Consider the following 115,343-nt stretch of genomic DNA (forward strand, 5'->3'; position numbering starts at 1 on the left):
TCGTCATCGGTGTTTTCTTCAATGCGTACGCCATCATGGCTAAAGCGGTACCAATAGCAAATGATTGCTGGAAGGGTTGCGAGAATGCGGTCTGCAACATCTTGCTGTTCGGCAAAAGATTGTTCTGTTTCTAGGTTGCCCAGCATTGATACGCCCGTGCGCATTACATCCATTGGGTGTGAATCTGCTGGGATACGCTCAAGGACTTCTATCCTAGAGTATTAATCTAAGTAGCCTCCTCCTCGCTTAAAGTGCTTTACAACCAAAAGGCCTTCTTCACACACGCGGCATGGCTGGATCAGGCTTTCGCCCATTGTCCAATATTCCCCACTGCTGCCTCCCGTAGGAGTCTGGGCCGTGTCTCAGTCCCAGTGTGGCGGATCATCCTCTCAGACCCGCTACAGATCGTCGCCTTGGTAGGCCTTTACCCCACCAACTAGCTAATCTGACTTAGGCTCATCTATTAGCGCAAGGTCCGAAGATCCCCTGCTTTCCCCCGTAGGGCGTATGCGGTATTAGCATTCCTTTCGGAATGTTGTCCCCCACTAATAGGCAGATTCCTAAGCATTACTCACCCGTCCGCCGCTAGGTCGTATAGCAAGCTATACTTCCCCGCTCGACTTGCATGTGTTAAGCCTGCCGCCAGCGTTCAATCTGAGCCATGATCAAACTCTTCAGTTAAAAATCATTAGTAGCTTATGGCTACAAATCTTGGCTCATCAATTTTCTGACAAATATTTCTCAAATAAACTTCGAGTAATTTTTACCATTCAATCAATGAAATATTTTCGATCGATCAATCAGTAAAAATCCACACAAGTTGTTCTTCATAATCTCTTAATGATCTTCTTACTGATTCATCATCAACAAGACCTTCGCTTTAAGTTATTCACTACATTGCGTTGGTGTGCTGCGTATTCTATACAGTTTTATTCCCAGCGCAAGTGCATTTAAATAAATAATTCAAAAAACCCATTCGACTGGTTATTTTTAACGCAAAAAATACGTTTTAGGTTAAATTATAGTCAATATTATCAAGTTATCCACCATATAAATGCGCTATCTAAATAAAAAAAAACAGCTAACGCTGTTTTTTTAGAATGTACCAGCTACTGTGCTTGTTCAGCAAGCCAAGCCATAAACGCTTGGCGTTCAGATTTAGATGCACTTTTCCAAGTATTAATTAATTGTTGAGCATTGCCAGAACTTGTTAAATCTTTTTGTTTATCTGTTCCAGCTTTCGCAACAACAGCTTGTGACGTATAGACCGGTGCAGGTTGTACCACTGTCGTTGCTTTTTGAGTTAGATCGGTTGGTGCATCAGTAAATAGATTTTGAAGAATGCCTGCATTTTGAGTTTTACTGCCCTTTTGCTCAACCAGTAACTGATTTTTGGCATTGTATAGACCAAAGATCGGCTGCTTGGCATAAGCCTTGGCATCATCATGGTTTTGCGGAGGATTGATCAGTGCCAAATGGTAAGACTGTTGGTCTTGTAAAATTGGGGTCTTAATATTCACAATCCCTGAGCGAACAATATCATGTGAGCCAATACCCGGATGCTCTTCAAAAAACTGGGTATAGCGAACACTGATAATATTCTCACCTGCATCAATATTATATTTGTTGTCAGAACTGAATAAACGACTTTTAACCTCTTGCCCATTTAAGCCTTCAATTTTTATTTCCTCTGGAGCAGTAATAGTCACTGCTGAAAATACTGAAGTACTCAACATCAATGCTGCTGTTGCAAGGGTTATGCGTAAGGTCATTTTTACACTCTTATCGATGGTTTATTAAAGTTTAGTTGCACTATGCAGTGTATAAATGACAATTTTATGACAATTTATGAGCTTAGAACCAACTCACAACTACAATATATATTGCTAAGCTTTGATATTTTAAAGATAAATCCTTAAACAAAAAAAGAGCAGATCAACTCTGCTCTTTTTCATTTTAATGACTAGCGATTAATTGAATGTTTTAAAACGATCTGCTTCCGCCATAAATGTTTTTTCACCGGCAGGCGCTTCAATCGAACCAAAAACAAGCTGTGCACGAAGTTTCCAATTCGCAGGGATATCGAAGATCTCTGCAATCTCAGCATCTACGATTGGATTGTAATGCTGTAATGACGCACCAATATTTTGTTCAGATAACGCAGTCCATACGGCAAATTGAGCAATTGCAGAAGAATGTTCAGACCACACTGGGAAATTATCTGCATAAAGCGCAAATTGTTCCTGCAATGATTTTACAACGTCTTGGTCTTCGTAAAATAAAACCGTACCATAGCCTGCAGCAAAGCTATTAATTTTGGTATTTGTACCTTCAAAAGCAGCTTCTGGAACAATTTTACGTAAAGTCTCACGCACGATATTCCAAAACAGTAAATGCGACTCACCAAATAAAGTCACAATACGGGAAGTCTGTGAGTTGAACGCAGACGGGCTGTGATTTACCGCTTCTTTAATTACAGATTCAATTTGTTCTGGTGTTAATGCTACATTTTTACCAACAGCATAAATGGTACGACGTTGTTTGATGTGGTCTAAAAATGACATGTTATTTTCCTCAGAGATCTCACGATCTTGTTATATGCAGATTCATATTCATCATAGCTATTATTTTGAATTTGAACATGCTTAATTCAGCGACATAGTGTCTTAAAAATAGAACAATATGCCACAATATTACAGAACTTGGCCTAGAAACTACTAAAGATTACCTCGTGTCATTATGCATAGATTATAAAGCGCTCTTCATCTTTATGATTTTCTTTTTCATCGACTTTTTCCTCTATCGAACCAAAGACCAATTGTGCACGTAACAGCCAATGTTTTGGAATCTCAAAAACCTTGGAAATATCAGCATCAATACTCGGGTTATAATGTTGTAATGAAGCACCTAAACCTGCATCTGCTAAACAAGTCCATACAGCATATTGGGCCATACCTGAAACTTGCTCTGACCAAACTGGAAATTCTGCCGCATCAAAAGGAATTTTCTTTTGTAATTGTTGGATAATCTGCTGATCTTCATAGAATAAAACTGTGCCAAACCCTGCTGAGCATTGATCAACCTTCAGTTCTGCACCAGCAAAAATATGCGCGGGGACTAACTTGCGCTGCACTTCTTTTACTACATTCCAAAAGTGATGATGTGAATCGCCCATTAAAATCACAATACAAGTACTTTGTGAATTATGTGCCGAAGGACAACTTCGCACGGCCTCCTGAATCAATTCAGCTAAATACACCTGACTTAAATGCACACGCTTCCCTAAAACATAAATACTACGGCGCTTTTTTAGTTGATCGATAAATGTAGTTTGTTTTAGGTCTTCTGCGTGATTTTTTTAAATTTTAAGTCTTTGGTTAAGTCCGTTGTTAGAACTTGTCCAATTTTATGTAATAAAGCCATACCGTGTTCCCCAAAATGTACAGTGATGCCTATTGTGTTAGGCGTTAGTGTAATCGCAGGAGAATCACTTATATTCATTACGTGATTCCTAAATGTTTGTTTTTAAAACAAACAAATTGAATAAAAAAATAAACTCCGCATTTAGCGGAGTTTATGTGACTGATCTAACACTTTAAAATTGTGCTGTTCAATCTTATTTCTCTGTTTCGAACAAAGCAGCAACAAAGGATTTTGCAGAGAAAGGACGTAAGTCGTCAATTTTCTCGCCGACACCAATGAAGCGAATTGGAACATGCGTACGACTGGCAATATTAAATAGTACACCACCTTTCGCAGTACCATCGAGCTTGGTAATCGTCAGGCCTGTCAAACCAACTGCCTCATCAAACATTTCTACTTGATTAATCGCATTTTGACCCGTTCCTGCATCGACCACCAACATAACTTCATGTGGCGCAGTCGCATCGATTTTTTGCATGACACGTTTTACTTTAGTCAACTCTTGCATCAGATGACCTTTGTTATGTAAACGACCTGCGGTATCTGCGATCAAGACATCAACACCTTTCGCGCGTGCACTTTCAAACGCATCGAAAATCACGGAAGCACTATCAGCACCATGACCCTGTGCGACTACGGCAATATTATTACGCTCACCCCAAATTTGAAGCTGCTCAGTCGCTGCCGCACGGAAAGTATCCCCCGCAGCAAGCATTACCTTTTTGCCTTCACCTTGTAAACGTTTTGCCAATTTACCAATGGTTGTGGTTTTACCCACACCGTTTACACCCACCACCAAAATCACATAAGGCGTTTTGTTCGGATCGATATGCAACGGCTTAACACGTGGTGCAAGTAAAGCCACTAACTCTTCTTGAAGCGCTTTATACAGTGAGTGTGAGTAAATTAAATCACCACGTGCCGTACGCTCAGTTAAGTTGGCAATGATGGTTTTAGTGGCATCGACACCAATATCAGCTACCAGAAGCTGCTCTTCAACTTCTTCAAGTAATTCATCATCAATTTCCTTACCACCGATCAAAATATTGACCATACCATCAGCAAGATTTTTACGGGTTTTGGTTAGCCCCACTTTCATACGGCTAAAGAAACCGCCTTTTGCAGATGCATCTGCTTCTTCTACACTTGTATCAGCAACCACAACTGGACTAACAACTGTTTGCTCTTTTGTTTCAACGATTGGCACATTGACCACAGGTAAACTTGGTAGTGTGACATCGTCATCCCCGATATCAGCATCAATCAAAAATTTGTTCTGCTCATTAGATTGCTGTTGCATGCCGAATCCTTGAAAAGCACTGCGTTAAAAAAGACGGATTCTACCATAAAAGATAGGCTTTCGCTTAGCAACAATACTTTATGTAAACACTTAACAAATCAATACTTCTAGCGCTTGATCTACTTCGCATTTTTCTTAAGAATGGTTATTTATTGAAATGCTTTAACTTCACTTCAACCTGAGCCCAAATTTTATATGCATCACTTATTAGTCACGCATTCTTATAAAAAAAGTTTAGTTGCACTGGGTTTAACTCTACTTTGTTTACCTATAACTACCCATGCACAAATACGCAGTGAACTGACACGCAGCAGTTTTGAAACCACTTTAAGTAATGGCTTGCAAGTGATTATCCGTGAAGATCACCGCTCACCCATGGTCATGACCCAAATTTGGTACAAAGTCGGCAGTACCGATGAGTCTGGCAATATAACGGGTATTTCGCATGTGCTGGAACATATGATGTTTAAAGGCACATCCAAAGTCCCCAATGACGAATTCAGTCGCTTAAGTCGAATTTATGGCGGTACAGTAAATGCCGCAACATTTACCAATTACACCAATTACTATCAGCTTTATCCTAAAACTTACTTCCCAATGGCTTTAGAGCTTGAAGCAGATCGTATGCGCAATCTCTTACTACGGAAACAAGACTTTGACCCTGAAATTAAAGTCGTGATGGAGGAGCGACGCCTGCGTACCGATGACAACCCCCGCTCACTCGCTTTCGAACGCTTCAAATGGATTTCTTATCCCACGAGTCACTATCGTCAACCCGTCATTGGGCACATGAAACACTTACATAATATAAGTCTAGATGACGTGAAACAGTGGTATCAAAAATGGTATAGCCCAAACAATGCAATCTTGGTGATTGTAGGTGCTGTCAATGCAGAATCTGCCCTCAGACAAGTTCAAAAATATTTTGGCGACATCAGAAGTCATCCAACACCTCTACGAAATGATGTGACTGAGTTTGAGAACATTGGTTACCGTCACATGGAACAAAATACCAATGTTGAGGTGCCAAATTTATATATGGCTTGGAATGTGAAATCGCTTGCAACAACAACCAATCCAGAAGATGTTTACGCACTCACACTTATTCGAAGCTTGTTAGATAGCGGGATCAGCTCTCTATTACAACAGCGCCTTGTACGCTAAAAAAAATTAGCGACCGCACTGAGTGTCAGTTATGACCCTTATAACCGTGGAGACAGTTTGTTTAGTATCTCTGCACTTCCAGTCACTGGTGTGGAACTTCCTGAATTAAAAAAAGCCATTGAACATTAAATTGAGCGACTCCAAACTGAACTCGTTCAACCACAAGAGCTAGAACGGATAAGTACACGCTTCGTTGCAAACTTAATTTATGGTCAAGATGACATTATCGGGCAAGCAAAGATGATTGGAAACTTAGCCGTGAATGGCTTGAATTATCGGCTGATGGATCAGCTTCCACAGCATTTTGAAGCGGTTACACCTGAAGATATTCAGCACGTTGCCCAAACCGCTTTTGTTCGTAATAACTTAAGTACGTTGTACCTTCAACCAGAAAAGAAGGCCACAAAATAATGAAAAATCAAAAGACCATCTTTCACCTATTATTTATTAGCATGTCTACCTTTTGCACTACCAATGTAATTGCAGATGTAAGTACAAGCAGTATTAGCAATGATGACCCACGTACATTACAGTCTATTGCTTCTCTACAAAGCTTAAAACAAGTTCAAGCCAGCGACCTTTATACAGCACCACATGTACACGAACTTAAAAACAAATACAAAGTTCGAAATCTATTTGTTGAGTCACCCGCCTTACCTATGGTGGATATTCAACTTACCTTTAATGCAGGCTCTGCACGAGATATAGAAGTAGAAAAAGGACTATATGGCGTTGCCAATATGGCTGCACAACTCATCGATGAAGGCACCACTCAACATGATGCAGTTGAAATCGCGAATGCCTTTGAACAAGTCGGGGCTCGTTTTAGCGTAGCTGCACACCGTGACATGTTTGTGGTTCGACTGCGTTCGTTGTCTGACCCTAAAAAACTAGATGCTGCAGTGAGTACGATGCTTGAAGTATTAAAAGACTCTACTTTTAAAAATAACAGTATTAGTTTGATGGTGAGTAATACCCAAGTGGGTCAGAAGCAACTGAAAGAAAGTCCGAGTCGATTGATGAGTATTCGCTTTTATCGCGCGCTCTACGGTTCGCACCCTTATGCTGAACCGATTACAGGAACCAATGGCAGTATTAAAAAAATTACGACTCAGCACTTAAAAAAATTCAGAGACGAATTCCTCGTTAGTCAAAATATGAATATTGCACTGACAGGCCAACTCAGTGTGAAACAAGCACAGAAACTGGCTGAACGAATAAGTGCAGCCCTCCCACAAGGTGAGGCGGCAAAGCCACTTGCTGTACCGCAAGATAAACCTAACTTTGATATTCAACACATTCTGTTTAATTCAACTCAAGCCCATGTCACCATGGGACATCTATCAACCACGCGGGATGATCCGGATCGTTTAGCACTCGAACTAGCTAACCGTATGTTGGGTGGGGGTGGATTTAGCTCCATTTTAATGAAAGAACTGCGCGTTAAACGTGGATACACCTATGGAGCAAACAGTGCTTTTACATTTAGTCAAGCGGCTGGAAGTTTTAGTCTAAGTTATTCAACCCAGCAAGATCAGCTCATGGACAGCATACAAGTGGCGCATAAAGCCCTAGTTGACTTTGTCCATCAACCAATTGATGCACAGCAGTTAGAAGAAACTAAAGCCGGTATGTTACGCAGTCTACCTAACAGCTATAGCAGCAATGCAAACATCAATGCACAACTCGGATCTATAGGGTTTTATCAGCAAGATGCGAATTATTTAGCAGACTACCCAAAACGTTTAGCTGCGATCACGCCTTTAGATGTTCAAAATGCGATACGTAAACACATTCACCCTGAAAGTCTTACCCTTGTGATTGTCAGTAATGCTTTAGATAAAGAGCAACTTCGACATATTTTAGAATTGAATCTTGACCCGAATATTAAGCAAAGCATGCCGCATCCTGATCAAATTCCTGCGATTATTGAGCCTCCGGAGCCAATGCCGGAAGCTGCTTCGCCCGATTCTGCTCAAACTGATGAGCCTGCATTAATCTAAAGTAATCAATATAGGGAATCTGGTTTTCCAAAACCAGATCTTGAGCCATCTCTTGTGTTTCTGGGAAAGTCGCTTGATGAGATAAGCGACTTACATTTTCAAATTGGCTTGGAGAAATGGGTCGCGATAAAGCAATACTCGATAAAACGACAATGAGCATAATGATCGACGCCATCAAACCATTATAAATTTGTACAAGTGTAATCTGTGATTTTAATTTAAGAATTTTTTGGATCGCAATGTGCATAACCTACCTCTAGTGAAACTAGTGTAAGTAGCGAATTGCATAATCACAAGTTGAAATGCTGAAAAATGCCCCCATTAATGCTAAAGAGGACATAATTTCAGCAAGTCAGATTGTTTGTAAAGCAAAAGTCTAACCAACAATGCTACGAATAACTGCAAAATAGAGCACCAAGGCAATTACCCCTAATGCAATCATAATGGCGAAAGCCCCAACACCATTTTCTGCATCTGCAGGGTGTGCAGGATCGTCATCTGCAATACGTCTTAGCTCCCCATTGTATGTTTCATAAAAATCAACCCGTTGATTTTCATCAAGCTGACGTGTGAAATCATAAACTCGTTTACGTTGCGCCAAACAAAAATCCCCAAGATGAATTTCTTGATGGAAAACTGCTTCATCTAATAGTGTTCGGTGATATTGCGCCAACGCTACAATTTGAGAAACAGTTGGAGGCATATCAAAATCAAAACCGTCTAATGTATTTGTCATGTTATTCTCCTTATAAAATACAGTTTCCTGTTTTATTATCATATTCAATCTTTTGATTGTTCATTGTTTAATCATGTAAACAAAATAAGATGAAGAATACTCGACAATATATTTGACAATTCCAGCAATTTGTAATAAATATTTAACATTAGCGTGATATTTATATCTAAAGGTAAAATTACCTTTAAGTGATCATAATTAGAATAAGGAGCTTAATATGATTCAACAAATCTCTCATCATGACTTAGAACATGCGTATGCGGATGCAGTAAACACCATTCAATCACAAATGAACTTCGTAGAAGCAGTACAACAGTTAGAAAGCGTTGCACGCGCTGGCCACGGTAAAGCAGCACTGTTTTTGGCAGAACTTTATTATCAAGGTTTCCGCGTAGAGCGCGACTCGCTTAAAGCACAATACTGGCAACAGCTTGCCACCATGAAAGCATAATAAAACGTCACCTAGGTGGCGTTTTTTTTGAGCCTAACATTTTGATATGACATATTTATTTACATAGTTATGCAAAGCTTACACTGAACTTTCATTTTAATTATTTAAAATAGCGTCATGTTCCTTAATGACATAACGCTATGTACAAAATTTTGAAACTACAACCGATTTCAAATCATTTATATTTAAAAATCAATATTCTAAGAGGCATGATGTACTGCGGTATTCTTTGGGGGCTTTACAATGCCGAACAGCAAGGCTGGGCGATGACCTCAGATCACGATGACTATGTTTTCCCCTTTTGGCTCAATGGTTTACACCCACACAAATATGCTAAATTCCACTGCCAAAAATATATACAAAAAAAAACCACGCCACAGGATTTCCAAAGCGCATTACTGCCTACTCTGTCACGCTTAAAAGTTACCCCTGCGCTATGTAATGGCACAAAGCGTATGAAGCTCAGTACGTCTCAAATGCGTCACTTTTTCTTCAATGACCGTATTCTAGCGCCAGCTTAAGGCTCATTAAGAACAATGAAGCTCAATTAACTTATTATTTTATTGAGAGCTATGACTGTAAAGTATTTGCTTTTTTTTTAAATCGCGCTAATTTAAATATAAAACAATAACCACAACCGAGGATATGCCCTATGACCAATGTTGCTCAAGTATTAAAAGATAAAGTACATCAAGCAATCTACACCATCAGCCCTGAAGCCACGGTTCTTGAAGCAATTTCACTTATGGCAGATAAAGGCATTGGTGCACTTGTGGTCACACAAGAAGAACGCGTTGTAGGTATATTGTCCGAACGTGACTATATGCGCAAAGTCATGTTGATGGAACGTACTTCAAAGCAAACCACAGTCAATGAAATTATGACAGCAAAAGTACTAACGGTCACAACAGCAGTTACGGTTGAAGAATGTTTAGACCTGATGACAGACCGCCACCTTCGTCACTTACCTGTTGTTGAGCAAGATAAATTATTGGGACTCATTTCTATTGGTGACTTGGTGAAAGCGGCAATGGATGACCAAAAGAAACTGATTGAACAACTACAACAGTATATTTCAGGTTAAGTTTTAATGTTTAGGTGTTCAATAATGAACTTATACTAAGCATTGGCTACTAATGATAAAAAAATAAAGCCGAAACCATATAAAAATCCCTGCACTAAGCAGGGATTTTTATATGTAAATATGAAAGGCTTAAAACTTAGTTCAGACCTAATTTTGCAGCGACATAGTCTGCATCTTTGTCGCCACGACCAGATACATTCACCACAATTTTAATATCTTTGGCCAACTTTGGAGCTTCACGAAGCGCCCATGCTACGGCATGTGAACTTTCAAGTGCAGGGACAATCCCTTCAACACGTGACAATCGCATAAACGCATCCAAACACTCTTGATCAGTCGCAGTGGTATATTCGACACGACCCAAGTCTTTCAGCAGACTGTGCTGAGGCCCGACGCCAGGATAGTCTAGACCTGAAGCAATCGAATGTACTGGTAACGGTTCACCTTGATCATTTTCAAGTACATAACACGCCATACCATGAATTTGACTTGGTTTGCCTAAGGTTAACGTTGCCGAGTGCATGTCGGTATCCAGACCATGACCAGCAGGCTCTACACCAATCAGTTTCACATCTGCATCGTTTAAAAATGCGGTGAAAGCACCCATAGCATTTGAACCACCACCAACACATGCAACCACATAATCTGGGTTCGCGCCAAAGCGCTCATGGGTTTGTTCTTTAATTTCTTTACCAATAATCGACTGGAAGTCACGCACCATCATTGGAAATGGATGTGGCCCAACAACCGAACCAATAGCATAGATATAATTGGTTGGATCTTTTAAATACTCTTCAAAAGCACTGTCCACAGCATCTTTCAGCGTTGCAGTACCACGTGTCACTGAAATGAGTGTTGCTCCAAGGATTTTCATTTTGACGACATTGGGATGTTCTTTTTCAATATCGACCTGCCCCATATGAATTTCACACGGAATCCCCACCAAAGCACAGGCTGTTGCTAATGCAACGCCGTGTTGGCCTGCACCCGTTTCTGCAATGACTTTGGTTTTACCCATATATTTCGCAAGCAACGCTTCACCCAAACAGTGATTAATTTTATGTGCGCCTGTGTGGTTTAAGTCTTCACGCTTTAGATAGATCTGTGCCCCGCCCAACTGTTCAGATAACCGTTTTGCATAAAACAACGGACTTGGACGACCAACATAGTGTGCAAACAGTTCAGCAAGTTCAGTTTGAAATTCTTCTGTTACACGAATTTGCTCGTAAGCGACTTTAATATCATCCATTGCCGCTTTTAAGTGAGGCGGGATAAACTGACCGCCATAGTTCCCAAAAAAGCCCGCGTCATTCGGCAAAGCAATACCATTAATTTGATGATCCATTTTTTATGATCCTTATTCTTAAAATGTGCTTTCTTTCCAGCTTTATCGTGCTAAATACTTAGTCATATCCTCAACGCCTTTGAGGGTCATTGGGTACATATGGTCTTCAAAAATTTGCTTAATTAAACCAATCGTATGGGTGTAATGCCAATAACGATCTTCTTCTGGGTTCAACCATGCTGTTTTTTCAAAATGGTTGCGTAAACGCTGTAGCCAGACATTGCCTGCTTCATCATTCATATATTCAACCGAACCACCCACAGAATTGAGTTCATAAGGTGCCATAGAGGCATCTCCAACCACAATTACACGATAGTCGCGTCCGTAGGTATTGAATAAATCCCACGTATTCATACGGGTACTTGAACGACGTACATTGTCTTTCCAAACATAGTCATATAAACAGTTATGGAAATAGAAATACTCTAAAGTTTTAAACTCAGTTTTCGCCGCACTAAAAAGTTTTTCGCATTGTGCAATATGGGAATCCATCGATCCACCCACATCAAACAACATCAGCACCTTAATGCGATTACGACGTTCAGGCACGAGCTGCACATCGAGTATGCCTTGCTTCGCTGTTTCACGAATTGTACCGTCGATGTCTAACTCTTCAGCAGCACCTTGTCTGGCAAATTTACGCAAACGACGCAATGCCATTTGCATTTGACGCGTTCCGAGAATTTGATCATCATCCAAATTCTGATATTTACGTTGTTCCCAAACTTTTACAGCAGAACGTTTACGTCCCGGCCCACCAATACGCACACCTTCAGAATGATCACCATAAGCACCAAATGGAGACGTTCCTCCAGTGCCGATCATCTTGTTTCCACCCTGATGTTTCTTATGCTGCTCGCGCAAACGCTCTTTCAGCATTTTCATGAGTTCTTCTAATGAACCTGCTTTCTTTAATTCTTCACGCTGCTCAGGGCTTAGATGCTTTTCTAAGAGTTCTAAATCGAACCAGTCTTTCGGTAACTTTTGAACTTTATTCAGTAAATCATCTAAATCAAAAGTTGAAATCCCATCAAAATAGTCTTTCATCCCTCGGTCAAATTTGTCAAAGAAGCGTTCATCTTTCACCATAATGGTTTTGGCGAGTTGATAGAACTCTTCTTGATCTGCAAAGACCAAACCTGAAGCAACAGCTTCATTCAGGTCGATCAGTTCACGCGTCGAGACGGGAACACCGTATTTGCGTAAGGTATAAAACAAGCGCACAAACATGCGTGTTTCTCCTTTAGCGACGGGACATGAAGGCTAAACGTTCAAGCAACTGTACATCTTGTTCGTTTTTAATGAGTGCGCCATATAAAGGTGGAATGGCTTTAGACTTATCATGATTACGCAGTACATCTTCTGGCATATCATCGGCCATCAGCAAGCTTAACCAGTCAATCAATTCAGAAGTTGATGGTGGTTTTTTTAGACCCGGAACTTGACGTAATTTGAAGAAAACTTGCAATGCTTCATTGACCAATGCCGTTGAAATTTGCGGGAAATGAACGTCAATAATTTCACGCATGGTTGCGTCATCTGGAAATTCAATATAGTGGAAGAAACAACGACGCAAGAATGCATCTGGAAGTTCTTTTTCATTATTTGAAGTAATAATCACAATAGGACGTTGTGATGCAGTAATAGTTTCGCCTGTCTCATAGACATAGAAAGACATCTTGTCCAATTCATGTAACAGGTCATTTGGAAACTCAATGTCCGCCTTATCAATTTCATCAATCAATAAAACACAACGTACTTCACTGGTGAACGCTTCCCACAATTTACCCGGTTTAATATAGTTTTTAATGTCATAAACACGGTCGTCACCCAGTTGGCTGTCACGTAAACGTGAAACCGCATCATATTCATATAAACCTTGCTGGGCTTTTGTGGTTGACTTGATGTGCCAAGTCAACAATTTTAAGCCTAAGCTTTCAGCAACTTGTTCAGCCAGTAAAGTTTTGCCTGTACCCGGCTCACCTTTGACCAACAAAGGCTTTTGTAAGCTACGTGCAGCTTTTACAGCAAGTTTTAAACTATCGGTAGCGATGTACTGATCTGTACCCGTAAATTGTTGTGTTTCAACAGACATGATTAAACCTTATTTTTATTAATTACAGCGGTGAATGATTATTACTGACAACTGCTTTGGTTTTATTAGCCACATATTTTGACCAAAAGAAACCGATCACAAGCCCCACACCCATGACAAAGAGAATCAGTGACAAATTTGACCAAATGAGTGCTGATTCTTTCGTTAACACACCGAAAAGCAAGCCAAAAATAGCCGGTGCAATCGATGAGTTTGGACCTTCGGAAACCGTTGGTGTCAATAAAATGGCAAAGATCATCATCCATGTAATGCCACCCAACAGCTTCGGCAGGCGTGTAGCAATGGAATACCAACACCACAAAATTAGCAAACTGCCCAAAAGATAAACTGTGACAGCAATACTGTCTTCAGGAATTGAATCGAGCATTGAAAGAAAACTATCCACGGTGCAACTCCTGAATTATGCTTTATGCGCCACGAAGGCCTTCTGGTGCCGCAGCGTTCGGATTGATTAATCCTTCTGGCGGCATTTGTAGAAAGAAGCCCTGAGTTTGAATCGAATCCATGACATGCAATACATTTACACGGGCCAATTTACGCGCTTCACTCAGCTCTAATGACATCACAAAAGTCGCTCGACCAAATGCAACACGAACAGCTTCAGGTAAAACATTCAATGGGCTAAAATCTTCAGCGGCTTGATCGGCTTCAGTTGGGCAAGCAATATAAAGATACATTTCATCTTTTTTGCTTGATTTATAAATAGAACATTGCATATCTAAAACAGCACTCAAATAACTCAAGCCACAGGATACATCAAATAAAAGCAGCTGACATTAGTCATGATTAACGCATCAGTCGTGATTTTGTATAAATATTCAAACTTCAGACCAATTGACTAATTATTAATCCATGACTTTAATTTGCGTCGAAAGATAGCTTTCATCACGGCGTAGGAGTTGAATTAAAGGTTGAGTTAACAAATCATAGCGCCAACCTAATAAATAATCAGGCAAGTCTTGCTCATCATTATGAAAAACCACATGTTGATGCAGCGCATTCATCCACTTTTTGCGCATCAACACTTCTTTAGGAATGCTGGTTTCATTGAACACATTTTGAATTAAGTGATCAATCTTCTCCCCTACATCTTTTGAAGAATGACGGATGGGACGTGCCATGCGTAGCGGCCAATCTGCTTGCTCAGGCAAGAACCTCACCAAATCTAAAATAGTTTTGCCATGCTCGCGGACAACGTTTTGACGTATGTCTTTTACACCCGATAACTGAAAAGCATTTTTCGGATTTTTCTCAACCAAATCAATCATGCTTGAGTTTTTCAAAATGAAACTACGTGGTGTATTTAAAGCTTTCACCATTTGTTCACGCCATACAGCCAACTGCTGTAACTGCATTAACTGACGACGTGAATGTCGATAGTTACCAATATCTTGATAGAGTAAATGTAAAGGCGTTTCTGTCGCGATCTCTTGTGTCAGATGCTGACAGTCCTCAAGTGCAAAGTTTAAGAGTGACTTTGAATCTAGTTCTTGTTTAACTTTTTCTGAGAGATTCATCAAGTACAGCACATCGTTTGCCGCATAGCTCAATTGTGCAGGGCTCAATGGACGCGCCAACCAGTTTGAGCGCGTTTCCCCTTTATCGATATCGACATCCAACATTTGTTTCAATGCATTTTGATAGCTGACTTGTAGACCATGTCCTAAAAAAGACATGCCCACTTGGGTATCAAATACATTGTTTAAGGTTTTATGCTGTGCATAGTGATAAATCAGGTCGATATCTTCGCTACAGGCATGAAAGACATTTTGCTGTGCACGAAAAAGTTTATTCCAAAATTCAGTTAAATCGAGTGTCGTACCATCGAGTAAATAGACATTGTTTTCGACATTGATTTGAAATACGCCTAACTTCGGCCATAAGGTATCGACTTTGATGAATTCTGTATCGAGTCCATAGACTTCGTTACGATCCATTTTTTCTAAGACTGGAGTTAAGTCTTGCTGCTGCTGAATAAACTGAAACATATCCTACTGCGTCTAATGCTAGATGCTCTTTGGGCTATCTTACCTGAATAAGATCATTTAGCTATCAAGATTTCTAAGGGTTTTTTAATTATTTACCGTTTTTTGTGATTTTTTTATACAACTAGATTCAAATTAATATTTTTTTTATCTTAATCAAGATTTCAATCTTGTAGCTCAACTAAAAAATGAAACAAGTATCGAAATACTTATTTCATTCGCATTCTGTTATGTACAGCTTGGCTTAAGGTATGACTATCGACATATTCAAGTTCACCACCTTGTGGTACGCCTTGTGCAATACGCGTCATTTGGATCGGTAAATGTTTCGTTGCCTCAACCAAATAATGCGCTGTGGCCTGACCTTCTACCGTTGCATTGGTCGCCAAAATCACTTCCGTTACTTTACCATCGCCCAAACGCTGGATTAGATAAGGAATGCCGATCTCTTCAGGCCCAACACCATCAAGTGGAGATAAATGCCCACCCAATACATGGTACTTACCGCGGAAACTGCCACTTTGCTCAATCGCCATCACATCTGCTGGTGACTCAACCACACAAAGTAGTTGATCGTCACGTTCATGCGAGATGCAAATATCACAAACTTCGTTTTCAGTCAGTGAGTGACACAAACTGCATTCGTGAATATAGCTGGTGGCTTCGTTCAAAGCATGTGCAAGACCCACAGCCCCTTCACGATTTTTCATAATCAGATGAAGCGCCATGCGCTGAGCCGATTTCGGCCCAACACTTGGCAAAATACGTAAGGCTTGTACCAATTGATCAAAACGATCGCTAAACACTATACGTATTCCTTAATTAGAATAAACCAGCAAGACCTGGTGGTAAGCCTGCACCTGAGTTCGCAGCTTTCATACGTTCTTCAGTGATTACTTCTGCTTGACGTGCAGCATCATTCATTGCCGCAGCAATTAAGTCTTCAATCATATCTGCATCATCTTGCAATAATTCAGGATTGATTTCGATACGTTTTACCACATTACGGCAAGTCATCGTTACTTTAACCAAACCACCACCAGCTTCAGCATGCACTTCAGTTTGCGCAAGCTCTTCTTTAGCTTTTTTAATGTTGCTTTCCATGTCTTTTTGCATGCGTTGAGCTTGCTGCATTAACATATTAATGTTCATTAAAATCTCCGAACATAAAATTAAAAAATTAGATTAAGTCTAAACCACGTGTGATATCGCGAATAATATCATCAATATCTTCTAAACCAACAGAAACACGAATTAAACCTTCACGAATTCCTGCGGCTTGTTTCGCTTCTGGTGAAAGTTTGCCATGGGTAGTCGTTGCAGGATGGGTAATGGTCGATTTCGCATCGCCCAAGTTGCCTGTAATTGAAATAAACTGAGTATTGTCAATAACAGTCCATGCCCCTTCGCGCTCACCTTTCACTTCAAAAGAAACGATCCCACCAAAGCCTGTTTGTTGCTTCGCTGCAAGCTCATGCCCAATATGCTCTGGTAAACCTGCGTAATACACTTTTTCGACTTTCGGGTGTGTATTTAAGAATTCTGCTAGCTTTTGCGCACTTGCTGAATGCTCACGCATACGTAAACGTAGAGTCTCTAAGCCTTTTAAGAATACCCATGCATTGAAAGGACTCATTGAAGGCCCTGTGGTACGCACATAACCAAATACTTCTTCGAGTAGTTTATGACTACCCACTACTGCACCACCAAGAGCACGACCTTGACCATCCAAATACTTCGTCGCTGAATAAATCACCAAGTCCGCACCAAACTCAATTGGACGCTGTAATACTGGCGTACAGAAACTATTATCAATTGCTAAAAGTGCGCCATTGGCATGTGCGATTTCAGCAAGTGCTTGAACGTCTGCCACTTCAGCCAAAGGATTAGACGGAGACTCAACAAAGAGTAATTTAGTTTCAGGCTTAACGGCATTTTTCCATGCGTCTAAATCTGTTAAATCGACAAAGTCGACAGCCACACCAAACTTAGCCACATATTTTTCAAACAAAGATACGGTCGAACCAAATACCGCACGTGAACAAATCACATGATCACCCAGTTTTAAAAATGACATTGCCACGGCCATAATTGCGGCCATACCTGAACTGGTTGCCACTGCACGCTCTGCACCTTCTAAAGCTGCAAGGCGTTTTTCAAACATTGCAACAGTTGGGTTGGTAAAACGCGAGTAGATGTTTCCTGGCTCTTGACCTGAAAATTTTGCTGCGGCCTCTGCTGCATTTTCATAGACAAATGATGAAGTTAGAAAGATAGGTTCGCCATGTTCTCCCTCGAAACTACGCGTATGCCCAGTACGAATGGCTAAGGTATCTAATTGGTATTCAAATTCGTCTTGTAGGCTCATGGCTCTGGTTCAGTCGACAGACTGCCTTTGTAAAGAATTGCCAACATTTTGAGCGTCTAGGCTATTTAAGGTCAAGGTAAAATACGCGAATATTGATTAGACTTCGATCAAACTTTCTGCTTATTTGAGATCTAAGACCTATATGCACGCTTTAAAAACTAAAATTTCAATGCATCAAAATAAATTAAAGAATCTTTCTACGCGCATTTTTAATGGAAAGTCACTCATTTTGTCACAAAGCACACCTTATGAAGTGATTGAAACATTTGATCTGACCCAAATTCGCTATTACGCGCCTGAAGTGCGTAAGTATAAAGAACCCTTAGTTTTTGTGGTCCCGCTAGCCATCAATATGTCTATTTACGACCTTTATCCTTATCGCTCACTGGTGAAGTACTTCCAACAGCAAGGCTTTGCCATATATGTGATTGATTGGGGAAAATTAAATATTCATAACCGTCATTTTAACTTTCTGACGTTTATTGATCATTATATTCCACTCTGTATACAAAGCATTTTAAAACATAGTGATAGCGAGCAAATTTCTCTGCATGGGTGGAGTATGGCTGGCATTTTCGTGACCTTGTATACCGCCTTACATCAACCCAATTTTGTGAAAAATTTAATGGTTTTAGGGAGTCCAATTGACAGTTATAAATCTGGGCGAAATGGACAGTTCTTTGCATATCTCAATCGAATCATTTCAAAAAGCAAAGCATTACAACAGCAAATTTATCAGGGCAAAATACCAAAGCGCCTGCTTCATACCTCTGGGAGATTAAATACTTTTGGTTTTAAAATCATTGATCCTATCGGTTGGTTTCAAAGTCATAAGAATCTGCTACTTAATTTAGATGACCATGAAGCCTTGTATGAACATGCCACCATTGGCGGTTTTCTCAATCGTATGATTGATTATCCCGGCGGCATCAATCAAGACATGCTTTTTAATGTTTGGCTACGTAATCCACTCAAAACTGGACTAATCACATTAAATGAGAAAAGCATAGCTTTAAAAAATATACAGTGCTCATTGCTTGTGGCTGCGGGGACAACAGACCAACTTGTTACAGCAGAGGCAGCTCAGCCATTAACCCAATTGACAAGTAGCACCGATGTCACGTTTACTCTTATCCCAGGGGGACATTTAGGACTGATGTCGAGTAAGCGTAGTGCCGATGAATTTTGGCCACAACTGGCTCAGTGGTTAAGTGAACGTTCAAGTAAAATTTAAATACTAAGGTTTGACATGATTCAGTCAGTTGCATTTATCGGTCTAGGCGCCATGGGTTATCGCATGGCATCACACTTACCTAAACACTTTGAACACGTGTGGGTATGGAATCGCAATTTTGATAAAGCAAAACAACATGCAGAAGCCTATGGCACGCAGGCGGTGGAACTTGCGCAAGCAGTTCAGGCCGATGTAGTCTTCTCTTGCCTTCCAACCAGTCAAGATATTGAAGACTTACTTGCACAAGTTGAGCTTAAATCGGGCAGCATTTGGGTCGATTGCACCAGCGGTGTACCCTCTTCTGCAAAAAAAGTAGCTGAACAGCTTAAACAACACGGTGTGGACTTTTTAGATGCACCGGTAAGTGGTCAAACTATTGGTGCTGATAATGCAACCCTTACGGTTATGATCGGTGGTGATGCCGCAGCTTTTGAACGCGCACTACCAGCTATTCAAGCGTTTGGTAAACTGATTAAACACGTGGGCGAATCGGGTGCTGGTTTTGCAGTTAAAGCCGTAAACAATATGCTTTTGGCTGTGAACCTCTGTGCTGTTGCCGAAGGGTTTACCACCCTAAAAGCCCATGGCGTAAACTTAAACGAAGCATTAGATTGCATTAATGCGTCTAGTGGTAAAAGTGGCGTAACTGAAACTGTTTTACCACAGCGCATTCTCAACCGCAGCTTCCCGCTTACTTTTGCACTCCCTCTATTAGCAAAAGATACGGGCATTGCCGTTGATTTAGTCCGCGAAGCAAAACTATCCGCACCTGTGATTGGACTGGCTCAAAGTTTAATTCAAACTGCTAGTGATTTATCTGAAGCAGACAGCGATTTTTCTTCAGCAGTTAAACTATATGAGTCATGGAGCAAAATTACTTTAGAGTAATGCTTATCATAGTCAGTCATACTTTAACTTTAATCATAAGTTAAGCTATTCCGATGGCCGAACAAAAAGCCTCATAAAGAGGCTTTTTGTATATTTCTAATTTTATTGACGTTTTGATTCATTAAGTGTCTGACTACATATTTAAAAGCCATACGTTGTATCGGACTAAGTTCTTGTTGATGCATATTATAAAAATCATCTGGGTTATCAAATAAACCGAAATCTTGATTAATCCCCTTGTCTTGGATAAAAGTATCATTCAAATTCCAATCAATAGGTGGATTTTCAAAATTCTCGGTAAATACCCCAAAACCACAAAAGGTTTTTGCTTGATGCTTATTTATACTTTGTAATTTTTCTAGATAAAGTCGATCAAGAATTACACCCTCCAAAATATACCATTGTCCATTCACATGAACTTCGACCCAACTATGTAAAATATTCTTGGGCGATAACTTATACCAAATGCCTTTGATTGCGCCTTTTTGTAAGGCTTTATCGATGGTAAACCCATGTATCCGAGTGGCTACACCCACCGCTCGCAGTAACGCCGTCAATAACGTTGCTTTGGTATTACACTGACCATAACCGTCGCTTAAGACTTGAGATGCCTGTATCGTATCTCCCGTGTTATAGCCAAATTGAACTTCATCACGAACAAAGTTATAAATATTCCTCACCTTATTAACTTCATCAAGATCTCTCCATTTGCGTTGTTCAATCAAATTTTGAATCGATGGATGGTAATAATCTAAAATCGGTGTCTGTTCTAATAGCGTTAGCATACTCAGCTCTCCAGTCTAGTCATTTGATTTAAAACTATGGAGTTAGTCTAAGGTCAATATTTTTACTGCCACTTTTATAATGAATTAAGACTAAAGATTGTTTTGAGCTTGATTAATTTTATAGTAGAGCTCTGTATACTCAATTAATTCAGCACATATACTTGTGTATAAAAAACCGAATTAAATTTAGGATAAACAATTTATGCTTAAAGTCATTGCTCAGGATTTTATTAAACTAGAACATCTTGATAGAGTCATGCCTTTATATCGTGAACTTGTAGAAAAAACAAAAGCTGAACCGAGATGTATATCCTACGACCTATTTATTGATCAAAAAGACGCTGGGCATTTTATATTTATTGAAGCATGGCCTGATCGTGCAGCACTAGATGCACATTGTGAAACGGAGCATTTTAAAAGACTAGTGCCGTTAATTGACCAATACCAAAGAGCTGTAGGAACGTATATATTGATGGATGAGTTTTCACTCCAAAGTAGCTTCACCTAGATCGAATATGGTATCGAAAAATAAAACTATCCGATAAATACGTCCATGTAAAATTACAGCGAAACATCTCGATTTAAATATTTTCATCTTTCATTGCAGGCATGAGAATTTCTTTAACACAAGATGCATTACTGGTGGAGATGATAAATTTTATGGCTAAAATAACATCGGACAAAGGAATTAAAGTATGATTGGTCTCTGCCAATACAGTTGCTGTTGGAACATCTGCTTCATATTCTGTTGCCAAATACCCTAGATTTAAAACACTCACCCCAATCAGGTCGTTACGCAAAATCTCACGCAATGATTGAGCAATTCCACGCAAAGCATATTTCGTTGCAGAAAAGACTAACTCTTTGCCATTATGATTGTCCACACCCCATGTAGAACCGATCAATATGACTTTAGCGTTATCCGATAACTTTAAATTTTCTATCAAGGACTGAAGAGACTGAATACAAGTATTAATATTTGTATTTAGAATGATATTTAACTCAGCAGATGAAACCTCTTTAAAGTTATAATTCTCTGTAAAAGCATTATTTTCCCAGATTCCAACATTATAAATAAGAACATCTATTTTCTCATCTTTGACTGCTTCTTTTACCTTATCTACTGCATCGTTAGGAGCAGATAAATCCGCACAAATCCAATTCAATTGAGCATTATTTTTAGGAATAGTACGGGAGACACCATAAACTTTGTCCTGAGCTTCAGGCACTAAGTTTACAATCGCTTTGCCTAAGCCTCTACTTGCGCCATAAATTAGAAATGTTCGACCTAAAACATTCATATTTTAATTCATCCTTTCATAACGAACTGCATAATGATTTAAACTTAAGTTAAGTTTAAATCAAGCTTTATTTATTATTCTATATTTTGCTCAATGGTTTATATTTAGCAGTTAAAGACTACGACCCTCTGATTCACAGAAAATAAAAGATATTTCCATAATTTATTTTCCACCCACTTATTTCTAGTAAATCCCCAGCACAAGGCATTCAATAATAAAATAGCAATAAATAAAGCTTTTAGACTGTCTAAAATAAGCATGCAAAAGAGTCCATTTAAGACAGCAAAATATCATTAAACGATAATAATACATAAGCGCTTAATTCAGAAAAAATAAATAATTTAAAAAAATTCATTGCTAATCGTATATAAATGCCTGAAATAGCATTTGAGATGAGGCGAACATTAAAGGTTAAAAATGCTGACGTACCCAAGTACTGCGCCCCCCTAAATGAAATTTAAAAGTGTTTAGAGCCTAAAAAAGTTATAAAAATAGGCTAAATTACATAAAAAACTGAAATATCTATTTCTATCTGCTATTTATAAAGTAATTGATATATATAAATTTTATGTATTACATGCAGCAATTATGAAGTAAAATTACAATTGAGTAAGAACTCACCATTGAATAAACAGAACAAACCCCTATAAAGTAATAGCGTGACTACATACAATGTTACAAACTGAGGAAATTCTCATGAAAAAGTTGACTGTAGCGGTTTTTGCCAGTCTTGCAACATTAATCGGGGCGCAAAGTTTTGCGGCATCACCTGAGCAAGAGTGTCAAAAATTAAAAGATGATCATGATGTCATTTATGCATCTAAAGGTTTCTGTTTCAAGGACCCTGAAGCGAAAGCAAAATTTGGCAATGATAATTGCTACACCACTAAACCGAAATTCTCTGAAAAAGAGCAACAACGTCTTGACGCCATTAAAGAACGTCAAAAAGAATTGAACTGTAAGTAAATCAGTTTAAGCGAAACTTAAGGAATAGACATGGCTTACGATGAGCAAAACATTTTTGCACGGATTTTACGTGGTGAACTTCCAGCCATAAAAGTATATGAAGATGACCAAGTTCTTGCATTCATGGATATTATGCCTCAAGCAGACGGTCATACTTTAGTCATACCAAAAACGCCTGCTGTGACTTTACTCGACCTCCCTGCCGATGCTGCTGCTTACACCATTCAAGTGGTACAAAAAGTAGCAAAAGCCATTGAAGTCGGTTTGGATGCCCAAGGCATTGTCCTCATGCAACTGTCTGGAGCTGCTGCTGGGCAAACCGTTCCCCATGTACATTTCCACCTCATTCCGAGTTCGGTACATGAGCTAGGTAAGCATGCGTTGCAAATGGGTGATCAAGAAAAAATCAAAGCACAAGCAGAAAAAATTCGTGCTGCTTTGTAATTCCATCCATTCAATCAAGGAGCTTCGGCTCCTTTTTTAGGCCTAAAAATAAATAAGATCAATAATATAAGTCTCCAGAATCTACCTTAACAATTTATCGTGGAAATGCATTTGACATTGGATTGTTTAATATTTTTGTAATATTCCCTTAATATTAATGACTTATTTGTAATCAATAATGAGCGCCAAGAGACAGAAGTCTGATTAATAAAAAGACGACTGAATAACCTTTTATAGACGAATCAACAAAAAGTCTTTCTTGGAGCTACACATGAAAAAAACACTTTGCGCATTAGCAGTTGGGGCAACTTTACTTACACCAACCTTAGCGATGGCTGCTGACGTAAAAATTTATGGCCGTGCGCATGTTTCTTTAGACTATCTGGATGATGGCGCTGACTATAACGAAGTTGGAATCTCTTCAAACTCTTCACGCTTAGGTTTCAAAGTAGAGCAAGAACTTGAAAATGGCATGACTGTATTTGGTCAAATTGAGCAAGAAGTTAACTTCGCAAGCGGCTCTGCTGATGATAAAGGCGTAGATTTTGCAACACGTGATACTTTCGTAGGTTTAAAAGGTGACTTCGGTCAAGCACGTGTAGGTCGTTTTGACAGCCCATTCAAGGCTGCACGCGGTCCAATCAACTTCTTTGGTGACATGGTTGGTGATGTACGTAACGTAACACGTGTTGGTGATTTGAAGTTTGATGAGCGTAATGACAACACTATTGAATATAAATCACCTAAATTTGGTGGTGGCTTCAATGTACTTGCAGCACTTTCAATGCACAAGGGTACATCTATCGCTAAAGATGGAACAACAAAAGAAGGCGTTGAGGACAATAAAGCTTACGATCTAGCTTTAACGTACAAAGAAGGTAATGTCGACTTTGCAGCAGCATATGAGAAATATGAAGATAACTCTGCAACGACATCGCAAAATGTTTCATCAACAGGAATTAAAGCCGAACGCGATGCTTTCCGACTAGCTGGTTCATACAAAATCACACCTGATTTTAACTTAGGTGCAATGTATCAAATTGCTCAATACGATCATGATGATCTAAGTGATTTTGATGCTCAAGTATTCGGTATTGCAGGTGAATACAAATTTACGCCAAAAACAGCTCTACGTGGTGAATACTTCTACCGCGATGTCGATGCTGATGATGCAAATTCAAGTTTAGTTGCAATTGGTGTTGAGCACCGCTTGGATAAAGCAGTACGCGTTTATGCCAACCTTGCAACCATGCTAAATGATAAGAATGCTAATCTTACGCCATGGAAAGAGGGTCGCTCATACTCTGTTAGTGGTGAAAAAGACGAAAATGCTACAGCACTTTCTTTAGGTTTCCGTTACGACTTCTAATTTAACGCTCCCCTAAAAATTAAAAAACACGCTTCGGCGTGTTTTTTAATTTAGAATTTTAAGTAATAAAAAGCCATTCTAGAATGGCTTTTTATTTCGGATTTAGCGCTTTAAGAAACCTGAAACCAAGTTTAATACCTGTTGGATATCCTCGTTGGCTTCTTGAGGATTGGTTTGTCCTGCTTGCGGGGTAAGTGAATCAATAATTTGCGGTAACACTTGTGAAATAGCACTATATACATCTTGTTTAGGTGCATTCGCTTGCTCTGCAACTTGCTCCACCGCGGCATCATCAAACAAGTTTTGCACTTGCTCTGGATTTACACTGGCGTTTTCTCCTGGTCCTGTAGAAACCCAGTCCTCAACCTGACTGCTTAAACCTTGCCCTTTGAGTTTATCTAAAGCTGCCTGCAAACCACCTTGCTGTTGAATCCATGCCAAAATCAAAGGCAATACCGCAATCAATAAACTTTTTCCACCGCCTGCAAATCCTGAGTTCTGCGAGTTTGGCGCCTGCTGCGACTGTCCACCAGTCAAACCACCTAACACCGAGCCTAAAATATCGCCCAGACCACCCTGTTGTGTTTGGCCCGTACTACCCGCTCCGAGTTGCCCAAGCACCGAACCCAAAATTCCACCCAAACCACTTTGCTGATTTGACTGTTGCTGACCGCCCATGGCCTGCTTTGCCAAAATTTCTATAATATTATTAAGGTTCGTCATCACTTTATCCTGTCTAGGTTTTTAAACAGCATACGGTGTTTAAAAAAACCCTATAGAGATAAATTGTTAATTTTTGCTATGAATGAAAAAATAGAGTCGCAGTCGAATCACCAACGGAATTTATTCCAGTTTTCAGGATTAGCCCAAAATTTTGAATTGAACCAGTCAGGTACATGCTTATAGGTCAAAATATTAAATTGCCATAAAGCAAAGTCTTTACCATGCGTCGTTTTATCAATCAGTTGAGTAAAACCTAAAGCACGAAGCAGTTGTTCATCCTGCAATTGACTCACCACCACAATACGCTTTGCCATCAAATCTCTTAAACGCACCAATAGTTGTGATTTTTGTTGTGAGCTTATATTTTGCATTTCTACCGTGTCAAAAAGCACAAAACCTAAATCATAGCGCTGGGTAAAAGGCAGACTTAAAAAGTCAGATACGCTAAAATATTGCCATTGAATAGATTGATGATGATTTGGGCTGAGATCCTGCCCAATGCACAATGCAGTTGAAATAGGCTGTTCTTGAGATAAATCGTCTAGCATAGAAGTAATGACGTTCAGTTCAGCCATAACCGCATCCTTAATATTGAGTGAGTAATTCTGTATGGAACTTCAAGGCATTTGCCATAAAATGCATGCAGGTCTTAAGGACCTTAGTGTAACTGATCAACATACACACAAGGCAAATGTTGAATATAAATTTATCCTAGATCGTTCAGAAGTTGACCTTCCTTTTAACTTGGGTCAAGAAATCGAGATTGAATGGACTGGTAAAATCTTCTGTGTTTCATGTGGTACGAAGACTTCTAAATCATTTTCGCAAGGCCATTGCTTTAAGTGCTTTAAAACCAAAGCCTCTTGTGACATGTGTATTATGAAACCTGAAACCTGTCACTACCACTTAGGCACTTGCCGAGAAGACAGCTTCGCGCATGAAGTTTGTTTCCAGCCACATATTGTTTATTTAGCTAACTCAAGTGCTCTAAAAGTTGGGATTACACGGATTAGCCAAATGCCAACCCGTTGGCTTGATCAAGGTGCAACCCAAGCCCTTCCAATTATGAAAGTCGGTTCGCGTCGTCTTTCAGGCCAGCTCGAAATTATGTTTGGCACACAAGTGGCAGACAAAACCGATTGGCGCAAATTACTCAAAGGCGAAGCTGAACCACTCGACTTGATTGAAGTTCGCGAACAACTCATCGAAGAATTTGCACCTAAAATCCAAACCATTCGTGAGGAATTTAGTCAAAATCTTGAATTCAATGAAACGGTTGAGCTTTTGGAAACTGAACTGCCACGCGAGTTTGTTTATCCAGTTGTGCAATATCCTGAGAAAATTAAATCCCACAATCTGGATAAAACCCCAGTTATTCGCGGTAAGTTACAAGGGATTAAAGGTCAGTACCTGATTTTAGATACAGGCGTGATTAATATTCGTAAATATTCAGGTTATGAGCTCAAAATTCGTGCCTAAGCTTGTTTATCCTTAAATAAAATTTGTTTATCTACACACATAAAAAAACCTGCATGAATGCAGGTTTTTTTATGTGATGCGATTATTTAATTTTTGCATGTGCTTTTAAGTATTGCACATAATCTTCAGCTTCTTGCTGACCACGAAGTTGTTGATATAACTTCGAAAGCTCAGCCAATTGCTCATCCGTCAATGCACTAGACGTCGTCTTGTTTACGTTTGATACCGCAACTACCACCATTTCTGTTGGCAATAATGCTGTTGTTACAGACCACTGTCCTTCTTTTGGTGCCGCTTGGCTAAACGCCGCACGCTCAACTGCACGCGGTAAACCTTGTGAACGAATAAATACTTGCGGTGGAGTAAAGGTCAAACCGCTCTTGGCAACAACAGATACTGCTGGTTGAGTTTTAAAGTCTTTTAAACTTTGAGCAATTTTGGCTTTAGCAGCATCATAAGCTTTTTGTTCAACCAATTTTGCTTTCACACGTGGTGTTGCTTCTTGAAGCGTTTGGACACCTGCCGCATGATAATCACGTACTTTTGCCCAAACCACATCCCCATTCGGAAGTTGAATGCTGCTGGTCGCGTTACGATCACCGTTTTTAACGTCATCGTTAAACAGTTTCACTTTTACCGCAGCATTACTTAATACAGGATGCTGTGTAGATAAGGTCATGCCTTTTACAGTTTGAACTTGTACACCTTTAACTTCTTGAGACACCACATCTAAAGCATCTGAGTCTACAACCAGTTCATTTAAGCTGTTTACAGTATCAGAGAATGCATTGGCTGTTTTATTCTTTTGAACTTCCGCCGTCAAACGTGCTTTTTCATTTTCAAAAGATGGCAACTTCACAGCTGGCGCATCAGTTTCAATGACATGGTAACCAAATTCAGTTTTTACAGGCGCTGATACTTGACCTGATTTAAGTGATGCTACAGCTTGGTCAAAAGCATCACCAAAAGTGCCTTTGTTATAAACTGCTAAAGCACCACCATTCGCTTTAGATGCAGTATCTTCAGAGTATTGAGCCGCAGCTGCTGCAAAGCTTGTTCCTGCTTTAATTTTTGCCACAACTTCTTCTGCACGTTTTTTCGCTTCAGCATCTGTACGTGCATCCGTCGTAATCAGAATATGTTTAACCAAAGGCGCAACATTATCTTTTTGTGCTTCAACAAACTGTGTATAGGCTTGCTGCAACTCCGCATCTGTAACAGGTGAAGCAGCAGCAGGAACATTGGCTGGTGTTAATAACACATAGTCAACATCCACACTTGCCACTTGTTTAAACATAGCTGGGTGTTGCTTGTAATAGTTTTCAATCTCTTGTGCTGAAACCTTGACGTTCTTTTTATATTCATCAAGATTTACATTGGCAAACTGCACAGTACGCTGTTCTGTTTGTAAGTTAGCAATTTGTTGAATATCTAGTTTACTCACCAATGCATAATCAACAAAAGTCGAACGCATCATTTTTAATGCATGGTCTTGACGTAAGTTTGCAACAAGCGCATCACTACTCATACCCACAGATTGTAAATAGCTTGAATAACGTGTTTCTGAAAATTTTCCATTTTCTTGAAAACTTGGCTGTTGAGCAATCATCTGTTCAATTTGAGTATCACTGAGTGAAATGCCCAGCTTTTCAGCCTGTTGCAATAACAAAGTATTTGCGATCAGTTGGTCCATCGCTTTATCTTTAATAAAGCTTTGGTTGAGTAAAGTTTCATCCCCATTGGCATAAGCTAAGAATTGTTCTTTAAAGGAAGCGGTTAAGGTCTCTAATTCCTTTTCAGAAATATCTTGGCCATTGACTGATTTTACAGCGTCTTTTGATCCGCTACTAAAATATCCTTCAATACCTACAAGTGCTAAAGGGGTCAAAAACAAAATGAGCAAAGCTTTGCCCAACCAACCCTTAATAACTTTACGAAAAGATTCCATAAGTATTCCAATATTTTATTTGCCCGAGATTTTAACTGAAAAGCAGCAATGAATGAATGTGTTATCGACACATTTTCTAATGTTTAATAAAAAACGCGCCGAAAAGGCGCGTTTAGTATTTATTTAAAAGATTAAGCAACAGAATCTTTTAAACCTTTACCAGCTTTGAAGCTTGGTACTTTGCTTGCTTTAATTTCTAAAGTAGCACCAGTTTGTGGGTTACGGCCAGTACGTGCAGCACGTTCTTTCACGTTGAAAGTACCAAAACCAACAAGTGTAACTGTATCACCAGACTTAAGCGCTTCAGTGATTGAAGCAATTGTAGCGTCTAAGGCCTTACCAGCATCAGTCTTAGACAATCCCCCTTTCTCTGCAATTGCATCAATTAATTCTGATTTATTCATGTGGATCGCGTCCTCTTAATATCGTTTATTTAAGGTCCAAAAATTTAGTATAAATTACCGTAACGCCTTTATAGCAATGCTTTAGGTGAAAACGCAATACTCTGTATATGCTTTTTTGGAAAATAAATCACAAAAAAACGTTGAAAAAGGTACAAAAGCACAACCAGATCACTTTTTATTCACTTTTTCGTTTAACTTCTTATTTTCTTCAATCAAAACATCGATTTTATCATTAAGTTGAAGAATCAGGTTTTCTAAGTACTGAATGTCTTTCACCGTGACCAATCCAATCCGATTTAAGGAGTGATTTACCCCACGATCTACAATCTTCTCAACCTTGTCTTTAGTATCCGTCACCGATTCACGCGCTTTTTCAGATACCTTTTCAACCGTTTGGTCAGCAATCTCAGTGGTTTTAGATTCTAACTCTTCGCCGACTTGGACCAACGAGTCAAATAATTTATTACCCTCTTCCTCTGCACGTGAAAAAGCGCCCAAACCAGCTAACCAGATTTGCTTGGTATACTTTCTAAAATCCAAACTATTTTTACGGTGAAAATGATGCTTAGTTTTTGTTTTTTTTAGTGTTTCATCTTCTTGCGAAATATCATCTAACTCTATATCTGCTTTTTCCATTAGCACCATCTCCTGCATGATTTATGTGCAAAAACATCCAAAAAATCTTATAGATTGCACTATACTAGCAAATATTAGACTTGATCGATTTGTAAAACTGTTCTACAAAGCATCTTTATTACATTTTTATTTTTAAGTCTGAAGTTTTTGCGAGCAGGATGCTCATTTCAGGTCAGGATTTAGGTTACTACTTATGAGTGATTCTCAAAAAGAACACAATCAAACACATATGCTACTCACTATGGTGATGATTGTTCTTGAGACGATCTTTTCTCTTATTTTAAAACACGACCGCGTGGTTGCACTTCACTGTAAAAAGTTTGTTGAGCAAAATATTGCGATTAAAATAAATAGCTATCTGCCTTATTTTGACTTCTATATCACCTTTACCGCTCAAGGTGTTTTATTTGACGCCAAAGCACCTGAAAAACCGGTCGACCTAGATGTACGCACCACATTGATGGATTTAATTAAAATTTTCGTCTTTGGAAACCGTCGTAGTATTAAAACCATGCGTATTGATGGTGACATCACCTTAAAAGATGAGTTCCGAGATTTAATTTTACATTTTAGTGCACCTAAAGTTCTTGCCGATTGGAAAAACTGGTTAACTGAACCAACTGATCCGCAAAATGTAGTTGCATCTAAAAAGCGCATTGCACCTCTTTTAGAGAAAATTGAAGAACAACGTTCTAAAATCAACACTCTACAGGTTGAAGTGAAACAATACAAAAATCGTATTCGCCGTATCGAGCAACGTCAAAAACGTATAAATGTCACATTTTTTGTGTTTTCTATACTTTTGATTAGCTTATTAGTATATAATATTTGGCTTGCATAACTACATAATATTTCAAGCAAATTAAATACGCACAATCCCTATTAAAAAAACTTGACTATTTTAGTCAGGATTCTTAAAATCGGCACATCTAGTCTAATCATGTGTATCGAATCATGCGCTTAACAACTCGCGGACGCTACGCAGTGACTGCTCTACTTGATTTAGCTTTGCAGCCAACTGAACAAACGATCACGCTTGCAGAAATTGCAGCTCGTCAAACTATCTCTGTTGCTTATCTTGAGCAGTTATTTGCGAAATTAAAGCGCCACGGCTTAGTTTCTAGTATTCGTGGTGCCAACGGTGGTTACCATTTAGCTCGTCGCGCTGATGAAATCACGGTATTAGCAGTTATTGAAGCTGTAAACGAAACAGTTGATGCCACTCGCTGTGACCATAAAGGCAACTGCCAAAATGGCGCAATGTGCTTAACTCACGATTTATGGCAAGAACTCTCCCATCACATTGCCGACTATCTCGCTAAAATCACTCTTGCTGACCTTGTAGCACGTGACAACGTTCAAAAAGTTGCCATTCGCCAAAACACAGCACCTTCAGATTCAGCCCTTTTATCGGTAACAGGTATTTGACATGAAACGTCCAATTTATCTTGATTATGCAGCAACAACTCCTGTAGACCCGCAAGTCGCTGAACGCATGATGGAATGTCTGACATTTGACGGCACATTTGGCAACCCAGCATCTCGTTCTCATGCTTACGGTTGGCAGGCAGAAGAAAAAGTAGAATATGCACGTGAACAAGTTGCGAACTTGATCAAAGCAGATCCACGCGAAATCGTTTGGACTTCAGGTGCAACTGAATCAGATAACTTAGCTCTTAAAGGCGTAGCACAATTCTATGCGTCTAAAGGCAAGCACATTATTACAAGTAAAATTGAACACAAAGCTATTTTAGATACTTGCCGTGAGCTTGAATCTGAAGGTTTTGAAATCACTTACCTTGAGCCACTTCCAAACACGGGTCTAATTACCCCTGAAATGGTTGAAGCTGCTATTCGTCCAGACACTATTCTTGTTTCACTTATGATGGTAAACAACGAAATTGGTTCTGTGACTGATGTTGCGGCAATTGGTGAAATTACTCGTGCACACAAGATCTTCTTCCATGTCGATGCGGCGCAAGCTGCAGGTAAAGTTGAAATTGACCTTTCAACTATGAAAGTTGACCTTATGAGCTTCTCTGCTCATAAAATTTATGGCCCTAAAGGTATTGGCGCACTCTATGTACGTCGTACTCCACGTGTTCGTTTAAAAGCGCAAATGCATGGTGGCGGTCATGAACGCGGTATGCGTTCTGGTACACTTGCAACACACCAAATCGTTGGTATGGGTGAAGCATTTGAACTTGCAGGTAAAAACTTAACTTCTGAACAAGCACGCATTCGCGTACTTCGTGACAAGCTTTGGAATGGCTTACAAGACTTAGAACAAATTTTCTTAAACGGCCACCCAACACAAAACGTTGCGAACTACTTAAACGTAAGTTTCAACTTTGTTGAAGGTGAATCGTTAATGATGTCGTTGAAAGACGCTGCTGTATCTTCGGGTTCAGCTTGTACTTCAGCAACATTAGAACCTTCTTATGTATTACGTGCACTAGGTTTGTCTGACGAACTTGCGCACAGTTCAATTCGTTTCAGTTTTGGTAAATACACCACTGAAGCAGACATTGACCATGTACTTACAGTGACGCGTTCTGCAGTCGAGAAACTTCGTGAACTTTCTCCACTTTGGGACATGTACAAAGACGGTATCGACCTTTCTACAGTTGAGTGGGCTGAACACTAATTTTCCCCATTGAAGTCATCCACATATTGGATGACTTCATTGAAAAATCAAGTTTTAACCCCATATTTAATATTAACGCTGACCCCGAGGTTTGGAGACGCATCATGGCTTATAGCGAAAAAGTAATTGACCATTACGAAAACCCTCGTAATGTAGGTGTATTAGACAAAAATGCTGAAAACGTAGGTACAGGTATGGTCGGAGCACCTGCATGTGGCGACGTTATGCGTTTACAGATTCAAGTAGATGATAACGGTGTGATTGAAGAAGCACGTTTCAAAACTTATGGTTGTGGTTCTGCTATTGCATCAAGCTCTTTAGTGACTGAATGGCTAAAAGGCAAAACTTTAGATCAGGCTCAAGCGATCAAAAACATTGATATCGCAACTGAACTTGCTCTTCCTCCAGTAAAAGTACACTGCTCTGTATTGGCTGAAGATGCTATTAAAGCTGCTGTTGAAGACTACCGCAGCAAAAAATCTAAAGCTTAATTGCTTCGCATTTTAAAGAAAGATTAGGGAGTTTTCATGATCAACTTAACTGAAAATGCTGCAACTCATATCAGCAATTATTTAAAAAATCGCGGTAAGGGTGAAGGTATTCGCGTTGGCGTGAAAACTTCAGGCTGTTCTGGTTTGGCTTATGTGCTTGAATTTGTCGATTCAATTGATGCACATGACACCACCTTTGAGCAGTTTGGGGTGAAAGTATTTGTAGACCCAAAAAGCTTGGTTTATCTCGATGGTATGGAGATGGACTACGTAAAAAATGGTTTAAACGAAGGCTTTGAGTTTAACAACCCAAACAAAAAAGGCGAATGTGGCTGTGGTGAATCTTTCACCGTATAACAGTTCATTAACTTGCTTTTCAACATTAAAACAGTGTGTATCACACTGTTTTAATTGCATTTACATAGAGTGTTTTTGCTTTCGCAATGACCCCCAATTTAGCGCGGAATCCCTCTCCTATGAATCATTTTGAGTTGTTTAACCTCCCAGTAGCACTCGATATTGATTTAGCAACCTTAAAATCAGAATTTTTAAAGTTGCAGCAACAATATCACCCAGATAAAGCTCTCGATAAAGATCAAGCCCTCATAAAATCAAGTGAGATCAATCAAGCATTTAAAGTTTTATCTCAGGTTGATAGCCGTGCAGGATATTTATTAGGATTAAAAAAACAAGATTATCATCTTGATCAATCCATCAATGATTTTGAATTTCTCCAGTCTGCCTTAGAAATCCGTGAACAACTTGATGAAGCACGTTCAGCAGATGAATTACAATCACTCAAATTAGACGTTCAACAATGGATTGATGGTTTAGTCCGCGAATTCAAAATTGATTTTGAAGAGGAAGATTGGGCCGAGGCACGTGATGATGTCCGCAAACTTCGCTTCTTTGTAAAAGTCATGCATGACATAGATAAAGCGGAAGATCGTTTTGAAGATGACGATAGCTTTGATTTAGATGATGAATTTTAACTTATTTTTAATTTTTGACGCTCAAAGGATGTAACACATGGCTCTCTTGCAAATTGCAGAACCTGGACAATCAAGTGCGCCACATGAACACCGTATTGCCATTGGTATCGACTTAGGTACAACTCACTCTCTAGTTGCAACTATACTTTCAGGCAAAGCAAAGGTTTTGCATGATGAACAAGGTCGTGTCTTACTCCCATCGATCGCGCATTATGGTGTAAACAAAACCCAATATGGCGACGAAGCAAAACCATTTTTGACTGCCGATCCTAAAAACACCATCGTTTCAGTCAAACGTTTTATGGGACGCTCTAAAGCCGACATTAAGTTTCAACACCCCTACACTTTAGTGGGTGAAGACAATCAAATGCCTGCTTTTGAAACTGCTCAGGGCCGTAAAACCCCTGTTGAAGTGTCCGCTGAAATTTTAAAGCAACTGAAAGATCGCGCTGAAGCGAGCTTAAAAAATGAAGTCAATGGTGCAGTGATTACTGTTCCTGCATACTTCGATGAGGCTCAGCGTCAAGCAACACGTGATGCCGCACAACTTGCGGGTTTAAACGTATTGCGTCTTTTAAATGAGCCTACTGCTGCTGCGGTTGCGTATGGTCTCGACCAAGAAACCAATCTTGCACATGATCACAATTATGTAATTTATGACTTGGGTGGCGGTACATTTGACGTTTCAATTTTACGCTTTTCTCAAGGCGTGTTTGAAGTGTTAGCAACGGGTGGCCATACCGCATTAGGTGGTGATGATCTTGACCGCTTAATCGTAAAATGGGCGAAAAAAGAACTCAACATCGAGCAGTTCGACGACACTGAGTATGCACACGTTTTAGTTGCTGCACGTAAAACCAAAGAAGCTTTAACCGACGCAGAAAGCACTCATTTACAAGTCCTAGAGCATAGCTTAACGCTTGATCGTGCGACATTTGAAAGCATTATCAAAGTTGCTTTAGATAAAACGATTAGTGTGTGTAAACGCGTCCTCCGCGATGCGAAGCTTGAACTCAGCGACATTCAAAACGTGGTTTTGGTCGGTGGTTCAACTCGCTCTTATGCTGTACAAAACGCTGTACGCGATGTATTTGCTCAAGAGCCATTGTGTACCATCAACCCAGACGAAGTTGTTGCTATTGGTGCATCAATTACAGCCAATCAGTTGATTGGAAACACAGCCGATGGCGCATTACTGCTTGATGTAACTCCGCTTTCTCTCGGTCTAGAAACCATGGGCGGCTTGGTTGAGCGTCTTATTTCACGTAATACCCCAATTCCAGTCGCACGTCGTCAAGAGTTCACCACCTACCAAGATGGCCAAACAGCGATGTTGATTCATGTGGTTCAAGGTGAGCGTGATTTGGTTGAGCATTGCCGTAGCTTAGGTCGTTTTGTCCTTCGCGGTATTCCACCAATGACTGCGGGTCAAGCGCGTATTGAAGTGACCTTCCAAGTGGATGCCGATGGCCTACTGACGGTTTCAGCTAAAGAAACAACCTCTGGTGTACATGCACAAATTGACATCAAACCATCATATGGTTTGGCTGATAGTGACATGGAACGCTTACTGCTTGATGGTTACAAGTTTGCTGAAGAAGATAAAAATCTTCGTCACTTACAAGAAACCAAAGTTGAAGCAAAACGCGAACTCGAAGCTTTAGAGCAAGCCCTAAAAGTAGATGCTCACCTGCTCACGAATGAACAACAAGTTGCATTAAATGCGGCCAAAACTTCATTAGAAGCAACACTTGAAACAACAGAAATCAAAGCAATTGAATCTGCTGTTGAACAGCTTAAAATACACAGTGATGCTTTTGCAGCAGCACGTATGAATCAGCATATCGATGCAGCGCTGAAAGGCACAAAACTCGACGACTGGTCAAACTCAAACTAATTTATAGGTAAAGACTATGCCACGTATTAAAGTTCTCCCACATGCGCAAATCTGCCCAGAAGGTGCTGAGTTTGAAGTTGAACAGAATGCGAATCTTTGTGAAAGCTTACTGAAAAATGGAATCAAGATTGAACATGCGTGCGATATGTCCGCTGCATGTACAACCTGTCACGTTGTGGTACGTAAAGGCTTCGACAGCTTAGAAGAAATGAATGATGTTGAAGCCGATCTACTGGATCGTGCTTGGGGCTTAGAGCCCGACTCTCGTTTGTCTTGCCAAGTAAAGTTAGTGGATGAAGACTTAGAAGTTGAAATTCCTAAATACACGATTAACCACGCGTCTGAAAATCACTAATTTCAAAGTGTAAAAAAGCCACTGATTGTAGTGGCTTTTTTACGACTCTTACTTTTTACTTTTGTATCTCACACCATCAAGTTAATGATATTCATTTTTCTGAACAGACTCTATTACTTCATCTTCAAGATTGAGTTTGACGATACCTTGCGAGTTGGTCATCTTCTGTTGGGTTTGAATGCGTTGAATCATTTTTTCTAAGACTTGAATTAACTGCGGATATTCAAAATTCTGTACTTCATCTAAGTTCAGCAGTAAATGAAACCCTTTATATTCATAATCAAACCAGCGTTGATAGTCTGATTTTTGCGAGGTATATTTTTCAACGACTTGCCACGTCTTCACAGCACCTTTAATCCCCTTAAGGAAAATTGGCGCTTTCGGCGCACAAAGATAATCATTTTTTACTAAATTATGCGTATCGTCCGAAATTAAGATTTCATCCACTTGTGCTGCACTTTGTAAACGTGCAGCAAGGTTTGCATCACGACCAACAATGGTATACGCCATACGGTGCGATGCTCCATAATTCCCTACGTGACAATACCCTGTAGAAATTCCCATACGAATATGCAATGGTGGATAACCCATTTTCACCCAACGCTCGCGCAGGATTTTCATTTGCTGACGCATCGCCATAGCCATTTCTAAACAGTTTTGAGCATCACGCTCTACACCTTCAGAATTAGGGTCACCAAAGAACACTAAAATTGCATCCCCCATGAATTTATCAACAGTACCTTCATATTGCTTCGCAATTTCGGTCATGTGTTTTAAATAATCATTGAGTAGGAATGCTAAATCATCAGGAATTAGGCTTTCAGAAAGCTCTGTAAAACCCTGAATATCTGAAAAGAAAACTGTCAGTTTCTTACGTTTGTATTCAATTTTCGCTTCAGACTCACCTTTCATGATCGATTGCCACAACTGAACAGGTGCATAGCGACTCAGCTGATTGGCAAACTCCATATAACGGTTCATCTGATCGAAATAGTGATTTTTGCGGCGATATATGTCTTGCATTTGGTTACGCTGATAATAGCTACCCACACCAAAATAAGTGGTGAGACACAAAAAGCCCAATACGATCAGTTCGGTACTGGTGGCCTCGAAATACTCACCAAAACCAAAGACAAAGATAATCGAGACATAAAAGACAACCACCCCAATCAGGCTGGCCAAAGACACCATCAAAAAAGAAATTTTATTGCTAATAGCCGTGTAAAGCATAGCAAAAATGGTTAAAAATGTGAGTACGATACTGAGATGTACAGCGGCTAAAATGATCGCTGTAATGACAATATCAATAACAAACATCACACCACGTCGCATCGTATTATTGAAGCGATAACCTAACCACCTGGAAAATGGCGGTGTGATCAATAACACAATGAGCAACAGCAGCGGCACGTAAATCTGATATTGCGTATCTGCCATCGTATAATGATAGACGATGGTTATTAAAGACAGCATGCCATATCCCATCACACGATGGAAATACTCGAATTGTTTGGGCTCTTTAGATAACCAATCGTCTAATGGCACTGCTCGTTCCCCACTATGCGCACGATCAAATCATCCCTGATTTGATTTCTCACGTGTATTAGTCCATACGCCAATCGAATGGCATATCACCTTGACCACGTAGTGCAAGCATTAAAGTTTGACGCATATGCGCAAGTACTTCATTGCTATAAGGAACAGCGGGTGTACCCCAAACTGGTTTTGGCCATGCGACGTCGTTTTGATAACGTACAACATGGTGAAAATGGAGCTGCGGAACCATGTTACCTAAAGCAGCAACATTCATTTTGTCAGCACGGAATACACGAGCCAATTGGCTTGATAACCAGCTTGACTCACGTAAAAACTGTTCTTGGTCGGCTTGACTTAGTTCATATAACTCAGTGATGCCTGGCACGCGTGGAATTAAAATTAGCCACGGGAATTGCATATCATTCATTAAGCGACATGTTGAAAGTGGAAAGTCGCCTACAAAAAACGTATCTTGAGCAAGTTGTGGATGCAAACTAAACATATCTTTATAAATGATGCAAATTAGAATAATGGCTAATACTATCACATCCAATCAGAGGTGAATATTGCAAGCAATGTGTTTCAACACAAATAAACTACGTTTTACTTTGAACTACATCACATTTATTACTTTAATAAATTTCATCAAAAAATCAAGTCTTTCTTTTTATAGCGAAAGTCCGCAAGAAAGACCTGATATCTGTATGAAATCACAGCAAATTAAAGCTAAATTTTAATGCAATTCTTTCAACAAACTTTCCAATAAGTCATTGATAAATTGAATCCGCTTTTCATATTCCTCTAGCATCACCATGACCTTTAGGCGCTGCCCCCCCTCCATTCTAAAAAAGGTCGGGTGTTTTTGCATCATTTGGATAATACTGATAGCCTGCACAGGTGTATCTGGAGAGAATTCAATAGCTCCACCATTCGCAGCAATATCTACTTTCGTGATCCCCAGTGTTTCAGCTTTCAGGCGAATTTGATGAACTGCAAAGAGCTGTTTCACAGGCTGTGGAGGTATACCAAAACGATCAATGAGCTCCATGCGAATATTATCGAGTTTTTCCTGACTGTCCGTATTACTAATGCGCTTATAGAACAATAAACGCTGATGGACATCGCCCAAATATTCATCTGGAATCAAAGCTGGCATATGTAAATTAATTTCTGCAGTCAGTGATAGTGGCGCATCGAAATTTGGGGTTTTGCCCTTTTGAATGGCTTTGGTCGCCTTTTCAAGCATCTCCATATATAAACTATAGCCAATGGCTTGCATGGATCCACTTTGTTGCTCGCCGAGTAACTCACCCGCTCCGCGAATTTCCAAGTCTTCCGTAGCCAACATAAAGCCCGCGCCTAATGTCGATGCCCGCTGAATCGCATCTAGACGCTTTTCAGCATCGCCTTTTAATCCTTTGATGGATGGCACCAACAGATAGGCATAAGCTTGGTGATGCGAGCGCCCTACACGCCCACGTAGTTGATGCAACTGCGCTAAACCCAGCTTATCTGCCCGCTCAATTAAAATGGTATTGGCATTCGGAACGTCAATCCCTGTTTCAATAATGGTTGAGCAGACCAGCACGTTATATTCTTTATGGTAGAACTGCTGCATGACTTGTTCTAACTCGCGTTCACGCATTTGACCATGTGCAACAGCCACACGTGCCTCAGGGACCAGTTCTCGAAGACTCTCCGCTGCACGTTCAATCGTTTCTACTTCATTATGTAGGAAATAAACTTGTCCACCACGCAGTAACTCACGCAAGATGGCTTCTTTAACTGAATCACCCGTATGTTCTTGCACAAAAGTTTTTACCGCTAAACGTCGTGCAGGTGGTGTGGCAATAATCGATAGATCGCGCATGCCACTAAAGGCCATATTTAAAGTCCGTGGAATTGGAGTTGCAGTCAGAGTCAACATGTCCACATCTGCACGCATGGCTTTAATCCGCTCTTTATCACGTACACCGAAGCGGTGTTCTTCATCCACAATCATCAAGCCTAAGTCTTTAAACTGGACACTTTCTTGTAAAATTTTATGCGTACCAATCACGATGTCAACTTTGCCCTCAGCTAAATCCTCAATCGTTTTCGTATGTGATTTACTGCTGCCAAAACGTGATAAAACTTCGATACGAATAGGCCAGTCTGCAAAACGGTCTTTAAAAGACTCATAATGCTGTTGGGCCAGCAACGTCGTCGGCACCAAAACAGCCACTTGTTTGTTGTTCTGTACGGCTAAAAATGCTGCGCGCATCGCAACTTCGGTTTTACCAAAGCCCACATCGCCACAGACCAAGCGATCCATCGGTTTAGCCAATTGCATATCATACAAAGTCGCTTCAATGGCATTGGCTTGATCGAGTGTTTCCTCATAGGCAAAGCCACTAGCAAACTGCATATATTGACCTTGATCTAGCTCAAAACCAAAACCTGGTTTGGCTTGGCGACGGGCTTGGATATGCAATAACTCCGCTGCTACATCATGGATTTGCTCCAACGCTTTACGCTTTGCTTTGCTCCAAGCATCAGTACCCAGTTTATGCAAGGGTGCTAGGTCTGGGTCGCCGCCGCTATAACGGCTGATCAAATGTAAATTGGTGACAGGAACATAAACTTTGGCCGCATCGGCATAATCGAGCTGCAAGAACTCATAGTCTTGATCATCAATACTTAAAGTGACTAAGCCCGCATAACGCCCCACACCATAGTCGATATGCACCACCGGCGCTCCCATACTCAGTTCAGTCAAGCTTCTGATGAGAAACTCTTCCGAAACCTCTTGCTGGCGTTTACGACGACGCTGTACAACACGATGCTCATACAACTGATTTTCAGAAATGATGCTAATGCTGTCTTTTAATACCAAGCCACGCTCCAATGGCGCGCTGGTAATTGCAATGGCATGTAAAGATTTTTGAAATTCAGCAAAATTCTCGACATTAGGAATCTCTCCCAATGTGGCGCGCAATGCATCTTTTAAAGTTTCACGACGCCCCGCACTTTCAGCAACCAGTAATACTGGATGGTTAGCAGCATCAATATACTGTTTAACCGCGTGAAAGGGCTTTTCATTTTTAGGATCGACTGCTAAACGTGGTGGAAGTTCAGTGTTTAAATTAATCACACCCGCTTTTAGATCAAAAGCCTCGACTGAAGCGATAATGCGTGGAAAGGTATTGAGCTGTTCTAAAACTTGATTGGTCGAAATAAAAAGATGGTTAGGAGCTAAAATTGGCTGATCAACATTATGGCGACGGTCTTCATAACGTCGATCGATTTCTTTCCAAAAACTATCTAAACCATCATCAACTTGCTTATCTGTAATGACAATAGAATGACTTGGTAGATACGAAAGCAGTGTACTTTGGGTTTCCATCTGCGCCGCACTGAAAAATAGTGGGAAATAGAACTCAATCCCTGGTGATGCAATCCCTTCTAACACATCCTGATAAATTGGATTTTTCTTTGGATTTGCCGTCGGGAACATTTCTGCATAGCGATCACGAAATATGCTGCGACCCTCTTTCAGCGGAAACTCTTTAGCCGGTAATACAGAGAATTGTTTTAAGTTTTGCGTAGTGCGCTGTGTTTCAGGATCAAAAAATTTGAGGGTTTCAATTTCATCATCAAACAAATCTATACGAATTGGTGCGGCTTGACCTGAGGCATAGATATCCATAATGCTACCACGAACCGCAAATTCACCATGGTCATATACTGTGTCGACCAAATGATAGCCTGCCTGAATCAGACGTTTCTTTTGCTGTTCCAATTCAAACTTTTGACCGACGTGAATATCAAAGTGCTCTCCCAACACCCACGAAGTCGGCGCTACACGCTGCGCCAAGGTCGAAGCCGAAATCAGCAAGACACCTGTTTGCGGCATATTGGATAAAATCGCGAGACGCTCAGACACAATATCCTGATGAGGAGATAAACGGTCATAAGGCAGAATTTCCCAGTCTGGAAAAATGGTCGGTCGAATACCGTAAAATTCAAACTCACTTTCGAGTTGTGCTAAGTGTTGATTATTTTTTGCCACAACTACAAAGAGCTTTTTATTTCGTGTACTTAACGTATGAATGAATAATGCAGCTGAAGAGCCGAGCAAATTTCCCAGCCAACGTTTTTCGCCTGCTTTTAGTTGTTGCACATTCAGTTGGGAGATTTCTTCTTGGAACATGGACATGGCTTTAGCGTTTAAAAACATGCGTCATATACTAGCATGATGTCCTCACGCTGCATGTTATTTTTCACGACAAGAACTACTTCAAGTTAGCGCTAAGTCCTTTTTACAACTCAAATTTATGGTTTTTAAAAGACTTATTTTTTGTCGCGTATAAACTGGTAATAATAGTCATTGAGCAGCTTAATCATTCGCTTTAACTCGGTTAAGTTTTCTAGATCATTGCCTAAACGTGCAACAAATCGCTCATTGGCAATTTCCAAGTCGATTTTTTCATTGATTAACATCGCACTATAAAAAAGTGCATTAAGGTCATCAAACTGACTAATTCTACGATTTGAAAAATAGGTTAAGCGTTCAGCATGTATGGCATTTAGCACAATACCTTCAATGATAAAGCCTTTTTCATTATCATATTCAATCTGATGCTGCTGCAAAAAAAGTTGTTCTGGCGCATCTTTCTTTAATTTAAATAATTGGCTTAATTTACTCAGCATAGACATCTAATCATGGTTCTTCACTCAGGCTTATTGTAGTTCTAACTGCTACCTTTTGTTAGCGTGTATCGGCGAAAAAGTATAAAAGCAGCGCATTGACTACTTTTATACCTCTATATAGTTATAAATGTCCTAGCTAAATTATGCTAAAGGTACAACCGTAGGTGTCACCTCAGCAGCCAAGTTTCAAATGAGAAAATGTGACCTAAGGGTTATTAAGTCAACAACCCTTTCTCCAATACCACTTGCTGAATTGTTTTGTTTTTCCGCAATACACTGTTTACCCATTTCACCACATTTCACGACCTAAAATTCGATCAAACAAAGTCACAATGCCAACACTACGCATGACTATATCCAAGCATAACTGTTGATTGGCTTGAATACATTTGGTGTTTAAGGCTGTAATACCCTTAATTAATTGCTAAACATAGCGCCGTTGGATAGACACCATTTCCTTGATATTTATATTCATTGAGGTGCCCGCTCTATCTTGATAGACATCTATAGGGAAAAGCGTATATCTAACTTTCAGGAGCTTGGCTCAATTGATCACATACCACCGCAATGGTCTGCACAATTTCAAGAGAGATTTTTGCCAAATGTGCAGTTAATTTATGCCGACTCTTTTTTCACTTGCGCCAAAGCACGCAGAAAATGCCATTGATTTCCTACTTTCTAATTAGAAATTTAAAAGTTTTCCAATGCTCTCAAAGCAAGAATGCTCTAACCGAATTAGGTTAATGGTGAAATATTCGTCTTTTTCACCTATTTTATTGCTGTAAATACATTTCATAAATGAAACATTTTATATGGAAATGTGCCTATTCTGCAGGCAATGTAATTTTGCGTAAGTAATAAAACATCAAAAATTATAACTAGTCTGCTGATTTTACGAAATAAAAGCTTAGAATCTCATTTACTCTATAAAGAAAGAATAATAATTAACCAATAAACAACATATTTTCAACAACTTATTGTTTAATTTTAAAAAACAATTAATAATTACACAAAATATACAAAAACACCTCACAACTGTTACAGAGTGTAATTTTATTTTTATGCTTGAATCGCCGTCTCAAACAAAGCGATTAAAAAATCTCCCAAGTCGGATTTTGCCAAGGAATGCCTATGAGTCAAATTAACCCCACCCTCGTCACATTTTTATTTTATATAATTGCCATGGTTGGCATCGGTTTGTATGCGTACAAGTCCACAAACAACTTTGATGATTACATCTTAGGTGGTCGTAGTTTAGGAAGTGTGGTTACTGCGCTTTCTGCAGGTGCATCAGACATGAGTGGCTGGTTACTGATGGGCTTACCGGGTGCAATTTATTTGTCTGGTTTGTCTGAAGCGTGGATTGCCGTAGGTCTAATCGTTGGTGCATGGCTCAACTGGTTATTGGTTGCAGGACGTTTACGTGTGCATACTGAAGTCCAAAACAATGCCCTCACCCTGCCTGATTATTTCACAGGTCGTTTCGCAGATCGCAAACGTATCTTGCGTATGATCTCAGCTGTCGTTATTTTAGTATTTTTCGCGATTTACTGTGCTTCAGGTATGGTCGCAGGCGCGCGTCTATTTGAAAGTATCTTTGGTTGGAACTACACCACTGCACTTTGGATTAGCGCAATTGCAACCATCAGTTATGTGTGTATCGGCGGCTTCCTTGCAATTAGCTGGACAGACACCTTCCAAGCAGGTCTAATGATTTTTGCTCTGCTGCTTACCCCAATCATGACTTACCTTGCGATTGATGGTAATGCTGCACAGTTCACAGTCTTACTTGAAACGGCTCGCCCACAAGCGATGCATATTGTTTCTGAACTCAGCACTGTTGCCATCCTGTCATCATTGGCATGGGGCTTAGGCTATTTTGGTCAGCCACACATTTTAGTGCGCTTCATGGCTGCGGATTCTGTGAAAACGATTCCTGCTGCGCGTCGCATTGGTATGACATGGATGGTTTTATGTCTAGGTGGTGCAGTAGGTGCTGGTTTTATTGCCATCGCGTACTTCCAACAACACCCTGAACTAGCGGCTGTGGTTTCTCAAAACCCTGAAACTGTGTTCATGGAACTGACTAAACTCTTATTCAACCCATGGATTGCGGGTATCATTTTAGCTGCAATTTTAGCTGCGGTGATGAGTACATTAAGCTGTCAGTTACTGGTTTGTTCTACAACATTGACAGAAGACATGTACAAAGCATTCATCCGCAAAACCGCTTCTCAAAAAGAATTGGTCTGGGTGGGTCGTTTCATGGTTCTTGCAGTTGCTGTTCTTGCAATTTGCTTAGCAAGCAACCCTGACAGTAAAGTTCTAGGCCTTGTAGCTTATGCATGGGCAGGTTTTGGTGCGGCATTTGGTCCACTGATTATCTTGTCTTTGTTCTGGAAGCGCATGACTTTGAATGGTGCTATTGCAGGTATTATTGTTGGTGCGGTAACTGTGATTGTATGGAAAAATACATTAGGACACTTAGGTCTATATGAAATTATTCCAGGCTTCATCTTCTCTTGGATCAGCATTGTAGTTGTAAGCTTAATGGGTAAAGCCCCTGAAGCAGAAGTGGTACAACGCTTTGAACAAGCAGACAACATGTACAAACAAGCAATGGCTGAAATGAAAGAAGAATCTACACAACGTTAATTGAACGTGTAGACCAACAAAAAAAGGGGCTTTTAAGCCCCTTTTTTGCATCTCATGCACTCAATTATTTCGACAATGGTTTGTACTTAAGTTGAATACGTGAGCTTTCTTTGATGACTTCCATCACGGGATAACTACGCGTTTCTTTAACGCCCGGCAGTTGCCACAAGACTTGACCTGAGATTTTTCGGAACTCATCCATACTGGCACAACGAATCTTCACCACAAAATCAAAGCCCCCACTGGTCATATGACATTCCACAATTTCATCATGCTGTAACACGGCATGGCGAAAATCTTCCAAGACATGTGGCGTGGTTTTATCCAAAAGTATCTCAACAAAAACTACAAAACTGGCATTCAGCATGTTTGGATTTAAGCGTGCTTCATAACTCAGAATAAAACCTTCCTTGGTTAATTTCTGTACTCGAGCCAAAGCAGCCGTCGCTGATAAGTTCACTTCTTCGGCAAGTTTAATATTCGATATTTTTCCATCTCTTTGAAGAATATCCAATATTTTGATATCTGTTCGGTCCAAGCTAAAAATTGGGCTCGTCATCTGAATTAATCTCTAAATAGCATACAAATTATAGTGAGTTATTCGGCATTCTTTCTGTAATCATAAATTAATTACTATAGATCTCTCAACACATTATTGTATGCACAGGATGTAGGCATGAATATGATGGAAAGCAATACGCATTTCAACGACGCTAAAACTCAATTTGAATATATTACCGAATTCAAAGAAAAAAGTGAGCTTGAAGTTGAAATCAATACCGCTTGGCGACGTGCCGAAACTGACTGTGTTCAAAACTTATTAGACCACAGCAAAATCTCTGACGAGATGAATCAACGCATTCATGAACTTGCTTTTGATTTGGCTCATACTTTACGTGAACGTAAAAGCGGCAGCGGTAAAGCAGGTATTGTACAGGGTCTCTTACAAGAATTTGCACTGTCTTCTCAAGAAGGCATCGCGCTGATGTGTTTAGCTGAAGCATTGCTTCGTATTCCAGACATGGCGACACGTGACCTATTGATTAAAGACAAAATCAACCAAGGCAACTGGAAAGAGCACGTTGGTCAAAGTAACCTGATGTTTGTCAATGCGGCAGCATGGGGCCTCATGTTGACTGGCAAGCTGATGGAAACACCAAAGCAAAATAGCTTATCCGGCACTTTAACAGGCTTATTGGCACGTAGTGGGCGTGGCATCATCCGTAAAGCGGTTGATGTGGCTATGCGTATGATGGGCGAACAGTTTGTGACTGGCGAAACCATTGGTGAAGCATTACAACACGCTGAACGTCTTGAAGAAAAAGGCTTCCGTTATTCATACGACATGTTGGGTGAAGCAGCACTGACCGATCATGATGCTGATCGTTATATGAAAGATTATACCGATGCCATTCATGCCATTGGTCAAGCGTCAAAAGACAAAGATGTTTACGACGGTCCAGGTATTTCAATTAAATTATCTGCTCTACACCCTCGCTACCAACGTGCACAAGTTGCACGTATGCATGAAGAGTTGTACGGCAAAGTCTTTACCCTTGCTAAATTAGCACGCGGCTATAACATCGGTTTAAATATCGATGCAGAAGAATCTGAGCGTTTAGAAATTTCTTTAGAAATGCTTGAACGCCTATGCTTTGAACCAGAACTCAAAGACTGGAAAGGCATTGGTTTCGTTATCCAAGCGTATCAAAAACGTTGTTTCTACGTGGTTGACTACATCGTAGACTTGGCTAAACGTAGCGAAAAACGCTTAATGATTCGTTTAGTGAAAGGCGCGTACTGGGACAGCGAAATCAAGAAAGCACAAATCGAAGGGATGACCGACTACCCTGTATTTACCCGTAAAGTACATACAGACTTGTCGTATATCGCTTGTGCGAAGAAATTATTGGCTGCACCAGAACAAATCTACCCACAGTTTGCAACGCACAATGCGCAAACCCTGGCGACCATTTATGAAATGGCCAACCCAGAGAAATACTACGTGGGTCAGTACGAGTTCCAATGCTTACACGGCATGGGCGAGCCACTGTATGAACAAGTGGTAGGTGAAAAGCAAGATAAAAAACTGGGTGTACCGTGCCGTATTTATGCGCCAGTGGGCAACCATGAAACACTATTGGCTTATCTTGTACGTCGTTTACTTGAAAATGGTGCAAACACCTCTTTTGTCAACCGTATTGCAGACAAGTCTCTCGCAATTGATGATTTGATTGAAAACCCAACTCAAACCATTTTAAGCAGTGCAAAACGTGAAAATATCGTGGGTCAAAAGCACCTTTCGATTCCACTTCCTGCTGAGCTTTATGGCCAACTGCGTGCAAACTCTAAAGGTTTAGACCTTGCAAATGACTCTGCATTAGTTCAGCTAAACCAAACAGCTCAACAGTTTGCTAAGCACCAATGGTCTGCTGCACCAATGGGTGAGCACATTCAGACCAATGACGCCGTTGCTCCACAAAGCATTATCAACCCAGCACGTCATACAGATGTTGTCGGTTATGTACAAGAAGCAACAACTGAACAAGTTGAGCAAGCATTAAACAATGCGCAGGCTGTTCAAGACATTTGGGCACGTACGGCTAAAGACACCCGTGCAAGTTACCTACTTCGCGCTGCTGACTTAATGGAAGCTCGCTTAGAAGAACTGATGGTTTTACTTTGCCGTGAAAGTGGTAAAACATATGCCAATGCCATTGCAGAAGTTCGTGAAGCTGTAGATTTCTTACGCTACTACGCAACGCAAATGATTGATCTAGATGCAAACGCAGAAGTTGAGCCTTTAGGTACTATGCTGTGTATTAGCCCATGGAACTTCCCATTGGCCATCTTCACAGGTCAAGTCGCTGCTGCATTGGTTGCGGGTAATACCGTGATTGCTAAACCAGCTGAACAAACACCATTGATTGCAGCGCAAGCAATTCAAATCTTATGGCAAGCGGGTGTGCCTCAAGCGGCTGTACAGCTGATGCCAGGTCGCGGTGAAACTGTGGGTGCACAACTCAGTGCAGCTGAGCAAGTTCAAGGCATCATGTTCACAGGTTCTACTGAAGTTGCTAAGATTTTGCAAAAAACTGTGGCGAAGCGTCTAAGCAAAAATGGTGAAAGCATTCCACTGATTGCTGAAACAGGCGGTCAAAATGCCATGATCGTTGACTCTTCGGCACTGACTGAACAAGTTGTACTTGATGTAGTCAGTTCAGCTTATGACAGCGCAGGTCAACGTTGTTCTGCCCTTCGCGTACTGTGTGTACAAGAAGACAACGCCGATGCAGTGATTCAAATGCTTAAAGGCGCAATGCAGCAACTCCAAGTGGGCAACCCATATCTACTTAAAACAGATATTGGTCCTGTAATTGATGCTGAAGCGCAAGAAAACATTCAAAAGCACATCGACAAGATGCGCCAAAAAGGTCATCGCGTACACCAGTTGATGCGTAATGATGCTCAAGACTCTGAACTAGATGCAGGCACGTTCATTACACCAACACTAATTGAGTTACCAAATCTCAATGATTTAGAGCGCGAAGTGTTTGGTCCTGTGCTGCACGTGATTCGCTTTAACCAAGGTTCACTCAAACAGTTACTTGAGCACATCAATAGCAAAGGCTATGGCCTGACGATGGGTCTACATACCCGTATTGATGAGACCATTCAAACTGTAATGACCCATGCTGAAGTAGGTAACCTCTACATCAACCGTAACATCGTGGGTGCAGTTGTCGGTGTACAACCTTTTGGTGGCGAAGGTTTATCAGGTACAGGCCCTAAAGCGGGTGGTCCAATTTATCTATATCGCCTAATGCAAAACTGTTCTGCGAAAAAGTTGAATAAACCATTTGCAACAGGTGCTGACTTAAACCCTCAAGTCGAGTTCAGCAACTCTGCATTGTTCCTTGAGTGGGCAGCTAAAACCTTCCCAGCAGTAAAATTGGCAAAAATTGAGAACTTCTGTTCAGGCCATCATTACGAGCTGCAAGGTCCAACAGGTGAAAGTAACCAATACATGGTAATTCCGCGTCATGCAATCTTGTCATTAGCAGAACAAGAAGCGGATCAGTTACAACAGTTGAATGCGATTTTTGCAGTCGGTAGCCGTCCAGCAGTGCTTGCAGATAACAGCTTTGTGTTAAAACACATGCCAAGCATGCCTAAAGCATTGGCTCAAGCGTTCCATGTCATCAAAGACATCAAAACTGATGCTTTTGATGCGGTATTGCATCATGGTACAACGGCGCAGCTTGTAGCTCTGCAACAACAGATTGCTGAGCGTCAAGGTGCGATTGTAGGTATTACTCACCTTAGCCCATCACAAACTGCCATTCCTTTGGAACGTTTTGTGATTGAGCGCGCGATCAGTGTTAACACTGCAGCTGCAGGTGGTAATGCAAGTCTCATGACTTTGAATTAAGCCCAATTTAAACCTGTAGTCCTCATCGCTGCAGGTTTATTACTATGTTTCCTCTATTGCCAAGTCAACATCTCCTGGTCTGTTTACTTGGCATTTTTTATGTGACTCGCTTTGACTTAATCTTCTCAAAAATTTCCGATGTAGCACAGCATCAAACCACTTGTAGCATGAATAAACCCCACGCTTTTGCTGAATATCTTTAGGCTAATTCGGCAAACTTTGTTACCATCTCTTTTTTCAATATGTTTGCGATTTTTACTGCATATGACTTCTTCTTATCAACAACAACTTGACGCCAAAATTGAACGAATTACAGCTCAATTTGCTGAATTCACTCCACCTTCGCTTGAAGTTTTTCAATCTCCTGAAAAACACTTTCGCATGCGTGCAGAATTCCGTATTTGGCATACCGAAGATGATATGTTTTATGCCATGTTTGAACGCGATGAAGACAATCAGAAAAAAGTCATTCGTATTGATGACTTCCCAATCGCTGATGCCAGTATTAATCAGCTCATGCCTGTTTTATTGGCAGAATTAAAAAGCAATGATCTCCTCTCAAAACGCCTATTTGAAGTGCATTTCTTAGCAACCTTAAAAGGTGAAATGCTAGTTTCGCTGATTTATCGCTGCCCACTCGATGAACAATGGCAGGTTTTAGCCAAACAACTTTCAGAAAAATTAAATATAAAGTTGATTGGCCGTAGCCGTTGTCAAAAAGTGGTACTCACCGATGAGTTTGTAGTGGAAGAACTACAAGTTTTTGAGCGTAAGTATCAGTACAAACAAATTGAAAGCAGCTTTACGCAGCCTAATGCGCAAGTCTGCCAAAAAATGCTCGAATGGGCCTGCAATGCTGCACAGCAATCAAATAAAGATTTGTTAGAACTTTACTGTGGCAATGGTAACTTCACCCTACCGCTTTCCACCCGCTTCAACCGTGTTTTAGCCACTGAACTGGCTAAGTCTTCAGTGTATGCAGCACAGTGGAACATCGAACAAAACCACATCGATAATATTCAAGTCGCGCGTTTATCAGCAGAAGACTTCACACAAGCCTATAACGGCGAACGCGAATTCCGTCGCTTACAAGAAGCAAATATCGATATGAGCAGCTATGAGTTCGATACGGTGTTTGTTGACCCACCGCGTGCAGGTATTGATGATGAAACCTTGAAATTGATTCAGCGTTTTGAACGGATCATCTATATTTCGTGTAATCCTGACACCTTGCATGACAACTTAAAAACACTCAGCCAAACCCATAAAATTTCACAGTTTGCTCTGTTTGACCAATTCCCCTATACCCACCATGTTGAATCTGGGGTTTTGCTGGAAAAAATTTAAACAATTTGTTGCAACTTAAACCGCATAAAAAAGAAGCTCGAATGAGCTTCTTTTTTAATTTTCATGAAAAAAGATAAGCTTATATAAAATGCAAGTATTTCAACTGTCATAATAACGTTAATACCTTGCGCTATAATCGGAATTTTTCGACATCGATCGCTGCTTTTATCTCTCACGCTGACTTGCATTATTTTACAGATTGGTTATATTTCACCCTATGTTAGGTTGTAAATGAAGTCTATATGAGTTTTTGGCAAAAGCTGTTTTCAAATGAACAGCAAAACGAGCATAAAAATCAAATTGCTTGTGTTGAAAATGACTGCTCTTGTAAAACCAATGAACAGCTCATCGAAAAGCTTAAAACAGCGACCGATGAAGACGTGATTGTTGGGATTAAAAAAGTATTAGCTTCTCGTGGCTATGGCCGTAAGGAGTTAAATGAACTTCAGCATCGACCTCTACAGTAGTAGAGTCACTGAATATTCATCAAAAAGGCACTTAGATCAATCTAAGTGCCTTTTTTAATGGCTGCACATCACTCTGCCTATAAAAAACCAAGGTATATAAAGCACAGCACACTTTGTACGTTTAAATATTATACAAAGTCTAATTTTTTTGTTACCTTACAGGCTCAATATAAAAATCAATAATGTTTGAAAATTAAAGGTTTAAGCAATGAAAAAATTACTTATGGTCAGCACATGTATTACCCTTTTATCTTTAACAGCATGTAGTAAAATGCCAAAAGCCTGTGTGGAGTCTTGGGAAAAAATGGAAAAACTTGCCGAGCAGATGGGTTTACCTGAAGAACAACTCAAAGAACAAAAAAAGAAATTTGAAGAAGACGTTAAAGCGATGAACACTGAAGAAGCAACACGCATGTGTAGTACCCAAAACTCACTTTTAGGTCTAGTCGACCAATAAACATCGCCTTATCTTTAAAAGGGATGCTTGCATCCTCTTTTAATGCGATCACAAAAACTAGATACTCCTTTCCAATCGGTCTCTTTTATTTCTATCATCGTAAACTCAAATAACCGAAACCCACTAAACAGTCGCTAATTCCTAGCAGAAGCTTTAAAATACAGATAAAAGACAACTGTAATGAATTAGCACGTATTAGGCATGCAACAACAAAAAGTCCACTACCCCTTGGGGGCTCATCTCATAGTCAAACATTTTGGCTATACGCATCACGGCATATATGCTGGGCGTGGACGTGTAATCCATTATTCAGGTTTTGCGCATCTTTTTAAAAAGCACCCGATTGAAATCACTTCTATCGAAAACTTTAGCCACGGACGTAAAATTATAGTCAATCAGTACCAAGACCCCAAATATAAAGGCCGTAAAGTGGTTCGCCGTATGCGCTCACGCATGCATGAAAACAACTACCATCTTATTATCAATAACTGTGAACACTTGTGCACGTGGGCCATTACAGGCGTTGAAAGTAGCCCACAAGTCATCAAAATGATGAACCGACTCACTACCATTGGCTATGTTAGCTCTATGATGAGTTTCATGAACAGCCTAATGTTAACGCTGACCACCACCTGTTTTGCCTTGGTGCTTTATATCAAAAAGAAATTACGTGATAAGGCCAAACAGCAGCTTGGGAACTATTTTGAGTTTAAAGAGGAACGCTCTAAAAAAGATCACTGATGTGAACGTAATTGAAAAGGCGGAAATTTATCTTCAACCAAGTTAAGCTGAATATCGTATTCAAGCCATGCCTTGGCACCATCTAGCACTGTAGTAAAGCCACCTGTTGCATCCATCACATAATGAATCAGCTCATTACCCTGTAATTCAATGTCATAGTTTCGAATGATCACGTAGGTATTCATACTGTCGATTTTTTCAAATACAAAATCAACTTTTGTTTTAGGCGTACCCCATTCGATGCAGATCAACTCATTTTAAACGACTTGTAAGACATGAATCGAGTGGGTAATTTGGTATTTATCCCATGTCCAATCAACCATTGCACTTTTTTCTAAATAGCCTGAAGACTGACTAAACCAAAACTTGGTGGTTATGAGTGGATCAACAAAAGCGTTAAACACAATATTGACAGAACGCCGAATCAACATCTGAGTTTCGATCACGGTAGTCATTGTTATATCCCTATCACTTTTAAACTTAGTGATAGCACATCTCAACAAACCAATCATATCGAAAATTTGTTATGGCTCAGGCAATCTGCTGATTTTCTGTTATGGATTTGTTCACTGCTTTAACTTAAATTGGCTCTATGCGCGCACACTGGTTCTGGCAAAGTTTCATTTAAAGAACTCAGCATTTCACGCTCTATGCCCCGTACAATAGCATCTAAAGGCAAGTCATTTTCCTGAAGCCCGAAGGGTTCTTCTAATTCTGCACTCAATGCATCTAAACCCAATAAGAGATAGGCAATTAAGGCCACGATCACAGGCGACCAAAAACCAAGACTGTAACTTAAACTAAAAGGTAAAATGAGACAGAAAGAGTACACGGCACGGTGTAACAAAACCGAATAAGAAAATGGCAGAGGTGTAGATGAAATACGGTCACAACCAGCGTGAATATCGCCCATTGCCACCGTATGCTTGGTCAACATACTGTAAATAATATCGCTAATCTCACCACGCTTATACAACGCTGCCAGATCTTTTTGCGTAAGCTCTAATAGATATTGCGGTGGATTAATATGCGTAGCCAATACTTCCCACTGCTCTACTGTCAGTTGTACTTTGGCTTGATAGTGGTCATAGGTATGACTTTGCTGCCGTAAACGATCTCGAAGCAAATGGCTAAATAACATGACGCGATACATCAAAACTGTACGCTCTGCATCATTTAAGACATAACTATCACGAATCATATGCCGTGCATTCGCAATCATTGCGCCCCATAGCTTACGCCCTTCCCACCAGCGGTCATAACACGCTGTATTTCGAAAGCTTAAGAAAATCGAAAGAATCACACCAAATACAGTAAAACCAATGACAGGCACTGCAGGAGCTGTCACGTAATGTTGAGTCGCTAGATAAACCAACAGTGTTGAAATTAAAACACCGACCATCAGTGCCGGAAACACTTTCGGTAAAATAGTGCCGCGCCAAGCAAAGAGTAATGCAAAGCTATTGGTTTTATCTCGAACGATCACAGTGTATTCCTATTGGTTTCGCTACGAAAAGGCTCAACCGAAGTTGAGCCTTAATATATCCACATCAAGCAAACAGCGCTTATTTAGGCTTAAAGCTGTCTTTTAAGTCTAAAATACGGTTAAACACAGGTTTCTCTGCTGTATGGTCATATTGATCTGCAACAAAATAACCTTCACGCTCAAATTGGAAACGGTCTTCAGGCTGTGCTTGCGCCAATGCAGGCTCAATCACCGCGTGTACAATTTTCAATGAATCAGGGTTCAAGTTCGCTAAGAAGTCATCACCAACTTCAGGGTCTGACTCTGTAAACAGGCGATCATAAATACGCACTTCAGCAGGAATGCCTTTGCTTGCAGACACCCAGTGAATTACCCCTTTAACTTTACGACCTTCTGGATTTTTGCCCAAAGTTTCAGGGTCGATTGAACACTTTAACTCAACCACTTCACCGTTTTCATCTTTAATCACTTCATCACACTTAATAACATAAGCATGACGCAAACGTACTTCACCACCCGGAATTAAACGCTTGAAGCCTTTTGGTGGTTCTTCTTCAAAGTCTTTACGGTCAATGTAAATTTCAGATGTTAACGGAATCACACGCTCACCCATGTCTACATTTGGATGACGTGAATGGGTTAAATCCATATCGTTAGGCAAGTTTGTGAGCGTCACTTTAAGTGGGTTCAACACCGCCATACCACGCGCCGCAATATTTTCTAAAGACTGACGAATGCAGTATTCAAGCATTGCAACATCAACAATACCATCTGACTTCGACACACCAACACGCTTACAGAAGTCACGTAGACCTTCTGGGGTAAAACCACGACGACGCATACCTACAACTGTTGGCATACGTGGGTCATCCCATCCATTGACATAACCACCTTCAACCAATTTACGTAATTTACGCTTAGAGGTAATGGTGTAGTCAATATTTAAACGGCTAGACTCATACTGACGCGGCACTGCTTCCGAGTGAACTTTCTCAACCACCCAGTCATAAAACGGACGGTGGTCTTGGAATTCCAAAGTACATAATGAATGAGTAATGCCTTCAATTGCATCTGATAATGGATGCGCATAGTCGTACATTGGGTACATTTTCCATTTATCACCTGTTTGGTGATGCTCTGAATGGAGTACACGATACAAAATAGGATCACGCATATGCACATTTGGAGATGCCATATCAATCTTGGCACGCAGAACAGCTTCACCTTCTGCAAACTCGCCATTGTTCATTTTTTCAAAACGTGCAAGGTTTTCTTCAACTGAAGTATCGCGGTAAGGCGAGTTTTTACCTGGCTCAATAAAGTTACCACGGTTCAAACGAATTTCTTCAGGTGACTGCAAATCAACATAAGCATCACCCTGTTTAATCAGTTGAATCGCCCATGCATGGAGTTGATCGAAATAGCTTGATGCATAGCGCGGTTCGCCATTCCACTCAAATCCTAACCATTTAACGTCGTTGGCGATCCCATCTACATATTCTTGTTCTTCTGCATCTGGGTTAGTGTCATCAAAACGTAGGTTACAAAAACCATCAAACTCGTTGGCAATACCAAAGTTTAAGCAAATCGCTTTCACGTGGCCAATATGTAAATAACCATTCGGCTCTGGCGGGAAACGCGTGACTACTTTTTGCGTACGACCTTCAGCCAAATCATCGGTAATCACTTGGCGAACAAAGTCTAAGCCTGGCTGTTGTTCTTGCTGCGCTGCGACAGAGGCATTGTTACTTGGTGTCGGGTTATTTGGCAGTGTTGAAACAACATCATTCGGCTTCATAGTTTAAAAATCACTTTGATGAAAAAAATTAAGGAAAAATAGGGTCCTGCTATACGAGCATAATTCTAACTGATCTATCAGTCGATTTATGAATATTTTACAGCCCCTTAAACGATATTTGATCTATTTTACAAAGAAAATAACGTTTTTACTTGCCTTGTAGTTTACAGTTTGCTTATGCTTCTCACAACCAAAAAACCCATGGCTTTGATGTCCATGATTAGGAGATTACACAATGAGTTTTCCTCAAGTCGAATTAAACACCAATAAAGGTCGTATTGTTCTTGAACTTAACAACGAAAAAGCACCAATCACTGTTGCTAACTTCTTAGAATACGTACGTGACGGTTTCTATGACGGCGTAATTTTCCACCGCGTGATCGATGGTTTCATGATCCAAGGTGGTGGTATGGATGAAAACTTCAAAGAAAAAGCAACACGTGATGCAATTGAAAACGAAGCTGATAACGGCTTAACCAATGACCTTGGTACAATTGCAATGGCGCGTACACAAGCACCTCACTCTGCATCTGCTCAGTTCTTTATTAACGTGGGTAATAACTCTTTCCTTAACCACTCTGGCAAAAATGCACAAGGTTGGGGTTATGCAGTTTTCGGTAAAGTAACTGAAGGCCTAGACGTAGTAAACGAAATTAAAGGTGTTCGTACTGGTAACCGTGGCTACCACGCTGACGTTCCACTAGAAAACGTTGTGATTGAATCTGCTAAGATCATTTCTGAGTAATTTTTAAATCCTCCCCAGCCCTCCTTTTACAAAGGAGGGAGCTAGACTCTCATTCGAATATGAGATTACCCTCCCTTTTTAAAGGGAGGCCGGGAGGGATTTCTAAAAGGAAACTTCCGTGACCTATTTGTTTATCGCTGATTTACACTTGTCACCCGATCACCCTCGACTCGTTCGGGGGTTTTTATATTTATTAGATGCTTATAAAAACAAGAATACTCAGCTGTATATTTTAGGCGACTGGTTCAATGCATGGGTTGGCGACGACTACACAGCCCCTTGGCTAGATGAAATCATTCGCGCCTTAAAACAATTTTCAAATGCAGGCAATCACATCTATTTCTTAACAGGTAACCGTGATTTTGCCCTAGGACAACAGTTCCTCGACCAATTTAATGGTCAACTGTTAGCCGAAGTATGCACGCTCGAACTTTCAGATCATATCATTCGTATTGAACACGGAGATCTACTCTGCACGGATGATGTATCCTATCAGCGTTTTCGCAAAATTATTCGAAATCCACTTCTACTGAAGTTTTTAAAAAGTACGCCGCTTGGCTTTAGACAAAAACTGGCCAATGGATTCCGTAAAAAAAGCCGTCAAGCGCAACAGTTTAAAAGCTATGAAGTCATGGATGTGAATCAAGATGCTGTTCAAGCAGCACTAAAACATGTCGATTTACTGATTCACGGACACACGCATCGTGCCAATATTCATGATATTAATGGGAAAAAGAGAATTGTACTCGGTGACTGGAAAGAAGATTCCGCTCAGATTTTAGAAATCAATGCGAATGATCATCTACAAAATTTGGTATTAAAAAAATGGCAGTATTAATGCCATTTTTTTACGATACCAATCAATATTATACATAATGCTAACTCAAGTACTTACCGCCTTAATTCAACTCATTTAGACGGTACAATTGATTAACACCGGTATAAAAGCTCAAACCATCTAAGTTCATTGGAAGAGTTTCGCCAGATTCAAGTTGAATCATATGCCCCACTTCAACCCAGATTAAACCGTGATTTGTATTCTGTTGACGTTTAAGTGGCACCAATTTTACATTGATTTCACTACCATTTACGGCTGTAGCAACACGCCATGTATTTAAAGTTGTCAAAATTTTAACTCACTAAGTGAGCTTTTTGTGATGGAACAAAGAGATTAATAAAACGGGTTTTGAATAATAATTCTGTAGTTACAATGATGATATTCAAGTCATATGCCTGAACTCAGATAGATCACAATCAGCTATATCATAGAAAAGTAGGAACAATACCTACTCGTAGTCTTCATTATACTAGGTTGTCAAGATTTAAGCAAAAGTAGCCCATTTTTTAATAGAATGACTTTTTTATTATTTTATCTGTTTGAAATAAAAAACTTTTCATATAAATACTTTATTCACAGGCGCTTAAATGCGTGTTCAGCCAGCACACATATTCAACTAAAATCTAAGTCTGTTCGAGTTGTAGCGTGATCACAAGTCTCCTTTCATCGGTTAGAATGAGACATCAACAATAAATTGAGTGCGATTATGGATCTGCTAAATATTTCAAAAAGTCGTTATACCACCAAAGCTTATGACCCAAGTAGAAAGATCCCTCATGAACAGTTTACTCGATTATTAGAAATTCTCCGCTTAACGCCATCGTCTATCAACATCCAACCTTGGCATTTTTTCATTGCAGAAAACACAAACGCCAAAGAACGAATTGCAAAAGCACTGGTGGGTAAATACGCATACAATGCTCCCAAAGTACTAGATTCATCACATACAATTTTATTTTGTACCAAAGCCGATATTTCTGAGCAACATTTGGAAAATTTATTGCATCAAGATGACCTACATGGTCGTTTTAAAGATGAGGCAGCTAAACAAGGCCAAAAAGACAGTCGTTCAGGTTATGTCAACTATTACCGCAATGAAAAAGGTGATGTACAGCGTTGGGCTGAAAACCAAACCTTTATTGCTTTAGGTCAAATTCTATTGGCTGCAGGTATTGAAAAAATTGATGCTACACCGATTGGTGGTTTTGATGAATCCATTATTAGTGAAGAGCTAGGTTTAACCGAACAAGGTCTAGTCCCTTCTGTATTGCTCACACTAGGCTATCGGAGTGATGCCGACTTCAATGCAAAATTGCCAAAGTCTCGCTTAAGCAAAGAAGATATTTTCACGCAGCTGTAATGCTATTTGTATATAAAAGGGACTTCAGTCCCTTTTATATTTTGGGCCTGAAAATTGCTTCATCATGTTCAATGTCAAAACAAAAATAGTGAGGTTGCTGATGTCTGTTAAGCCCAATATGCCGATGAAGTTTGAATGTGGACACTGTAATAAAATCTATTTAGGTCAATATCAACATATCATGCGCGCTCACTATCCCAATTGCCCCAGTTGTGAGCAACCAGGGCTGTTATTGGGAATTGCAGTGATTGAAGATCTGTTCAAACACCCTTTTTCCTTTGTGCAGAACTATTTTAAACAGACATTGCATAAGCTAAACAAGCCACGCTTGTAATACCCAACACCAATCCGATTGCTGTTGCGAGTTTGAGCTTCTCTTTAAAGAAAAGTAGTCCGCTGAATACGCCTAACAGCACCACCATAATATTCATGCCCGCAAAAACCACCGCTGGGCTATCCTTGAGTAGCAGATGAGCTTTGACATAAAGTGCGATATTGGCAAAGTTCAACACCCCAAGACATAGACCTGCCACGACGTTCTTGGTTAAGCCGATATTTTTCGTAGTCACGGCAACATAACCGACTGACAATAAAAACGCGCAAATAAACATCAGGTTTAACGCAACAGAAAACTGCACACCCAGCCCTGTTGTATATTTGAGTAAGACATCAATCAGCGCATAACCAAACCAGACTAGTGCTAGATACCACACGGCCTGTTTTTGCCCTTCACCACCACCAGAGGCATTGATAAATAAAATGCACATCACCGCGGCAAGCCCCAAGACTACCCCGACAATTTTGAGCTGATTAAACTGTTCTTGAAAAATAAAATAAGCCGCCAGTAAGGACAAAATCACAGACAAACGCTGTGCGATTTCTGTTTTGACAATGCCTGCATATTGTAAAGATTTAGCTAAAAATAAAAATACACTCGGCAGCAAAACACCAAGCGCGACAATCAGCCACCAAGGGGTATTTGAAATAGAAACGTGGCTTAGATCAGGTTTAAACCAGAAGTAACACAGTAAACTGGCTGAAGCATAATTCCAGCTGATCATCTGGATCGGATCAAACCCTTTGTTTTTGCCCCATTTTAAAAGAATGGAGACCACCACACTACAACAGGCCGCAGCAAATATCAGTTCCATAGCATACTCTTATTATTGTCGCCTCGAATATAAACACACATAGAAAAGCCCACATTAGGGTGGGCTTTTCTAATATAAATTATTCAAAAAGAATTATTTATAACGATCAACCATTTTCTCTAAAGAAATTGGACGAATCTTGTCAGCATTGCCCGCTGTACCAAATGCTTCATAACGGTCCACACAAATTTGTTTCATTGCGTCTACAGTTTTCGCGAAGAATTTACGAGGGTCAAATTCACTTGGTTGTTCAGCCATCATACGACGCATTGCACCAGTCGATGCTAAACGCAAGTCTGTATCGATGTTGATTTTACGAACACCGTGCTTAATTGCTTCAACCAATTGCTCAACAGGAACACCATAAGTTTCTTTGATGTCGCCGCCATACTGGTTAATGATCGCTAACCATTCTTGTGGTACAGAGCTTGAACCGTGCATCACAAGGTGGGTATTTGGCAGCGCCGCATGAATTTCTTTAATACGGTCAATCGCCAAAATATCGCCTGTAGGTGGACGCGTAAATTTGTACGCACCGTGAGAAGTACCCACTGCAATTGCAAGTGCATCTACATTGGTATCTGCAACGAACTGACGTGCTTCTTCAACTGAAGTGAGAAGTTGAGAATGATCAAGAACACCTTCAGCGCCTACACCATCTTCTTCACCGGCCATACCAGTTTCAAGGCTACCTAAACAACCGATTTCACCTTCAACTGAAACACCACATGCATGCGCCATTTGTACTGTACGACGTGTTACATCAACATTATATTCATACGTTGTTGGTGTTTTACCGTCTGCACCCAATGAACCATCCATCATCACTGATGAGAAGCCCAATTGAATTGAACGTTGGCAAACGTCTGGATCTGTACCATGGTCTTGATGCATTACCACTGGAATATGTGGCCATTCTTCAATTGCAGCCAAAATAAGATGACGTAAGAATGGAGCACCTGCATATTTACGCGCACCCGCTGATGCTTGTACGATAACAGGTGAATTTGTCGCATCTGCTGCAAGCATGATTGCGCGCATTTGTTCTAAGTTGTTTACGTTGAATGCTGGTACGCCGTAAGCATGTTCGCCGGCGTGATCCAAGAGCTGGCGCAATGAAATAAGAGCCATAATGTCCTCCCAGTTGATGCGACATATTCTACATGCTCAAAGGTTTCAATTCAGCAACAAATAACACTATTTAAAAAAAATCCCCGCAATTGCAGGGACTTTTTACGAAATTCGCGTGTATTTAGTGTGCTGTAGCCGCAGAAGCCTCTACCGCAGGATCCGCTGTTGCAGCATCTGCTGGTGCATTTGCAACTTCAGCAGGAATGTCTTTGTTCTTTTCATCCAACTCTGGTTGATCAATCGCATCAATTGCCGCTTGTTGTTCAGCCGTTACAGCTTCTTCAACTGCTGCTGTTTCAGATGCCGCAGCAGTTTGCTCTGGTGCTTCATTTTTCTTACAAGCAGTCAGTGCCAATGGTGCTAACAAAAGTGCAGCAAGGGTCATTTTTAAATTCATAATGTTTTCCTAGAACAGATGATTTAATGCCCTGTAGTTTATTTCAGCATTATTTCATTTTCATGACTGAATGATGAATAGATTTGTTAAGCTCATAAAAAAAGGTTGACCGAAGTCAACCTTTTTACAACAGTTATGAGCACACAATAATTATTGTGCACGCTCTATCAGCGCTGCAACTGCTGGAAGTGTTTTACCTTCGACAAACTCAAGGAAAGCACCACCACCGGTTGAGATATAACCAATTTTGTCTGCAACTTCGTATTTATCAATAGCAGCTAAAGTGTCACCACCACCTGCAATAGAGAAGCCAGCAGATTCAGCAATCGCTAAAGATAAAGTTTTTGTGCCTTCGCCGAATTGATCAACTTCAAATACGCCCACTGGGCCATTCCAAAGAATGGTTTTAGACGTTTTCAAGATTTCAGCAAATGCTTTTGCTGTTTCTGGACCTACATCCAAAATCATGTCATTGTCAGTCACATCTTCAACTTTTTTCACGACGGCTTTAGCAGCAGCCAATGAACCCAAGAAGTCTGCAAAATCGATTTCAGAAGCATCAGCTACTACAACATCCGTTGGAAGCGGTACAGAAACTTTTGCCGCAATTGCCTTTGCCGTATCGATCAAATCATTTTCACACAATGATTTACCTACATTGAAGCCTGCTGCGGCCAAGAACGTATTGGCAATACCACCACCCACGATCAATTGATCACAAATATCAGAAAGTGATGTCAACACATCTAACTTAGTCGATACTTTAGAACCCGCAACAATAGCAACCATTGGTTTTTCAGGTGTTTGTAATGCACGGCCAAGTGCGTCTAACTCAGCTGCCAATAAAGGACCAGCCGCCGCAACTTTCGCTAAACGTGCCACACCTTCAGTTGATGCTTCTGCACGGTGCGCTGTACCGAATGCATCCATCACAAATACATCGCAAAGTGCTGCATATTTTGCTGCAAGTTCTGGGTTGTTTTTCTTTTCACCTGCGTTAAAACGGCAGTTTTCAAGGAGCACCACTTGACCTGCGGCAACTTCAACACCATCAAGGTAATCCGTCACTAATTGAACGTCTTGACCCAATGCTTCAGTCAAATACGCAGCAACAGGTGCTAATGATTGTTCTGGTTTTGGCTCACCTTCAACTGGACGACCAAGGTGAGAATAAACCATTAGGGCTGCGCCTTGTGCTAACGCTGCTTTAATTGTTGGTAAAGCGGCACGTAAACGTGCATCGCTTGTAATCACACCATTTTTAACAGGAACGTTTAAATCTTCGCGAATAAGAACACGTTTACCCGTTAAATCGAGGTCAGTCATACGCTGAAAATTCATGTAGAGCTCTCTTTCTATATATAAAAATCGCGTCGATTTTAAATGATTATGCAGAAAAAGGTTAGCTTCTTTTGCAGAAAAGCAAACGAAAGGCAAAGTTTTGCTATCATAGTAAAAAGTCTCACTAGATTTAGCATTTATGTCTATTCATCCTGATCCAAATCTAAACCGTTTAAACGTTTTGGGTGAACCTTTAGCCAGCTGTTGTTATTCCCCGATCACGGGATATTTCCGTAATGGTTTTTGTCATACAGCACCTTCTGATTTGGGACAACACACGATCTGTGTCGAAATGACCTCTGAGTTTTTAAATTTTTCTCAGCGAGTGGGTAATGATCTCATTACCCCCGTACCTGAAGTTGACTTTCCAGGTCTACAACCTGGCGATTTTTGGTGTATCTGTGTGACCCGTTGGGTAGAAGCATATCAGGCCGGTTTTGCGCCTCCTGTTAAAGTTCAAGCTTGCCATCAAGCTGTACTCTCCTATGTACCGCTGAATGTGCTTATGGAATATGCAGTCGAATGAATACTTCAGAAATCATCTTGGCATCAAGCAGTCAAACTCGTAAAGACCTCATGAATCGTTTACGTCTAGAGTACCGCTGCGTTGTGCCTGATATAGACGAATCGCCTCGCGGTGAAAGCCATGCCGATGATTTAGCCAAACGACTGGCTTTTGAAAAAGCGCATGTCATTGCGTCACAGAACCCTGAAGCAATCGTAATTGGTTCAGATCAAGTGGCATGGCGTGAAGGTGCACCCGATATTTTTATTGGTAAGCCATTGAGTACTGAAAAAGCCATTAAACAGCTACAGGCCAATTCGGACAAAATTGTGTACTTCAGTACCGCACTCAGCGTGCAGCAACACTCAACTGGCTTTGAACGTAGTCTAGTTGAACACTATAAAGTCAAATTCCGTAAACTGGGACTGCCTGAAATTCAGCGTTATGTTGAAGTTGAACAACCACTGATGTGTGCTGGAAGCTTCAAGTGTGAAAGTCTTGGTATCAGCTTATTTGAACAAATGATAGGACAAGATCAAACCACGTTGATGGGTATGCCTATGATTCAGTTGTGTCATATTCTGCGTGAATTAAAAGTGCTTGTGCCATAATTATTATAAGTATTTTTAGTTGGTTCCTCAATAAATTGAACAGCAGCAGATGTTGCTGTTCAATTTTGAGCATTAAATGTAACAACAGCATTAATATAATATATGACCAATCGCTCAAAGCTTTTTAAACGAATTTGCTGAGAGATAAGCTTGAATGAGTCGTGTAAAGTACATTCGAATTAATAAACTACGGTATAGCGTAATGACCATAAAAAGAATAAGAAATGAAAATAGACCAATATTATTAGGGTCAAAGCTACTCACACTTTCCCTCTGTCTAAAGAGATATTTGACAAATAACAATGCCAATACCAAATAGCCATACCACATTTTATTATATAGCGGATGATCTTCAGCGAGACTTTTGGCTTGTCTAAAAAGTAAGATATGCTGATATTGCGGCACCTTAGCCAAATCTTTTGTTTTGTATATCCTATCGATTGAGGATGATTTTTTCGCTAATTTGGACTGACTTTTCTCTCTTTCTTTTTGCAATATCTCATTTGCCATTTTCTCGGCATCTTCCTTACTTAACATTATTTTTCTTCACTATATTTTAGACCTATTATGCTGTAAAAATTTTGATGCCTGCAATCATAACGACTCAGACAAACTCAATTTATTTAAATCAACCAAGCGCATTTAAATAAATCTAACGATACTTGCGCATAGGCCTTCGATCATAAGACAATAGTCACAATATTGTTTTAAATTTGCTTAGGCTATTTTCATGTCCCAATCTCTTGATGTTCTTGGCAGTATTACAGCTGAACAATTCCTTGCCGAATATTGGCAAAAAAAGCCATTATTGGTCCGCAATGCGCTGCCTGAAATTATCAATATTTTAGAACCTAGCGATATTATGGAACTGGCTTTAGATGAAAATGTCACAGCTCGTCTCATCAAACAAAAAGACCGTGACCCAAATCAATGGTCGGTCAAGTCTTCACCGCTGTTAAAAGCTGACTTCCAAAAGATGCCAAAACTCTGGACTTTATTGGTTCAAGCCGTAGATCACTACTCTTTTGACTTAGCAGCACTGTGGAAAAAATTTCCTTTTATTCCGCAGTGGCGCCGTGATGACATCATGGTGTCTTATGCGCCTAAGGGTGGCTCTGTCGGAAAGCATTTTGACTTTTACGATGTCTTTTTAGTTCAAGGTTATGGACACCGTCGTTGGCAATTGGGTCAAATGTGCGATGCTGAATCTGAGATTGTTGCAGGCCAACCTTTAAAATTACTACCTGAAATTGACGTACATTTTGACGAAGTATTAGCACCGGGTGATCTACTTTATGTACCACCAGGTTTATCACATTTTGGTGTAGCCGAAGATGACTGCCTGACTTTCTCTTTTGGCTTCCGTATGCCAAACGTCACCGACATGGTAGACCGTGTAGGCGACAAACTGTCTGATAACGCGCTATTGCGTAATCCTTTGCTCGATATTGTTCGTGACCAACAAAGCCCGATCGGCCAATTAACACAAAACGAATTGGATTATTTAAAAGCAGAAATTTTGGCGCAACTACAAAATTCAACTTTGCTTGAAGATGCCATTATGACCTTGATGTCAGAGCCAAAGTACCCTGAAAATATTCCTGAAGCTGAAGAAATTGGCACAGGAGATCTAGAAGGTATTTTAGACCAAGGCTATCAGCTGATCTTAGAACCCGCTTCTCGCCTACTTTATACTCACGATGAAGATGAATTCTTATTTTGGGCCAATGGTGAAGAGCTATGCATTTCAGAGCAATTTTCACCATTACTTAAGAACTTAGCAGATGGTGAAGCACTGTTACTTGATGAAAGCTTATATGATGCCGATATTCTAGAAGACATTGCAATGCTGATGAACGAATCCGTCTTAATGCTACTCCCACCTGACGAAGCATAAGCAAACCAAGTGCTGAGGAATCTCATCTACTCAGCACTTTCTCCCTCACCAAACCTTAAACTGGCAATAATTTTGGTACAGCCTTTTTCAGATTCGATATTGAGCTCAGCACCAATTTTTTCTAAACGCATTTTCATACTGCGCATACCAATGCCCATCCCGTGGTTAAGCACACACTCCACATTAAAACCTACGCCATCATCCTGAATAATCATGACCAAGTGAGTTGTACTTGGATAATACATTTTTACATCAATATGCCGTGCTTGGCTGTGCTTCATAATATTGGTCAAACTTTCTTCAATCACACGAATTAAAGTCAAACATTGTAGTGCTGTCGGTTGTATTTCCCATGCCTCTGGAATGCTCCAAGTCGCCTCAATGTCCAACTCATCCATGATCTGACTAAACCGATGCCGAACAGGAGCAATCCATAACACTGGATTATCTGGCGTTTTGTTATTTGTTAAAGAACCACTATCAATAATTTGTCTTAAATCATCTCGAAGCAATTTGAGGATGGATAAAAATTGTTGATTCGACATGGTGCTGGAGCTCTGATCCACCAAAATCATGGAACGAACCAAGGATGCACCCAAACCATCGTGCAAATCATGCGCTAAATGAATACGTTCTTGTAGACGAACATTTTCAAGCTCTAATTGGTGCCGAGCATATAAACTAGAGGACAGATTACTGGTCACAAAGCTTACACGCTGCTCAAGCTCGCTATTAAATCTTTGTATCTTTTTAATATTTTTATCTAAACGTGTTGCGAGAATAATCACAATAAAAAAAGTGATCACCGGTGAGGTATACGGCGATAAAGGCTGATGGTCATTAATATGTCCATCAAGAAGTAATGAAATATCGTAAAGCATAACGATAAGAATCACACTTAAACAAACGGCCAACAAGATATAATCACGGCGCTTGGTCTTATAAGCCCGATAAATCACAAAGCAGAATGATGCGATAAATAATGCAATACACAACAGGAAAATTACAGCAAATACGATATTGACCATCAAACTTGGGATAAACAAGATGGTGACAATACACACCGCAGCAACTAAAAATAAGGTTTTCTCTAACTCTGCAAACTTTGTTTTCACAAAACGCAGCAAGTAAATGCAAAAGCAAACATTGTATAAAACAAAATAAGTCAGGTTGGTTTTCATGACCCATAAAGAGTTTGGATATGGAAATACTTCTCGATTGATGACATTCCAAATAAACAACACCCAAAACAAACAGCTAACAGAAAACCACAGAAATGTCGTTTCATTGCGTCTAAAAAACCAAATGACAAAACACACCAAACCTAAGGTGGTGGAAATAACTAAGTTGACTTGAAACAGCGCCCTTTTATTCCAAAGTCGTTTTTGCTGCTTATCATATGCTGTTGTGATATCAGAAAATTATAGATTGCCCAAACCTGGACTTTCATAACTATTACCAACCACATAGACCCAAATATCATTGTTTTTTTGTTTTAAGCTTTCGACAGGAAGGATCCAAAAACGCGGGGTATTCCAACTTTTAGACAAGGGCTCAACTAAATGCTTATCCTTCCAAAGCAGGTTTCGATTAAAAAAAACAGCACCCGCACTGCTCATTCCCTCGACAGAAAATGCTAAAGGCTGTTTTAACTCATCACTATCTTTACAACTCCAGTGCCAATTAAAATGGTACCAAACCCCACCATCGTAATGTGGCCAGCGCTCTGTCCAAATATCAGGGTTTTTGACCTCTATCCATCCGGTCTTCGGAACAATATCGATAGAGCTTGTTTTGACCGCAGAAATTTTATCGACATTCACTTTACAGGTTGGACTAACAACAAAGTTGGTTTGTGCGGAACTGGCAAAACTAAGCACACACAAACACAGTGTGACAAAAATGCTCAGCCAGCCATTTCTCATAAAATACCTAAAGAACGCGCAGTGCTAACTGCTTTGGTTCTTTTTGAAACAGAAAGCTTGCGGTAAATATGCTTAATATGGCTTTCAACAGTATAGCGCGAAACAAATAATTGCTCAGCAATTTCGCGGTTACTCAGGCCTTGTGCCACCAAGTTGAGAATCTCAGTTTCTCGATTGGTCAGTTGGTCATAGTCCTGACCATCTAACTGCTCTACACGCTCAGTTTGGGGGGTATTTGAGGTTGAGATTTGATTTAAAATTTCGCGAGCAATAAAGGGATCAATCGGCGCTCCGCCGCGTAAAATACTCCGTATCGACATTAGCACTTCGGCATCATCACGTTCTTTCAGTACATAGCCATTCGCTCCCGCTTTAATCGAGGCAAATAAACTTTGCTGTGTACTCCATGCCGAAATCACCAAAATTAAGGCGCTTTCGTCTATTTCTCTAAGTTTTTCAATTAAGGTTATACCATTTCCATCGGGCAACCCTAAATCAACTAAGGCTAAAGAAATCGGTTGTGATGCAATGATTTGCATGGCTTCAGCTAAATTTTTAGCAAAAATCAACATATCTTGACTATAGCCCAGCTCCGACAGGATCAGATCTAGGCGCGAGCGAATCATGGCTTCATCTTCCACGATTAAAACAGGTGCAGGCAAAACAGTTTCCTTATTTTTCACTGAAGCTTCCCCTTTTTCTTATCATTCTTCAACCACACTATACCGATGCAATCTTGGCTTAACCTATCCCTAGAAGTAAGTAATTTATAATTTTTTCTTTTGAACAATAAGCGCTTGTTCATATTCATTTTATATACTTTAAATTCTGAAAGATATCAATCTGTATAAAATATATCCATAATTTTCATATTGGATTGCTCCTGCGAATAATAACGGGCTTAACAACAATTTATTACTTGTAGATGAAATAGAGACTTGGCACATTAGGTCTAAACAACCAGGAAGGATGCCCAGCCATATGTCTAGCCCTGCTCAATCCATACGTCATAAATTACTCAATACTTTTTTTTCACGGCACTCCATTTGGCTATTGTGTATTTTTATTTTTTTGAGCATTACTTTTTTTCATTATAGCCATACCCCTATCTATATTAATTATTTTATTTCGGATACTTTACTGAACAGTATTTGGCTAATCACAGGTTTACTGAGTCTTGTTGGCTTGCATGATGTTTTACAAAATAAACATTCGATCTTAAAGAACTACCCGATCATGGGGCACTTTCGTTTTATTTTTGAAGATTTTCGCCCTGAAATTAGCCAGTATTTTATTGAGGCCGATCAAGACGCACTGCCTTTTTCGCGTATGCAACGCAGTTTGGTCTATCAACGTGCAAAAAACCAAAATGCAGATAAACCATTCGGCTCCATTATCGATGTCTATGCAGACAACTACCGCTTCATGACTCATTCACTGAGCCCATGCACACCTGCTGACCCTAAAACCTTCCGTATTCTGGTGGGCAATTCGCAATGTTCACAACCTTATAGTGCTTCTATTTTCAATATTTCAGCCATGAGTTTTGGCAGCCTGAGTGCCAATGCTATTCGCGCTCTAAACAAAGGAGCGCAAATGGGTGGTTTTTACCATGATACTGGTGAAGGCAGTTTAAGTCCGTACCATCTTGAGCATGGAGGCGATATTGTTTGGGAGTTAGGCAGTGGTTATTTTGGCTGCCGTACTCTAGATGGTCAATTTGACCCTGAAAAATTTGCCGTTCAAGCCAAACGACCACAAGTCAAAATGATCGAAATCAAGCTCTCTCAGGGAGCAAAACCCGGTCATGGCGGGATTCTACCGAAAGATAAAATTTCTGAAGAGATTGCGGAAATACGGGGCGTCAGCCGCGATCATGACTGTGTTTCCCCCTCAAGTCACTCTGCCTTCAAAACGCCAATTCAGATGATGCATTTTATTCAAAAACTGCGTGAATTATCTGAAGGCAAACCAGTCGGATTTAAGCTGTGTATTGGTCAGCCTTGGCAGTTTATGAGTATTGTCAAAGCCATGCTGCATACCCAAATTATTCCTGATTTTATTGTGGTAGATGGCTCCGAAGGCGGGACTGGTGCAGCGCCTATCGAGCTGATAGACAATATGGGCGTACCACTACGTGAAGGCTTGCTTTTTGTACACAACACACTGGTCGGTGCAGGTTTACGCGATCAAATCAAAATTGGTGCCAGTGGCAAATTGGTTAGTGCCTTTGATATTGCCAGTACCATGGCAATTGGTGCAGATTGGGTGAACTCTGCACGAGGGTTTATGTTTGCGGTGGGCTGCATTCAAGCGCAAAGTTGTCATACCAACCAATGCCCTGTTGGTGTTGCGACACAAGACAAAGAGCGTCAAAAAGCAATACATGTGCCCACAAAAGCCGAACGCGTTTTGCATTTTCATGACAACACATTAAAGGCACTTTCAGAAATGATTGCTTCAGCGGGCTTAAAACATCCAGCAGAAATTAAAGCACGCCATTTAGCACAGCGCATTAATGACAGAGAAATTCGAAACTATGCGCAGCTGCATTTTTGGTTAAAAGATGGTGAACTGCTGTCTTGTGAAAATAAAGATGAAGACAACTTCTATTTCCGTATGTGGAATATGTCCAAATTAGAACATTTCTAAATAAAAAAGGAGGCTCTATCAGCCTCCTTTTTTATTTTCGATAACAGAAATCACAGAATGTTAGTAATAACCACTCGATGAACCCTGCGCATGTAAAAAGGCTGGAATTAGACCTGTTAATGCCGCACGAATATCCGAACGTTCATTGATCAATTGATGCGAACCTTCCTCCAACATCAATAAAGTTTGTAAGCGGAATTTTTCACGAATAAACTCAATGTTATAACGCCAGTCTACCGTCTGATCCAGCGCACCTTGGGCTAACCAGACAGGAATGCGGCAGGCTGGGCGCTGCTCCATTTCCAACATCCATTTGGACATAGCCAAAATCCAATCCATACCCATCATGCGAGGTTGTAGCGGATCTTTTAAACGAACAAAGCGTAAGAACTCAGGGTTATGGTTATTCCGCCTAAAATGACGCGGCACTTGACGTTTAATCCGTCGAATAATGCCTAATCCAACCGAGTTATGCCACCAAGCGGATTTTGCAGGTCGAATGAGTGGCGACAACAACAAAACACGTTGCACATAAGGGTTTTCACGGCGTTCGGCAAACTCAAGCAAATGATGCATCAAAATTGCACCACCCGTGCTCTGCCCTATGCCTAGCCACGGTTGCGGTAGCTGTTCTGCATGTTTGACATAGCGCACCACAGCATGTAACACATCTTGATAGTGATCAAAATTTTGAATATTCGCAGGTGATCCATCACTGAGTCCATGCCCCGGAAGATCATAGGTCAGTACACTAAAGCCTTGGTCAAGCAACTCTTTAATAATGGGTTGATAAATTCCGCTATGCTCTAAATAACCATGCAACAGGCAGACTGAACCTTTAATTTTTTCGATTTTAGGTGCAAAAACTTGGACATGCAGCTTAAACAAAGGCATTTGAACATAACCTTGCCAGTGATCACAGTCCAATGCGTCTAAACCGTATAAACGACGATAAGACACCATCTCTACCGATGCCTCATACGGCTGGTTTAGATTCAAAGGCATTAATAGCTGTGGTGTCGTCTCACGACTCGGCACAGGAAGTTCAAGCTGTTTGAGTACTGAAGGATTTAAAAAAGGAAGTTCAGGCATTATGGAATCTCCCTACAGTCACTCGAACCCAACAGTACATCGCGTATCGTTGCGAGCATTTCATAATTGGCACGGCGACTATGATCATAATTTTGTTCACTTGGACGCCATTGGGTTAATTGGGTCGGCATAGGTGCCTCTATCGGCTGTGTTTCGATACCATTTAAAGCAAATAAACGACGTGTACGTGGCATATGATATTGATCTGTAATTAAAATCACTCTAGGTGCGCCACCTTTTTTCTGCAACAGCAAAGAGCTAAAGCGCGAGTTTTCGCAGGTGTTCATACTACGATCTTCCAATAGTTTCGCATCGACTCCACGCGCCTTTAACCATTTTTGCATATACGGGGCTTCGACACCGCTAAGCACAATGGGGAGCTTAAACTGTTGTTCGACTTGTAAAGTGGTTTCAAGACGTAATCGCGTATATTCATTCACCACAATATCTTTACGATTTTTGTCTAGAGTTAATCCACCACCCAAAACAACTATGGCATTCGGCATGTTTAATGCCGCTTTTCTCTCTTCATTTTGTGCATGTATTTGTGCGATGTCCTGATAGATTTGTTCATCTATCGGCTCTTCCTCTACAGTCTCAACTTTATGTGTTTTTAAAAAGTCGAGATAATGTTCCATCAAGGCTTTATTTTCTTTGCTATTCAGCTCTAGCAGTTCTTTGACATTTTCAGTCGGGTCAACCTCAGAACTTGCCGTCTCAACCACCAAAGGAATTTGAGGCTTTTGCTCTTTTTCTTGCTCTTCACGCTGTTCAGAAATAATTAACTGTTGCAGTGCTTTATAGCGTGCCTGAATCGTGGTTAGGTTTTGCGAATTATGTTCTTTAATTTGCTCTTCCATCAACCGTAAGTACGCTTGGCGGGCAATCCACAAATCAGAACCCGGTTCTAAGCTTTCTTGCTCACTAAGTGCTGCCATTTTTTGACTTTGTGCTGCAACTTCATTGACGTCTACAGGGACAAAGGCATTCAGTGTCGCCACAATCAGCTTTGAATAAAAAGGCGTATAAATAAAAATCATTAAACAGCCGAAAAATGCAAACAGCACCGAAGTGATTTGCATTAAACGTACCATTTTATGGGTTTTACTCATACTTTTAACGATCCTGATGAGATTGGATTAGACCCGCCGAATTAAATAGCACAGGCTCAGGTTCCAACAAAACTTTAAATTTATTATACACATCCTGCTGTACTGCACGGTATGTGCTCTGTACATCTTTCAAATCTGCATTGGCATAATTGACTAAAACCAAGGCTTGTTTGGCAAACATCCCGACCACACCGAGCTGCTTACCTTTCCAGCCCGATTGATCAATCAACCAACCAGCTGCGATTTTAACATCACCATTCGGCTGCGGATAATGTGGCAGCTTTTCAAATTGTTGGGCTAAAAGGTCATAAGCTTGCTGACTAATAATTGGATTCTTAAAAAAACTGCCTACGTTTGGAAATTCTTTCGGATCAGGCAATTTACTTTGACGAATCTGAATCACTTGTTGTTGTAAATTAAAAGCTGTTAGCTCATCACCCACGGCTTGTTTTAAGTCACCATAGCTAATTTTTAAGTCTTCTTTTTTCAACAGCTTGAAGGTCACATGCGTAATCACATAGCGATTTGGATCATCTTTAAAAATACTATGACGATAACTAAATGCACAATTTTTAGCTTGTATATCGCTAAATATTTTCAACTGTCGGTCATAGACTTGCACGCTTTCGATGAACTCACCGGCCTCTACACCATAAGCGCCAATATTTTGTACAGGAGATGCGCCCACAAGGCCTGGAATCAACGCCAAATTCTGTAAGCCAAATAGATGGTGTTCTGTCGTCCAAAGCACAAAGTCATGCCAAACTTGACCCGCACCGACCCGTATAGTTTTGGTCGTTGCATCTTCAGACAGGTTTTCTACGCCTAGAATGTTGATATGCACAACCAAAGCATCAATTTGTGCAGGAAGCAGCATATTACTTCCACCAGATAAAATCATGGCATTCAAAGCGTGTTGCTGTGCATAATCCAATGCTTCTACAAGCTCATCTGGACTGTGAATTTGAACATAATGAGAGGCTATCGCATTTAAACTTAACGTATTAAAAGGTTTAAGCTGTTTTTGTGTTTCGATTTGCATGCACGAACCTTAATTACTGTTCAAATTGTTGTTTAAAAATACTGACCCACGCTTGGCTGCTCGACTCACATTGGTCAAGAACTCGTTCAAAACCATCAAAGCCACCATAGTAAGGATCAGGTAATGCTTGCTGCGGATACTGCGTGTCATGTTCAGACATGAGTGCAATTTTAGCGCGGAGAGGCTGAGTACCAAATTCAGTTTGCGCTGTTTGATACAACGCTTGAATATCATCAAAATTACGATGATCCATCGCCAAAATTAAATCGAAATGGACAAAATCACGGGTCTGTAACTGTCGTGCGCGTAAGCTGGATAAATCATAGCCCCGTTTTAAAGCATGTTCTTGACTACGCAAGTCAGGTGCTTTGTTGGGATGGTAATTACTGGTTCCCGCCGAATCGATTTCGATGTTGAGCTGATGTGCATCACAAAAATGTCTGAGAACCACTTCTGCCGTGGGAGAACGACAAATATTTCCTAAACAGACACATAACACCTTATAGGGCGCTGTGAATGACATAACCACCTCGAAACAGCTTTATTTTCAAGTGTCTTATGTTAAGTTATTTAGAGGATGAATCCTATAGAAGTACAAAACAATATTGTTGGATAAGATATAAAAAAGGATGCTGATATGAACCAATTTCAATTTCAAACTGTGCCGAATATTATTTCAGGCTTAGGCAGCATTCAGCAACTCAGAGACATTTTAACTGCACGCCCTTATCAACATCTGTTATTGGTTACAGATGCAGGCATGTTAAAGCATCAGCTTCACCTTCCCATCTTGGAAATTTTAGAAGATCTCTCACTCACTTACAGTATTTACAGTGAGGTTGAAGCAGATCCGAGTGAACAAATTGTTTTAAATGCGGTTGATTATGCCAAACAGCAAAAAGTAGATATCGTTTTAGGTTTTGGTGGCGGCAGCTCTATGGATGTTGCAAAAATTATTGCCATCCTCAGCCATCCTGCACAGCAGCAGAAGTTAGCCGATCTTTATGGGGTGAATAATGCCCAAGCACCTCGTCTACCCTTAATTTTAGTCCCTACCACTGCAGGGACAGGCTCTGAAGTCACACCAATTTCGATCGTCACCACAGGTGAAACGACAAAGACTGGAATCGTAGCACCTGTTCTTTTTGCCGATGTGGCGATTTTGGATGCGACTTTTACTGAAAACCTGCCGCGTCATATTAGTGCTGCTACAGGCATTGATGCGATGGTACATGCGATTGAAGCCTATACTTCTAAAATTAAGAAAAATCCCTATGCTGACATGTTGGCGAAACAGGCTTTAAAACTGCTGAATCAAAACCTCAGTTTGGTGCTAGAAGATGGTCGAAATTTAGAAGCTCGACAAAATATATTGGTCGGTTCAATGCTGGCAGGACAAGCCTTTGCCAATGCCCCAGTAGGTGCTGTTCATGCACTTGCTTATCCATTGGGTGGGCATTTTCACATTTCTCATGGACACAGTAATGCCTTAGTGCTGACAGAGGTTTTAAAGTTTAACCTCCCCCAAGCTAAGCAACATTATGCGGAACTGATCTGCTGGCTCGACCCAAAAAGTACAGGCTGTACCGATGGTCTTTCTGATCTTTTCGTCGATCATATGCAAAACCATTTGAACCGTAGTGGTTTAACCTTAAAACTCAAGGCATTGAATGTTTCTGAACACAGTCTAGACCAGCTTACAACCGATGCCATGTTGCAAACACGCCTACTACAAAACAATCCAAGAGAACTAGAGTGGCAACAGGCACGCGAAATTTATCAAGCCATTTACAGCTAAGCCATATAATTAACTTAGGCTATTTATAAGACGATTTTAAGGATAATAACGATGAGACAAGCTGCAAAGACACGTGACCAATTTCATTATTTTCTACCGATTCAAACACGTTGGTCGGACAATGACCTCTATGGCCATGTCAACAACGTCACCTACTATAGTTATTTTGATACTGCCGCAAATGCCTTACTGATTGAAAAAGCAAATTTTGATATTCACCAATCCCCTATTATTGGTTTAGTGGTCGACTCAGCATGCAGTTTCTTACATGAGTTGTCTTATCCTGAGATTATTGATGTTGGTGTGACTATTTCTAGAATAGGAAACTCTTCACTCACTTACGAACTTGCCATTTTCAAATTTGGTCAAGAAACTGCTTCAGCTCAAGGACATTTTGTTCATGTCTTTGTAGACCGTGAAACACGAAAAAGCACCCCGATTCCCTCTGAAATGCGGAGTGCTTTGCGCCACTACTTAAACCATGACATTACTTAAGTTGAATATTATGTAATTCACCATCAAAAATTTGTACAAGGCCTTTGACCGTGTCTTCATTTTGTAGTAACTCATGCGCACGTTGAAATGCTTTTTGCTTGCGCTGCGCCTGCATGGTGTACGGCGTAATCGTTTCAACTTCTGCATATTTCACATCAAAACGCGTCTGAGGCCATTCAGCTTTAAGCGCATCTTCTAAGACATGACGTAATTGGGTGAGGAGCTGCTCATAACGCTGTGGAATCATAAACACAGACTCGGCATTAATTTGCCCAGCCATTAAACCTTGCTGAGCCAACTCTTGTACCGCGGGTGATAAGCCACTACTTCTGAACCAGTACTCCCACTTCTCCACCGTCCACTCACCGACTAACTGCTGCGGTTGTAGTTGTAAAATATCTTGCGGCATTAAATCGGCTGATGCAGTTAAAACCTGTTCAGGTTGAACAGGCTCTACAATAGCGGCAACAGTTTGCAGGCTTTCATTTTCTACAACTTGGGTGTCCTGTACACTATCAGCAGACAGCACTTCATTTGCTAAATCAGAAGACTCCGCTTGTACAGCAGGTTCAGCTATTACTGCGGCAGGTTCAACGGATGCTTCATTTTGAGTTTCTGTTCCTAGCGGTACAATTTCATCAAATAAGAAATCATCACTATTTGGCTCATCGTCATTGTTTTGCGCATTAAATTCGTCTGCTTCATCTAAATCAAACAACACTTCATCACTGGAAGGATCGAAAACGATTTGATCAGATTGCTGAGATGCATCCACTGGTGGTTTATTATCTTCGGCGCTTTCTGAAACATCCACCTCATCAAGTTCAGGCTTAAGCTCAGGTTCTGCATTCTGAGTTATTGCAGCGTCTTCAAATGCCAATTCAACATCTACAGTTTGAGCATCTTGCTGCAAAGCCGTTTCTGGATCAGCACTCCGTATTGCCGTTTGTTGTACAGATTCAACTACAGCACTATTCGTCTGAGCCACCAGCACTTCATTCGATTGTAAGGGACGGAACGCCAACATACGCAGCACCGACATTTCAAAGCCTTGCTCTTGCGTGACTGCTAGCTGTAATTCAGCACGCCCTTTACATGCAATTTGATAATAAAGTTGTAAGTCTTGCGCAGCAATTTGCTGAGACAATTGCATGATTTTTTTATTAATTTCAGCACTATATTTGAGACTAAGTTCTGGCAAATATTGTAGTAATGCCAATTCATGTAAAGTCGAAATCAGCTGATCCAAAACTAAAGATACATCCAGTGCTTGCTGGCGGAATTGCATCAGCAACTCACTCACCCGTTGTTTTTGGTTTTGATGTATCGCAAGGATCAGATCATAAATAATGGTACGGTCGATTAAACCCAACATCTCTTTGACATCTTGGTGCTGGATTGCTCCCTGACCGTAAGCAATCGCTTGGTCTGTCAAAGAAAGTGCATCACGTAATGAGCCTTGGGCAGACTCTGCAATTTGCCAAATCGCATCTTGTTCGGCTTGGATGCTTTCTTTATTTAAAATATTCCCCAGATGCTCAGTAATTTCATCTACAGCCAACGGACGTAGTGTAAATTGCAAACAACGCGAAATCACGGTAATAGGGAGCTTTTGCGGATCTGTCGTTGCAAAAAGGAATTTCACATGTTCAGGTGGTTCTTCCAATGTTTTAAGTAAAGCATTAAAAGAATGTGTAGACAGCATATGCACTTCATCGATCAAATAGACCTTAAAACGACCTTGCGTCGGAGCATAAGGCACATTGTCTAAAAGCTCTCGCGTATCTTCAACTTTAGTACGCGATGCCGCATCAATTTCAATCAAGTCAATAAAACGGCCTTCATTCACGGCGGTACAGGTTGGGCAAACTTCACACGGCGTCGAAGTCACACCTGTTTCACAGTTCAAGCACTTCGCTAAAATACGGGCAATGGTGGTTTTTCCGACCCCACGCGTTCCTGTAAATAAATAAGCATGATGCAAACGCCCGCGCTCTAAAGCACTGGTTAGTGCTCGAGAAACGTGGTTTTGACCCACTAGCTCATTAAAATTGCGAGGACGATATTTCCGTGCAAGTACTTGATACATGTATGCTCCTTTTTATAGGCCTAAGCATACTGTTTTTTTGCCAAAGAGTGAATGAATTACTTCACTCCGTTCTCGCATTTCTAAGCTATAAACCTGATTTAGATCAATAATTCAAAAACCATTAGCTCCATTTTTATCCCACTTTCTATCTCGAGCTATTTATGCATTTAGATTATAGATTTGAAATAAAGTGAGAGCTTTGGAAAAGTAAAAGATGTAAATATTAAAATGAATTTCTAAAATACAGCTATTTAGAAAATTAAGCTGGTTTCACCAAAACAAAATCACTCTGCATTTGGTATTTTTTTCCAGTCACATCTTCACGTATTTCTAAAATACCATCTTCTAAATCGATATAAAGTAAGTTTCGCGTTGTCACGTTCATCAACTCTACCTTGTGCTGATCTTGAGCATTAAAACGAAGTGCTCCAGTCAAAGTTTCGATTTCGTTATGCCCACTCAAACTTTCTCGTTTTAGGGTATAGGTCTTGTTTTTATGCAACTCTAGTGCAACTGCCATACCCGGACAGTCTTCACAACGGGACAAACACCCCATACACGGCGTTGTCCCCTGATAACTCCCAACCCACGCAGGAATAATCTGCTTTTGTTCTGCCACTTGAAGTTTAGACTGATCATGTTGCGTTTGATTCGCCTCGGAACAGCCTAACAATAGTCCTGTAGCAACCAGCGGGATAAGAATGGGAGCTTTCATGTCACAAATATTCAAAACCTAAACCGCGACGAACATAACATATTTTAGACGATGACTAAATCTCAGACCTATCAAAACCAGCCTTTTTTGCCTGTTAAGATCTCATCTGCACAGCGTAAACTTTCTTGGCTCAAAGCCCAAAGTCGATAATCCCCAGTTAAAGAACCTGTAGCAAAGTTATGTGTATAAGCAAAACTCAAGCCTCGCTCACCATCGCCCCAAGCCCCTGAACCATTAAAGCCCATATGACCAAAACCCTGCTCTGCAGTTTTTCCTAAGGTTAATATACGGTGATAACCCAAGCGCCAATGCATAGGTATCGGCATCACTCGATCTCGATCAGTATATTGCACTCGACTCAACTCAGAAAACACATCAGGACGAATCAACTGCTGACCTTTCCAAATTCCTTTTTGAGATAGCATCGCATACACTTTGGCTAAACTATTGGCTGTAAATACACCATTTGCTGCGGGAATGATCGCCTGAATCGCATCATCCTGATAAAAGCTGACCTTTTTCATACCTTTGGGAATCATGCCATCTTGAAAGTCTTGTGGATCTTGCCCTGACCACTGCATCGCTTTATCCAGCAATGAAACTTTACGCACTTTCGTTGGACTTTTTTGATTTGGTTGGATAGGTACAGGACGAGTAATAGGTCGTGCGATACGTTTTAATTCAGCACTGGGTGCACCAAAGTAAGCCCCATCTAGCTCAAGTGGCTCAACTAAATAGGTTTTGAAGAGTTCAGTTAAAGGTTTGCCCGTTGCTTTTTCCAAAGCACCACCGACCAGCCAACCAAATGACAAAGGTTGATAGGCAGCATCTTCACCAATTGCAAAACGTGGTTGCGCTTTTTCAAATACGTCTAACATATGCGTCCAATCTAACATCTCTGTTGCATCGGCAATGTTATTACGGATATCAAATAATCCGCTTTGATGACTCAGCACGTGTCTTAGCGTCATCTTCCCTTTGCCATTTTGGGCAAATTCAGGCCAATAATCCGCAATCGGTTGGTCGTAGCTCAGTACACCCTGACTGACTAAAATATGTGCCAAGGTTGCGAGCACGCCTTTGCCCGTCGAATAACACACCGACATAGTATTGGCCTGCCAAGGAGAATCTACCGCTGCCAAACCCGTATAGATATCGACAACTTTTTCACCCTGAAAATATAAAACACAGGCTGCACCGCCATATGCTGAACGAGCATCCTGTAAACGGCTAAACAGATGGGCAACACTTTGAAAACGTGGGTCAACGTAGCCTTGGTAATGGTTCGGATTCGCTTGTAAATATTGTTTTAAAATTTTCATTTACACATCCTTATATTTTTAAGCGGACATAAAAAAGCCCAGTGTAATCTAAACTGGGCTTTTTAAAATTATAGTGCGTTGACCTGTCCCGTCACATGCGGTTTTTGATTCTTACTATTTCGAATTAAGAAAGCTATATTTGCACCTTCTGTCGCGGTCATAAAATCGACTGTTGACGGCAAATACATCGGCAGTTTAAACCAAACATCCGCTTCATAAGCATCAGGCAATGTGATCGAAGCCAATGCTCGCGCTTTACTCCACATGCCGTGTGCAATGGCCTGTTTGAAACCAAAAGCTTTTGCTGTCACCGCATGAATGTGGATGAGGTTGAAGTCGCCCGAGGTCATTGCATAACGACGGCCTGTGTTTTCAGAGACTTCCCAGACTGCATTCGACTGATAATCTGGAGTCGTTGGTTCAACTAATTTTGGTGCTGTTTTACCATCGGTCTTTTGACGTGCTAAATACGTGGTTAAGGCTTCAACCACCACTTCATTGCCAACTTTCACCGTGGTAATGAAATCGAACTGAACACCTTTATCATGTGGCTCAAGCGCGCCATATTTACATGATAAAGTAAGGGTTTCATTGACGCCAACCTTACGTATTTGTTTGACTTGATTGCGAATATGCACCAAACCTAGCACAGGAAATGGAAACGGCTCTTGCCCCATCATGTGCATTTGTAAGCTTTGTGATAATACGGCTAAATAAATCGCAGGAATATAACCATTATTTTTAAAGCCACATACTTGGTTATAGGCTTTCAAATGCTTTTGATCGACGTTAAAAGAATCCACCACATACTCAACCTGCGGTAAGACTTTTTCACCTTTTGGCTTTTTAAAGATCAAACCTTGAATGACCTTCGGATAAGCCATATATGGTTTTGGAAGTTGACTAAAATGGCGAGTCTTCATACTGAACCTTTGAGAAGTTTTTATTTCAATATTTTTTGAAAGCACCTTCTCCCTCAGGGAGAAGGTAAAGAATTTATCCCCCTCTAAAGGAGAGATAAATTCAAGCTTTTAAATTAAGCACCCAACAAGCTTTGACCACAAACGCGTACCACGTTGCCGTTTAAACCAGTCGATGCTGTCGCTGCAAATAAAGCAATGGTTTCAGCAACATCTACAGGTAAACCACCTTGGCTCATCGAGTTCATACGGCGACCCGCTTCGCGGATTGCAAATGGAATCGCAGCAGTCATTTGCGTTTCAATGAAACCTGGCGCAACCGCATTGATGGTAATACCATTCGTCAACGTTGGAGCAGTAAATTTAACTACACCAATTACACCTGCTTTCGACACTGCATAGTTGGTTTGACCTAAGTTACCTGCAATACCTGAAATCGATGATACACAAACAATACGACCATTGGCATTTAAACCGTCGTTCGCAAGTAAATAATCATTTACACGTTCAATTGCAGACAAGTTAATATTAATCACCAAGTCCCAAAGCTCAGGCTTCATATTTGCCAAAGTTTTGTCACGAGTAATACCTGCGTTATGCACGATGATGTCTAAACCACCTTGAGCAGCTGCCGCAGCTTTAATTTTCTCGCCTGCATCGTTTGCTGTGATATCAATTGCCAGTGTTGAACCACCAATCTCACCTGCAACACGGTCAAGATCTGCTTGTTGCTGAGGTACGTCTAAACAGATCACATGCGCACCATCACGTGCCAAGACATGTGCAATCGCTTCACCAATACCACGGCTCGCACCTGTCACTACAGCAGTTTTACCTGCCAATGGTTTAGCCCAGTCTACATCTACAATATCAGCTTTAGAAACGCGAATCACTTGACCAGAGACATAAGCAGAACGTGGCGATGCTGCAAAACGTAAAGTTGACTCAAGATTTGCTTCTGCACCTGCATCCACATAAATCAAATGCGCTGCAATCCCCTTTTTAAATTCTTTACCGACAGACTTCACGAAGCCTTCCAGCGCGCGTTGTGCAATCGCTTTTTTGACGCTACCCGCAGTTTCAGGTGTCGTACCTACTACAATTACACGACCAGAAGCAGCCACTTGACGTGCAATAGGGTTAAAGAAGTTATATAACTCATTGAGTTGCTCTGAAGACGCAATGCCAGATGCATCAAAAATAACAACTTTGAATTTAGACTCTTTGTCGCCTGCATTAAATGCACTTAAGTTTAAGCCCACTTTAGCCGCAGCTTGCTGTAACTGTGCATTGTTACCTGCATAGCTATTGGCGTGAACATTTGCCAACACTTGCGCAATTGCACCAGACAATGAACTGTTTGTTGCTGCACCCAGTAAAACAGCACCTTTAATCACAGGCGTTGCTGACTCAAAACGGTCTAAAAAAGTTGGTGCAGGTAAACCCAAATTTTTAATGACAAATTTACCAATCGGAGATTTTGCGAATGTTTGGTATTGATCAGTCATGTTTTTTATCTCTCATACAAATTAATTGTTGATGGATTCAAAGATATCCTTTTAACTTCAAAGTGATGTCTAGAGTCTTATATTTCAATAGTTCCATCGGTTTCTATAGAATCATACTTGAGTTATAGATGATATGTCTTGACCTGAAAGCCTGTTGCAATGTCATTCTAGTCAATTCAGCCCTTTTTATAATATGCTAATGTACACCCTAAGAATAGATTAACATGCTTGGAAAAGCCTTATGAGCAAAACAACTCAAGAAAATCCAGCAGTGGAAAATTCTGCTACGGAAACTGTGTCAAATACATCAAAAAGTACACCGCGTAGAACTAAAAGTACTGGCACAACAACCCAATCAGTAAATAACACGACTAAGCCGACTCGCACTCGTGCTGCGTCAACTCGTAGTAAAAGCCCTGCTTCTTCTACAAATGCTTCAAAACCAAAAATTCAAACTGCTGTTCAACAGGATCAAACCATGAGTCAAAACACTGTTCGCCGCGTGGCTATTATCGGTGGTAACCGTATTCCTTTCGCTCGCTCAAATGGCGCATATTTCACCGCTTCGAATACAGATATGTTCACAGCAGCGCTAAACGGTCTTGTTGAACGTTTTAACCTTAAAGATCAACGCCTTGGTGAAGTGGTTGCTGGTGCGGTACTTAAACACAGCCGTGACTTTAACATGACCCGTGAATGTGTACTAAACACAGCACTTGCACCAGAAACACCTGCTTACGATATTCAACAAGCATGTGGTACAGGCTTACAAGCAGCGTTCTTAGTTGCCAACAAAATCGCACTGGGCCAAATTGAAGTCGGTGTTGCTGGTGGTGTAGATACGACTTCTGATGCACCAATTGCATTTGGTGATGGTTTACGTAAAGCATTGCTTGAACTCAACATTGCAAAAACAGGTAAAGACCGTTTAAAAGCTTTAACTAAAATCAACCTAAAAGACTTGATGGATGCACCGAAAAATGGTGAGCCACGCACAGGTCTTTCTATGGGTGATCACCAAGCCATTACAGCACTTGAATGGGGTATTGCTCGTGAAGCGCAAGACGAACTTGCTGCATCTTCACACCAAAAAATGGCTGCGGCTTACGAAGAAGGCTTCTTTGATGACCTGATCACACCATTCTTAGGTTTAGAGCGTGACAACAACTTACGTGCTGACTCTACGGTTGAAAAACTTGCTAAGCTCAAACCAGCTTTTGGTAAAGGCGATGCACGTACCATGACTGCGGGCAACTCAACACCACTTACGGATGGTGCATCTTGTGTGCTTTTAGCATCTGAAGAATGGGCAAAAGCAAATGGTCATGAAGTACTGGCTTATCTAACCTTCCAAGAAACAGCTGCTGTTGATTTCGTTGAGAAAAAAGAAGGCTTATTGATGGCACCTGCTTATGCAGTTCCACGTATGCTTGAGCGTGCTGGCATTAAACTTCAAGACTTCGACTACTACGAAATTCATGAAGCATTTGCATCGCAAGTTCTTTCAACATTGAAAGCTTGGGAAGATCCAAAATTCTGTAAAGACCGTTTAGGTTTAGATGCTCCACTCGGTTCAATTGACCGCACTAAACTCAACGTAAAAGGTTCTTCACTTGCAGCAGGTCACCCATTTGCTGCAACGGGTGGCCGTATCATTGCTACTGCTGCGAAGTTGATTAACCAAAAAGGCTCAGGTCGCGTACTGGTTTCAATTTGTGCTGCTGGCGGTCAAGGTGTAACAGCGATTATTGAAAAATAATTAACTGTTTTCACTTTTGAATAAAAGCCCCTTGGAAGTTGTACTTCCAAGGGGCTTTTCATTTTTATAGATGAAATAAAACATTATGGTTAGAAAAAGCATCCCTAGATGCTTTTTCACTGATTAGATTAAAAACGATAACCTACGCCAAGGTAAGTAATTAAAGGATCGATATCGATTTTAGTAGAAGAATGAATTAAACGATTCCCTGTATTCCTATCTATAACATCGATTGTAGTTTTATTATTTAATTTTGAATATGAAACAGACGCCACGCCGTACCAATTAGAGGTTATGTCATATGTTGCACCAAGACTTACGATTGGAGCAAAGGCATCTTCAGATTTTACTTTTACATAAGGAGATGCACTTGATTGCTCCCGATCTAGAGCGGCTCCAGCTTTCCCATCTAGAATATTTTGAATCATATGGCCTGCTGCCACTAAGTCAGCCTTGGTTTCTCCATTCACTTTAATACTACCAAAATGTGCATACATGATGCCTAAGCCAACATATGGGCGGAATTTATTTATTCCAGACTGACCAAACTGATATTGTGCTTCAAATGCAGGAGTCCAAGCACGGACTGTCGCAACTTTAGACTTACTTCCTAAATTTGTAATTGGAATATCTTGTGCTAAAGGCAAATCAAGACCTATACCTGTATGGCCTATACCTGACATAGGCGCTAATATTTCTCCTTTTCCTTTAATATCGACTTTTGGCGGTATTCCTCCAATCAGCTGTAATGAAACATTATCATTTACATAATAATTCATCATTAAACCGAGCGTATCAGCATCTTGAACTTCAAGGCCACTCCCCCCAGCTGTCCATTGCTCTAAACCGTATAAATCAGCACTACCTGACAGAGCATCTTTTAAATAGACCTCATCTGTGCCATTCACATTTTTTAACTCAAAGAACTGGCTCAATTCAGGTTCATTCGGATTTTCTTTATACATATCTCCAAGCATATTAAGAATACTTTTCATGGTATCTGCATTTACATCCGAAGGATCAATTGAATTAACAACAGCATTCAATGAGACCGATCCAATATTTGCATTCCTACCATTTGCAATTGGAGTCGAAATATTAAATGGATTGGCCTTTCCTTGAGGCATAGCATGTAACCACCCCGCAGAAACAGAAAACCGTTTAAAACTTCCACCTGTAGCTGAAAAGCCTGACTGTGTAACACTCAGTAAAGCTATAGATACAACTAAAGCGCCTATTTTCATCGTCTAACTCCTTGTACGATATATTTTTTATTAAGTTTTATAAAAACACTTCTTTGTTTTTATATTTAGAAGTTATGTAATAAATAGAGTTATTTATATGTTTAAATTGTGATCAATTTTTATCTTTTGTTAAAAAATAAAGTATTTGATATCAATAAAGGCCTTACTTTATCAGATAAGGCCTTTATGACTAATTAATGGATTTTTTAATTAATTATTAATGATATTTTGGTTTGTAACCCAACTGCTCTTCTAGGCAGTCATAACACCACTGGAAAATAAAGGTATAAACCAAAATACACATGGTTAAACTGAAGTCGAGCACGATAGCTTGCCAAATAGTCATTTGCATTGCATATGCGACCATTGGGATGGTTGCAAGCATCAAACCACCTTCAAAACCAATCGCGTGGAGGACACGTACGCCGATGGTTCTTTTTAGCTTTCTTTTCGCTTCAAACTTTTCAAAAAAATGGTTAAACACCATATTCCATATGACCGAAGTGACTGCCATGGCGATACCAAGTACACCTGTGACTTCTAAAGGCATATGGAATATGAAACTTAAGGCAACAGCAATGATCACCAATAGGATGATTTCATAGCTGAGCGCATGAATAATCCTTCTTTTGGAAATCAACATTTTTAATTACTCTTTCATGATTGGATGTTGGCTATTTTATTTTTATAATATTGATTAATCGAGTTAGGTTCTTTCAATAAAACTGAAAGATAGGGAATTATGAATATCAATCAAGAGCAACTGATTATTTTTAAAACCGTAATTGAGTCTGGTTCATTTTCAGCTGCTGCACGCAAGTTGGGTAAAGTACCATCGGCCGTGAGTATGTCAATTGCTAACTTGGAAATAGACTTAAACTTACAACTCTTTTTACGTGAAGGACGTGAGCCCACAGCAACAGCACAAGCCATGACTTTGTACGAAAAGACCGAGCAACTACTGACTGAAATGAATCAATGGAAACAGCATGCCTATGCCCTAAGCCACGGTTTGGAGTCCTCGCTCAACATTGTAGTGGTATCTGAACTACTGCATATGCAATGGATCAACTACATCACAATATTAGAAGCCGAATTTCCCAGTCTACAAATCAATATTTTTTCTGCACCTCAAGAAGATGCGCAGAAAATGTTACTCAACGGCACAGCACAACTGGCACTGATGTTTGAACGTGAGCAACTGGAAAGCAGCGAACAGTTTGTAGAATTAAAACTCGAAACTTTAGTTCCCGTCGCCAATAAAGATTTTATTCTGGCGCAATTTCCACAAGTCAGTTTTGAACAAATTCAACACAGCCGTCAAATCGTGGTTGCCAGTCGCGATAAAAGCATTAAGCCAGAATTGTTATATTCCAAACAGTATTGGCGGACAGACAACCACCACTCGGCTTGCGCCTTAATCATGCAAAACTTTGGATGGGGTGTTTTGCCCTTAGAAATGTTGAATGAAAACCCTCAGCTCAAAACTCAGCTCAAAATATTAGATCTGCTGGATTTCACCCCCAAGTTTGAATATTTTGTGGACTTGGTCTGGAGCCGCGAAAGTGAATTGGGCGCAGCTGCGCGTTTTTTAATCCAATACATCCGAAATCAACGTAAAAAAGTATAATAACTGCTGTTAAAACGTCCGAATCTACTTGGGTTAAAAGCAGTTTGTGTTATAAATAATTTACGGGTAATAACTTTAAGAACTAACGATCAATGACGCAAACAGCATTAAACCAATTAAAAAGCTTAACCACTATTGTTGCCGACAGTAGCGATTTAGCTGCGATTAACCAATTTCGGCCGCTCGATGCAACCACCAATCCATCTCTAATTACAGCCGCTGCAAGTCAACCTGAAAACAAAGAGTTGATTGAAGATGCTTTCGCTCAAGCCAAAGCGGAAGGCTTTGAAGATGACTTACTTATTGAACGCACAATCGACATTCTTACCGTCAAATTTGGTGTTGAAATTCTCAAGTTGATCGAAGGCCGTGTTTCCACAGAAGTGGATGCCGCGCTGTCTTATGATACCAATGCCACCATCGAAAAAGCCAAAGAGCTGCTGGCGCTATATAAAAACTACGGCGTAGATCAAGATCGTATTTTAATTAAAATTGCTTCGACATGGGCAGGCATTCAAGCAGCCAAAGCGCTAGAAGCTGAAGGCATTCGTACCAACTTAACGCTTTTGTTTGGTGTGTATCAAGCACATGCTTGTGCGGAGGCGAATGTCACTTTAATATCACCTTTTGTTGGGCGTATTTTAGATTGGTACAAAAAGGCCGAAGGCGTGGACAGCTATCCCGTTGAAAAAGACCCTGGCGTACTCTCTGTGAAGCAAATTTACCAGTTCTATAAAGCACATGGGGTCAAAACAGAAATTATGGGCGCAAGCTTCCGTAGTATTGACCAAGTGTTGGGACTAGCTGGCTGTGACCTGCTGACTGTTGCACCTAATTTATTGGCTGCACTTGAGCAAGATACGCGTGAAGTCAAAGCACAGTTGTCTGCAAGTGATGTTATGCCTGCGACTGCACCACTTGACCCACTCAGTGAAACTGAGTTTAGAGATCAAATTGAACATGACCTCATGGCAACACAACTGCTACAAGGGGGGATTGATGGATTTATTAAAGCTCGTCAACAGCTGAACACACTGTTACGTCAGTCTTTTGGTTTAGATGAAGAAATTTCAGCTTAACTTGATTTTTCTTCTTTTAAAAGCCGATTTTGTTATCATGCAACATCGGCTTTTTTATTGAGAATGCGTTGTGTTTGGTATTATCGACATCGGTACTTATATCATCGGTACAATTCTAATTGTGATTTTGCCAGGTCCAAATTCTCTTTATGTGATGTCTATCGCCTCACGATTTGGTATTAAGACAGGTTACTGGGGTGCATTAGGTGTTTTTACGGGCGACTTGATCCTCATTCTATGTACCGTGCTGGGTGCAGCGTCTCTTTTACATGCTTTTCCTTGGCTGTTTATCTTATTAAAAATTGTAGGCGCACTCTATCTATCATATTTAGGTATAAAACTCTTAATTGCAGGAGTCAAAACATGGAAATCCAGCTCACAACAGCTTGCAGCAAGTACAGACCAAAGCACATTACAAACCTTACATCCTTTTCGTTCAGCACTGACCATTAGCCTTTTAAACCCAAAAGCCATTTTGTTTTATCTGTCTTTTTTTGTGCAGTTTGTCGACCCAAATTATGCATACCCGGCCCTGAGCTTTGCCTTACTTTCCATTATTCTGCAAATCATCAGTATGGCCTATCTCAGTATTCTGATTTTTTCAGGTATTAAGTTGGCGAGCTATTTCAATCGACAGTTTAAAGTTGCCGCCGTTGCGGTGGCGACCGTCGGTCTTCTGTTTTGTGGCTTCGGCTTAAAACTGGCGCTTTCTACACTGTAATTTTCGTGAATAATCTCATTATTTTCGATAAAAAATCCATCATGTGCTGTTTTCTTTTGCAAGAACCAGCGTATGATCCTTGAACAATAGTAATTTTCACTCATTCAAATTATGTTTTGATCTTCATGCAAAAATTATTTCAAGATTTCTCAGTTCCAGCAGTATTCGCAGGTTTTATTACCTTCCTTATTGGCATTAGTGTCTCTTCAGTCTTGGTCATTCAATCCGCCCAAGTCTTAGGTGCAAATACCGCGCAAATCAACTCATGGTTTTGGGCTTTAGGTCTGGGTATTGGTTTGAGTGGTCTGCTTTTATCTTGGAAACTTAAATATACTGTATCAACCTCATGGTCTACGGCGGCACTGGCCTTAATTATTGCTACAGGCAGTGGTTATAGTTTGCATGAAGCAATTGGCGCATTTTTGGTCTGTGGTTTAGTTACCGCCGTTTTAGGCTTTTTAGGTATCTTTGAAAAAGTACTGACTTATATCCCGCAAAGCCTGACCAGTGCCATGCTAGCTGGTGTGTTATTGAAGTTTGGTATTTCATTGTTCGCCAGTATGCAAGACCATTGGGGTTTTATTTTATCCATGCTGGCGGCTTATATTGTTTCTAAGCGACTTACCCCACGTTATTGCATTGTCATTACAGTGATTGCAGGCTTGTTACTCTGCCCATTGTTCTTAGACTTCCACACTCCTCAAATTACATGGAGCCTAGCGCAACCTGTTTGGATGACGCCTGAATTCAGTATGTCTGCTATTTTAGGTTTAGCGCTACCTTTGTTTGTGATCAATATGGCATCCCAATACTTACCCGGTATTGCCATGATTAAAAGCTATGGCTATAACCCCCACGTCAATCAACTGATTGGATGGACGGGTACCGCTCAAGCCTTACTCGCACCCTTTGGCTGCTATAGTGTCAATACCGCAGCAATTAGTGCAGCTGTCAGTTTAGATGAACAAGTTCATCCTGATCCATCAAAACGTTATATTGCTGGGATGAGCTGCGGCTTCTTCTACATCTTAATGGGACTATTCGCAGCAACCCTGACCAGCCTTTTACTGTCTTTCCCTGCAATTTTTATTACAGCCTTGGCTGGTATTGCTTTGTTTGGCACAATTAGTCATAACATCGCGATTGCTTTTGAAGCGGTATCAGACCGCGAGGCAGCCCTCATGACCTTTTTATTTAGCGCATCTGGAGTACAGTTTTTTGGCATTGGTTCTGCCTTTTGGGGACTACTCTTTGGTTTTGCGGTTATGCTTATATTTAAGTTTAAAGCCCAAAAAGTTTAAGCCTTCATATAAAAAAGCACCCATCGAGGGTGCTTTTTTATTTTTAAATATTGATAACTTGAAAAATTAATGCTGATAACTTCGTTGAATCAATTCTTGCTTAAGTTGCATGGTCTCAGACAAATTTTCCACCTCGGTAAATGCTGTGAGCCAAATGCCATCTGCAGCATAGCGTAGAATTTTAAGCTCCAAATCATTATCTGTATCCTGATGTCGAGCCAAACGTTTCTCAAGCCATTCAATCCAATACTCATTAAAGGTACGATCCGTCAGCATAATCATCGAAATAGCTGACCAAGAATGCTCTAAGCCTAGCACCTGCTTTTCTAGAGTAATTTCAATATAGGCTCGGGTAAAGCAACCATAACGATCACGGTCTTGACTAATCAACTCATCAACAACACGATCCAATTGTTCAAGCTGTTCCACAACCATCGCTTCAAGTAGCTTTTGTTTGTTTGGAAAATGATGAAAAACACCACCCTTACTCACGCCAACTAAATCGGCCACAGCTTGTATGGAAACCCCAGTCACGCCTTTTTCAGCAGCCAAACAGATCGCATGTTGTAGAATACTTTGGCGAACCTGTTCCGGTGCCTTTTTACGTGGACTTGCTTGTTGCATCGAACTTAATGCCCTGTTGAGTTTGAAAATAAGTTAATCACGACCACACCAGAAACAATCAGTGCAATACCGATCATTGCTGCAAAATCTAGACTTTGTCGGAAAACAAAGTAACCAATCAGAGCGGTTAAAACAATACCAACACCTGCCCAAATCGCATAAGCGATACCCAATGGGATCACTTTAATCACTTGAGACAATAAATAAAATGCCAACGAAAATAAAACCACCACCGCAAGTGAAGGCAATAGCTTGGTAAAACCTTCCGACTTTACCAAAAAAGTCGAACCAATCACTTCAGAAATAATTGCCATCGCCAGCAATGCATAAGCCATTAATATAGGATTCATCAGGAACTCAACAATAAACATACCGAACGGTCGGTATGTTATTAAAATGTTAAAAATTAAACAAGTCTTTCTGTATACTTTTTTATTTTCTTTCAGTCGGATTTGAGGTTTGCTTTATAAAATCAATGGTTCGATCAAAGGTGAGCTGGCTGGCTTGTTTACTCATCATGAACTGATATTCATGCACCAAAAACTCCTTAGATTCTGGATAGAAAGCCTCTGTGACTGCAACCTGATACTGCTTTAACACCTCGACGAAAGGTAAAGACTGGCTCTTGGTTAAAAAGTCTTTATTTCCCCCACTGATAAAAACAGGTGGATACTGTGACGTAATATGTTCACTGGTTGAAATCGACTTTAGAAAAGCTGCATCCTCTTTACGCACTCCGGTATAAGCTTGAACCAAGTTATAGACACCCCATTCAATAAGCCTGAGTTCCTCAGGTGCGGTATTCACAAAGCGATATAAGTCATAAATACCACAGTGCAAAATTAGCCCTTTAAGCTGCTTCGGCTGAATACTCGGCTTAAAATTGGATGCTTGAGCAAATGCAGGATTAGTCAAAAGTGCAGCATAATGACTGGCAATATTGGCTCCAGCAGAGTCTCCTGCTAAATACAGTTGGTTCGGGTTAATATGATACTGAGCAGCATTCAATTGTAAGAAATTCAGTGCATGATCGACTTGCTGTAACTGAGTGGGATAAATAGCCTCCGGTGCAAACTGATACTGTACCGAGACCACGTTAAAGCCTTGATTAGCTAAAAGCTTAAAATAACCTCGCGCATGCTCTTTTGACCCCGAAACCCATCCGCCACCATGAATCCAAACCACCGTGGGCACTGCGTTTAATTGTTCAATATTTTTGGGTTGATAAATGTCCACATTCAGCTCAGGGCTAGCTTGATATGGAATATTATTGTGTGCGATGACATCGGGAGGCGCAAAGCGATCTAGCATTTTCATTTGAATATTGGTTGCTGTATTGAATGTTCCTGCAATCAGTTTGGTGTTCTTTTCTACACTTTGACAAGCGCTCAATAGCACAATCATGAAAACCGTACTAAGTACTTTTATTATTGGTTGAAAAATCATATTATTCGACCCCATCTTTTTTAAATGATTCTAATACAATCTCTATCAGATCGCATGATTAAACAGATCTCATTTCAGCCTCATTTATAAACACCAGAAGCATCTTTTAAAGAATATCGCATTAAATCTGAAACTTGAGTTTTTCACTCAAGATTTTGGACACGCAAATTAGCATTTTCTTGCATTATTTTCTTTTAATTTCATGAATTTTCAATTTTTAGCCCGATCAAAATTGAACATTTAATGGCAGTGTGTTATCAATAAATTAAGAACTAAATCTTATACAAAAAGGAGTCCCTCTGATGGCTTACCAACATATTTTAGTCCCTGTTGACGGTTCACAAATTTCTTTTTCTGCGGTTAAGCAAGCGGCTGAAATTGCCAAAGTTTTTGGCAGTCAACTTACATTGATTAGCTTAGTTGCTGAAGACCCTCTCAAAGATGCCGATTTTTACTATACTTCTCCAATCATGAAAGACTATTTCATACAAGCCTATAACAATGCTGAGAAAGCCCTTCAGGATGCTGTTCAAATTGCACAAGAACAAGGTGTAACAGCTCAGTCTAAAATCATTAAAGGTGAAGTCTCTGAAGATGCTGTGGTCGAAACAGCAACTTCACTGAAAAATGACCTGATTGTAATGGGTTCACATGGTCGTAAAGGCTTTCAAAAATTCCTATTAGGCAGCTTTGCTCAAGATGTTCTCAAGTCTACTGAGCTCCCAGTTCTCATTGTTAAAGCTTAATCAACCATAACGCGTCTTTATGTGAGCTGATTTCGCATGTACTGCAAAATGATCCGCATAAAAACGCACCCTTAAGGAGAAGATAATGAGCTACAAACACATTTTGGTTGCCGTCGATGAATCACCGATGTCTTATGCTGCGGTTGAACAAGCACTTGAGTTGGCCAAAGATTTAAATAGTCGTGTGACGCTCATGAGTGTGATTGCGGTCGATCCATTTGTCGGAGTCGACTTCTATAAAGTTGCACCAGCCATCACCGACTATTTCCTACATGCTGAAAAAGTCGCTCAAGACCGTTTAGCCGAAGTAAAGCTCTCATTTGACCGTGATGAAATTGAGGTGGATACCAAAGTGATCCGCGGCATCTCTCCTTCTGAAGGTATTATTCATGTGGCCGATGAAGTCGGTGCAGATCTGATTTTGATGGGCTCACATGGCCGTACAGGTTTTAAAAAGATGATGTTAGGCAGTGTGGCGCAAAATGTTCTCACACAGTCTCCAATACCTGTGCTGATCGTAAAAGTTTAAGTATTGTTTTAAATAAAAAGACTGCCGAAGCAGTCTTTTTATTTGGCAGAATTCGTTCACTTCATTAGCTTTTACTAATCTGCTGATGCAAATTTTGCAAATAATGCTCTGCTGCCGACTGTTGCATAAAAGTTTTTTGAAATAACCCCGAAGCCTGATGGTTATGCGGGCTATACTCAACATTGACTTGAAATGTTCCTAGTTCAGCGCTTTTCGCAATACGAATAGCAATAATATGAACAGTATTTAAATAAAACCCATCTTCAATTTTAACTAACATATCTGTTTACACTCTACATGTTTATCTGCCCAATAGCCTGTATACATAAGCCGAAAAAAATACAGAATATTGAGCTAATCATCTGTTATGCCACAACATTATACCCGATAAAATGAGACTTATCTCACATATTTCACATGAATGTTCATTATTTAAAAAATACCAATGTGCACTCTTCATGCCGTAATTCTTCAGTTTGAATAAAAAAAGCCAGTCTACTGACTAGCTTTTTTTATGCATAGATCAGTTAAATACTTAACATACCACTCAAAGTCTCACTGACATTTTTAGATTTCACTTGTGGTTTCAAAGCCTCAAGCTTTGCTTTCACTTCGCTACGCTGTGGCTCTGCCAAGCTATACCAGCGAGACAAAACTTGAAGTAAACGAGAACCAACTATTGGGTTTTTCTCATCTAAATATTTTGCCAGTCCAATGAAATGATCCACACCAAAACTCCATGTGTTCACTGGGTTTGCATTTAAGCCACCACTCACAGAACGAATACGGTTCGGCACGCCCAAATCATAATCGGCATGTGAAGTAAGGTATTGAATAGTTTCCGTCGTAGCACAAGGATGTGCCGCTTGAAGTGTGAACCACTGATCTAGTGACAAATCCTCATCTTTAAAACGTTGATAAAAATCACGTAAAGCAGCTTCTGCTTGCGGTGCATCATTCCAAACTAATACACGTAGTGCGCCTAAACGTTCGGACATATTACCTGTGGCTTCATATTGCTGATATGCCAGCTCAAAAGCACTTTCATCGCCTTGACGCGCCATCATACTAAGCATGATGTTTTTCAGCGCACGGACACCCATGGCTTGTGAGAACTCTTTTTGCAAATCTGGGTCTAAAGCCAAATAAGTGTCTTTACAAAACTTACCTAACTCTCGTGCCAGTTTTTCAATTAAAGCATTACGCTGTTCTTGAATCTTGGCTGGTTCGTAGTCAGTGTCGATACGACTACCCAAATAACCTTCACTTGGCACATCAAATAAACGTGATGCCAAGAGTGGATCTTGTTCAACAAGATCTGGCAGCGTGTTTTTAATGGCTTGAATATAAATATGCGCATCATGACCATTGAGTAAAATACGCTCAAGCAGTGTTTGCGTTGCTTGCCATTGGTTAAAACCATTGGTTTCGTATTGAATCAGGAACGCCAACTCTTCATCGGTATAGTTAAATTCTAAGTTGACGGGCGCATAAAAATTACGCAGTAATGACACGACAGGTTTCGTGCTTAAATCGCCAAACACAATGCTGGCTTGGTCTTGGTCAAAAAGGTACACACCGTCTTTGACTGCATTTTCAAATAAGCTGTCTGAGTTTAAAACCAATTGCTCACCTGTTGCAGCATCGAACAGCGCTAAAGCGACAGGGATTGGAACAGCTTTTAGATTCGGATACTTAGGATGTGCTTTTAAACTTTGCTTAAAGTTTAAGCTATAAGTTTGTGCAGCAGCATCATAATGACCTTCAGCTTCTAACTTTGGTGTACCCGGTTGGTTATACCATGTTAAGAAGTTGGACAAATCTACGCCTGAACCTGCGGTTAAAGCGGCTACCCAGTCTTCAACGGTCACAGCTTGACCATCATGGCGTTCAAAGTATTCATCAGTTCCTTTACGGAATTTTTCTTTGCCTAATAAGGTCGCCATCATGCGGTTAATTTCCGCACCTTTTTCATAGACCGTTGCAGTATAGAAGTTATTGATTTCCACAAAATGGTCTGGACGCGGTGGATGAGACAATGGGCCTGAATCTTCTGGGAACTGATGCGCTTTGAGTACCGCAACATCGTCAATACGTTGAACCGCAGCCGACTGCAAATCTTCTGAGAAAGATTGATCACGGAAAACCGTTAAGCCTTCTTTTAAACACAATTGGAACCAATCACGGCAAGTAATGCGGTTACCCGTCCAGTTATGGAAGTATTCATGAGCAATTACCGACTGTACACGCATGATCGCGGCATCAGTGGTGTATTCTTCATCCGCCAAAACACATGAGGTGTTAAAAATGTTGAGACCTTTATTTTCCATCGCCCCCATGTTGAAAGCACTGGTCGCAACAATCATATAGTTGTCTAAGTCATAGGGACGACCATAGTGTTCTTCATCCCAACGCATTGAATGCTTTAAGGCTTCCATTGCAATATGACATTTCGGAATATCTTTTTCTTCGGCATAAATTTCTAAAGCCACATCACGGCCTTCCGAGGTCACATAACGGTCTTTTAAAACAGCCAAATCACCAATCACACAGGCAAACAAATACGCTGGTTTTTTGGTTGGGTCTTGCCAAATGGTATAGTGACGACCTTCGCCTGCTTCGCCCGCTTCAATCAAGTTACCATTGGCAAGGAGGACTGGATATTTGTTATCGGCTTCTACACGTGTGGTAAAGACTGAAAGGACATCAGGACGGTCTGGGTAAAAGGTAATTTTACGGAATCCTTCAGGCTCATTTTGGGTAACAAACAGATCTGATGCTGCTTGGTATAAGCCTTCCAGTTGTGTATTTGACTCAGGATGAATGATCACCGATGTCTCAAGTTTGATCTGATTTGGTGCATTACGAATCACCAACTGCTCAGCATCAAGCACATATTGCTCTTGGCTGAGTTGCTGACCATTCAGCACTAAGCTTTTCAGCTCTAAATCACGCCCGAGTAAAACCAAATCACCGTCAGTTTGACGCGTCAGCTCCAGTACAGCATCAACTTTGCTATGCTCATCATAGACCTGAATATCGAGGTGAATGCTGTCTACTAAAAAAGATGGTTTTTGATAGTCTTTTAAATAGACGGTTTGATCTGCTTCAATAATTGGATTTGCCGCAATATTCATGTCATGTCCTAATGCTATTGGTCTACAGCTTTATATTGTGTATGTTTTGATCATACGACAAGTTTGCCATGCTGTCTGTGTATGTTGAATGATATTTATATGGGCACGTTGAATAGGCTTTTCAATTCTATTTGTCTTATCCCGCTCATATGATTGCACCAAGTGAATAAGAAACAGTCAACGCCCTTATCGTGCCGTGCTTGTTTAGCAATATTTGCACCAGCCTTTACACTTAAACAGTGCCATTAGCTCTCTACCATTCTAGCGCTGAGAAACTTAAAGACATCGATAAGATATAAAGCCAGCTCTTTTCAAATATCTAACTTAATTTTCAAATCGGCTACATTTTGTGCACAGTTTTTGCTTGTATCTAAATATGCATAGCGCATGATAAAACTTAAGCAAAACAAATAGAGGTGTGAGATGTACTTAAAAGACCATATCGTCCGCGTCGAAAATATAAAAATGCTGCAAGCAATGCATGCTGCAAAAATTGATCATAAAGTCATTGCCCTGTTCATGAGCTGTGAAGGAATGCCTTTACAAGCACACGATGTCAGTAGCATTTTAAATCACTACGACACACTGGGGAGTAAAAAGTTGCCAAGCAAAAAAGTTCAAGCCATGATTGAAGCTAAAAAATTAGGTATGGAAGATGACTCTCTACCTTGCCCCGTTTAAATTCTACTTCTACAAAAAATACGGTGCATGCCGTATTTTTTTCGCCCTATATTCGCCACTGCGTTTCTTCACCCGTCTAGTGTTTACAAAGCACCTCTGCTTGTTCAATTACACTGCAATTTACAACGCCTTTCTGAAATTTTAGCGTGTATAATTTGATAAAATCCTGAGTTTCAAATTCATCTTATGTCGCTTCAAATTTTGCACAAACAACTTGATGAAAGCACGCCTTGTCCACTTTGTCAGGCGGCCATGTTTTGGGTGGATGCTGAACAATACGACAAAGAAATTAACTTTCATGAATGTAGCCACTGCCAACATCGTGTTTTTAGCAATTCAAATCTAAATTGCCACTGCGACAGTTGCTTAGCACAGCGCAAAAAAATATTGAAAGAAACTCGTCAGCAAGAACAGCGTAAATCCAAAACCAAAACCAAGGACATTTATGAGTTTGAACTGGGTCAACTCAGTTTTATGCATAAATTATTTTTATTGTCCCTGTTAGATGACTACGCACAAGAACATACACAACATCAAGAGTTTATTGATTGGGAACAGATCAAATACTTTAGTATCACCCCCAATTATCTATTTCAAAATAGTCTTATCAAACAACTGGTAAAAGAACAAATTCTCGTTGCCAAAGATTTTGCCAGTGAAGCCCATCAGTATTATATTAATGTGCGTTTGGACGGCTACTCTGAACCCAGCCTATTTAGTGTTACGCAGCAGTTACGCTATTGGTTTTATGAAAACCTTAGCCTTGGTGTGCCTTTTAAGACCGCGGATGAAGTCAAAAATGCCTTGTACCAATTGCTCTATCAGGAAATTATCCAATTTATGCAGTTTTACTGTCGTACTTGGGGCATTCAAATTGCAGGAAATAACAGTTTCCAAGTGTTTTGTTATCGTTTACTCGATGTACTCGCGGTCGGACAAATTTATTATTTAATCCAAACTGCATTGGAGTATTTATATGAACGTAAAGCCTTACAACCCAGAAATGAAAACTTTATTAACACCAACTTACTGAAAAAAACTCTACAACAATACCGTGAACGCAGTGTGGCTGAAAAATGGGAAACATCAACTCTGCCTCGACCACATAACCTACCATTCAGCAAAATGAGCGAAGTCTTATTTTTCCGCTTTTTAGGCTATGACGAAGCTATTTTCTTCCAGCCCGTCTCTCGTTCATGGCAAAAAATTGAGCCGCGTTTGAGCTTCTACTCACAAAAACGCTGTATGTACTGCGGTTCAAATGAGCTCACCGTAGACTATGATGCTGACCAATATGTGACTTTATTTTGTCGCAAATGTAAGCACCAAGACCACTATTTCACCAAATAAGGGCACCCACTATGACCCAGCTTTTAGACCTGTCCTTGCTTAACACAAAACAATCGATTCAAGACCAAACCGATGTCTTGGTGGCATATGTTGCTGAAGCTTGGACTGCCCTGCAAACGCAACAACCTTTGGTGCAATGTATCACCAACAGTGTGGCTGCCAACTATGCAGCCAACGTTTTATTGGCTGCGGGGGCCTCTCCTGCCATGATTGATAATCCTTTTGAAGCGGAAAGTTTCACCCTCATTAGTGCAGCGCTCAGTATTAACCTAGGTACGCCAACCTCTGAACAAATGCAAGCCATGCAAATCTCGGCACAAACCGCACAGCAGCAAAACATACCTTGGGTATTAGACCCTGTAGGATATGGGCCATTTTTAAAATGGCGCTCTGAAATGGTAGATCAGCTTTTAGCTTTTCAACCCACCGTTATTCGTGGCAATGCATCGGAAATCAGCACACTTGCAGGGAACCAGATCGAAACCAAAGGCGTTGACAGTACGGCAAGCAGTGCCGATGTTTACCATCAAGCAAAAACACTTTTAGCGCAGGCTGAAGTCATTGCTATTTCTGGTGAGTCTGACTACATTCTCTCGAAACAGCTTGATGCTGTGATCCAAGTCAATGGTGGTTCACATTTACAACCTAAAGTTACTGCTACGGGTTGCGCCCTTGGTACATTGATCGCAGCCTATAGCGCAGTCACTAATCCTGTCATTGCTGCACTGTCTGCCCATGTCCACTTTGCCATTGCGGGGCAACTTGCTTATACCCAAAGCCAAAGCACAGGAAGTTTTAATGTAGCGTTTATGGATCACATTCATCAAATGAAAGCTGAAACCATTTATGAATATGCAGATATACAGCTTATCCATAACTCAGCCTAAATAAAGTATGGCGAGAGTTTCTGCTTAGGCAACTTCTCGCCCTAAAAACACGTTCATCGCCGCTTCCAGCAGAGTCAACAAATCTAATTTACATATACACATCAAGCCCATACCAATAAAATAATCAGGCGTATGTTGCATATAAAAGTTGATATGACGGCTGGCCCGATTTCGAAGCCGTATCAATTGTTCAGGCGTGGTCTGTGGCAGTACACAAGGATGCACAAACACATCATCACTGCGTTGTTGCACATTCACATGACGGTTTTGCATTAGATCAAGAACCTGTAAATAATCCTCAGGCATTGGCACTTCTGCACGCGGATAAAAGCGTTTTGAACGTGAAGCAAACAGCCGATATACTTTTGGCTGCATCAAACTCGAAACAAACCATAACTGACGCGTAGGATATTTTAAACGATAACCTAAGGTCACTCGAATTGCAGATAAAAGTGTTCTGTTTTGATTTCGGTAATCAGGTAAAAAAGCTGCACGCGAGCTAAGAATATATAAGGGTTGATGCGCTGTCTTAAGCTTCAAGATGGCAATAATATTTTGCCCAACTATTTTTCCGCGATGATAAAAACGAATAATTGGTAATGCCACTACATCAGGGTTATACAACAATTGATGCAGTTCTGCTGGGATTGCATTTGGGAAAATTTGTCGATCAAAATTTTCAAGCTCTTCAAATAGAACTTGTTTTTTCTCTACTGAAAGCTTTTTAAAATCAACGACCTTTTCCATAAGTTGCATGAAGTGTTTCCGTTCTTATTTTGATCACTTGTTTTACTGCTATAGTCTAAATGCAATGCTTTGATGACCACAGGGATAGAAAAAACTGTCTTCACCAAACAGGTAATTTCTAGTACGAAATACGACAGCCCAATTGCGGGCATAGAATAACTTCTTTTTATTTAAGTGCATAGCGCTTACTTTATAAGCAGAAAAAATGCCAGCACGAAGCTGGCATTTTTTCTCACAATCTATTTTTACAATGATTAAGTAGTACGATAGGTGATATTGACTGTCTTAATTCGGTTTGAATCCAACTCAAGCACTTCAAAGTGAACACCTCGATAGTCCAGTTGAGTTCCAACGTGTACATCACCGTGAGTTTTATCTAGGATTAAACCAGCAACACTGATATAGCCTGCATCTTCTTCAACCAAATCGATCATCCCAAGTTCCAGTTCAAGCTGATATAAATCCAGCATGCCTGTCGCCTTCCACGTCTGATCATCTATCTTCATCAAATCAAGTTGCTCATCGGCATCGGGGAATTCACCAGCAATCGCTTCAAATACGTCAAGCGGTGAAACAAGGCCCTGCACATTACCAAACTCATCGCTCACCAAGACCAATGAACCTTTAGACGTTCTTAGCGTATTTATCGCATCAATGACTTTCATTTTTTCAAAAATGTAAATTGGACGATGACGTTTGATCAGGTCTTTCAATTGTTCTTCATCATCTAAGACATCGAGCAATTCTTTGGCGCGCGCAATACTGATCACTTTATCCAAGCTACCGCGGCACACAGGAAATAAACTGTGCGGCACAGACAGTACCTGTTCACGAATTTTCTCAGGTGAATCATCAAGATTGACCCACGAAATTTGACTACGCGGTGTCATGATCGACGCGACCGAACGTTCAGCCAATGTCAGTACACCACCAATCATATAACGCTCTTCATCCGCAAAAGTTTCTTGCGCTTGAAGCTGATCAGGGTCTTCAGCTTGGAGCTTACCACCCATGAGTTTTAAAATAGAATCCGCAGTACGATGACGCAGGGGAATTTTCGCTTCATGTTTTGCCGCATTGCGCTCACCAAATTGGTTAAAGGCTTCAATCGCAATGGCAACACCAATACCCGAATAGATATAACCTTTAGGAATGTGGAAGCCGAAACCTTCCGCAATTAGGCTGATACCAATCAACAGTAAGAAGCTTAAGCACAAGATGACCACAGTCGGATGACGGTTTACAAAAGTCATTAATGGTTTCGACGCCATCAGCATGACCACCATGGCAACGACCATAGCCACCATCATCACATTAATGTTGTCGACCATACCAATCGCTGTAATCACCGAATCTAGCGAGAACACCGCATCAAGGATCACAATCTGTGCTACAACCGCGGTGAAACCTGCATAAACCACATTGGTGGTCAGCTTAACTTCTGGCTTACCTTCAATTTTTTCATGCAATTCGGTAACGGCTTTATAGACTAAGAATAAGCCACCAAATAAAAGAATCAGGTCTCGCCCAGAGAATGTCCAATCTAAGACAGTAATCAGCGGTCGAGTCAACGTGACTAACCAAGTGATGATAAACAGCAAGCCCAAACGCATTAAAAGTGCAAGCGACAGGCCAATGACACGCGCTTTATCGCGTTGCTCAGGGGGAAGTTTTTCAGCCAAAATGGCAATAAAGACTAGGTTATCAATACCTAAAACAATTTCTAATATAATAAGCGTAAGTAAACTTACCCATATTCCCGGATCTAATAAAAATTCCATTATTTTATTACCCCAGAATTATGTTTCTGTTTTAAAAGCATAGACCTGCACGGCGACGGATCCATATTTGTGACCTGTTCAACTAAAGATGAAATAATTATGCCTGAGATGTTTGGCTTGTAATAATTTTTTTATGGTTTTTAACAAAATTTTAATATTCGACCACTTATTATGCAAAAAATACATAAAAATATCGAAATCTCTGTTCGAAATTTTGTCACTTAATGCCAATTATCGCATTCTATAAAGATTAGACGCGGCGGTCATTTTTTAGTTTTTCTAATAAAACACAGCTCAAATAAAATCCAAATAATTGTTTTTATTTAATTATTTATTTTAATAATAGTTAAAAAATATCAATTCACTACAATTATGATTTTAATAAATGACACTTTTTGTTAAAAACACTAGTTCACAAATCCATTTTTTTCACTAAAATGAAACACGACCAGCATTGTTGTAAAAGTGGTCCATTACCCAAACCAAGGATGCGCGGATTGACAATCCGATCAAAGTAATCGAAGACAGGATTCATCGCTATGAACAATGAAAAAGCATTGACCTTCAATAAGACGTCAAAAATGCTTGCCAATACTAGCTATGAAGGCGCATATCTGCATTTAGACTCCTCATTTGATCAGCATCAAGTTAAAGTTGTGGTTTCGCATAATAACCAAAAGTTTGACATGCACTTGCCTATCGTTCTACAGGACGGTGTTCCCATGGCTAAACTCTCTTTAGATTCTCACCAGAATGCTGAAGTCGAAGATGAAGTTGTACAATTTGCACAAAGCATTGTGAGCTTCCATCAAGATAAAGACGGCTACACCCTGTCTCTTCTAAACAGCCACGCTTAACTTTTCTTGATTACTGGTGAAGGCTATCCATTAACAGATTTCCTTTATGATGACAAATCCAGTAATTTTGTATTGATAAGTGTATGAGTGTTCACATAAAATGTGTTCAAATGATCTATAAAATAAAAATACGATTCACGGGGAATCCGTCACATGACCAAAAAGTACAGCAAGTTCCTACCAGGTTCTGAAGATTTTTCTTTAGAAAGTTTTCCATTTTACTGGGTAACGCAAGTACATGCACAGTATGTACTCAATGTCGATCATGCTTTAAAAAAGTATGGTTTAGATAACTCACGCCGTCGTATTTTACTGGCTCTAGACTCAAAGCCACATGCCAGTGTTTCTGATTTATCTGACATGGTGGTCTCTAAAATGTCGACAACCACCAAAATTGTTTATCGTTTAAAAGATGAAGGATTGGTTGAAACTTATTCTTGTGAAGATGATGCACGTATCACCCGTGTTCTTCTCACCGAAAAAGGTGTTGAAATGACCAATAAGATTAATGATCTCACTAGTGTTGTACTTGAGCAATCATTTGAAGGCTTAACACCTTTGCAAATTGAAAAAATGATGGAAAGCTTAAAACACGTTTTTAAAAATTTAGCTCGCTAAACCGTTTAAAAGTCGAAAAAGTTGAGTTGGGGACTCTCTTTTTCGACTTTTATTTTCGGCACATGTGAACATTCAAACTCTTCAACAGGAAAGCCTTGTACAAAGGATTGAATATTCGGTGATTTCCAGCTGAGCCACTCCTCTAAGCGTTCATGTGGAATCACGATCACTGAGCGCTTCACATCACCCGGCTCATGAAACTCCCTCATCATTGGATGGTCTATGGCATCCATATCAAACATTGAAGAAACCTTGACTAACCTTTAATTACTTTTCTTTGTATCTATATGATTTTATTAAATTGATATACTTACTATACATAACCTTGCATGACATGACATTGCTTTTATTTGTGAGTAATATCGTGAGTAACCTTTTTTAAACCATAATGGTTGTTACTCACATCATGTTAAACGATTTAAAAATCAAACAACTAAAAGCCAAGGAAAAGTTATATCGTATCGCTGATCATTCCGGCTTGTGTATTGAAGTACGTCCGACAGGAAAGAAGTATTGGCGCTTCCGTTATCGCTACCTCAACAAACCTCAAATGCTCACAATTGGACAATATCCTGAAATAAGCTTGTCTTATGCTAGATCTAAGGCAATTTAAATAAGAGAACAGCTTGCTAAAAATATCGATCCAGTTGCATTCAAAAAAAACGAACGACTTGAGGCGCTACAGTCTCAAGAAGAAACGTTTAGTTCACTCGCCAAAGAATACTGCAACTATAAAAAGGCTATGAAGTCTGACACTTGGCTTTACGTTCGTGAGCTTTCATATGAAGTCGATATATTTCCACTAATTGGTAACAAACCAATTAAGGATGTAACTTCAGTTGATATTAAAAATATTATGGACAATGCTCACGCACGTGTATTGCGCTCTGGAAAAGGAACTGGTGAAAAGAAAGCAATTTTAGTTCGGCAACATATAGCTGAAGTCATGCAGTATGCCATTATTTCAGACAAATTGGTAAATGACCCAACGTATGCACTGCGCGGCTATATTCAGTCCCCAGAAGCTGAAAACGCCCAGCCTATCAATTCAAAAGACCGCAAAATTATCATGTCAAAAATTGATAATTATCCTGGTGCTATTAGCACAAAGAACGCCTTAAAAACCCTTATCTACACAATGCTCCGATCAATAGAAGTTAGGAGAGCGCTAAAGGAATATATAGACTTTGAAGCACGTACTTGGACCATACCAATTGCATCTAAATCAGAATTAATGGCAGGAAAACGCAATATGAAAAAAAACCGTATTCATATCGTTCCATTATCCGATCAAGTCATTGCAATCTTGAAAGCCCAATTTGCTGCTTATCCCGATAGTCCTTATATCTTTCCTGGAGTAAAACCTAACACCATGATTGCAGCAAATACCATGAATCAATCATTTAGAAATATGGGGTTAAATCATATTACCATGCATGATTTCAGAGCTACTGCATCCACCGATCTTAACGAGGCAAACTATAATTCTAATTGGATTGAATTGCAGCTCGCCCATGTTAAAGGCGACAAAGTTAAAGCCACATATGATCATGCAAAATGGCTTAAAGATCGTGCAAAAATGATGCAAGATTGGGCTAATATTGTAGATAGTTGGAGCATATGAATTATGAAAGTATTAGGCCTAACACTCAGCCAACCAGCTCACACTCTCACCAAAGCAATGGAGATAAAATAATAATTTATAAATTAATCCTAACTATATTGTTGAGCCACGCAATTAAAAGTTTTATATAACCACGACTTTTATTGTTTTTTATCCACTTCTATTGCTCTAAAATAGTTTATTTATAAGCAATAACTATTTCAATTTTAGGGGGGGTGTATGGGGCGGTTTAGTGATCTTGCTATCCAACAAAATGAGGGGCCACAATTAACCTTTCTTGAGAAAACAATATGTGAAAAATGTGTCAAAGATATTTTTCTAGCGAAAATCGTTAGACAAAATGTAATATCAGTACATTGCTCTTATTGCGATCGGAAATATAGAACAAATAAAGCCGCACCTTACGATATTATTATGCAGCATGTATATGACGCTGTTTTAAAATATTATGGTGATGCTCAAGACATTAATCTTCCTTATACAGAAGGTGAATGGCTGCTTGGGTCCACATTAATTGAAGATGTTTTATCTGATTTTGATCCCGGTTGGCCTGATGAGTTTACCTGTGATCTAGCAAGTAGTGCAGATCCTTTTTGGCATTTGGTTGAACATGTCAATTCTAATTGGCTTCAGATTTCAGAGCATGATGCATTACTATACAGTTGGGATACTTTTAAAAAACAGATCTTATATAAAACCAGATATTTATTCTTAAGTGAGCCAACTGACGAGCTTGAAGATCGGCAGATCATTCCAGTTAGATTTATGCTTGATGCTCTAGCAAATGAATGTAAAGGGCTTAAACTAATAAAAAAAATCCCAAAAGATAGCGAATTTTATAGAATACGAAGCCATGGTGAAGAAGATGAGTTCACTGAATTTAGTGAAGTTGGTGTCGCCCCAAAAAGAAATGCATCTTCTGGTAGGATGAATCCCGCTGGTATTCCATACTTTTATATTGCCTCTACATCTGATACTGCGAAAGCAGAGACCATTTCTGATCAAAGATGCTGGACACTAGCCACGTTTAAGCTTAAGGAAGATATTTCTGTTATTGATTTTAGTAAACTTTCCAAAATTCCAAGTAAATTTGAAACACGAAAATATAAGCTTAGACAAAAACTTTTATTTATTCATAGCTTTGTTAAGGATATTTCAACACCAGTTGAAAAAGATGGCATGGAGCATATTGATTATATTCCTACCCAAGTTGTTTCTGAATTCTTTAGATATAGATTTAGCCCTAAGGTGAAAGGTATTAAGTACAAGAGCATTAAAGATCCAAAGGGAATAAATATTGCTGTTTTTGAATCAGATAATGCTGATCTACAAGTAATATTCGATTTAGTCTCAACAGAAAAATTTACGGTGTAGATATTATCTAATATAAAATTTTATCAGAGGTTTTATTTATGTGTGCAAACTTCGAAGCGATCAGAAAGAATCGTGCATTTCTACTAGATCTCCCTGAACCTGATCAGTTGGAGTTTCCTGAGGACATATTCCCGAACTTCCCCTCACCTTTGATCTTTTCCAATGACGGCAAGATCGAATGGCGATCGGTTAATTTTGGGATGATTCCCAAATGGGCAAAGGAAAAGAATTTCGGTAAATACACATACAATGCCCGAACTGAAACCGTCGCCGAGAAACCTAGTTTTAGAGAGGCTTGGCATAAGTCTCAGTTTGGCTTGATCCCTGTCGAAACCATCTTTGAACCAAAATACATTGACGGGAAGTCGCATTGGTATGGCATTGCACGTGAGGATGGCATGCCCTTTACTGTGGCGGCTATATACGAGAATGCTGTCATCGCTGGAGAGCAAATCCGATCGATGAGTATGCTGACCATCAATGCCGATAAACATCCCTTCATGAAGCAATTTCATAAGCCTGATGATGAGAAGCGCTCGATCATCGTAATCCCTGATGAATACCGCGAAGAATGGTTGAATTGCAGCTTTAAAGAGGCGCATGAGTTCTTCTTTGAAATGCAAGATGAGTACATCACCTTCCCTAAATCCCGCTTATCCGAAAATGGTGCTCAACCTAATTTAATTTGAAGGTGCATTGATTATCCACAGCTTTTAAATTTGAAATTTAATTCAGCGCAGACTATCCTAAAAAAAGAGTTCAGTTCCAAACACGCCTCGTAGCGTAGGAGTCAAACATGTCAAAGAAACTACCGATCTATTTCTCGGATGACGTCTGGTCATTCCTTCAAGCACTTATGGGCCCAGATGGTGCTCCCAGTCCTACAGTCAATGCTGTCTTTGAAAAAATACAAAAAGAGCATGAACTAGGTTCTAAGTTTGATCTTAAAGAAATTTCAATTAAAACCCGCCTCGAAATTCCTTCTGCATTGGAACGGTTTTCTGCAGGTCCTGCTTTTGGTACCAAAGACCATATCGATAAGTCGATCGACTTAAATGACTTCCTCATCTTCAATCCAATCTCCACGTTCATGGGACGGGTTGATAGTGAGTCTATGCTTTACGCTGGCTTTGAAATTGATGACCCTTTTCTGGTCGATAAGAGCATTACTGCTCAACATAGAGATATCGTTTTAGCTCTCATCGATGAGCGTGAAATAACGTTAAAGCGGTTAATGATGACCGCTAAGATGTCAAAACAAGAAATCAAAGAAATGTTTGGGGATGAAGACTATGAACTCCCCCCAATTTGGCTAAGAGCTGAAAACCCAGCTTACGAGCACATTATTCCCAAAGACAGCCAGTCTATTTCTATCCAAGGGGTTGTGACCTTCAACCTCAAGCAATTTTATAGACGCTCGACCAGCAAATAAGAAGTATAAAAAATGAAAGCTGAAAATCGTATATTCGCGTTAGTGGACGTGAATAACTGCTACGTCAGTTGTGAGCGTATTTTTAATCCGTCCCTCAATAATCGTCCTGTCATTGTTCTCTCGAGTAATGATGGTTGTGCCGTAGCGCGCTCCCAAGAAGCGAAAGACATTGGTATTAAAATGGGTGTACCGGTATTCCAGATTCAAGACATCATCAAGAAGCATGATGTTCAGGTGTTCTCAAGCAACTTTGCCCTATATGGAGCCATGTCACGTCGTTTTATGACTTTACTGGGTATGTATGTTGCACCAGGAGAGCAAGAGATTTATTAAGTTGATGAATGCTTTTTAGATCTCACCAGCTACGAGCACTTATTTGATTTAACCGACTATGCCCAAGACATTCGCAAAACTGCTTGGCAGTGGCTTACTTTACCCTGCTGCGTAGGTATTGGCCGCTCAAAAACAGAAGCAAAAATTGCCAATCACCTAGCCAAGAAGAATAAGTTTTTTAATGGGGTATGCAATCTGGTCGATATGGACCCATGTTCTACCGAAGCCATGCTTGCACAAATCGATGTTGGTGAGGTTTGGGGTGTTGGACGACAGAACAGTAAAAAGCTCCATGCAATGAATATCCGTACCGTTTTGGATTTGGTTCAAGCGCACCCGGCAGAAATTAAAAAGCAGTTCAGCATTGTCATGGAAAAGACCGTACGCGAATTGAATGGGATCTCATGCATCGATATAGAGAGCGATTCACCTGCTAAAAAGCAAATCATCAGCAGCCAATCTTATGGCCAACCCATTTACGACATTGAAAACATCAAATCTTCAGTGCGCTTATACGTGCAGAGAGCTGTCTCAAGACTTCGTGATGATATGTCCCTATGCAAGATGATTGGAGTATTCATTCAGACAGGTCGCTTTGATAAATGTGCAAAATACACACCTTACGTGATTATGCAGCTGCCCGAGCACTCCGATGATGTTTTAGAGATTACCCGCATAGCGATGCAGGCAATTGATGAGGTATTCAAACCCGGCTTTAAGTATAAAAAGGCAGGCATCATCCTGATGGAGATTATCCCGAAAGCAAAATTCTCCCCTGACCTATTTACCGATTATTCGCTACAGATTAAGCGAGCCAAGCTCTCAGACGCCTTAGATCACATCACCCACAAGTATGGCAGGAACACACTGTCATTGGGCTTATGCGGGCGCAAAGATGAGCACTGGCAAATGAATCAAGAACGAAAGTCCCCGAACTATTTAACCGAATGGAATGAACTCTTTAGAGTGAGATAAGACGATGCATATTTATAAACTTTCAAATGAACAATTGGCACAGATTTTAATCCCGAAACGCTTTGTCCCACCGACTCCTGAAGAGTTCAAAGACAAGAATATGGTCTACGTCTTTGACAGTGAGGATAAGTTTGAACTGACTTATGATGAGTTGGTGGAGATCATTGGTAAAGCTAGACAGGCTGGACCTAGAATGATTCCAGTGCTGGGAACAGTTAATTAAACATAAACAGAATTTCTTATTTAAAATTTAAGTTAATGATTAAGATCCTTTAGACAATCATATAAGTATGAGTCTTTTTTTAATAAGCTTAAGATCATTTGATTACGTTGATTTTTACTTAATTTCATAAGGATGCTTCTGAGATCAGAATTAATTGTATTTTCAGGAGCACCACGCTCACGCGCTTTAACATACCAATCATGACCTAAATTATACTCATGACGCTCCATGTATAAAGCGCCTAATAATGTACAAGGCCTATAATCTTGAGAACTGTGAGTATGTGCTTTTAAGCCCAGATCTATTGCCACATCAGATTTTTTGAGATCCCTTTTCACACCACCCAAAGTTGTGTAATAAGCGGATAAAAGTTTGAAGTTTTTGTTTGAAGCAATTTGTGAATTTTCTAAAAATTTTTCAGCTTCTTGGCTAGCTTTACATTTTCTTAAGTGACTGGATGCATTAATAGCACTCCACTCTGATTTAGTGACTTTAAATTGATTAAGATAAAAGTCGGCTTCAATTCGATGAAATTGTAATTTAACTGTATCTGTGAAGAAATCACGACCATCGGTACTTAACCAAATAGCATCATGATCATCTAATCTCTTTTGAGCCTCTAAAAAGTTTAATACACGAAGTAAATTGCTTCGCAGTTTATGCGCAATTGATTGGTTATAAATTTCATATTTATTAAGTAGAACTTTTTCTTTTTGAAGCGCAATAAACTGAGGATTGTTAGCTAATTGCTCCTTCCTTTCTCGGTCGGATTGCTCTCTTAGCTTTCTTTCTTTAGCCAATCTGGCTTGTTCTTTCACAATTGCAATTTGCTCTATCTCTTTTACTTTCTCTAATCGCAAACTTTCTTGAGCTAGTTGCTCCAAGTATATTAATTTATCTTTGATAGCTTCTTTTTTGTACTGACTAAAAGTAATTTTACCTTCGATAAAATCGTGTAATGCGTGGAGATTTTGACGGATAAGATATGCGCGCTCTTGCAAAGTAAATGCATCATTCCTTTTCATTTTTAGCTTTTGAATTATTTTGTGAAGCAAACTATTAGGAATCACACAGCTCTCGATATGATCCAAAAGATAAAAGGAGGCATCTTTCTTCATGTTATCAATGAACTCTTGATGTTTTAGAGCATCTTCTACTTTTACTTTCCCTCGATAGGTGGGGCGATATTTATTTTGATAAATTATTTTTTTAGCCATTCTAAGAAATCAAAAATCATTACAATTCAGTTAATTATTTATTATATATCATTAAATATGAATTTGAGATAGTGTTTGTCTTAAAACATGCATCCCTTACCCAGATTTTTGGGAGAAAAACTGTGTATTTTTCAAAAAATTGCCGATAATTGCCTTGCAATCGAGCCATGTAAATTGCCGAATCGTGGCTGGTCGTTGAGTCGAGGAAGTTTGACGCGGGATTATTTTTGTTGGGAAGGTATGTTGACTGTGGGTAATGATATTTTATAAAAACAAATACTAGGAATTGAAATCTTTTATTTAAGAAATTTGTGTAAATGGAGGTTTTAAATCTTCTATGACATTAGGAATTATATATTCATTCCAAAAAATAGCTTATTTTTTCACTTTTAACTCGTTATTATTTTTATCCACTCCACAAAATTAGGAAGTTTTAATATTTATTCATTTTTTATAGCTAAACTTTTGTAAATATTTCTGTATGATATTGCTGCTACCTAATACCAACAAGATTAATCAATATGCCTAATCAAACAACAATCAACCATCCAATTATCAGCTCATATGTTCAAAACTTCATTGCTTTAAATGAAATACCTAGTACTGTTGCTATAGATGAACATTTAGTTTTTGAAATGTTTTTGAACTCGTTAGTACTAGAAACTTACACTAATGATGTTAATGCTTCATATGAGGAGATGGAAACAGGAAGAGCTATTGGTATTGATGGCGTAGCAATATTTGTTGCGGATAAACACATAACAAGTATTGAAGATTTTGAGTTAGTTACCGCTGATTTAAAAAAGTTTGAGGTTGATTTTTATTTCACTCAAGCAAAAACTTCAGAGCATTTTGACCGCCAGGATATTAATGACTTCCTTAATGCGGTGATCAAATTTTTTGATTTAGGACGAAATAAGTGTTTAATTCCAGAGCTTTCTAGCTTATGGGACATTGTAAAATATATTTATACTAAGACCCCGAAATTTAAGAAATTTCCAAAACTCCATCTAATTTATGCATCACTATCCTCAACCGAGCCAAACTTAAAAGCTGATATTCATTTAAATGCAGATATTGATCTAGCAAGATCTAATATAACTGGATTAAATATTTTTGATGACGAAGAATTACGAATAGAATTTCTGGGTGTCAAGCAAATAATGGCATTACAGAAAAAGACAACTTCTCAACGAGAAATTGTGATTAATATGTCTAAAACACCTATCTCCTATCCCAAGCATCCCGAGAATAAGATTGAGAATGCTTATTTTGGGCTATTGAGAATTGATCAATTGATTCGAATGATTTCAGATCAAGTAGGCACGAAGCGTGTACTCAAAAAGGGGGTCTTTGATGACAATATTAGATTCTATTTGGGCTCAGGTGAAAAAATAGAAGTCAATCAAGGCATCAAAGATCAATTATTGGGCGATAATTATCATCTTTTTGGATTGCTAAATAATGGGATTACAATAATTTGTGATGAAACTAGACTTAATTCTGAAGAGCTGACGCTAGTTAATTATCAAATTGTAAATGGTTGCCAAACTAGTAATGTTATTTTTGAATTTTTTGATTCATTAGATGATAAACAAGACATTTTCATACCAGCTCGGTTTATTGCAACGGAAGATGAGGATACTAAAAATTCAATCATTAAAGGTACAAATAGCCAGACTTCGCTAACTCCTGCACAATTAATGGCTTTATCCACGATTCAAAAAGCGATTGAAGAATATTATACAACCAAAATACATAACAATAACTTCCCCTTATACTATGAACGTCGAACCGAGCAATATCGCGATGAAGGTATAGCTAAGACTAAAATTATCAACATCCCTACTCAAATTAAGTGCACTTCAGCTTTATTTTGTAATTTACCCCATGAAGTTTCAGGACAATATGGAAAGGTTGAGCGCTCAACTAGAGGTATATTATTTCGTACGGATACAGATCTTTCTTACTTAAATATTTATTATGTAAGTGGGCTTTGTTGGTACAAGGTTGAGCGATTCGTGCAAAATAATGAAGAAGGCAAGAAAGTAAGGCGCGCTAGATGGCATATAATGATGCTATTAAAACTAATGCATTGTAAGAAGAAAGATTTGGACTTACTCTGTTCTAGCAGATCAGAAATCGATCACAGAATGAAAGCAGCAAGTGAAACCCTTGAAAAAATTCTACTAAAAGGTGATGACGTGCTACACCCAATTCTTGTAGATATTTTAAATTTCATCAAAGCTTCACTTTCTTCACATTATGATACAGATATTGAGACATTACTTGATGATCGAAAGATCTTTGAACGTAAAGAAACCTCAACAATATTAATTAATGCTGTTAAAAAGTTTAGAGAGTCTGAGTAGTTTCTTAGCAATATTAAGACGTTCTGGATAATTTGCCAATAACTCTCTTATAGGAAATAAAGCCCTCACTTGAGGGCTTTTTATCGACTTTAGAAATCGCAGCTACATAAAGGCGCGGATTCGTGAATCCTGAAAGGTTGACGTAAAGTTTATTTTAAAGAATTAAACTCATGAATTAAAATAAATTTATTTTTCTTTTTTTAAAATATAATACAATTTAATTCCAATCAAATTTACTAAAAATAATTTGAAAAATATACTTTTAAGGGGGTATAAATGAGAAAATCTCACATCTTTACGCTATTGCTTCTTTTAACAGGGTGTTCCACAGTTGGGTATCAAACAGCCCCTCACAATGGGAAGATTTATTATATTCCTTCCCAGTGCAAACAATACTCATATTCTTATAGCGACCCAGATACTCTTTACTGTTTACATAATGGTGTTTCAACAGGTCAAACAGTTACACCAGCCGATAGTTATCAAATTGAAAGCTATCGAATCCAACAAGAAAATAATCGCCAAGCTTTAAATGATCTTAATGAGAGTTTAAGAAATATGGCCCCAAAGACCACAAATACCAACTGCTATAATTATGGTTACGCAGTAAATTGCAACTCTACAACCTACTAGATTGAGCATCAGTATATCCCTCAATTCACACACTGAACACATACAGTGACATGTACCATTGTTGAAATTGAATGGGCTGTGCAGCCTGATAGCAGGATGCACAGCGCATAATTCACTCAGGCCACACCTCACTCAATCGCCCGACATCAATTGCGTGGCCATCTGCTTTTTCTGCCATACTTCGATATTCTGCTGTGCATGCTTCGAGTAATTCACTGTTGGTAATGGTGTACTCAATGATGGTTTGGCGGGGAGCTGTGGACAGACGTTTGTTTGCTTCACTGAGTTGCTTTGACAACCCACTAGCAGCCAAGTCAGCACTACGAGCGGCAGCATTCGCATCTTGTATTTTTTTAATCGCATTTTGTTCTACCTCAATATATTTATCTGACCAAGCCTTTTCAGTAATCACCTTCTGTTCTTTGGCATTTGTGATTGCATCTTGATAAGGCTTAACTGCCTTATCGACTTCCTGCTGTACCTTGGATTTGCAATCAGCTTTTGCCTTGTTCAAATCACCTGCAAGTGAGTTGGATTGCCATGTTTGAAACATTGCATAAATCAAAAGCAAAATGATTAATGTCCAGCGCTTGTTATTCCAAATCCATAAAAGTAAAGGCATCAGAATTCCTCCACGTCTGGCAGGTCAACTGTTTGCCCAGCTAATCCATGATGGCAGTCAGATAAGAACTGAATTTTTCCATCCGTGACAAATGAATGGCATTGACTAGGGTGTCCTTGATTCACCATTAAGCTTGGGCTAAATGTTGGTTTATCTAAATCACCATTGAAATCCCAACGAACTTTGTGTTTTGGATCAATATGGAATGGATGCAAGGTTTTACATCCTGGGCATTCAATAAAATAAATACCGTTAGACTCAAGAAGCACATTGCTCACTTTTTTAAATTCACTCATCTACTGTGCCCCCATGCATTTCGAGTGGCGCTCAACCTGTCGTGTCCAAACCCCATAGCAATTGTTGGAACGAATAGAACAATCACGGTTGGCCACGTACTTCCACTTCAGTAATGAATCACAAGCTTGCTTATACTTCCCTGCTTTCAAATTGCGAAGCATGGAGGACTGATTCCAATTGGCTTGGCCAAAGTTATAGGTGAAATCGAGATAGACGTCATACTCGACTTGAGATAACTTCACGCCCTGGAGAGACTTTCGAAATGGAATTTCATCTTTGGCCACATGAACTTTCGCCCACTCTTGTGCTGTTT

General features: G+C 40.0%; 108 protein-coding genes, 9 pseudogenes and 1 other annotated feature (1 of these 118 only partly in view). Of the genes and pseudogenes, 55 read left to right on the plus strand and 62 right to left on the minus strand.

Going from position 1 to position 115,343, the window contains the following annotated elements; all coding sequences use genetic code 11:
* From WH214_RS16995 to ftsY, 5 genes and pseudogenes are all read right to left on the minus strand, one after another.
* A pseudogene (locus WH214_RS16995) lies at positions 1-173 on the minus strand (2-methylcitrate synthase); the annotation flags it as partial.
* A 16-nt stretch (positions 174-189) separates the two neighbouring features.
* Positions 190-673, minus strand: a sequence feature (16S ribosomal RNA rRNA prediction is too short).
* 436 nt (positions 674-1,109) lie between these two features.
* Entirely contained in the window at positions 1,110-1,772 is a 663-nt protein-coding gene (locus WH214_RS13930) for a DUF2057 family protein (protein WP_339422726.1), read from the minus strand.
* Between the two features lie 198 nt (positions 1,773-1,970).
* Positions 1,971-2,564, minus strand: a complete 594-nt coding sequence (locus tag WH214_RS13935) for a nitroreductase family protein (protein WP_339422725.1) — start codon at positions 2,562-2,564, stop codon at positions 1,971-1,973.
* Positions 2,565-2,737: 173 nt separating this feature from the next.
* A pseudogene (locus WH214_RS13940) lies at positions 2,738-3,423 on the minus strand (nitroreductase family protein).
* Between the two features lie 193 nt (positions 3,424-3,616).
* Positions 3,617-4,723: a signal recognition particle-docking protein FtsY gene (ftsY, locus tag WH214_RS13945; protein ID WP_339422724.1), complete on the minus strand. Its 1,107-nt coding sequence runs from the start codon at positions 4,721-4,723 to the stop codon at positions 3,617-3,619.
* Between the two features lie 195 nt (positions 4,724-4,918).
* Here ftsY and WH214_RS13950 point away from each other — a divergent pair.
* Together WH214_RS13950 and WH214_RS13955 are read left to right on the plus strand one after the other, a co-directional pair.
* Positions 4,919-6,298, plus strand: a pseudogene (locus tag WH214_RS13950) (M16 family metallopeptidase).
* Positions 6,298-7,890 (plus strand): M16 family metallopeptidase, encoded by a 1,593-nt coding sequence (locus WH214_RS13955; protein ID WP_339422722.1) that lies wholly within the window; start codon positions 6,298-6,300, stop codon positions 7,888-7,890. Before WH214_RS13950 ends, WH214_RS13955 begins: the two are co-directional and overlap by 1 nt.
* A gap of 376 nt (positions 7,891-8,266) precedes the next feature.
* On the opposite strand, the gene WH214_RS13960 is transcribed toward WH214_RS13955, so the two are convergent.
* On the minus strand, positions 8,267-8,626 hold the full coding sequence (locus WH214_RS13960) for a hypothetical protein (RefSeq protein WP_004984633.1): 360 nt from the start codon (positions 8,624-8,626) through the stop codon (positions 8,267-8,269).
* Positions 8,627-8,843: 217 nt separating this feature from the next.
* Between WH214_RS13960 and WH214_RS13965 the strand changes: the two genes are divergently transcribed.
* The 3 genes from WH214_RS13965 (at position 8,844) to WH214_RS13975 (ending at position 10,161) form a co-directional block, all read left to right on the plus strand.
* On the plus strand, positions 8,844-9,077 hold the full coding sequence (locus tag WH214_RS13965; RefSeq protein ID WP_004697075.1) for a hypothetical protein: 234 nt from the start codon (positions 8,844-8,846) through the stop codon (positions 9,075-9,077).
* A gap of 140 nt (positions 9,078-9,217) precedes the next feature.
* Positions 9,218-9,598 (plus strand): DUF2750 domain-containing protein, encoded by a 381-nt coding sequence (locus WH214_RS13970; RefSeq protein ID WP_339993616.1) that lies wholly within the window; start codon positions 9,218-9,220, stop codon positions 9,596-9,598.
* Between the two features lie 131 nt (positions 9,599-9,729).
* Positions 9,730-10,161 (plus strand): CBS domain-containing protein, encoded by a 432-nt coding sequence (locus WH214_RS13975; RefSeq protein WP_010326774.1) that lies wholly within the window; start codon positions 9,730-9,732, stop codon positions 10,159-10,161.
* A 136-nt stretch (positions 10,162-10,297) separates the two neighbouring features.
* On the opposite strand, the gene trpB is transcribed toward WH214_RS13975, so the two are convergent.
* From trpB to WH214_RS14020, 9 genes are all read right to left on the minus strand, one after another.
* Positions 10,298-11,506, minus strand: a complete 1,209-nt coding sequence (gene trpB / locus WH214_RS13980; protein ID WP_184118400.1) for a tryptophan synthase subunit beta — start codon at positions 11,504-11,506, stop codon at positions 10,298-10,300.
* Between the two features lie 42 nt (positions 11,507-11,548).
* On the minus strand, positions 11,549-12,736 hold the full coding sequence (locus tag WH214_RS13985; RefSeq protein ID WP_339422721.1) for a vWA domain-containing protein: 1,188 nt from the start codon (positions 12,734-12,736) through the stop codon (positions 11,549-11,551).
* A 13-nt stretch (positions 12,737-12,749) separates the two neighbouring features.
* Positions 12,750-13,601, minus strand: coding sequence for an AAA family ATPase (locus WH214_RS13990; protein WP_339422720.1), 852 nt, complete (start codon positions 13,599-13,601; stop codon positions 12,750-12,752).
* Between the two features lie 22 nt (positions 13,602-13,623).
* Complete coding sequence (locus WH214_RS13995; RefSeq protein ID WP_004697064.1) at positions 13,624-14,007, minus strand: hypothetical protein; 384 nt, start codon at positions 14,005-14,007, stop codon at positions 13,624-13,626.
* A 22-nt stretch (positions 14,008-14,029) separates the two neighbouring features.
* Positions 14,030-14,338 carry a YcgL domain-containing protein gene (locus WH214_RS14000; protein ID WP_004984643.1) on the minus strand — a complete coding sequence of 103 codons (309 nt, stop codon included), beginning with the start codon at positions 14,336-14,338 and terminating at the stop codon, positions 14,030-14,032.
* 129 nt (positions 14,339-14,467) lie between these two features.
* The gene (locus WH214_RS14005; RefSeq protein WP_339422719.1) at positions 14,468-15,610 is read right to left on the minus strand and encodes a ribonuclease D; all 1,143 of its coding nucleotides are present in this window, start codon (positions 15,608-15,610) and stop codon (positions 14,468-14,470) included.
* A gap of 206 nt (positions 15,611-15,816) precedes the next feature.
* Positions 15,817-16,413, minus strand: coding sequence for a recombination mediator RecR (gene recR / locus WH214_RS14010; protein ID WP_005401228.1), 597 nt, complete (start codon positions 16,411-16,413; stop codon positions 15,817-15,819).
* Between the two features lie 16 nt (positions 16,414-16,429).
* A complete protein-coding gene (locus WH214_RS14015; RefSeq protein WP_004697049.1) occupies positions 16,430-16,759 on the minus strand; it encodes a YbaB/EbfC family nucleoid-associated protein in 330 nt (109 codons plus the stop codon).
* Positions 16,760-16,787: 28 nt separating this feature from the next.
* Positions 16,788-17,975 carry an O-succinylhomoserine sulfhydrylase gene (locus WH214_RS14020; protein ID WP_339422718.1) on the minus strand — a complete coding sequence of 396 codons (1,188 nt, stop codon included), beginning with the start codon at positions 17,973-17,975 and terminating at the stop codon, positions 16,788-16,790.
* 142 nt (positions 17,976-18,117) lie between these two features.
* Here WH214_RS14020 and WH214_RS14025 point away from each other — a divergent pair, with 142 nt between their 5' ends.
* Together WH214_RS14025 and WH214_RS14030 are read left to right on the plus strand one after the other, a co-directional pair.
* Positions 18,118-19,209 (plus strand): alpha/beta fold hydrolase, encoded by a 1,092-nt coding sequence (locus tag WH214_RS14025; protein WP_339422717.1) that lies wholly within the window; start codon positions 18,118-18,120, stop codon positions 19,207-19,209.
* Between the two features lie 15 nt (positions 19,210-19,224).
* Positions 19,225-20,097: an NAD(P)-dependent oxidoreductase gene (locus WH214_RS14030; RefSeq protein WP_339422716.1), complete on the plus strand. Its 873-nt coding sequence runs from the start codon at positions 19,225-19,227 to the stop codon at positions 20,095-20,097.
* Positions 20,098-20,168: 71 nt separating this feature from the next.
* On the opposite strand, the gene WH214_RS14035 is transcribed toward WH214_RS14030, so the two are convergent.
* Positions 20,169-20,882: a transglutaminase-like domain-containing protein gene (locus tag WH214_RS14035; RefSeq protein ID WP_339422715.1), complete on the minus strand. Its 714-nt coding sequence runs from the start codon at positions 20,880-20,882 to the stop codon at positions 20,169-20,171.
* A gap of 202 nt (positions 20,883-21,084) precedes the next feature.
* On the opposite strand from WH214_RS14035, the gene WH214_RS14040 reads away from it, so the two are divergent.
* Positions 21,085-21,390, plus strand: coding sequence for a putative quinol monooxygenase (locus WH214_RS14040; protein ID WP_339422714.1), 306 nt, complete (start codon positions 21,085-21,087; stop codon positions 21,388-21,390).
* A gap of 73 nt (positions 21,391-21,463) precedes the next feature.
* Here WH214_RS14040 and WH214_RS14045 read toward each other — a convergent pair whose 3' ends face one another.
* Positions 21,464-22,183 (minus strand): SDR family NAD(P)-dependent oxidoreductase, encoded by a 720-nt coding sequence (locus WH214_RS14045; RefSeq protein WP_339422713.1) that lies wholly within the window; start codon positions 22,181-22,183, stop codon positions 21,464-21,466.
* Between the two features lie 696 nt (positions 22,184-22,879).
* Between WH214_RS14045 and WH214_RS14050 the strand changes: the two genes are divergently transcribed.
* From WH214_RS14050 to WH214_RS14060, 3 genes are all read left to right on the plus strand, one after another.
* Positions 22,880-23,149: a YARHG domain-containing protein gene (locus tag WH214_RS14050; RefSeq protein ID WP_004697032.1), complete on the plus strand. Its 270-nt coding sequence runs from the start codon at positions 22,880-22,882 to the stop codon at positions 23,147-23,149.
* 30 nt (positions 23,150-23,179) lie between these two features.
* The gene (locus WH214_RS14055; RefSeq protein ID WP_004697031.1) at positions 23,180-23,593 is read left to right on the plus strand and encodes an HIT family protein; all 414 of its coding nucleotides are present in this window, start codon (positions 23,180-23,182) and stop codon (positions 23,591-23,593) included.
* Between the two features lie 271 nt (positions 23,594-23,864).
* On the plus strand, positions 23,865-24,962 hold the full coding sequence (locus WH214_RS14060) for a porin (RefSeq protein ID WP_339422712.1): 1,098 nt from the start codon (positions 23,865-23,867) through the stop codon (positions 24,960-24,962).
* A gap of 102 nt (positions 24,963-25,064) precedes the next feature.
* Here WH214_RS14060 and WH214_RS14065 read toward each other — a convergent pair whose 3' ends face one another.
* The gene (locus WH214_RS14065; protein WP_339422711.1) at positions 25,065-25,685 is read right to left on the minus strand and encodes a YidB family protein; all 621 of its coding nucleotides are present in this window, start codon (positions 25,683-25,685) and stop codon (positions 25,065-25,067) included.
* Between the two features lie 107 nt (positions 25,686-25,792).
* The gene (locus WH214_RS14070; RefSeq protein ID WP_301433515.1) at positions 25,793-26,260 is read right to left on the minus strand and encodes a DUF6231 family protein; all 468 of its coding nucleotides are present in this window, start codon (positions 26,258-26,260) and stop codon (positions 25,793-25,795) included.
* 34 nt (positions 26,261-26,294) lie between these two features.
* On the opposite strand from WH214_RS14070, the gene WH214_RS14075 reads away from it, so the two are divergent.
* Positions 26,295-27,164 carry a DUF2797 domain-containing protein gene (locus WH214_RS14075; protein WP_339422710.1) on the plus strand — a complete coding sequence of 290 codons (870 nt, stop codon included), beginning with the start codon at positions 26,295-26,297 and terminating at the stop codon, positions 27,162-27,164.
* 82 nt (positions 27,165-27,246) lie between these two features.
* Here the strand turns inward: WH214_RS14075 and WH214_RS14080 are convergent, their stop codons facing one another.
* The 3 genes from WH214_RS14080 to WH214_RS14090 all read right to left on the minus strand — a co-directional run bounded on the left by WH214_RS14080 (position 27,247) and on the right by WH214_RS14090 (position 30,152).
* The gene (locus WH214_RS14080; protein ID WP_339422709.1) at positions 27,247-29,112 is read right to left on the minus strand and encodes a SurA N-terminal domain-containing protein; all 1,866 of its coding nucleotides are present in this window, start codon (positions 29,110-29,112) and stop codon (positions 27,247-27,249) included.
* A 131-nt stretch (positions 29,113-29,243) separates the two neighbouring features.
* Positions 29,244-29,516: an HU family DNA-binding protein gene (locus tag WH214_RS14085; RefSeq protein WP_004697018.1), complete on the minus strand. Its 273-nt coding sequence runs from the start codon at positions 29,514-29,516 to the stop codon at positions 29,244-29,246.
* A 168-nt stretch (positions 29,517-29,684) separates the two neighbouring features.
* A complete protein-coding gene (locus tag WH214_RS14090; RefSeq protein ID WP_004984677.1) occupies positions 29,685-30,152 on the minus strand; it encodes a phasin family protein in 468 nt (155 codons plus the stop codon).
* Between the two features lie 193 nt (positions 30,153-30,345).
* Between WH214_RS14090 and WH214_RS14095 the strand changes: the two genes are divergently transcribed.
* The 8 genes from WH214_RS14095 to fdx all read left to right on the plus strand — a co-directional run bounded on the left by WH214_RS14095 (position 30,346) and on the right by fdx (position 36,534).
* Complete coding sequence (locus WH214_RS14095; protein WP_087013627.1) at positions 30,346-30,993, plus strand: hypothetical protein; 648 nt, start codon at positions 30,346-30,348, stop codon at positions 30,991-30,993.
* Positions 30,994-31,106: 113 nt separating this feature from the next.
* Positions 31,107-31,580, plus strand: a complete 474-nt coding sequence (locus tag WH214_RS14100; protein WP_004697011.1) for an Rrf2 family transcriptional regulator — start codon at positions 31,107-31,109, stop codon at positions 31,578-31,580.
* Between the two features lies 1 nt (position 31,581).
* On the plus strand, positions 31,582-32,799 hold the full coding sequence (locus tag WH214_RS14105; RefSeq protein WP_339422708.1) for an IscS subfamily cysteine desulfurase: 1,218 nt from the start codon (positions 31,582-31,584) through the stop codon (positions 32,797-32,799).
* 104 nt (positions 32,800-32,903) lie between these two features.
* On the plus strand, positions 32,904-33,290 hold the full coding sequence (gene iscU, locus WH214_RS14110; RefSeq protein WP_004697007.1) for a Fe-S cluster assembly scaffold IscU: 387 nt from the start codon (positions 32,904-32,906) through the stop codon (positions 33,288-33,290).
* A 36-nt stretch (positions 33,291-33,326) separates the two neighbouring features.
* Positions 33,327-33,647 carry an iron-sulfur cluster assembly protein IscA gene (gene iscA / locus WH214_RS14115; protein ID WP_004697006.1) on the plus strand — a complete coding sequence of 107 codons (321 nt, stop codon included), beginning with the start codon at positions 33,327-33,329 and terminating at the stop codon, positions 33,645-33,647.
* Positions 33,648-33,766: 119 nt separating this feature from the next.
* Complete coding sequence (gene hscB / locus WH214_RS14120; RefSeq protein WP_004697004.1) at positions 33,767-34,282, plus strand: Fe-S protein assembly co-chaperone HscB; 516 nt, start codon at positions 33,767-33,769, stop codon at positions 34,280-34,282.
* A 37-nt stretch (positions 34,283-34,319) separates the two neighbouring features.
* Entirely contained in the window at positions 34,320-36,179 is a 1,860-nt protein-coding gene (hscA, locus tag WH214_RS14125) for a Fe-S protein assembly chaperone HscA (RefSeq protein WP_339422707.1), read from the plus strand.
* A 16-nt stretch (positions 36,180-36,195) separates the two neighbouring features.
* On the plus strand, positions 36,196-36,534 hold the full coding sequence (gene fdx, locus WH214_RS14130) for an ISC system 2Fe-2S type ferredoxin (protein ID WP_004697000.1): 339 nt from the start codon (positions 36,196-36,198) through the stop codon (positions 36,532-36,534).
* Between the two features lie 81 nt (positions 36,535-36,615).
* Here the strand turns inward: fdx and WH214_RS14135 are convergent, their stop codons facing one another.
* The 5 genes and pseudogenes from WH214_RS14135 to aspA all read right to left on the minus strand — a co-directional run.
* Positions 36,616-38,079, minus strand: a complete 1,464-nt coding sequence (locus WH214_RS14135) for an adenylate/guanylate cyclase domain-containing protein (protein ID WP_339422706.1) — start codon at positions 38,077-38,079, stop codon at positions 36,616-36,618.
* Positions 38,080-38,137: 58 nt separating this feature from the next.
* Positions 38,138-38,572 carry an HIT domain-containing protein gene (locus tag WH214_RS14140; protein WP_004696995.1) on the minus strand — a complete coding sequence of 145 codons (435 nt, stop codon included), beginning with the start codon at positions 38,570-38,572 and terminating at the stop codon, positions 38,138-38,140.
* Positions 38,573-38,803: 231 nt separating this feature from the next.
* Positions 38,804-42,262, minus strand: coding sequence for a transcription-repair coupling factor (mfd, locus tag WH214_RS14145; RefSeq protein WP_339422992.1), 3,459 nt, complete (start codon positions 42,260-42,262; stop codon positions 38,804-38,806).
* A gap of 140 nt (positions 42,263-42,402) precedes the next feature.
* Positions 42,403-42,768 carry a hypothetical protein gene (locus WH214_RS14150; RefSeq protein ID WP_339422705.1) on the minus strand — a complete coding sequence of 122 codons (366 nt, stop codon included), beginning with the start codon at positions 42,766-42,768 and terminating at the stop codon, positions 42,403-42,405.
* Between the two features lie 212 nt (positions 42,769-42,980).
* Positions 42,981-43,168: pseudogene (gene aspA / locus WH214_RS17000) on the minus strand (aspartate ammonia-lyase); the annotation flags it as partial.
* Between the two features lie 725 nt (positions 43,169-43,893).
* On the opposite strand from aspA, the gene putP reads away from it, so the two are divergent.
* The gene (putP, locus tag WH214_RS14155; RefSeq protein WP_339993626.1) at positions 43,894-45,417 is read left to right on the plus strand and encodes a sodium/proline symporter PutP; all 1,524 of its coding nucleotides are present in this window, start codon (positions 43,894-43,896) and stop codon (positions 45,415-45,417) included.
* A 64-nt stretch (positions 45,418-45,481) separates the two neighbouring features.
* Here the strand turns inward: putP and WH214_RS14160 are convergent, their stop codons facing one another.
* Positions 45,482-45,976 (minus strand): Lrp/AsnC ligand binding domain-containing protein, encoded by a 495-nt coding sequence (locus WH214_RS14160; protein WP_004696989.1) that lies wholly within the window; start codon positions 45,974-45,976, stop codon positions 45,482-45,484.
* Between the two features lie 117 nt (positions 45,977-46,093).
* Here WH214_RS14160 and putA point away from each other — a divergent pair, with 117 nt between their 5' ends.
* The 5 genes from putA (at position 46,094) to WH214_RS14185 (ending at position 52,861) form a co-directional block, all read left to right on the plus strand.
* Positions 46,094-49,849, plus strand: a complete 3,756-nt coding sequence (gene putA / locus WH214_RS14165) for a trifunctional transcriptional regulator/proline dehydrogenase/L-glutamate gamma-semialdehyde dehydrogenase (RefSeq protein ID WP_339422703.1) — start codon at positions 46,094-46,096, stop codon at positions 49,847-49,849.
* A gap of 264 nt (positions 49,850-50,113) precedes the next feature.
* Positions 50,114-51,196: a tRNA (uridine(54)-C5)-methyltransferase TrmA gene (gene trmA / locus WH214_RS14170; protein WP_339993628.1), complete on the plus strand. Its 1,083-nt coding sequence runs from the start codon at positions 50,114-50,116 to the stop codon at positions 51,194-51,196.
* A gap of 242 nt (positions 51,197-51,438) precedes the next feature.
* Positions 51,439-51,663, plus strand: a complete 225-nt coding sequence (locus WH214_RS14175) for a hypothetical protein (RefSeq protein ID WP_004984703.1) — start codon at positions 51,439-51,441, stop codon at positions 51,661-51,663.
* A 208-nt stretch (positions 51,664-51,871) separates the two neighbouring features.
* Positions 51,872-52,120, plus strand: coding sequence for a hypothetical protein (locus tag WH214_RS14180; protein WP_078426558.1), 249 nt, complete (start codon positions 51,872-51,874; stop codon positions 52,118-52,120).
* A 201-nt stretch (positions 52,121-52,321) separates the two neighbouring features.
* On the plus strand, positions 52,322-52,861 hold the full coding sequence (locus WH214_RS14185; protein WP_159127504.1) for a lecithin retinol acyltransferase family protein: 540 nt from the start codon (positions 52,322-52,324) through the stop codon (positions 52,859-52,861).
* Here the strand turns inward: WH214_RS14185 and WH214_RS14190 are convergent.
* From WH214_RS14190 to WH214_RS14200, 3 genes and pseudogenes are all read right to left on the minus strand, one after another.
* Positions 52,855-53,316: pseudogene (locus tag WH214_RS14190) on the minus strand (SRPBCC domain-containing protein). The gene WH214_RS14185 and the pseudogene WH214_RS14190 overlap by 7 nt on opposite strands.
* 119 nt (positions 53,317-53,435) lie before the next feature.
* Positions 53,436-54,347, minus strand: a complete 912-nt coding sequence (locus WH214_RS14195) for a bestrophin family protein (RefSeq protein WP_339993631.1) — start codon at positions 54,345-54,347, stop codon at positions 53,436-53,438.
* Positions 54,348-54,426: 79 nt separating this feature from the next.
* Entirely contained in the window at positions 54,427-56,145 is a 1,719-nt protein-coding gene (locus WH214_RS14200; RefSeq protein ID WP_339422701.1) for a glutamine--tRNA ligase/YqeY domain fusion protein, read from the minus strand.
* 235 nt (positions 56,146-56,380) lie between these two features.
* Between WH214_RS14200 and WH214_RS14205 the strand changes: the two genes are divergently transcribed.
* Together WH214_RS14205 and WH214_RS14210 are read left to right on the plus strand one after the other, a co-directional pair.
* A complete protein-coding gene (locus WH214_RS14205; RefSeq protein ID WP_004696971.1) occupies positions 56,381-56,890 on the plus strand; it encodes a peptidylprolyl isomerase in 510 nt (169 codons plus the stop codon).
* 118 nt (positions 56,891-57,008) lie between these two features.
* Positions 57,009-57,728: a UDP-2,3-diacylglucosamine diphosphatase gene (locus WH214_RS14210; protein ID WP_339993634.1), complete on the plus strand. Its 720-nt coding sequence runs from the start codon at positions 57,009-57,011 to the stop codon at positions 57,726-57,728.
* 61 nt (positions 57,729-57,789) lie between these two features.
* On the opposite strand, the gene WH214_RS14215 is transcribed toward WH214_RS14210, so the two are convergent.
* On the minus strand, positions 57,790-58,017 hold the full coding sequence (locus WH214_RS14215) for a hypothetical protein (protein WP_004696967.1): 228 nt from the start codon (positions 58,015-58,017) through the stop codon (positions 57,790-57,792).
* Positions 58,018-58,434: 417 nt separating this feature from the next.
* Here WH214_RS14215 and nfsB point away from each other — a divergent pair, with 417 nt between their 5' ends.
* Both nfsB and WH214_RS14225 read left to right on the plus strand, forming a co-directional pair.
* The gene (gene nfsB / locus WH214_RS14220; protein WP_339422699.1) at positions 58,435-59,088 is read left to right on the plus strand and encodes an oxygen-insensitive NAD(P)H nitroreductase; all 654 of its coding nucleotides are present in this window, start codon (positions 58,435-58,437) and stop codon (positions 59,086-59,088) included.
* Positions 59,089-59,188: 100 nt separating this feature from the next.
* Positions 59,189-59,422, plus strand: a complete 234-nt coding sequence (locus WH214_RS14225) for a hypothetical protein (protein ID WP_339422698.1) — start codon at positions 59,189-59,191, stop codon at positions 59,420-59,422.
* On the opposite strand, the gene WH214_RS14230 is transcribed toward WH214_RS14225, so the two are convergent.
* The 4 genes from WH214_RS14230 to WH214_RS14245 all read right to left on the minus strand — a co-directional run bounded on the left by WH214_RS14230 (position 59,382) and on the right by WH214_RS14245 (position 63,108).
* Positions 59,382-60,239, minus strand: a complete 858-nt coding sequence (locus WH214_RS14230; protein WP_339422697.1) for a DMT family transporter — start codon at positions 60,237-60,239, stop codon at positions 59,382-59,384. The genes WH214_RS14225 and WH214_RS14230 overlap by 41 nt on opposite strands.
* A 93-nt stretch (positions 60,240-60,332) precedes the next feature.
* A complete protein-coding gene (fba, locus tag WH214_RS14235; RefSeq protein WP_004984718.1) occupies positions 60,333-61,370 on the minus strand; it encodes a class II fructose-bisphosphate aldolase in 1,038 nt (345 codons plus the stop codon).
* Between the two features lie 121 nt (positions 61,371-61,491).
* Positions 61,492-61,767, minus strand: a complete 276-nt coding sequence (locus WH214_RS14240; protein ID WP_004696954.1) for a hypothetical protein — start codon at positions 61,765-61,767, stop codon at positions 61,492-61,494.
* A gap of 150 nt (positions 61,768-61,917) precedes the next feature.
* A complete protein-coding gene (locus WH214_RS14245; RefSeq protein ID WP_114837419.1) occupies positions 61,918-63,108 on the minus strand; it encodes a phosphoglycerate kinase in 1,191 nt (396 codons plus the stop codon).
* Positions 63,109-63,247: 139 nt separating this feature from the next.
* On the opposite strand from WH214_RS14245, the gene WH214_RS14250 reads away from it, so the two are divergent.
* Positions 63,248-63,634: a DUF2237 family protein gene (locus tag WH214_RS14250; RefSeq protein ID WP_004984725.1), complete on the plus strand. Its 387-nt coding sequence runs from the start codon at positions 63,248-63,250 to the stop codon at positions 63,632-63,634.
* The gene (locus tag WH214_RS14255; RefSeq protein WP_087013597.1) at positions 63,631-64,224 is read left to right on the plus strand and encodes a Maf family protein; all 594 of its coding nucleotides are present in this window, start codon (positions 63,631-63,633) and stop codon (positions 64,222-64,224) included. The genes WH214_RS14250 and WH214_RS14255 overlap by 4 nt, the downstream gene beginning before the upstream one ends.
* A 114-nt stretch (positions 64,225-64,338) precedes the next feature.
* On the opposite strand, the gene WH214_RS14260 is transcribed toward WH214_RS14255, so the two are convergent.
* Positions 64,339-64,761, minus strand: coding sequence for a hypothetical protein (locus WH214_RS14260; RefSeq protein ID WP_339993639.1), 423 nt, complete (start codon positions 64,759-64,761; stop codon positions 64,339-64,341).
* Between the two features lie 193 nt (positions 64,762-64,954).
* Here WH214_RS14260 and WH214_RS14265 point away from each other — a divergent pair, with 193 nt between their 5' ends.
* Positions 64,955-66,121, plus strand: a complete 1,167-nt coding sequence (locus WH214_RS14265) for a ribosomal protein uL16 3-hydroxylase (RefSeq protein WP_339422696.1) — start codon at positions 64,955-64,957, stop codon at positions 66,119-66,121.
* Between the two features lie 26 nt (positions 66,122-66,147).
* On the opposite strand, the pseudogene WH214_RS14270 reads toward WH214_RS14265, so the two are convergent.
* Positions 66,148-68,046 (minus strand): annotated as a pseudogene (locus WH214_RS14270) (sensor histidine kinase).
* A complete protein-coding gene (locus tag WH214_RS14275; protein WP_004696942.1) occupies positions 68,043-68,729 on the minus strand; it encodes a LuxR C-terminal-related transcriptional regulator in 687 nt (228 codons plus the stop codon). The pseudogene WH214_RS14270 and the gene WH214_RS14275 overlap by 4 nt, the downstream one beginning before the upstream one ends.
* A gap of 298 nt (positions 68,730-69,027) precedes the next feature.
* On the opposite strand from WH214_RS14275, the gene WH214_RS14280 reads away from it, so the two are divergent.
* The gene (locus WH214_RS14280; protein ID WP_339993641.1) at positions 69,028-70,698 is read left to right on the plus strand and encodes an FMN-binding glutamate synthase family protein; all 1,671 of its coding nucleotides are present in this window, start codon (positions 69,028-69,030) and stop codon (positions 70,696-70,698) included.
* 60 nt (positions 70,699-70,758) lie between these two features.
* Here WH214_RS14280 and WH214_RS14285 read toward each other — a convergent pair whose 3' ends face one another.
* Genes WH214_RS14285 through WH214_RS14300 form a run of 4 tightly spaced genes read right to left on the minus strand, consistent with a single transcriptional unit; the run spans position 70,759 to position 74,467 of the window.
* Entirely contained in the window at positions 70,759-71,790 is a 1,032-nt protein-coding gene (locus WH214_RS14285; RefSeq protein WP_078425053.1) for an alpha/beta hydrolase, read from the minus strand.
* Entirely contained in the window at positions 71,790-72,902 is a 1,113-nt protein-coding gene (locus WH214_RS14290) for a YdcF family protein (protein ID WP_339422693.1), read from the minus strand. The genes WH214_RS14285 and WH214_RS14290 overlap by 1 nt, the downstream gene beginning before the upstream one ends.
* Before the next feature lie 4 nt (positions 72,903-72,906).
* The gene (gene murB / locus WH214_RS14295; RefSeq protein WP_339422692.1) at positions 72,907-73,944 is read right to left on the minus strand and encodes a UDP-N-acetylmuramate dehydrogenase; all 1,038 of its coding nucleotides are present in this window, start codon (positions 73,942-73,944) and stop codon (positions 72,907-72,909) included.
* Positions 73,945-73,957: 13 nt separating this feature from the next.
* Positions 73,958-74,467 carry a low molecular weight protein-tyrosine-phosphatase gene (locus WH214_RS14300; protein ID WP_339422691.1) on the minus strand — a complete coding sequence of 170 codons (510 nt, stop codon included), beginning with the start codon at positions 74,465-74,467 and terminating at the stop codon, positions 73,958-73,960.
* Positions 74,468-74,581: 114 nt separating this feature from the next.
* Between WH214_RS14300 and WH214_RS14305 the strand changes: the two genes are divergently transcribed.
* Positions 74,582-75,742, plus strand: coding sequence for an iron-containing alcohol dehydrogenase (locus WH214_RS14305; protein ID WP_339422690.1), 1,161 nt, complete (start codon positions 74,582-74,584; stop codon positions 75,740-75,742).
* Between the two features lie 51 nt (positions 75,743-75,793).
* On the plus strand, positions 75,794-76,237 hold the full coding sequence (locus tag WH214_RS14310; RefSeq protein WP_339422689.1) for an acyl-CoA thioesterase: 444 nt from the start codon (positions 75,794-75,796) through the stop codon (positions 76,235-76,237).
* Here WH214_RS14310 and dnaX read toward each other — a convergent pair.
* The 5 genes from dnaX to WH214_RS14335 all read right to left on the minus strand — a co-directional run bounded on the left by dnaX (position 76,230) and on the right by WH214_RS14335 (position 82,791).
* Positions 76,230-78,326 (minus strand): DNA polymerase III subunit gamma/tau, encoded by a 2,097-nt coding sequence (gene dnaX, locus WH214_RS14315; protein ID WP_339422688.1) that lies wholly within the window; start codon positions 78,324-78,326, stop codon positions 76,230-76,232. The genes WH214_RS14310 and dnaX overlap by 8 nt on opposite strands.
* 259 nt (positions 78,327-78,585) lie before the next feature.
* Entirely contained in the window at positions 78,586-79,041 is a 456-nt protein-coding gene (locus tag WH214_RS14320) for a copper resistance protein NlpE N-terminal domain-containing protein (RefSeq protein WP_339422687.1), read from the minus strand.
* A 71-nt stretch (positions 79,042-79,112) separates the two neighbouring features.
* Complete coding sequence (locus tag WH214_RS14325) at positions 79,113-80,357, minus strand: serine hydrolase domain-containing protein (protein WP_339422991.1); 1,245 nt, start codon at positions 80,355-80,357, stop codon at positions 79,113-79,115.
* A gap of 74 nt (positions 80,358-80,431) precedes the next feature.
* On the minus strand, positions 80,432-81,286 hold the full coding sequence (locus WH214_RS14330; protein ID WP_339422686.1) for a MaoC family dehydratase: 855 nt from the start codon (positions 81,284-81,286) through the stop codon (positions 80,432-80,434).
* 113 nt (positions 81,287-81,399) lie between these two features.
* A complete protein-coding gene (locus tag WH214_RS14335; RefSeq protein ID WP_339422685.1) occupies positions 81,400-82,791 on the minus strand; it encodes a 3-oxoacyl-ACP reductase in 1,392 nt (463 codons plus the stop codon).
* A 241-nt stretch (positions 82,792-83,032) separates the two neighbouring features.
* Between WH214_RS14335 and WH214_RS14340 the strand changes: the two genes are divergently transcribed.
* The gene (locus tag WH214_RS14340) at positions 83,033-84,550 is read left to right on the plus strand and encodes an acetyl-CoA C-acetyltransferase (RefSeq protein ID WP_339422684.1); all 1,518 of its coding nucleotides are present in this window, start codon (positions 83,033-83,035) and stop codon (positions 84,548-84,550) included.
* A 128-nt stretch (positions 84,551-84,678) separates the two neighbouring features.
* Here WH214_RS14340 and WH214_RS14345 read toward each other — a convergent pair whose 3' ends face one another.
* Positions 84,679-85,794 carry an OmpW/AlkL family protein gene (locus WH214_RS14345; RefSeq protein WP_339422683.1) on the minus strand — a complete coding sequence of 372 codons (1,116 nt, stop codon included), beginning with the start codon at positions 85,792-85,794 and terminating at the stop codon, positions 84,679-84,681.
* 217 nt (positions 85,795-86,011) lie between these two features.
* Positions 86,012-86,437, minus strand: a complete 426-nt coding sequence (gene aceI, locus WH214_RS14350) for a chlorhexidine efflux PACE transporter AceI (protein ID WP_178927973.1) — start codon at positions 86,435-86,437, stop codon at positions 86,012-86,014.
* Positions 86,438-86,536: 99 nt separating this feature from the next.
* Between aceI and WH214_RS14355 the strand changes: the two genes are divergently transcribed.
* The 4 genes from WH214_RS14355 (at position 86,537) to WH214_RS14370 (ending at position 90,525) form a co-directional block, all read left to right on the plus strand.
* Positions 86,537-87,424: a LysR family transcriptional regulator gene (locus WH214_RS14355; protein ID WP_339422682.1), complete on the plus strand. Its 888-nt coding sequence runs from the start codon at positions 86,537-86,539 to the stop codon at positions 87,422-87,424.
* Between the two features lie 92 nt (positions 87,425-87,516).
* Positions 87,517-88,503: a transaldolase gene (gene tal / locus WH214_RS14360; RefSeq protein WP_339422681.1), complete on the plus strand. Its 987-nt coding sequence runs from the start codon at positions 87,517-87,519 to the stop codon at positions 88,501-88,503.
* 70 nt (positions 88,504-88,573) lie between these two features.
* Positions 88,574-89,224 carry a leucine efflux protein LeuE gene (gene leuE, locus WH214_RS14365; RefSeq protein ID WP_339422680.1) on the plus strand — a complete coding sequence of 217 codons (651 nt, stop codon included), beginning with the start codon at positions 88,574-88,576 and terminating at the stop codon, positions 89,222-89,224.
* A 125-nt stretch (positions 89,225-89,349) separates the two neighbouring features.
* The gene (locus tag WH214_RS14370; RefSeq protein WP_339993648.1) at positions 89,350-90,525 is read left to right on the plus strand and encodes a benzoate/H(+) symporter BenE family transporter; all 1,176 of its coding nucleotides are present in this window, start codon (positions 89,350-89,352) and stop codon (positions 90,523-90,525) included.
* A gap of 66 nt (positions 90,526-90,591) precedes the next feature.
* Here WH214_RS14370 and WH214_RS14375 read toward each other — a convergent pair whose 3' ends face one another.
* From WH214_RS14375 to WH214_RS14385, 3 genes are all read right to left on the minus strand, one after another.
* The gene (locus WH214_RS14375) at positions 90,592-91,149 is read right to left on the minus strand and encodes a TetR/AcrR family transcriptional regulator (protein WP_125274980.1); all 558 of its coding nucleotides are present in this window, start codon (positions 91,147-91,149) and stop codon (positions 90,592-90,594) included.
* Between the two features lie 5 nt (positions 91,150-91,154).
* Positions 91,155-91,499, minus strand: a complete 345-nt coding sequence (locus WH214_RS14380) for a DMT family transporter (protein WP_005401176.1) — start codon at positions 91,497-91,499, stop codon at positions 91,155-91,157.
* Positions 91,500-91,581: 82 nt separating this feature from the next.
* On the minus strand, positions 91,582-92,595 hold the full coding sequence (locus tag WH214_RS14385; RefSeq protein WP_339422678.1) for an alpha/beta hydrolase: 1,014 nt from the start codon (positions 92,593-92,595) through the stop codon (positions 91,582-91,584).
* A gap of 302 nt (positions 92,596-92,897) precedes the next feature.
* On the opposite strand from WH214_RS14385, the gene WH214_RS14390 reads away from it, so the two are divergent.
* Positions 92,898-93,341: a universal stress protein gene (locus WH214_RS14390; RefSeq protein WP_010326835.1), complete on the plus strand. Its 444-nt coding sequence runs from the start codon at positions 92,898-92,900 to the stop codon at positions 93,339-93,341.
* Positions 93,342-93,426: 85 nt separating this feature from the next.
* On the plus strand, positions 93,427-93,870 hold the full coding sequence (locus WH214_RS14395) for a universal stress protein (RefSeq protein ID WP_004696899.1): 444 nt from the start codon (positions 93,427-93,429) through the stop codon (positions 93,868-93,870).
* A 64-nt stretch (positions 93,871-93,934) separates the two neighbouring features.
* On the opposite strand, the gene WH214_RS14400 is transcribed toward WH214_RS14395, so the two are convergent.
* Complete coding sequence (locus WH214_RS14400; protein WP_004696898.1) at positions 93,935-94,150, minus strand: hypothetical protein; 216 nt, start codon at positions 94,148-94,150, stop codon at positions 93,935-93,937.
* A 247-nt stretch (positions 94,151-94,397) separates the two neighbouring features.
* Entirely contained in the window at positions 94,398-97,007 is a 2,610-nt protein-coding gene (gene pepN / locus WH214_RS14405) for an aminopeptidase N (RefSeq protein ID WP_339993651.1), read from the minus strand.
* A 423-nt stretch (positions 97,008-97,430) separates the two neighbouring features.
* Between pepN and WH214_RS14410 the strand changes: the two genes are divergently transcribed.
* The 3 genes from WH214_RS14410 (at position 97,431) to thiM (ending at position 99,925) form a co-directional block, all read left to right on the plus strand.
* Positions 97,431-97,688, plus strand: coding sequence for a hypothetical protein (locus WH214_RS14410; RefSeq protein ID WP_004696895.1), 258 nt, complete (start codon positions 97,431-97,433; stop codon positions 97,686-97,688).
* Positions 97,689-97,874: 186 nt separating this feature from the next.
* Complete coding sequence (locus tag WH214_RS14415) at positions 97,875-99,038, plus strand: hypothetical protein (RefSeq protein WP_339422676.1); 1,164 nt, start codon at positions 97,875-97,877, stop codon at positions 99,036-99,038.
* Positions 99,039-99,049: 11 nt separating this feature from the next.
* Positions 99,050-99,925, plus strand: coding sequence for a hydroxyethylthiazole kinase (gene thiM / locus WH214_RS14420; protein ID WP_339422675.1), 876 nt, complete (start codon positions 99,050-99,052; stop codon positions 99,923-99,925).
* Between the two features lie 24 nt (positions 99,926-99,949).
* Here thiM and WH214_RS14425 read toward each other — a convergent pair whose 3' ends face one another.
* Both WH214_RS14425 and WH214_RS14430 read right to left on the minus strand, forming a co-directional pair.
* Entirely contained in the window at positions 99,950-100,681 is a 732-nt protein-coding gene (locus tag WH214_RS14425) for a hypothetical protein (protein WP_339422674.1), read from the minus strand.
* A 245-nt stretch (positions 100,682-100,926) separates the two neighbouring features.
* Positions 100,927-102,453, minus strand: coding sequence for a TerC family protein (locus tag WH214_RS14430; RefSeq protein ID WP_339422673.1), 1,527 nt, complete (start codon positions 102,451-102,453; stop codon positions 100,927-100,929).
* Between the two features lie 539 nt (positions 102,454-102,992).
* Here WH214_RS14430 and WH214_RS14435 point away from each other — a divergent pair.
* Entirely contained in the window at positions 102,993-103,310 is a 318-nt protein-coding gene (locus WH214_RS14435; RefSeq protein ID WP_332477361.1) for a hypothetical protein, read from the plus strand.
* A 153-nt stretch (positions 103,311-103,463) separates the two neighbouring features.
* On the plus strand, positions 103,464-103,928 hold the full coding sequence (locus WH214_RS14440; protein WP_004696885.1) for a MarR family winged helix-turn-helix transcriptional regulator: 465 nt from the start codon (positions 103,464-103,466) through the stop codon (positions 103,926-103,928).
* Positions 103,929-103,933: 5 nt separating this feature from the next.
* Here the strand turns inward: WH214_RS14440 and WH214_RS14445 are convergent.
* Positions 103,934-104,176, minus strand: a pseudogene (locus WH214_RS14445) (DUF159 family protein); the annotation flags it as partial.
* Between the two features lie 158 nt (positions 104,177-104,334).
* Between WH214_RS14445 and WH214_RS14450 the strand changes: the two are divergent.
* From WH214_RS14450 to WH214_RS14475, 6 genes and pseudogenes are all read left to right on the plus strand, one after another.
* Positions 104,335-105,552: pseudogene (locus tag WH214_RS14450) on the plus strand (tyrosine-type recombinase/integrase).
* A gap of 219 nt (positions 105,553-105,771) precedes the next feature.
* Complete coding sequence (locus WH214_RS14455) at positions 105,772-106,926, plus strand: HEPN-associated N-terminal domain-containing protein (RefSeq protein WP_339422671.1); 1,155 nt, start codon at positions 105,772-105,774, stop codon at positions 106,924-106,926.
* 38 nt (positions 106,927-106,964) lie between these two features.
* Entirely contained in the window at positions 106,965-107,615 is a 651-nt protein-coding gene (locus WH214_RS14460; protein ID WP_339422670.1) for an SOS response-associated peptidase family protein, read from the plus strand.
* A 107-nt stretch (positions 107,616-107,722) separates the two neighbouring features.
* A complete protein-coding gene (locus WH214_RS14465; RefSeq protein WP_339422669.1) occupies positions 107,723-108,358 on the plus strand; it encodes a LexA family protein in 636 nt (211 codons plus the stop codon).
* A 12-nt stretch (positions 108,359-108,370) separates the two neighbouring features.
* Positions 108,371-109,666, plus strand: a pseudogene (locus tag WH214_RS14470) (Y-family DNA polymerase).
* Between the two features lie 4 nt (positions 109,667-109,670).
* Entirely contained in the window at positions 109,671-109,889 is a 219-nt protein-coding gene (locus WH214_RS14475) for a hypothetical protein (protein ID WP_005324296.1), read from the plus strand.
* Positions 109,890-109,921: 32 nt separating this feature from the next.
* Here the strand turns inward: WH214_RS14475 and WH214_RS14480 are convergent, their stop codons facing one another.
* The gene (locus WH214_RS14480; RefSeq protein ID WP_339422667.1) at positions 109,922-111,106 is read right to left on the minus strand and encodes a hypothetical protein; all 1,185 of its coding nucleotides are present in this window, start codon (positions 111,104-111,106) and stop codon (positions 109,922-109,924) included.
* A gap of 521 nt (positions 111,107-111,627) precedes the next feature.
* Here WH214_RS14480 and WH214_RS14485 point away from each other — a divergent pair.
* A complete protein-coding gene (locus WH214_RS14485) occupies positions 111,628-113,478 on the plus strand; it encodes an AIPR family protein (RefSeq protein ID WP_339422666.1) in 1,851 nt (616 codons plus the stop codon).
* Between the two features lie 745 nt (positions 113,479-114,223).
* Here WH214_RS14485 and WH214_RS14490 read toward each other — a convergent pair.
* The 3 genes in view from WH214_RS14490 to WH214_RS14500 are tightly spaced (each overlapping or abutting the next) and all read right to left on the minus strand, a layout consistent with a single transcriptional unit that may run on beyond the window.
* A complete protein-coding gene (locus tag WH214_RS14490; RefSeq protein WP_339422665.1) occupies positions 114,224-114,733 on the minus strand; it encodes a hypothetical protein in 510 nt (169 codons plus the stop codon).
* Positions 114,733-115,029, minus strand: coding sequence for a DUF6527 family protein (locus WH214_RS14495; protein WP_058869411.1), 297 nt, complete (start codon positions 115,027-115,029; stop codon positions 114,733-114,735). Before WH214_RS14495 ends, WH214_RS14490 begins: the two co-directional genes overlap by 1 nt.
* Positions 115,030-115,343, minus strand: the 3' portion of a protein-coding gene (locus WH214_RS14500) for a lysozyme (protein WP_339422664.1). It continues 190 nt past the right edge of the window; the window shows 314 of its 504 coding nt (coding positions 191-504); its start codon lies off the right edge, out of view; the stop codon is at positions 115,030-115,032.

This window comes from Acinetobacter sp. MYb191, assembly GCF_037572605.1.
In the GTDB taxonomy this organism is placed as follows: domain Bacteria; phylum Pseudomonadota; class Gammaproteobacteria; order Pseudomonadales; family Moraxellaceae; genus Acinetobacter; species Acinetobacter johnsonii.

What these genes read in the sequence shown, in the direction of transcription:
- WH214_RS13930 (WP_339422726.1), bottom strand. Translation starts at nt 1,772, where the DNA reads ATGACCTTACGCATAACCCTTGCAACAGCAGCATTGATGTTGAGTACT.
- WH214_RS13935 (WP_339422725.1), bottom strand. Translation starts at nt 2,564, where the DNA reads ATGTCATTTTTAGACCACATCAAACAACGTCGTACCATTTATGCTGTT.
- ftsY (WP_339422724.1), bottom strand. Translation starts at nt 4,723, where the DNA reads ATGCAACAGCAATCTAATGAGCAGAACAAATTTTTGATTGATGCTGAT.
- WH214_RS13955 (WP_339422722.1), top strand. Translation starts at nt 6,298, where the DNA reads ATGAAAAATCAAAAGACCATCTTTCACCTATTATTTATTAGCATGTCT.
- WH214_RS13960 (WP_004984633.1), bottom strand. Translation starts at nt 8,626, where the DNA reads ATGACAAATACATTAGACGGTTTTGATTTTGATATGCCTCCAACTGTT.
- WH214_RS13965 (WP_004697075.1), top strand. Translation starts at nt 8,844, where the DNA reads ATGATTCAACAAATCTCTCATCATGACTTAGAACATGCGTATGCGGAT.
- WH214_RS13970 (WP_339993616.1), top strand. Translation starts at nt 9,218, where the DNA reads ATGTACAAAATTTTGAAACTACAACCGATTTCAAATCATTTATATTTA.
- WH214_RS13975 (WP_010326774.1), top strand. Translation starts at nt 9,730, where the DNA reads ATGACCAATGTTGCTCAAGTATTAAAAGATAAAGTACATCAAGCAATC.
- trpB (WP_184118400.1), bottom strand. Translation starts at nt 11,506, where the DNA reads ATGGATCATCAAATTAATGGTATTGCTTTGCCGAATGACGCGGGCTTT.
- WH214_RS13985 (WP_339422721.1), bottom strand. Translation starts at nt 12,736, where the DNA reads ATGTTTGTGCGCTTGTTTTATACCTTACGCAAATACGGTGTTCCCGTC.
- WH214_RS13990 (WP_339422720.1), bottom strand. Translation starts at nt 13,601, where the DNA reads ATGTCTGTTGAAACACAACAATTTACGGGTACAGATCAGTACATCGCT.
- WH214_RS14000 (WP_004984643.1), bottom strand. Translation starts at nt 14,338, where the DNA reads ATGCAATGTTCTATTTATAAATCAAGCAAAAAAGATGAAATGTATCTT.
- WH214_RS14005 (WP_339422719.1), bottom strand. Translation starts at nt 15,610, where the DNA reads ATGTTTCAGTTTATTCAGCAGCAGCAAGACTTAACTCCAGTCTTAGAA.
- WH214_RS14015 (WP_004697049.1), bottom strand. Translation starts at nt 16,759, where the DNA reads ATGAACATTAATATGTTAATGCAGCAAGCTCAACGCATGCAAAAAGAC.
- WH214_RS14020 (WP_339422718.1), bottom strand. Translation starts at nt 17,975, where the DNA reads ATGAGCCTACAAGACGAATTTGAATACCAATTAGATACCTTAGCCATT.
- WH214_RS14025 (WP_339422717.1), top strand. Translation starts at nt 18,118, where the DNA reads ATGCACGCTTTAAAAACTAAAATTTCAATGCATCAAAATAAATTAAAG.
- WH214_RS14030 (WP_339422716.1), top strand. Translation starts at nt 19,225, where the DNA reads ATGATTCAGTCAGTTGCATTTATCGGTCTAGGCGCCATGGGTTATCGC.
- WH214_RS14035 (WP_339422715.1), bottom strand. Translation starts at nt 20,882, where the DNA reads ATGCTAACGCTATTAGAACAGACACCGATTTTAGATTATTACCATCCA.
- WH214_RS14040 (WP_339422714.1), top strand. Translation starts at nt 21,085, where the DNA reads ATGCTTAAAGTCATTGCTCAGGATTTTATTAAACTAGAACATCTTGAT.
- WH214_RS14045 (WP_339422713.1), bottom strand. Translation starts at nt 22,183, where the DNA reads ATGAATGTTTTAGGTCGAACATTTCTAATTTATGGCGCAAGTAGAGGC.
- WH214_RS14050 (WP_004697032.1), top strand. Translation starts at nt 22,880, where the DNA reads ATGAAAAAGTTGACTGTAGCGGTTTTTGCCAGTCTTGCAACATTAATC.
- WH214_RS14055 (WP_004697031.1), top strand. Translation starts at nt 23,180, where the DNA reads ATGGCTTACGATGAGCAAAACATTTTTGCACGGATTTTACGTGGTGAA.
- WH214_RS14060 (WP_339422712.1), top strand. Translation starts at nt 23,865, where the DNA reads ATGAAAAAAACACTTTGCGCATTAGCAGTTGGGGCAACTTTACTTACA.
- WH214_RS14065 (WP_339422711.1), bottom strand. Translation starts at nt 25,685, where the DNA reads ATGACGAACCTTAATAATATTATAGAAATTTTGGCAAAGCAGGCCATG.
- WH214_RS14070 (WP_301433515.1), bottom strand. Translation starts at nt 26,260, where the DNA reads ATGGCTGAACTGAACGTCATTACTTCTATGCTAGACGATTTATCTCAA.
- WH214_RS14075 (WP_339422710.1), top strand. Translation starts at nt 26,295, where the DNA reads ATGGAACTTCAAGGCATTTGCCATAAAATGCATGCAGGTCTTAAGGAC.
- WH214_RS14080 (WP_339422709.1), bottom strand. Translation starts at nt 29,112, where the DNA reads ATGGAATCTTTTCGTAAAGTTATTAAGGGTTGGTTGGGCAAAGCTTTG.
- WH214_RS14085 (WP_004697018.1), bottom strand. Translation starts at nt 29,516, where the DNA reads ATGAATAAATCAGAATTAATTGATGCAATTGCAGAGAAAGGGGGATTG.
- WH214_RS14090 (WP_004984677.1), bottom strand. Translation starts at nt 30,152, where the DNA reads ATGGAAAAAGCAGATATAGAGTTAGATGATATTTCGCAAGAAGATGAA.
- WH214_RS14095 (WP_087013627.1), top strand. Translation starts at nt 30,346, where the DNA reads ATGAGTGATTCTCAAAAAGAACACAATCAAACACATATGCTACTCACT.
- WH214_RS14100 (WP_004697011.1), top strand. Translation starts at nt 31,107, where the DNA reads ATGCGCTTAACAACTCGCGGACGCTACGCAGTGACTGCTCTACTTGAT.
- WH214_RS14105 (WP_339422708.1), top strand. Translation starts at nt 31,582, where the DNA reads ATGAAACGTCCAATTTATCTTGATTATGCAGCAACAACTCCTGTAGAC.
- iscU (WP_004697007.1), top strand. Translation starts at nt 32,904, where the DNA reads ATGGCTTATAGCGAAAAAGTAATTGACCATTACGAAAACCCTCGTAAT.
- iscA (WP_004697006.1), top strand. Translation starts at nt 33,327, where the DNA reads ATGATCAACTTAACTGAAAATGCTGCAACTCATATCAGCAATTATTTA.
- hscB (WP_004697004.1), top strand. Translation starts at nt 33,767, where the DNA reads ATGAATCATTTTGAGTTGTTTAACCTCCCAGTAGCACTCGATATTGAT.
- hscA (WP_339422707.1), top strand. Translation starts at nt 34,320, where the DNA reads ATGGCTCTCTTGCAAATTGCAGAACCTGGACAATCAAGTGCGCCACAT.
- fdx (WP_004697000.1), top strand. Translation starts at nt 36,196, where the DNA reads ATGCCACGTATTAAAGTTCTCCCACATGCGCAAATCTGCCCAGAAGGT.
- WH214_RS14140 (WP_004696995.1), bottom strand. Translation starts at nt 38,572, where the DNA reads ATGTTTAGTTTGCATCCACAACTTGCTCAAGATACGTTTTTTGTAGGC.
- mfd (WP_339422992.1), bottom strand. Translation starts at nt 42,262, where the DNA reads ATGTTCCAAGAAGAAATCTCCCAACTGAATGTGCAACAACTAAAAGCA.
- WH214_RS14150 (WP_339422705.1), bottom strand. Translation starts at nt 42,768, where the DNA reads ATGTCTATGCTGAGTAAATTAAGCCAATTATTTAAATTAAAGAAAGAT.
- putP (WP_339993626.1), top strand. Translation starts at nt 43,894, where the DNA reads ATGAGTCAAATTAACCCCACCCTCGTCACATTTTTATTTTATATAATT.
- WH214_RS14160 (WP_004696989.1), bottom strand. Translation starts at nt 45,976, where the DNA reads ATGACGAGCCCAATTTTTAGCTTGGACCGAACAGATATCAAAATATTG.
- putA (WP_339422703.1), top strand. Translation starts at nt 46,094, where the DNA reads ATGAATATGATGGAAAGCAATACGCATTTCAACGACGCTAAAACTCAA.
- trmA (WP_339993628.1), top strand. Translation starts at nt 50,114, where the DNA reads ATGACTTCTTCTTATCAACAACAACTTGACGCCAAAATTGAACGAATT.
- WH214_RS14175 (WP_004984703.1), top strand. Translation starts at nt 51,439, where the DNA reads ATGAGTTTTTGGCAAAAGCTGTTTTCAAATGAACAGCAAAACGAGCAT.
- WH214_RS14180 (WP_078426558.1), top strand. Translation starts at nt 51,872, where the DNA reads ATGAAAAAATTACTTATGGTCAGCACATGTATTACCCTTTTATCTTTA.
- WH214_RS14185 (WP_159127504.1), top strand. Translation starts at nt 52,322, where the DNA reads ATGCAACAACAAAAAGTCCACTACCCCTTGGGGGCTCATCTCATAGTC.
- WH214_RS14200 (WP_339422701.1), bottom strand. Translation starts at nt 56,145, where the DNA reads ATGAAGCCGAATGATGTTGTTTCAACACTGCCAAATAACCCGACACCA.
- WH214_RS14205 (WP_004696971.1), top strand. Translation starts at nt 56,381, where the DNA reads ATGAGTTTTCCTCAAGTCGAATTAAACACCAATAAAGGTCGTATTGTT.
- nfsB (WP_339422699.1), top strand. Translation starts at nt 58,435, where the DNA reads ATGGATCTGCTAAATATTTCAAAAAGTCGTTATACCACCAAAGCTTAT.
- WH214_RS14225 (WP_339422698.1), top strand. Translation starts at nt 59,189, where the DNA reads ATGTCTGTTAAGCCCAATATGCCGATGAAGTTTGAATGTGGACACTGT.
- WH214_RS14230 (WP_339422697.1), bottom strand. Translation starts at nt 60,239, where the DNA reads ATGGAACTGATATTTGCTGCGGCCTGTTGTAGTGTGGTGGTCTCCATT.
- fba (WP_004984718.1), bottom strand. Translation starts at nt 61,370, where the DNA reads ATGGCTCTTATTTCATTGCGCCAGCTCTTGGATCACGCCGGCGAACAT.
- WH214_RS14240 (WP_004696954.1), bottom strand. Translation starts at nt 61,767, where the DNA reads ATGAATTTAAAAATGACCCTTGCTGCACTTTTGTTAGCACCATTGGCA.
- WH214_RS14245 (WP_114837419.1), bottom strand. Translation starts at nt 63,108, where the DNA reads ATGAATTTTCAGCGTATGACTGACCTCGATTTAACGGGTAAACGTGTT.
- WH214_RS14250 (WP_004984725.1), top strand. Translation starts at nt 63,248, where the DNA reads ATGTCTATTCATCCTGATCCAAATCTAAACCGTTTAAACGTTTTGGGT.
- WH214_RS14255 (WP_087013597.1), top strand. Translation starts at nt 63,631, where the DNA reads ATGAATACTTCAGAAATCATCTTGGCATCAAGCAGTCAAACTCGTAAA.
- WH214_RS14260 (WP_339993639.1), bottom strand. Translation starts at nt 64,761, where the DNA reads ATGTTAAGTAAGGAAGATGCCGAGAAAATGGCAAATGAGATATTGCAA.
- WH214_RS14265 (WP_339422696.1), top strand. Translation starts at nt 64,955, where the DNA reads ATGTCCCAATCTCTTGATGTTCTTGGCAGTATTACAGCTGAACAATTC.
- WH214_RS14280 (WP_339993641.1), top strand. Translation starts at nt 69,028, where the DNA reads ATGTCTAGCCCTGCTCAATCCATACGTCATAAATTACTCAATACTTTT.
- WH214_RS14285 (WP_078425053.1), bottom strand. Translation starts at nt 71,790, where the DNA reads ATGCCTGAACTTCCTTTTTTAAATCCTTCAGTACTCAAACAGCTTGAA.
- WH214_RS14290 (WP_339422693.1), bottom strand. Translation starts at nt 72,902, where the DNA reads ATGAGTAAAACCCATAAAATGGTACGTTTAATGCAAATCACTTCGGTG.
- murB (WP_339422692.1), bottom strand. Translation starts at nt 73,944, where the DNA reads ATGCAAATCGAAACACAAAAACAGCTTAAACCTTTTAATACGTTAAGT.
- WH214_RS14300 (WP_339422691.1), bottom strand. Translation starts at nt 74,467, where the DNA reads ATGTCATTCACAGCGCCCTATAAGGTGTTATGTGTCTGTTTAGGAAAT.
- WH214_RS14305 (WP_339422690.1), top strand. Translation starts at nt 74,582, where the DNA reads ATGAACCAATTTCAATTTCAAACTGTGCCGAATATTATTTCAGGCTTA.
- WH214_RS14310 (WP_339422689.1), top strand. Translation starts at nt 75,794, where the DNA reads ATGAGACAAGCTGCAAAGACACGTGACCAATTTCATTATTTTCTACCG.
- dnaX (WP_339422688.1), bottom strand. Translation starts at nt 78,326, where the DNA reads ATGTATCAAGTACTTGCACGGAAATATCGTCCTCGCAATTTTAATGAG.
- WH214_RS14320 (WP_339422687.1), bottom strand. Translation starts at nt 79,041, where the DNA reads ATGAAAGCTCCCATTCTTATCCCGCTGGTTGCTACAGGACTATTGTTA.
- WH214_RS14330 (WP_339422686.1), bottom strand. Translation starts at nt 81,286, where the DNA reads ATGAAGACTCGCCATTTTAGTCAACTTCCAAAACCATATATGGCTTAT.
- WH214_RS14335 (WP_339422685.1), bottom strand. Translation starts at nt 82,791, where the DNA reads ATGACTGATCAATACCAAACATTCGCAAAATCTCCGATTGGTAAATTT.
- WH214_RS14340 (WP_339422684.1), top strand. Translation starts at nt 83,033, where the DNA reads ATGAGCAAAACAACTCAAGAAAATCCAGCAGTGGAAAATTCTGCTACG.
- WH214_RS14345 (WP_339422683.1), bottom strand. Translation starts at nt 85,794, where the DNA reads ATGAAAATAGGCGCTTTAGTTGTATCTATAGCTTTACTGAGTGTTACA.
- aceI (WP_178927973.1), bottom strand. Translation starts at nt 86,437, where the DNA reads ATGTTGATTTCCAAAAGAAGGATTATTCATGCGCTCAGCTATGAAATC.
- WH214_RS14355 (WP_339422682.1), top strand. Translation starts at nt 86,537, where the DNA reads ATGAATATCAATCAAGAGCAACTGATTATTTTTAAAACCGTAATTGAG.
- tal (WP_339422681.1), top strand. Translation starts at nt 87,517, where the DNA reads ATGACGCAAACAGCATTAAACCAATTAAAAAGCTTAACCACTATTGTT.
- WH214_RS14370 (WP_339993648.1), top strand. Translation starts at nt 89,350, where the DNA reads ATGCAAAAATTATTTCAAGATTTCTCAGTTCCAGCAGTATTCGCAGGT.
- WH214_RS14375 (WP_125274980.1), bottom strand. Translation starts at nt 91,149, where the DNA reads ATGCAACAAGCAAGTCCACGTAAAAAGGCACCGGAACAGGTTCGCCAA.
- WH214_RS14380 (WP_005401176.1), bottom strand. Translation starts at nt 91,499, where the DNA reads ATGAATCCTATATTAATGGCTTATGCATTGCTGGCGATGGCAATTATT.
- WH214_RS14385 (WP_339422678.1), bottom strand. Translation starts at nt 92,595, where the DNA reads ATGATTTTTCAACCAATAATAAAAGTACTTAGTACGGTTTTCATGATT.
- WH214_RS14390 (WP_010326835.1), top strand. Translation starts at nt 92,898, where the DNA reads ATGGCTTACCAACATATTTTAGTCCCTGTTGACGGTTCACAAATTTCT.
- WH214_RS14395 (WP_004696899.1), top strand. Translation starts at nt 93,427, where the DNA reads ATGAGCTACAAACACATTTTGGTTGCCGTCGATGAATCACCGATGTCT.
- WH214_RS14400 (WP_004696898.1), bottom strand. Translation starts at nt 94,150, where the DNA reads ATGTTAGTTAAAATTGAAGATGGGTTTTATTTAAATACTGTTCATATT.
- pepN (WP_339993651.1), bottom strand. Translation starts at nt 97,007, where the DNA reads ATGAATATTGCGGCAAATCCAATTATTGAAGCAGATCAAACCGTCTAT.
- WH214_RS14410 (WP_004696895.1), top strand. Translation starts at nt 97,431, where the DNA reads ATGTACTTAAAAGACCATATCGTCCGCGTCGAAAATATAAAAATGCTG.
- WH214_RS14415 (WP_339422676.1), top strand. Translation starts at nt 97,875, where the DNA reads ATGTCGCTTCAAATTTTGCACAAACAACTTGATGAAAGCACGCCTTGT.
- thiM (WP_339422675.1), top strand. Translation starts at nt 99,050, where the DNA reads ATGACCCAGCTTTTAGACCTGTCCTTGCTTAACACAAAACAATCGATT.
- WH214_RS14425 (WP_339422674.1), bottom strand. Translation starts at nt 100,681, where the DNA reads ATGCAACTTATGGAAAAGGTCGTTGATTTTAAAAAGCTTTCAGTAGAG.
- WH214_RS14430 (WP_339422673.1), bottom strand. Translation starts at nt 102,453, where the DNA reads ATGGAATTTTTATTAGATCCGGGAATATGGGTAAGTTTACTTACGCTT.
- WH214_RS14435 (WP_332477361.1), top strand. Translation starts at nt 102,993, where the DNA reads ATGAACAATGAAAAAGCATTGACCTTCAATAAGACGTCAAAAATGCTT.
- WH214_RS14440 (WP_004696885.1), top strand. Translation starts at nt 103,464, where the DNA reads ATGACCAAAAAGTACAGCAAGTTCCTACCAGGTTCTGAAGATTTTTCT.
- WH214_RS14455 (WP_339422671.1), top strand. Translation starts at nt 105,772, where the DNA reads ATGGGGCGGTTTAGTGATCTTGCTATCCAACAAAATGAGGGGCCACAA.
- WH214_RS14460 (WP_339422670.1), top strand. Translation starts at nt 106,965, where the DNA reads ATGTGTGCAAACTTCGAAGCGATCAGAAAGAATCGTGCATTTCTACTA.
- WH214_RS14465 (WP_339422669.1), top strand. Translation starts at nt 107,723, where the DNA reads ATGTCAAAGAAACTACCGATCTATTTCTCGGATGACGTCTGGTCATTC.
- WH214_RS14475 (WP_005324296.1), top strand. Translation starts at nt 109,671, where the DNA reads ATGCATATTTATAAACTTTCAAATGAACAATTGGCACAGATTTTAATC.
- WH214_RS14480 (WP_339422667.1), bottom strand. Translation starts at nt 111,106, where the DNA reads ATGGCTAAAAAAATAATTTATCAAAATAAATATCGCCCCACCTATCGA.
- WH214_RS14485 (WP_339422666.1), top strand. Translation starts at nt 111,628, where the DNA reads ATGCCTAATCAAACAACAATCAACCATCCAATTATCAGCTCATATGTT.
- WH214_RS14490 (WP_339422665.1), bottom strand. Translation starts at nt 114,733, where the DNA reads ATGCCTTTACTTTTATGGATTTGGAATAACAAGCGCTGGACATTAATC.
- WH214_RS14495 (WP_058869411.1), bottom strand. Translation starts at nt 115,029, where the DNA reads ATGAGTGAATTTAAAAAAGTGAGCAATGTGCTTCTTGAGTCTAACGGT.